This window comes from Cellvibrio sp. (assembly GCF_046347455.1).
Classification (GTDB): domain Bacteria; phylum Pseudomonadota; class Gammaproteobacteria; order Pseudomonadales; family Cellvibrionaceae; genus Cellvibrio.
Map to the genome: position 1 here is coordinate 1 of NZ_JAXMGC010000007.1, position 115343 is coordinate 115343.

98 protein-coding genes and 1 other RNA gene (1 of these 99 running past the window's edge) are annotated in these 115343 nt (G+C 46.5%); 37 read left to right on the top strand and 62 right to left on the bottom strand.

Translation table 11 applies throughout. The features are described from left to right. A partial coding sequence (locus U1F02_RS12980) for a U32 family peptidase (RefSeq protein WP_409990831.1) occupies positions 1 to 655 on the bottom strand: 655 nt, incomplete at its 3' end. Positions 656 to 810: 155 nt separating this feature from the next. Next, positions 811 to 1260 carry a PilZ domain-containing protein gene (locus U1F02_RS12985; protein ID WP_409990832.1) on the bottom strand — a complete coding sequence of 150 codons (450 nt, stop codon included), beginning with the start codon at positions 1258 to 1260 and terminating at the stop codon, positions 811 to 813. 238 nt (positions 1261 to 1498) lie between these two features. On the opposite strand from U1F02_RS12985, the gene U1F02_RS12990 reads away from it, so the two are divergent. Further along, positions 1499 to 1903, top strand: coding sequence for a PilZ domain-containing protein (locus U1F02_RS12990; protein WP_409990833.1), 405 nt, complete (start codon positions 1499 to 1501; stop codon positions 1901 to 1903). A gap of 75 nt (positions 1904 to 1978) precedes the next feature. Here U1F02_RS12990 and U1F02_RS12995 read toward each other — a convergent pair whose 3' ends face one another. The 13 genes from U1F02_RS12995 to U1F02_RS13055 form a co-directional block, all read right to left on the bottom strand. Next, a complete protein-coding gene (locus U1F02_RS12995) occupies positions 1979 to 2758 on the bottom strand; it encodes a YdiY family protein (RefSeq protein WP_409990834.1) in 780 nt (259 codons plus the stop codon). Between the two features lie 178 nt (positions 2759 to 2936). After that, entirely contained in the window at positions 2937 to 3755 is an 819-nt protein-coding gene (locus tag U1F02_RS13000) for a class I SAM-dependent methyltransferase (RefSeq protein WP_409990835.1), read from the bottom strand. 103 nt (positions 3756 to 3858) lie between these two features. After that, positions 3859 to 4743, bottom strand: coding sequence for a DMT family transporter (locus U1F02_RS13005; protein WP_409990836.1), 885 nt, complete (start codon positions 4741 to 4743; stop codon positions 3859 to 3861). A 148-nt stretch (positions 4744 to 4891) separates the two neighbouring features. Next, positions 4892 to 6379 carry a winged helix-turn-helix domain-containing protein gene (locus U1F02_RS13010; protein WP_409990837.1) on the bottom strand — a complete coding sequence of 496 codons (1488 nt, stop codon included), beginning with the start codon at positions 6377 to 6379 and terminating at the stop codon, positions 4892 to 4894. A 166-nt stretch (positions 6380 to 6545) separates the two neighbouring features. Further along, on the bottom strand, positions 6546 to 7310 hold the full coding sequence (locus tag U1F02_RS13015; protein ID WP_409990838.1) for a DUF6445 family protein: 765 nt from the start codon (positions 7308 to 7310) through the stop codon (positions 6546 to 6548). 9 nt (positions 7311 to 7319) lie between these two features. Further along, on the bottom strand, positions 7320 to 8798 hold the full coding sequence (locus U1F02_RS13020) for a tryptophan halogenase family protein (RefSeq protein ID WP_409990839.1): 1479 nt from the start codon (positions 8796 to 8798) through the stop codon (positions 7320 to 7322). 23 nt (positions 8799 to 8821) lie between these two features. After that, complete coding sequence (locus U1F02_RS13025) at positions 8822 to 9865, bottom strand: cupin-like domain-containing protein (protein WP_409990840.1); 1044 nt, start codon at positions 9863 to 9865, stop codon at positions 8822 to 8824. A 57-nt stretch (positions 9866 to 9922) separates the two neighbouring features. Continuing rightward, entirely contained in the window at positions 9923 to 10645 is a 723-nt protein-coding gene (locus U1F02_RS13030) for a SapC family protein (RefSeq protein WP_409990841.1), read from the bottom strand. A 173-nt stretch (positions 10646 to 10818) separates the two neighbouring features. Then, on the bottom strand, positions 10819 to 13884 hold the full coding sequence (locus U1F02_RS13035; protein WP_409990842.1) for a TonB-dependent receptor: 3066 nt from the start codon (positions 13882 to 13884) through the stop codon (positions 10819 to 10821). Between the two features lie 837 nt (positions 13885 to 14721). Continuing rightward, positions 14722 to 15486, bottom strand: coding sequence for a DUF2063 domain-containing protein (locus U1F02_RS13040; protein WP_409990843.1), 765 nt, complete (start codon positions 15484 to 15486; stop codon positions 14722 to 14724). After that, on the bottom strand, positions 15483 to 16325 hold the full coding sequence (locus U1F02_RS13045; protein WP_409990844.1) for a DUF692 domain-containing protein: 843 nt from the start codon (positions 16323 to 16325) through the stop codon (positions 15483 to 15485). Before U1F02_RS13045 ends, U1F02_RS13040 begins: the two co-directional genes overlap by 4 nt. A 15-nt stretch (positions 16326 to 16340) precedes the next feature. Further along, the gene (locus U1F02_RS13050; RefSeq protein WP_409990845.1) at positions 16341 to 16574 is read right to left on the bottom strand and encodes a hypothetical protein; all 234 of its coding nucleotides are present in this window, start codon (positions 16572 to 16574) and stop codon (positions 16341 to 16343) included. A gap of 47 nt (positions 16575 to 16621) precedes the next feature. After that, entirely contained in the window at positions 16622 to 17632 is a 1011-nt protein-coding gene (locus tag U1F02_RS13055) for a nuclear transport factor 2 family protein (RefSeq protein ID WP_409990846.1), read from the bottom strand. A 232-nt stretch (positions 17633 to 17864) separates the two neighbouring features. Between U1F02_RS13055 and U1F02_RS13060 the strand changes: the two genes are divergently transcribed. Beyond that, a complete protein-coding gene (locus U1F02_RS13060; protein WP_409990847.1) occupies positions 17865 to 19943 on the top strand; it encodes a winged helix-turn-helix domain-containing protein in 2079 nt (692 codons plus the stop codon). Positions 19944 to 19998: 55 nt separating this feature from the next. Here U1F02_RS13060 and U1F02_RS13065 read toward each other — a convergent pair whose 3' ends face one another. Further along, positions 19999 to 24159, bottom strand: coding sequence for a molybdopterin-dependent oxidoreductase (locus tag U1F02_RS13065; protein WP_409990848.1), 4161 nt, complete (start codon positions 24157 to 24159; stop codon positions 19999 to 20001). Between the two features lie 389 nt (positions 24160 to 24548). Here U1F02_RS13065 and U1F02_RS13070 point away from each other — a divergent pair, with 389 nt between their 5' ends. Then, positions 24549 to 24782 (top strand): hypothetical protein, encoded by a 234-nt coding sequence (locus U1F02_RS13070; protein ID WP_409990849.1) that lies wholly within the window; start codon positions 24549 to 24551, stop codon positions 24780 to 24782. A gap of 91 nt (positions 24783 to 24873) precedes the next feature. Here the strand turns inward: U1F02_RS13070 and U1F02_RS13075 are convergent, their stop codons facing one another. The 5 genes from U1F02_RS13075 to U1F02_RS13095 all read right to left on the bottom strand — a co-directional run bounded on the left by U1F02_RS13075 (position 24874) and on the right by U1F02_RS13095 (position 29897). Next, complete coding sequence (locus U1F02_RS13075; protein WP_409990850.1) at positions 24874 to 25338, bottom strand: NfeD family protein; 465 nt, start codon at positions 25336 to 25338, stop codon at positions 24874 to 24876. Between the two features lie 41 nt (positions 25339 to 25379). Further along, the gene (locus U1F02_RS13080) at positions 25380 to 26351 is read right to left on the bottom strand and encodes an SPFH domain-containing protein (protein WP_409990851.1); all 972 of its coding nucleotides are present in this window, start codon (positions 26349 to 26351) and stop codon (positions 25380 to 25382) included. Positions 26352 to 26596: 245 nt separating this feature from the next. Next, the gene (locus tag U1F02_RS13085) at positions 26597 to 27562 is read right to left on the bottom strand and encodes a PDR/VanB family oxidoreductase (RefSeq protein ID WP_409990852.1); all 966 of its coding nucleotides are present in this window, start codon (positions 27560 to 27562) and stop codon (positions 26597 to 26599) included. Next, positions 27559 to 28539 carry an FHA domain-containing protein gene (locus tag U1F02_RS13090; RefSeq protein ID WP_409990853.1) on the bottom strand — a complete coding sequence of 327 codons (981 nt, stop codon included), beginning with the start codon at positions 28537 to 28539 and terminating at the stop codon, positions 27559 to 27561. The genes U1F02_RS13085 and U1F02_RS13090 overlap by 4 nt, the downstream gene beginning before the upstream one ends. 2 nt (positions 28540 to 28541) lie before the next feature. Then, positions 28542 to 29897: a serine protease gene (locus U1F02_RS13095; protein ID WP_409990854.1), complete on the bottom strand. Its 1356-nt coding sequence runs from the start codon at positions 29895 to 29897 to the stop codon at positions 28542 to 28544. 335 nt (positions 29898 to 30232) lie between these two features. On the opposite strand from U1F02_RS13095, the gene U1F02_RS13100 reads away from it, so the two are divergent. Genes U1F02_RS13100 through U1F02_RS13110 form a run of 3 tightly spaced genes read left to right on the top strand, consistent with a single transcriptional unit; the run spans position 30233 to position 31885 of the window. Then, entirely contained in the window at positions 30233 to 30979 is a 747-nt protein-coding gene (locus tag U1F02_RS13100) for a DUF6249 domain-containing protein (RefSeq protein WP_409990855.1), read from the top strand. 4 nt (positions 30980 to 30983) lie between these two features. Beyond that, positions 30984 to 31526, top strand: coding sequence for an RNA polymerase sigma factor (locus U1F02_RS13105; RefSeq protein ID WP_409990856.1), 543 nt, complete (start codon positions 30984 to 30986; stop codon positions 31524 to 31526). Then, a complete protein-coding gene (locus tag U1F02_RS13110) occupies positions 31523 to 31885 on the top strand; it encodes a hypothetical protein (RefSeq protein ID WP_409990857.1) in 363 nt (120 codons plus the stop codon). The genes U1F02_RS13105 and U1F02_RS13110 overlap by 4 nt, the downstream gene beginning before the upstream one ends. Positions 31886 to 32005: 120 nt before the next feature. Here U1F02_RS13110 and U1F02_RS13115 read toward each other — a convergent pair whose 3' ends face one another. From U1F02_RS13115 to U1F02_RS13140, 6 genes are all read right to left on the bottom strand, one after another. Further along, positions 32006 to 32440: a CBS domain-containing protein gene (locus U1F02_RS13115; protein ID WP_409990858.1), complete on the bottom strand. Its 435-nt coding sequence runs from the start codon at positions 32438 to 32440 to the stop codon at positions 32006 to 32008. 166 nt (positions 32441 to 32606) lie between these two features. Continuing rightward, positions 32607 to 34037, bottom strand: coding sequence for a hypothetical protein (locus U1F02_RS13120; protein WP_409990859.1), 1431 nt, complete (start codon positions 34035 to 34037; stop codon positions 32607 to 32609). 37 nt (positions 34038 to 34074) lie between these two features. Further along, positions 34075 to 36330: a DUF3857 domain-containing protein gene (locus U1F02_RS13125; protein WP_409990860.1), complete on the bottom strand. Its 2256-nt coding sequence runs from the start codon at positions 36328 to 36330 to the stop codon at positions 34075 to 34077. Positions 36331 to 36346: 16 nt separating this feature from the next. Further along, on the bottom strand, positions 36347 to 37342 hold the full coding sequence (locus tag U1F02_RS13130) for a Gfo/Idh/MocA family protein (protein ID WP_409990861.1): 996 nt from the start codon (positions 37340 to 37342) through the stop codon (positions 36347 to 36349). A 68-nt stretch (positions 37343 to 37410) separates the two neighbouring features. Then, positions 37411 to 37701, bottom strand: coding sequence for a hypothetical protein (locus U1F02_RS13135; RefSeq protein WP_409990862.1), 291 nt, complete (start codon positions 37699 to 37701; stop codon positions 37411 to 37413). Positions 37702 to 37835: 134 nt separating this feature from the next. After that, a complete protein-coding gene (locus U1F02_RS13140) occupies positions 37836 to 38417 on the bottom strand; it encodes a gluconokinase (protein ID WP_409990863.1) in 582 nt (193 codons plus the stop codon). Between the two features lie 130 nt (positions 38418 to 38547). Here U1F02_RS13140 and U1F02_RS13145 point away from each other — a divergent pair, with 130 nt between their 5' ends. The 3 genes from U1F02_RS13145 to U1F02_RS13155 all read left to right on the top strand — a co-directional run bounded on the left by U1F02_RS13145 (position 38548) and on the right by U1F02_RS13155 (position 43448). Further along, entirely contained in the window at positions 38548 to 39579 is a 1032-nt protein-coding gene (locus U1F02_RS13145; RefSeq protein WP_409990864.1) for a LacI family DNA-binding transcriptional regulator, read from the top strand. Between the two features lie 76 nt (positions 39580 to 39655). Beyond that, positions 39656 to 41023: an MFS transporter gene (locus U1F02_RS13150; RefSeq protein ID WP_409990865.1), complete on the top strand. Its 1368-nt coding sequence runs from the start codon at positions 39656 to 39658 to the stop codon at positions 41021 to 41023. Between the two features lie 67 nt (positions 41024 to 41090). Next, positions 41091 to 43448: a GH36-type glycosyl hydrolase domain-containing protein gene (locus tag U1F02_RS13155; RefSeq protein ID WP_409990866.1), complete on the top strand. Its 2358-nt coding sequence runs from the start codon at positions 41091 to 41093 to the stop codon at positions 43446 to 43448. Positions 43449 to 43533: 85 nt separating this feature from the next. On the opposite strand, the gene maoP is transcribed toward U1F02_RS13155, so the two are convergent. The 3 genes from maoP to U1F02_RS13170 form a co-directional block, all read right to left on the bottom strand. Beyond that, positions 43534 to 44499 (bottom strand): DUF413 domain-containing protein, encoded by a 966-nt coding sequence (gene maoP / locus U1F02_RS13160; RefSeq protein WP_409990867.1) that lies wholly within the window; start codon positions 44497 to 44499, stop codon positions 43534 to 43536. A 243-nt stretch (positions 44500 to 44742) separates the two neighbouring features. Next, positions 44743 to 45006, bottom strand: a complete 264-nt coding sequence (gene rpsT / locus U1F02_RS13165; RefSeq protein ID WP_189415196.1) for a 30S ribosomal protein S20 — start codon at positions 45004 to 45006, stop codon at positions 44743 to 44745. Positions 45007 to 45217: 211 nt separating this feature from the next. Further along, the gene (locus tag U1F02_RS13170) at positions 45218 to 45643 is read right to left on the bottom strand and encodes an OsmC family protein (RefSeq protein ID WP_409990868.1); all 426 of its coding nucleotides are present in this window, start codon (positions 45641 to 45643) and stop codon (positions 45218 to 45220) included. A gap of 217 nt (positions 45644 to 45860) precedes the next feature. On the opposite strand from U1F02_RS13170, the gene U1F02_RS13175 reads away from it, so the two are divergent. The 3 genes from U1F02_RS13175 (at position 45861) to U1F02_RS13185 (ending at position 48965) form a co-directional block, all read left to right on the top strand. Then, positions 45861 to 46106: a hypothetical protein gene (locus U1F02_RS13175; RefSeq protein WP_409990869.1), complete on the top strand. Its 246-nt coding sequence runs from the start codon at positions 45861 to 45863 to the stop codon at positions 46104 to 46106. Positions 46107 to 46250: 144 nt separating this feature from the next. Then, a complete protein-coding gene (locus U1F02_RS13180) occupies positions 46251 to 48272 on the top strand; it encodes a protein kinase domain-containing protein (RefSeq protein WP_409990870.1) in 2022 nt (673 codons plus the stop codon). 15 nt (positions 48273 to 48287) lie between these two features. Continuing rightward, positions 48288 to 48965, top strand: a complete 678-nt coding sequence (locus U1F02_RS13185; protein WP_409990871.1) for a hypothetical protein — start codon at positions 48288 to 48290, stop codon at positions 48963 to 48965. A gap of 52 nt (positions 48966 to 49017) precedes the next feature. On the opposite strand, the gene U1F02_RS13190 is transcribed toward U1F02_RS13185, so the two are convergent. Beyond that, complete coding sequence (locus tag U1F02_RS13190) at positions 49018 to 50025, bottom strand: AI-2E family transporter (RefSeq protein WP_409990872.1); 1008 nt, start codon at positions 50023 to 50025, stop codon at positions 49018 to 49020. A gap of 84 nt (positions 50026 to 50109) precedes the next feature. Further along, positions 50110 to 50742, bottom strand: coding sequence for a PolC-type DNA polymerase III (locus U1F02_RS13195; RefSeq protein ID WP_409990873.1), 633 nt, complete (start codon positions 50740 to 50742; stop codon positions 50110 to 50112). A gap of 438 nt (positions 50743 to 51180) precedes the next feature. On the opposite strand from U1F02_RS13195, the gene ppc reads away from it, so the two are divergent. From ppc to U1F02_RS13210, 3 genes are all read left to right on the top strand, one after another. After that, positions 51181 to 53793 carry a phosphoenolpyruvate carboxylase gene (ppc, locus tag U1F02_RS13200; RefSeq protein WP_409990874.1) on the top strand — a complete coding sequence of 871 codons (2613 nt, stop codon included), beginning with the start codon at positions 51181 to 51183 and terminating at the stop codon, positions 53791 to 53793. Between the two features lie 276 nt (positions 53794 to 54069). Further along, positions 54070 to 55881: a glycoside hydrolase family 2 protein gene (locus U1F02_RS13205; protein WP_409990875.1), complete on the top strand. Its 1812-nt coding sequence runs from the start codon at positions 54070 to 54072 to the stop codon at positions 55879 to 55881. Between the two features lie 95 nt (positions 55882 to 55976). Next, the gene (locus tag U1F02_RS13210) at positions 55977 to 56903 is read left to right on the top strand and encodes a hypothetical protein (RefSeq protein WP_409990876.1); all 927 of its coding nucleotides are present in this window, start codon (positions 55977 to 55979) and stop codon (positions 56901 to 56903) included. Between the two features lie 5 nt (positions 56904 to 56908). Here U1F02_RS13210 and U1F02_RS13215 read toward each other — a convergent pair whose 3' ends face one another. The 4 genes from U1F02_RS13215 to U1F02_RS13230 all read right to left on the bottom strand — a co-directional run bounded on the left by U1F02_RS13215 (position 56909) and on the right by U1F02_RS13230 (position 60951). Next, entirely contained in the window at positions 56909 to 57412 is a 504-nt protein-coding gene (locus U1F02_RS13215) for a VOC family protein (protein WP_409990877.1), read from the bottom strand. A 171-nt stretch (positions 57413 to 57583) separates the two neighbouring features. Further along, positions 57584 to 58435 (bottom strand): ABC transporter ATP-binding protein, encoded by an 852-nt coding sequence (locus U1F02_RS13220; RefSeq protein WP_409990878.1) that lies wholly within the window; start codon positions 58433 to 58435, stop codon positions 57584 to 57586. Positions 58436 to 58488: 53 nt separating this feature from the next. After that, entirely contained in the window at positions 58489 to 59505 is a 1017-nt protein-coding gene (locus tag U1F02_RS13225) for an ABC transporter permease (protein WP_409990879.1), read from the bottom strand. 81 nt (positions 59506 to 59586) lie between these two features. Next, on the bottom strand, positions 59587 to 60951 hold the full coding sequence (locus tag U1F02_RS13230; protein ID WP_409991045.1) for a CmpA/NrtA family ABC transporter substrate-binding protein: 1365 nt from the start codon (positions 60949 to 60951) through the stop codon (positions 59587 to 59589). 668 nt (positions 60952 to 61619) lie between these two features. Here U1F02_RS13230 and U1F02_RS13235 point away from each other — a divergent pair. Both U1F02_RS13235 and U1F02_RS13240 read left to right on the top strand, forming a co-directional pair. After that, positions 61620 to 62783 carry a hypothetical protein gene (locus tag U1F02_RS13235; RefSeq protein WP_409990880.1) on the top strand — a complete coding sequence of 388 codons (1164 nt, stop codon included), beginning with the start codon at positions 61620 to 61622 and terminating at the stop codon, positions 62781 to 62783. A 240-nt stretch (positions 62784 to 63023) separates the two neighbouring features. Next, on the top strand, positions 63024 to 64748 hold the full coding sequence (locus tag U1F02_RS13240; RefSeq protein WP_409990881.1) for a phosphate ABC transporter substrate-binding/OmpA family protein: 1725 nt from the start codon (positions 63024 to 63026) through the stop codon (positions 64746 to 64748). Positions 64749 to 65006: 258 nt separating this feature from the next. Here U1F02_RS13240 and U1F02_RS13245 read toward each other — a convergent pair whose 3' ends face one another. The 4 genes from U1F02_RS13245 to purE form a co-directional block, all read right to left on the bottom strand. Next, a complete protein-coding gene (locus U1F02_RS13245) occupies positions 65007 to 65390 on the bottom strand; it encodes a hypothetical protein (RefSeq protein WP_409990882.1) in 384 nt (127 codons plus the stop codon). A 58-nt stretch (positions 65391 to 65448) separates the two neighbouring features. Beyond that, positions 65449 to 66129: a glutathione S-transferase family protein gene (locus U1F02_RS13250; RefSeq protein WP_409990883.1), complete on the bottom strand. Its 681-nt coding sequence runs from the start codon at positions 66127 to 66129 to the stop codon at positions 65449 to 65451. Between the two features lie 120 nt (positions 66130 to 66249). Further along, the gene (gene purK, locus U1F02_RS13255) at positions 66250 to 67332 is read right to left on the bottom strand and encodes a 5-(carboxyamino)imidazole ribonucleotide synthase (RefSeq protein ID WP_409990884.1); all 1083 of its coding nucleotides are present in this window, start codon (positions 67330 to 67332) and stop codon (positions 66250 to 66252) included. 54 nt (positions 67333 to 67386) lie between these two features. Next, positions 67387 to 67878: a 5-(carboxyamino)imidazole ribonucleotide mutase gene (gene purE, locus U1F02_RS13260; protein WP_409990885.1), complete on the bottom strand. Its 492-nt coding sequence runs from the start codon at positions 67876 to 67878 to the stop codon at positions 67387 to 67389. Between the two features lie 201 nt (positions 67879 to 68079). On the opposite strand from purE, the gene U1F02_RS13265 reads away from it, so the two are divergent. Continuing rightward, positions 68080 to 69723, top strand: a complete 1644-nt coding sequence (locus tag U1F02_RS13265) for a glycoside hydrolase 43 family protein (protein WP_409990886.1) — start codon at positions 68080 to 68082, stop codon at positions 69721 to 69723. Here the strand turns inward: U1F02_RS13265 and U1F02_RS13270 are convergent. The 5 genes from U1F02_RS13270 to U1F02_RS13290 all read right to left on the bottom strand — a co-directional run bounded on the left by U1F02_RS13270 (position 69720) and on the right by U1F02_RS13290 (position 75071). Next, entirely contained in the window at positions 69720 to 70862 is a 1143-nt protein-coding gene (locus U1F02_RS13270; RefSeq protein ID WP_409990887.1) for a DUF5924 family protein, read from the bottom strand. The genes U1F02_RS13265 and U1F02_RS13270 overlap by 4 nt on opposite strands. Before the next feature lie 115 nt (positions 70863 to 70977). Beyond that, on the bottom strand, positions 70978 to 72030 hold the full coding sequence (locus U1F02_RS13275) for an FAD:protein FMN transferase (RefSeq protein WP_409990888.1): 1053 nt from the start codon (positions 72028 to 72030) through the stop codon (positions 70978 to 70980). Positions 72031 to 72054: 24 nt separating this feature from the next. Continuing rightward, positions 72055 to 72963, bottom strand: a complete 909-nt coding sequence (gene rdgC, locus U1F02_RS13280) for a recombination-associated protein RdgC (protein ID WP_409990889.1) — start codon at positions 72961 to 72963, stop codon at positions 72055 to 72057. A gap of 350 nt (positions 72964 to 73313) precedes the next feature. Then, positions 73314 to 73934: an FKBP-type peptidyl-prolyl cis-trans isomerase gene (locus U1F02_RS13285; protein WP_409990890.1), complete on the bottom strand. Its 621-nt coding sequence runs from the start codon at positions 73932 to 73934 to the stop codon at positions 73314 to 73316. 45 nt (positions 73935 to 73979) lie between these two features. Next, positions 73980 to 75071, bottom strand: a complete 1092-nt coding sequence (locus tag U1F02_RS13290; RefSeq protein WP_409990891.1) for an AI-2E family transporter — start codon at positions 75069 to 75071, stop codon at positions 73980 to 73982. A 108-nt stretch (positions 75072 to 75179) separates the two neighbouring features. Between U1F02_RS13290 and U1F02_RS13295 the strand changes: the two genes are divergently transcribed. Next, positions 75180 to 76058 carry a hypothetical protein gene (locus tag U1F02_RS13295; protein WP_409990892.1) on the top strand — a complete coding sequence of 293 codons (879 nt, stop codon included), beginning with the start codon at positions 75180 to 75182 and terminating at the stop codon, positions 76056 to 76058. Between the two features lie 16 nt (positions 76059 to 76074). Here U1F02_RS13295 and U1F02_RS13300 read toward each other — a convergent pair whose 3' ends face one another. From U1F02_RS13300 to U1F02_RS13310, 3 genes are read right to left on the bottom strand one after another with little or no spacing between them, the layout of a single operon-like run. Further along, positions 76075 to 76239: a FeoB-associated Cys-rich membrane protein gene (locus U1F02_RS13300; protein ID WP_409990893.1), complete on the bottom strand. Its 165-nt coding sequence runs from the start codon at positions 76237 to 76239 to the stop codon at positions 76075 to 76077. Between the two features lie 40 nt (positions 76240 to 76279). Continuing rightward, on the bottom strand, positions 76280 to 78160 hold the full coding sequence (gene feoB / locus U1F02_RS13305; RefSeq protein ID WP_409990894.1) for a ferrous iron transport protein B: 1881 nt from the start codon (positions 78158 to 78160) through the stop codon (positions 76280 to 76282). After that, positions 78160 to 78486: a ferrous iron transport protein A gene (locus tag U1F02_RS13310; RefSeq protein WP_409990895.1), complete on the bottom strand. Its 327-nt coding sequence runs from the start codon at positions 78484 to 78486 to the stop codon at positions 78160 to 78162. The genes feoB and U1F02_RS13310 overlap by 1 nt, the downstream gene beginning before the upstream one ends. Positions 78487 to 78752: 266 nt before the next feature. On the opposite strand from U1F02_RS13310, the gene U1F02_RS13315 reads away from it, so the two are divergent. The 3 genes from U1F02_RS13315 to U1F02_RS13325 all read left to right on the top strand — a co-directional run bounded on the left by U1F02_RS13315 (position 78753) and on the right by U1F02_RS13325 (position 81883). After that, positions 78753 to 79619: a DUF3014 domain-containing protein gene (locus U1F02_RS13315; RefSeq protein ID WP_409990896.1), complete on the top strand. Its 867-nt coding sequence runs from the start codon at positions 78753 to 78755 to the stop codon at positions 79617 to 79619. Positions 79620 to 79647: 28 nt separating this feature from the next. Beyond that, on the top strand, positions 79648 to 80532 hold the full coding sequence (gene nagK / locus U1F02_RS13320; RefSeq protein ID WP_409990897.1) for an N-acetylglucosamine kinase: 885 nt from the start codon (positions 79648 to 79650) through the stop codon (positions 80530 to 80532). A gap of 187 nt (positions 80533 to 80719) precedes the next feature. Next, a complete protein-coding gene (locus U1F02_RS13325) occupies positions 80720 to 81883 on the top strand; it encodes an MFS transporter (RefSeq protein ID WP_409990898.1) in 1164 nt (387 codons plus the stop codon). Positions 81884 to 81926: 43 nt separating this feature from the next. On the opposite strand, the gene nagA is transcribed toward U1F02_RS13325, so the two are convergent. After that, positions 81927 to 83063, bottom strand: coding sequence for an N-acetylglucosamine-6-phosphate deacetylase (nagA, locus tag U1F02_RS13330; RefSeq protein WP_409990899.1), 1137 nt, complete (start codon positions 83061 to 83063; stop codon positions 81927 to 81929). Between the two features lie 275 nt (positions 83064 to 83338). On the opposite strand from nagA, the gene U1F02_RS13335 reads away from it, so the two are divergent. Continuing rightward, a complete protein-coding gene (locus U1F02_RS13335; protein WP_409990900.1) occupies positions 83339 to 84190 on the top strand; it encodes a GTP-binding protein in 852 nt (283 codons plus the stop codon). Positions 84191 to 84498: 308 nt separating this feature from the next. Then, positions 84499 to 88881: a diguanylate cyclase gene (locus tag U1F02_RS13340; RefSeq protein ID WP_409990901.1), complete on the top strand. Its 4383-nt coding sequence runs from the start codon at positions 84499 to 84501 to the stop codon at positions 88879 to 88881. Between the two features lie 5 nt (positions 88882 to 88886). Here U1F02_RS13340 and U1F02_RS13345 read toward each other — a convergent pair whose 3' ends face one another. Further along, positions 88887 to 89192 (bottom strand): DUF1244 domain-containing protein, encoded by a 306-nt coding sequence (locus U1F02_RS13345; protein WP_409991046.1) that lies wholly within the window; start codon positions 89190 to 89192, stop codon positions 88887 to 88889. Between the two features lie 291 nt (positions 89193 to 89483). On the opposite strand from U1F02_RS13345, the gene motA reads away from it, so the two are divergent. The 4 genes from motA to U1F02_RS13365 all read left to right on the top strand — a co-directional run bounded on the left by motA (position 89484) and on the right by U1F02_RS13365 (position 93680). After that, entirely contained in the window at positions 89484 to 90338 is an 855-nt protein-coding gene (gene motA / locus U1F02_RS13350; RefSeq protein ID WP_409990902.1) for a flagellar motor stator protein MotA, read from the top strand. A gap of 12 nt (positions 90339 to 90350) precedes the next feature. Next, entirely contained in the window at positions 90351 to 91343 is a 993-nt protein-coding gene (motB, locus tag U1F02_RS13355) for a flagellar motor protein MotB (RefSeq protein ID WP_409990903.1), read from the top strand. Positions 91344 to 91478: 135 nt separating this feature from the next. After that, entirely contained in the window at positions 91479 to 93056 is a 1578-nt protein-coding gene (locus U1F02_RS13360; protein WP_409990904.1) for a peptide chain release factor 3, read from the top strand. Positions 93057 to 93119: 63 nt separating this feature from the next. Next, a complete protein-coding gene (locus U1F02_RS13365; protein ID WP_409990905.1) occupies positions 93120 to 93680 on the top strand; it encodes a hypothetical protein in 561 nt (186 codons plus the stop codon). An 81-nt stretch (positions 93681 to 93761) separates the two neighbouring features. Here U1F02_RS13365 and U1F02_RS13370 read toward each other — a convergent pair whose 3' ends face one another. Next, complete coding sequence (locus tag U1F02_RS13370) at positions 93762 to 94805, bottom strand: TonB family protein (protein ID WP_409990906.1); 1044 nt, start codon at positions 94803 to 94805, stop codon at positions 93762 to 93764. A 368-nt stretch (positions 94806 to 95173) separates the two neighbouring features. On the opposite strand from U1F02_RS13370, the gene U1F02_RS13375 reads away from it, so the two are divergent. Further along, positions 95174 to 95851 (top strand): cyclic nucleotide-binding domain-containing protein, encoded by a 678-nt coding sequence (locus U1F02_RS13375; RefSeq protein WP_409990907.1) that lies wholly within the window; start codon positions 95174 to 95176, stop codon positions 95849 to 95851. A 115-nt stretch (positions 95852 to 95966) separates the two neighbouring features. Next, positions 95967 to 96635 (top strand): flagellar brake protein, encoded by a 669-nt coding sequence (locus U1F02_RS13380; RefSeq protein ID WP_409990908.1) that lies wholly within the window; start codon positions 95967 to 95969, stop codon positions 96633 to 96635. Positions 96636 to 96721: 86 nt separating this feature from the next. Here U1F02_RS13380 and U1F02_RS13385 read toward each other — a convergent pair whose 3' ends face one another. Further along, entirely contained in the window at positions 96722 to 97606 is an 885-nt protein-coding gene (locus tag U1F02_RS13385; RefSeq protein WP_409990909.1) for a hypothetical protein, read from the bottom strand. A gap of 593 nt (positions 97607 to 98199) precedes the next feature. Between U1F02_RS13385 and dinB the strand changes: the two genes are divergently transcribed. Next, positions 98200 to 99258, top strand: a complete 1059-nt coding sequence (gene dinB / locus U1F02_RS13390; RefSeq protein ID WP_409990910.1) for a DNA polymerase IV — start codon at positions 98200 to 98202, stop codon at positions 99256 to 99258. A gap of 50 nt (positions 99259 to 99308) precedes the next feature. Here dinB and U1F02_RS13395 read toward each other — a convergent pair whose 3' ends face one another. The 8 genes from U1F02_RS13395 to U1F02_RS13430 all read right to left on the bottom strand — a co-directional run bounded on the left by U1F02_RS13395 (position 99309) and on the right by U1F02_RS13430 (position 107720). Continuing rightward, the gene (locus U1F02_RS13395; protein ID WP_409990911.1) at positions 99309 to 99833 is read right to left on the bottom strand and encodes an aminoacyl-tRNA deacylase; all 525 of its coding nucleotides are present in this window, start codon (positions 99831 to 99833) and stop codon (positions 99309 to 99311) included. A 260-nt stretch (positions 99834 to 100093) separates the two neighbouring features. Then, on the bottom strand, positions 100094 to 101371 hold the full coding sequence (locus U1F02_RS13400; protein WP_409990912.1) for an aminotransferase class I/II-fold pyridoxal phosphate-dependent enzyme: 1278 nt from the start codon (positions 101369 to 101371) through the stop codon (positions 100094 to 100096). 184 nt (positions 101372 to 101555) lie between these two features. Further along, positions 101556 to 103511 carry a M48 family metallopeptidase gene (locus U1F02_RS13405; RefSeq protein ID WP_409990913.1) on the bottom strand — a complete coding sequence of 652 codons (1956 nt, stop codon included), beginning with the start codon at positions 103509 to 103511 and terminating at the stop codon, positions 101556 to 101558. Between the two features lie 112 nt (positions 103512 to 103623). Further along, positions 103624 to 104217 (bottom strand): LemA family protein, encoded by a 594-nt coding sequence (locus U1F02_RS13410; protein WP_409990914.1) that lies wholly within the window; start codon positions 104215 to 104217, stop codon positions 103624 to 103626. A gap of 73 nt (positions 104218 to 104290) precedes the next feature. Further along, the gene (locus tag U1F02_RS13415; RefSeq protein WP_409990915.1) at positions 104291 to 104875 is read right to left on the bottom strand and encodes a BON domain-containing protein; all 585 of its coding nucleotides are present in this window, start codon (positions 104873 to 104875) and stop codon (positions 104291 to 104293) included. A 2-nt stretch (positions 104876 to 104877) separates the two neighbouring features. Continuing rightward, complete coding sequence (locus U1F02_RS13420; RefSeq protein ID WP_409990916.1) at positions 104878 to 105453, bottom strand: SIS domain-containing protein; 576 nt, start codon at positions 105451 to 105453, stop codon at positions 104878 to 104880. 13 nt (positions 105454 to 105466) lie between these two features. Beyond that, positions 105467 to 105829 (bottom strand): YraN family protein, encoded by a 363-nt coding sequence (locus U1F02_RS13425; RefSeq protein WP_409990917.1) that lies wholly within the window; start codon positions 105827 to 105829, stop codon positions 105467 to 105469. Between the two features lies 1 nt (position 105830). Next, on the bottom strand, positions 105831 to 107720 hold the full coding sequence (locus U1F02_RS13430; RefSeq protein WP_409990918.1) for a penicillin-binding protein activator: 1890 nt from the start codon (positions 107718 to 107720) through the stop codon (positions 105831 to 105833). Positions 107721 to 107791: 71 nt separating this feature from the next. Here U1F02_RS13430 and rsmI point away from each other — a divergent pair, with 71 nt between their 5' ends. Next, entirely contained in the window at positions 107792 to 108646 is an 855-nt protein-coding gene (gene rsmI / locus U1F02_RS13435; protein WP_409990919.1) for a 16S rRNA (cytidine(1402)-2'-O)-methyltransferase, read from the top strand. Between the two features lie 195 nt (positions 108647 to 108841). On the opposite strand, the gene U1F02_RS13440 is transcribed toward rsmI, so the two are convergent. After that, entirely contained in the window at positions 108842 to 111235 is a 2394-nt protein-coding gene (locus tag U1F02_RS13440) for a TonB-dependent receptor (RefSeq protein ID WP_409990920.1), read from the bottom strand. A 236-nt stretch (positions 111236 to 111471) separates the two neighbouring features. Between U1F02_RS13440 and rnpB the strand changes: the two genes are divergently transcribed. After that, positions 111472 to 111869: RNase P RNA component class A (gene rnpB / locus U1F02_RS13445), an RNA gene on the top strand. Positions 111870 to 111904: 35 nt separating this feature from the next. Here rnpB and U1F02_RS13450 read toward each other — a convergent pair. Then, entirely contained in the window at positions 111905 to 112630 is a 726-nt protein-coding gene (locus U1F02_RS13450) for a hypothetical protein (RefSeq protein ID WP_409990921.1), read from the bottom strand. Between the two features lie 520 nt (positions 112631 to 113150). Here U1F02_RS13450 and mraZ point away from each other — a divergent pair. From mraZ to U1F02_RS13470, 4 genes are all read left to right on the top strand, one after another. After that, a complete protein-coding gene (gene mraZ / locus U1F02_RS13455) occupies positions 113151 to 113591 on the top strand; it encodes a division/cell wall cluster transcriptional repressor MraZ (RefSeq protein WP_409990922.1) in 441 nt (146 codons plus the stop codon). A 9-nt stretch (positions 113592 to 113600) separates the two neighbouring features. Further along, a complete protein-coding gene (rsmH, locus tag U1F02_RS13460) occupies positions 113601 to 114533 on the top strand; it encodes a 16S rRNA (cytosine(1402)-N(4))-methyltransferase RsmH (protein ID WP_409990923.1) in 933 nt (310 codons plus the stop codon). A gap of 65 nt (positions 114534 to 114598) precedes the next feature. Next, entirely contained in the window at positions 114599 to 114910 is a 312-nt protein-coding gene (gene ftsL, locus U1F02_RS13465) for a cell division protein FtsL (protein ID WP_409990924.1), read from the top strand. Beyond that, positions 114903 to 115343, top strand: the 5' portion of a protein-coding gene (locus U1F02_RS13470; RefSeq protein ID WP_409990925.1) for a peptidoglycan D,D-transpeptidase FtsI family protein. It continues 1440 nt past the right edge of the window; only the first 441 of its 1881 coding nucleotides appear in the window; the start codon lies at positions 114903 to 114905; the stop codon falls past the right edge of the window. The genes ftsL and U1F02_RS13470 overlap by 8 nt, the downstream gene beginning before the upstream one ends.

The following is a 115343-nucleotide window of genomic DNA, read 5'->3' on the forward strand; positions in this document are numbered from 1 at the left end:
GGGCGATGAGCTCATCTGTGCTGGAGTGTGAACAACTTTGTACGCCGTATTCCCAGCGGCATGCATTGGTGCAGGCGCCTTGGTTGGGGTCGCGCTTGTTCATGTAGCTGGAAATGAGGCAGCGGCCTGAATAGGCCATGCACAGCGCGCCGTGGACGAATACTTCTAGCTCCATGTCCGGGCAACGCTGTTTGATTTCTGCAATTTCATCTATACCCAGTTCGCGCGAAAGAATAATGCGGTTAATCCCTTGTGATTGCCAAAACTTTACCGCAGCCCAGTTCATGGTGTTTGCTTGAACTGATAGATGTAGCGGCATGTCCGGAAAATGCTCTCGCAGCAAATAAACTACGCCCGGGTCGGACACGATCAGTGCGTCGGGTTTGAGATCAATGACGGACTTCATATCAGTGACGAACGATTTTAATTTGGCATTATGCGGAGCCAGATTGGTCACCACGTAAAACTGTTTGCCGCGACTATGTGCCTCTTCAATACCGAGCGCGAGATTTTCCAGTGTGAACTCATTATTGCGCACTCTCAGGCTGTAGCGAGGCTGCCCTGCGTATACTGCATTGGCGCCGTAGTCAAAAGCCATGCGCATAGCTTTCAGCGTGCCTGCGGGTGAAAGGAGTTCAATACTGGGCTGGGTCATACAGGATCCGAGAGCGCTTGTTGTGGTTTAAAAAAGGGGCGCACATGCTAAAAGCCCGTTGAACAGGCTTACTTGATTTGTATCAAGGAGAAGTTAATGGCAGGGTTAATCGTTAAGCATGGCGGTTAGTTGGGCAGGTGCACGAACCAACATCGTTAGGAATTCTCTGTGGTGGCTGGAATCTCTTCAGGTAGCGCGCTTTCAGTTGCCGGAGATTCTGCAGGTTCCTTATCAGCAATCTCTCCAGAATTAGCTTTTGTGCGGGGTAGACGGTTTTCCAGATATTGCTGGATAAGTTGCTTTTGAATATCTGTTAAGGCTGTGAATTGAACGCCTACCCGAAAGCCATTATCACTGCTGCTGAAAGATACGTGGGTGACCACTGCAGCAGCTGTGAACCCAGCGAGCGCGCTGGTGCGCCGTACCAGAATGTTAAATTCCAATTGCACTACGCTTTTCACGGGAAGATTCAGATCCAGAACAACACAGGCTCCACCTGCGCTTATATCAGCCATCCGGCCTATGAGTGCTGACGCTCCAGTACGTGTTATGCGCGCGGGCCCCTTTAGCGCCTTGCGTTCAAATAAGCGTCTTTCCTCACCCATGAACGAACATCCAAAGTTTTTCTAAATAAGCGATTACCAAGATTGCACCTGACCAGATAGGAAATTAATACCAGTCTAGAACAAAGCTGCACGATAGGGTGGGGAAAATTGTCGCCTGAGGCTTCAGGTTAATCGGTTTTAAGACTAGTTGTTTTGATCGCGAACTGATCGAGGCCCGAGCTTAACCTGCGTTAGACTTGATTTGTGAGCTTATTTTCGTTTTTGGGGGGACATGCCTATGCGGAACTACATTCGCCACCCAACATCTATTCCCATCCACATTTCTGCCGGAGCCAAGAGCAATGAGCAGGTTGTTGTTAGCAATCTAAGTGCTGGCGGGTTGAGCTTTGAGACAGATATACCCGTCAGAGTCGGCAGCGTGGTAGATCTATCGATTCCGTGCATAAACCCGGATTATCAGGGAGAGGGAGTTATTGTTTGGCGTCGGAGCCGAAAACCTACGCGCTTCGAGGTTGGGGTTCGCTTTACTAACGATGATGAATACTTTCGCGTACGTATGGTTGAGCAGGTATGTCAAATCGAAGAATATCGCCAGCAGCTGGCGGAAGCGGGACGCAAGCTAACCTCCGAAGAGGCTGCTTACGAATGGATTGCGCGCTTCGCCGCGGATTTTGGTACCTGATAGTACGGGGTCGTTTGAGGCGCAATTTTTCCGCTCATGGTGTCGTAAAAAACGCCCTATTGCTGCGGTGGCAATTCAAAACTGGTAGGCCAACGCTGTTTCGTATTGCGTATTGGTTTTGTAATTATCAATCGGTGGGGATACCAACAAGTTTTTAGCTGGGTCACTGTCGTAGGAGAGCTTGTAATTCACCTTCAATTGCAAGCTGTTGGTCAGCTTAACATTCAGCCCTAAATCAAATAACAATCGGTAATCACCAAAATCGCGTGTACTGGGCTGCGCGTAGGTGGTATTCACCAAAGTGACCTGATTATTGAGTTGATATTTGTAGGTGTAATAGGTATTGATTCGCCAGAGCCGATTGGTCTCTTGGTAAGAAATGAGGTTTTGCTTTTCTACCTCGCGGAATGCGCCGAACCCGACGGCAAATGAGTAAACATCCTGTTGTTGAGATACGAGGTAACGCGCACCGCCACCAGCAAGCACTCGCGAAGTCAGGTTGTCGAACTCGTCTTCTTCCCATTGAGCGAATGTTTCGGCTGCCCACTTTTCGTTAAGTAAATGTATCCAACGAGTATGAATAAAACTATTGTCGGTTGTTTTTTTGTCGAGCTTGGTGCCGTACTCGCGATCAAACAACGCCATGAAAATCTCATCGTCTGCGCGATAAATAATTTTTGCACCGCCAGCGTAGGATTGCTCTTTTTGATTCCCAGTTTTACCGTTTAGCCCAATCTTTACTGCACCGGAAAAGCCCTCCTCCGGCAAATTGGGGCGTTCGTTTTCGATATTTGAAATCGCCAAAGCAGAATGCGTTAGTAAACACAAAACCCCACCAACAAATAATTTTTTCACACTCAGCTCCCGCCACATAAATAGGGCGGGATTATAGCGGCGGGACTCGCGGTAGTTAAGGGGGTTAGCGGTTATGATACGACTGAGCGGACACTCGTACTGTGTAATTTAAGCACACAATACGAGTAGATAAAGCAAACCTAAAAGTTTTGACTATGTCTGAATCCGCAAAAAAAATTTATTTAACCGTTTTAGGTTTTACAAAACGGAGGGTGAATCTATCGCTTTCACCAATTGCCAGATATTTGGCCTTATCTGCTTCTCCTGCTTCAAGAGTGGGGGGTAAGGCCCAAACTCCCTTCGGATAATTTTTTGTATCTTTTGGGTTACTGTTTATTTCGCTGCGAGTCTCTAAGCGAAACCCGGCTTTTTCTGCTTCGGCGATGACAAAGGCCTCGGGTTGGTAACCGCTACTTTTTACTTCCTCGAAACTTTTTCCGGGCGCCGCGCGGTGATCTTCTATGCCTAATATTCCACCGGGTTTAAGAACTTTGTAAATCTCAGCAAACAATTGCCCTTGATTATTCATCATTGAAAAATTATGCACATTGCGGAATGTCAGAAAAAAATCAGCTGAGTTTGGTTCGCCAAAACTAAAATTTGGCGGTGATATTTCCACAACATTTATTTTGCCGTAATGCGCTGGGTCAGCCGCAAATTTTTCTTTTTGCCCTGCATCTTCTGGGTTTCCCTTCACATTCAGAATGGTTAGCTTGCCTTGGTCGTGAACGAACGGTGCTAGGATTTCTGTATACCAGGCCGCTCCACTTGGGAATAGTTCAATGATGTTTGCGTTTGGTTTTACTCCAAAAAAAGTGAGCGTTTCCAGTGGGTGACGATATACATCACGCGCTCTATTTTTTTCTGTTCGCCAACTACCGTTGATATTGTCTTGTAATTGCTGCTTCACACTTTTTTCTGCTGCAAGTGCTGGGGTTATGTTGGTAAGTATTAATGCCAGCACGGGTAAGCAGGCATATTTGAGGCACTTATTCATAGGTTATTTCCTTGGTTGCTGTTTATTAAAGGAAACCATCTTGTAACAGCCTAACTGGGATGGTTGTCGGGGGCTTGCGAAAAAAAATCGAAAACGTCAAGGCTTAAGGATGTGTTTGATCGTCTTTAGTAACCAGTAGGGTAGCGACAAGTACAGTAATTCCCCCCAGTACGCAGCGGATGCCAATGACTTCTCCTAAAAAAATAAATCCCCAGATCATGCTAAAAAGCGGAATGAGAAATGCAACAGACATGGCTCGTGTGGGGCCTACGCGAGCAACAAGAGGGATAAAAACTATCTGAGCAAATGCCGAAGCAAAGAGGGCCAGTCCTATTACCCACCCTATGGATGAATAGGAGGGAACTTGGCTTGGTAAACTGAAAGGAATAATCGGTAATAGCATCAGGCTGGCCGCGATCATTGACCCCGTCGCCATAGATAAGGGTTCAATAGGGTTTTCGATGTTTGCGCCGTTGTAGTATTTGACAATTACTCCTGAAATGGCAAAACAGGCAGGACCTAACAGGCAAGCGATCAGCGAAAGATTTGTTGGGTTATTAGCCAGAAGCATCTCTGTACCCACCAAAATCCAGACTCCGGCGAGCCCCAGCAGAAGCCCCAAGAGTTTGTATCTTGATAATCGCTCTGCTAACCAAAGCCCGGAGAATACGGCGCAGAATAAGGGGCAGGTAGCATTGAGTAGTGCTGAAAGCGCTGCAGGTAAGTAGGAAGCTGCGTAGGAAAGTAGGGCGAAAGGAAGCACTGCGCCAAAAAAACCAGCCAGAAAGTAAGCTTTGTACCGACGCCTCCAAAGTAGGGGGATTTTGTTGAAATAGGCAAATACAGACAGCGCAACAGCGGCTATTTCAATTCGCCCAACCGTTGTTAGCAAGACTCCAAGCTCGGGAACTGACGCTCGCATGGCAATAAAGGAGGCTCCCCAAATGGCTGCTAATAAGCCCAACCGGTAAAAGTCGGTCGGAGTCATACCTGGGTACTGCAATGATTGAGGGGCTACTGATCTGAACATGTGTGCAACTCATGTAATGGCATGAGTTGCACTCTCGTAATTTTGCGGGGGAATTTCTAATTAAAAAAAATAAAATTTTATTAAATAATTGAAAGATATAGGTTTATTAAAGTTTAAATTGCGCAAGGCGCGGTTTCATTGCATCGAGCTGATGGGATTCGATGAGTTTTTTTGCCTCTAGATAATGCTGGTTAGCCAAGTCAGGTTTGCCAATTTGCAGGTATAACTCGGTAAGATTTAGGTGATTGTCGCTTTGTCCAATTGAACAGCGGATGGTTTTGTCAAAGCTGAGGGATTTCTCGTAAGCCTGCTGAGCTAAAGCAAAGTTGCCGCGTTCTTTGTAAATACGGGCACGAGTACTAGCGACAGCTGAGCCTATGAGCAGCTCTTGTCCTTTTACAGAAAGTTCATCTGCGTGATCGAAATGTTGTAGTGCGAGTTCAATCTCACCTTGCTCTAAGTGGATGATTCCAAGAAAGAAATACATCCGCGCTTGAACTCGAGCCTGATCGGCTCCAGCGAGTTTAATTGCGGTCTCAGCTTGTTCTTTGGCTGCGTCATAGCGTTTTTGTTTTAACAGGGTGCGCAGCAATTCCTCGCGTGCGAGTAGATTGTCAGGTTCCAACTGAATTAAGCTTTTGAAAAGGTTTTCCGCCGAAGGTAAATCATCCGTGTCCAGCTTTTCCACGCCCCGGGCCATGAGTTCGTTCGCGAAGGTCGTCTGGGCGTTATGCTCAATATCTTGCAACCTTTGTCCTGTCTGCTTAACAATAACTTGCCCTAATTTATAGATCGCTTGGTCGAGGTCTTTTTCAAAAATAACGCCACGCTTTACATCGCTCCGTGTGCGTAATTTGTAATCTAGTCGAAAATCTTCCACCGCTCCTGATAATTGTGACTCTACGATCAGCGTAGCTCCAGATACCCCGAATAATTTCGGAACCTTTTCTGAGTCATAGTCGCGTTCCAAATTTGCGTAACGCATAATTTGGAAAACGTATTCCGAAAACATGACTTGTACGCTTTTGTCAGAGATCAATAAATGAATGAGTTGATCCATTGCACCCAATGGAACCCAATTGTAGTCATTTCCCGGCAACCGATTTTTCAAAGGCAGAATAATAACAACGTCAGTTTGTTGTATTGATGGGCGATTAAATTTAAAAAATAAGAGGGAGCTTAATACAAGCCCAATTGCCAGTAACAGGCTTGTTAAAATGTAGGTCTTTCTGTTTTGCAATGAAACTTTGGAGTGCGGAGCCTGGTTGCTTGCTGTTGTTCTACATAGCTCTTGCTTTTCCACATCTGCTGCCCATGCGTAGCCTTTCCTTGGATAAGTTTGGATAATCTCGGAGTTGTTAAATAACTGACGAATTTCCCGAATCGATTGAACCAACACCTGTTCTTCTACTTTTACGTCATTCCAAATAGCGTCAAGCAAATAGGATTTAGTGAGTATCTCGCCGGGTTTATCAAGCATCAACAATAGAAGCGCAAAGGTTTTTGGACGAACCTGAATTTCTTTTCCGTCCTTCGCGATGCTTTGCCTTTGTGGGTAGACGATAAAACCTTGGCTTTGATAAGTAATACTCAAACGCGTTTCCTTGATTTAGCTTTTAATTAACCATCACCGAGCTAAGGTTAGAAGGGTGCCGTGGGTTGCGTGTGGATAATATACCCATCCGCAAAGCCGTGCGAGCAATGTTCCAAAAAAGCAGAGCATTTGATTTTTTGAGCGTTACCCAAAGGAATAGGTAGCGCTACTCTGGTTTTTTATAAATAAAAGAGTTAAGTGTTAGGCGGCCGCGAGTTGGGTCTGGGTCAAAATCAAAGTCCGGTGATATATCGCCGGAGTGCAGAATATTTCCGGGATAAATAACGACCCGATTAAATTGGGCATCAATCTTAGCGATACGCTCAAAATAATCATTGCTGCCATTCATGTAAGATTTTTTTTCGCCCTGCAGAATACCTTCGTCAATAACAGCTTGGTTGTAAAACTCAATCGTGTCCTTGGTAACAACTTCGAAACCTGTTTTTTTGTGCCTGTATAAAGATGTGCCGCCTTTACTTTTATCACACAGGTAATGCACACAGGCCAAGTTGCCGCTGGTAAACGAGTCTATATGCGGAACACATTGCTTGGGTTCGAGTTTTTCGGGGGGCGTTACGACCATGGAGTAATAGGCTTTGCCTCCGGCAATTTGATCGGGACGAAGACTAAAAATAGTAAAGAAAAATTTTGCCAGATGATGATGTACTGCATGCATGTAGAGCTCGGGCGCCAACATGCGAATACCAGGGTAATAAGTATCAACGCTGTTAAAGTCTCTTAAGCCCGCGCAATAGCTAACCAAACCTTCTGCGTCTTTCACAAAATTATCTATAACGAGCAGGGGGGTCTTATCCCTACCTACATAATAAGCCTTGTATGCGAAATCAGGATGCAACTCTGGTATTAGGCTTCGTGACATTGTTGACCTTTGACTTTTCAAAGGATGCACTTCTTGGGTTAAAGCGTGCATCACTCTCGTTTATACGGCGCAGTAGTGTTTAACAAACTCGCTATGTGGTGGTAATTGAGAAACACCGCGATTGATGTTTTCTTCCAGGCTTTTTAAAAAATTCTGTAGATCTCGCTCACTCATTGTCTTTGTTAAGTGATGATAGTGTTCCGGCATTAAGCGCTGACCGAACATGACTTGCGTCCAAGAATCGATTCTGAAGAGTTCGCCATCAGCTTGGTAGGCATGCCCTGTTTCTTTAAAAAGCTGCAGGCGATGAGCCAAGGTGGACGGAATTTCCATATTTTTGCAATACGACCAAAAAGGTGTGTCTTCTCGTTCGGTGGTTTTGTAATGAAGAACAATAAAATCGCGGAGCTGTTCCATTTCAACACGGCTGATTTGGTTAAATTCATTCACGAAGGATTCTTTAATGCCGTTAAATGGGAATAGCTGCATCAAGCGACTCACAGCGATCATAATCAAATGAATGCTCGTAGATTCGAGTGGCTCGATAAATCCGCTCGAGAGACCAATAGCTACACAGTTTTTGTTCCAGGTTTTTTTACGGCGGCCGGTTTGGAATTTAATAACGCGAGGCTCAATTAAGGTTTTACCTTCAACACTTTCCAGTAGCGTTTTGCGCGCATCGTCGTCGCTTAAGTAACGGCTGCAATAAACCAATCCATTACCGACGCGATGTTGCAATGGAATTTTCCAGCGCCAGCCTACGTCATGGGCAATAGAGCGAGTATAGGGCACGGCTGGTCCGGTTGACTCGGTTTGAACTGCAATCGCTCGATCACAAGGCAGCCAGTGCGACCAGTCCTCGTATCCGGTTTTAAGTGTTTCTTCAATCAGTAAACCTCTGAAACCGGTGCAATCAATGAAAAGATCACCTTCAATCACTTGACCCGATTCAAGACGTAAACTTTTGATAAAGCCCGACGTGGAGTCTTGAGTTACTTCAGCGACTTTACCTTCGATACGAGTAGTGCCTTTTGCTTCACTCATCTGACGCAAAAATTTAGCGTACCTGGTAGCATCAAGGTGATAGGCGTAATTCAAATTGAAATTAGGTGCGGTGGAAAACTTATTTGCTTTTGCAGCTTGGTGCTCGAAACAATAGGTACCAAAATTTTTGGCTATTCCCAATTCCTTTGCGCGCAACCAAAAATGGTGGAAGTCGCCCAGCCAAGTTTCTTTGCCTGTTTGGCCGAATGCGTGAATATAAGTGTCGCCGCGCTCGCCCCAGTTTTCAAACATAATGCCTAACTTAAAGGTGGCTTCAGTGGCGCGCATAAATACTTGTTCGTCTATATCAAGCAATTTATGAAATGTTCGCATGGGGGGGATTGTCGCTTCGCCAACACCGATAGTGCCGATCTCATCTGACTCGATAAGCGTAATTTTAAGCAGTGGACTAAATTTTTTTGAAATAGCAGCTGCAGCCATCCAGCCAGCGGTGCCGCCGCCAACAATCACGACATTTTTAACTTCTGTGTTCACGTGTGCGTTCACCTGCAATTTTTTTAACGGTTCAATTTTTGTAAGAGCATGGCGCGTAGTCTTCGCGCGGCGGCATCATCAATTTCGCCCAAATACCCGCGTGTTTCGGGCGGCAGAAATTCACCCGCTTGGGTATTGCTGTCGAAAACATAGTAATTGAGAAGATGTTTCCAGGCTTGCTTCTCTTGCTCAGGTCTATCACGTATTGTGAGCAGCGCGTGATAGATTACGTTCATTGCTTGTCCGCGGATTTTCGGGAAAGTGTTCCACCAGTAATTAATAAGAATATTAAAAGGGCTCAATGCCTCGACCTGATGCCACCACATGCATGGAATAAAAACGGCATCACCAGGTTCAAGTTCAGCGATCTGACCGTTGGGTATTGCATCGCGATAGCGTGGAAATTTCTCGAAGTCGGGGTTATCAAAATCGACTAGAGTAATGGCGGGGCCGCCGGGATTTAACTCTAACGGGCCGGGATAAAGATTTGCCACTTGATCAGGCGGAAACATGGTGAATTTCCGCTTGCCTGCAACGCAGCATGCGATATTACTTTGTGCGTCATAGTGGCAAGGTGAAAGCGTTTTAGTGCCGATCCAAATGCCGCGCAAAGGGTCGGCGAACTCCAGGGGATTGGTTTTAAAATGATCGGCATTAAATGCTAAATCGTTCTCATCTTTCAGTTTTGGGAACGAAATCTCAATAATGTTAGAGGCAATGTAACGCAGCGGAGGATTTTCCTGGTTGAGGTTGCCAAGAATTTCATCCAGAACTGTATTTATGTCTATTTTTCGGTTTTCAAAATTGAGCTTTGTTATCTCAGGGTTGTAAGCCAAACGCTTGGTTCCCGGCTCACCGAAATAGGCGTAGGTAGGTTCACCACTACAGTGGAATTTAAGCATATCCACTGCAGCGGCTGGCGATTGCAAGCCTGCTTTAACGAGAGGCCAATTCTTTACTAAACCTTTGAGAATAATGGGTTCATTGGATGTGTAAACATAATCAGGGATTTGATCAGGAGTACAACCTTCCAGTACTTTTGTTTTTTTAGTAATACTTGTCGTCATGGTAGAGCCATTCGTTTAATAGATTACGAGGCATTGTAAAGCTTAAGTCTTACATGCTCACAATCCAGAATTTTTAATGTCGATCAAGTTTTGCATATTATTTAGCGAGTTTGTTATCAGAAATGCACCCTCTAGGAAGCCCGCTTTGTTGAGCTTTTCTAAATTTTCAGCACTTAAAGAATTTAATTTCTCTCGGTGAATAGTGTAATTCCCAGTTAGACGATGAACCTCACCGTTGTTGAGTTTAACCTCTAAGGATACGGGCTCAATGAGATCTAACTCAGTAAAAGCTTCAAACATTTCATCGCTGATGGCGGAACCTTGGTAAATAGATTGGAGAATCGAGTTAACGCGCTCCAAGTAGCGAGTGTTTCCACCAAACTCTAAAAATACGGGTTGCCCCTCTTGTGTGCTGATACGCGGACTATCCATATCTACCATGACAACTGGAGCATTTTTTTCCCCACCAGTAGCAGATTGATCTTCAAAGCCTATAACAAACGGCTCGCGAGCGACAATTGCTGGAATGTAACGTGCATTCCATTTGTCGTCCTTTAAAAACAAATTTTCGTTAGGTGTCAGCCCTAATAACGCAATAGATTGGAATTTTTGGGTTTCTGCATTTTTTTGAAAAAGAATTGGGTACTCGCGTTGGATATCTGCAAACTCGGTAGGAAAAGTTAGAACTGCGCCAACATTGTGTCCGAAATCTTCTGAATACTTTTGTACGATTTTTAAATCTTTATGGACAACATTGTTGAGTGGAAGGATATTGGTCATAAATTTCTCGTTTGTCTTTACTTCTCGTTATGGTGAATTCTAACCGCGCCGGAACGGTGCATCGCAAATTTTTGAGCAAGGAATGTAACTTTAATTAAATCGGTCTGCAATAAAGAAAAAAGCCGCTGAAATCAGCGGCTTTTTTCTTCAAGAGCTTGCTACTTTCTAAATAATTAGAAGGTGTAACGAGCGCCCAAGGTGTAACGTGGACCTAAGTCAATCATGTACTCAACCATTTCGTAAGTACGACCATGATCACGACGGTCTTCACCAGTCAAGTTCAAGCCATCTGCAGTAATGGTGAGGTTGTCGTTAACGGCGTAGCTGATGGTAGCATCGATTTGGCTGTAAGCTTCGGTGTACACAGGGTTTCTGAAGCTGCCTTGGCTAGCGCTGCGCAAGAACTCACCACGCCAGTTGTAAGCAATACGAGCCTGCCAACCATTTTTCTCATACATACCAACCAAGTTAGCTGTATCACTCAAGCCCAATAAAGCAAATTGAGAGACATTTGGGTCACCAGCATTATCGTAACCTACGTCACCGCGAACGATGGTGTAGTTAGCCTGTAAGCCAAAACCAGAATCACCAAAGAAGTGTTGTGCAGCAAATTCAGCACCGTACAACTTGGCTTCTTTGTTATTCACTGGCTCGCTTACTAACCAATTAGATACTGGGTCATCGCTACGTGGGATGATGTCGTATTTAGTTGCAAACGCTTGGTGTTGCGCTTCCAGACCATTGTAATTGGCCGCGCCACCAGTCCAAGTACCATCTTTATCAGTGAAAGTACCTGGGTTGTCGATCATAGCCATCATGGTGAAGAGGCTGGAATCGTTCACACCATAACCACCAGCTTTAAGTGCCGCTATAGCTGCCTGAACTCTTGGTGATTGAGCATTTGTTTGATCCTGGATACCAAAAAACTGCTTGGTTGTCTTCTCGGTACCAATGAAGTTGCTAACGCGTTTTTCAAACACACCAGCAGATAAGTAACTAGAATCTGCATAATACCATTCAACAGAAACATCGACGTTGTTCGATTGTAATGGAAGTAGGCGTGGGTTATTGACGTTAGCAACGCGAATTGCACCATTAGCTGTTGAACCGCCGCCTGATCCAAAACCAGTAACAGCGGCACTCAAGTTGCCGTAGGGCGCACGAGCGATAGTCTGGCTGGCTGATATACGAGCTTTCAAATCATCGCGTAAGGAAATGTCAAAGTCAAAGCTCGGCAACAAGTTGTCATAACTGGATTTGTCACGGGTTGCCTCGAGTTTTGTACTGTTGTCATAGTGTGTTGCGAAGTCATTGTCATCTTGCCATTCCAAATATGATGGTGGACGTACGAATGATGCAGAGTCAACATCGGTAGACTCGTAGCGAATACCAACTAAGAAGTTGGTTTTCATACCGCCCAGCTCACCTTGAACACCTACTTGGAAGTAAGCAGACTGAATGTCTTCCTTCAGCTTGTCGTTAGTGGTGAAGTTGGGTTCATAGCAGAAACAGTAGCCATTGGTTGGGGTTTTGTAGAGATTAACCAAGTATTCTGCAACTTTTTCCGCGTCAGCTTTATAACCGCCTTGATATGAGCCACCAGTTTTCAAACTGTCAAAGTTGGCAACGTTGAATGGAGTGATCATGTTGGCAGGAATATCACCTACGTTCGCAATACCCCAGTCACCCATCGCCATGTAACGTGAAGAGCTTCTGTTGCTAGACTCCATTTGACGTGACTGAACACCAAAGTCGAAGTGGCCGTCATCAAACTTGTAGGTACCGTCCAATCTGTATTCATCAATTTCAGAAATTTGGTCGCTGTAGCCAATACGCACGGGCTGCGAACCAACATCACCTGCATCATCTTTGCCGTTTTTGTTGCCTTTCTTGGAGTCATCTATTGTCAGGCTGAACAACGGAGTCTTGTTACGGAAATCCAATGAGTGAGCAACTTGAGTAGGTGTACCCATTGACACGGCGATATCGTTAGAGCCGCTTTTACCACCGTCTGGCAAACTTTCCGCTTTAGAGTTGTGTGCATCGAAAGTTAATTTCAATGCATCGGTAACTTGGAAATCAAGGTTAAAGCCGAGAGATTTCAAAGTGGTTTCTTGCTTACGGAACTGTTGCTCGTAACCTTGGTCGCGTGGGCCAGCAGTTTCGTGAATGTAAACTGGCGTTGCAACAGCGGTGGTGTTGTTGAAAATAACTTCATCAATAGAGTTACCGTTTTGTAACCAGCTGGTGGTTTCGCCGCGGCGTTCTTGAAGGTTATTTTTAGCGTAGGTGTAATCTAATGTGCCAGTGATTTTATCAGATGGGGCCCATTGTAAAGTCAACTGAGCATTATCACGGGTGCGTTGGTTATCAGACCATGCATAACGTAAGTCGTTTGGACGGCTATAAAGTTGTCCTTCTTTTGGTGCGTTGGTTACTTTTGCACCGGTCTTGAATGAGAACAAGCCTTTAGAGTTGTCAGTAAGTGCTGCATTAGTCCATTTGCCGATGTTCCATTGGTTTTCAGTAACATCGCTTGAGCCCGAGTCACGTTCTTGGTGGCTCGCAGTCAAACCCACGCCCCAGCCAGCATCGGTATCAGAGAAGCTTACCAGGCCAGAAATTTCTGGGGTTACATCGCTACCAGTACGGTTAGTGGTATCTGAAAGAGCTTTGGCGCCTACAGAAGCCTTGAAACCGTCGTGATCAAGTGGTTTTGCGGTTTTGATGTTTACAGAAGCACCAATACCACCGGTTGCAACACTAGCGCGACCAGTTTTGTAAACTTCTACACCCGCAACACTTTCAGATGCAAGGTTAGAGAAGTCAAACGCGCGAGATACACCAGAACCACCGGCGCCAGGGAACAAGCTTGCTGCTGGCATTACGCGGCCGTTCAAAGTAACCATGTTGTTGTCGCCGCCGAAGCCGCGAACGGTGATTCTTGAACCTTCACCGTTAGAACGGTCAATAGAAACACCAGTAATACGTTGCATAGATTCTGCAAGGTTGGTGTCAGGGAACTTACCCATATCTTCGGCATTGATTGCATCCACAACACCTACGGCGTCGCGTTTGATATCCATTGCTTGTTGCAAAGATGCCTTGATACCGGTAACTACGATCTCTTCAGCGTCGTCTTGAGCGTAAGCCATTGAACCCGCTGTTAAGGAAATAATTGATGCTACCGCTGCTGTTAGTGGTCGTACTCTGAAGTTTTTTTGTAAAGTGTTAAGCATAAGACTATGCCTCCAGTGATTGTTATTAGATATAAAGCCGCTGACCTCGTGGCTTTAAACTGTTCCGGTTGGCCCGCTTAGTGACCAACAAGAAGTAAGATTCCAATTGATTTATGCAGGTGGCTTGGAACCTTACTACCTGAACACCTTCTTCTGCGAGTTGGTGTTCAAAGTTCTTTATGAGCATGATTGTGTAGTATTGACCTTCTGCTCATCTCACTTCCCTTCTATTTATCTAATAGAAATTTTCTCTGCGCCTGGCGGCACAACAAGTAATGAGGTCTTTAGGTTGGGTGACCTTTCTATTACTTGAATAAGTCCTGATATGGTCATTGATACTATAACTGTGGGTAGGTGTCAATAACAAAACCAGTAAATTCAAATCGCTTCTAGGTGTGACGAAAGAAGCGAAACGTGGAAAACGAACACTTTTTCAAATACAAAATTATTTTTGCGTACAAAATAAGCTGGGTGTTATGCAGGGTTAGTGTATTTCAAATTGAAACGGATTGCGACAAGAATATTGAATAAAAAAGAGCACCCAATTGGGTGCTCTAAAATGCCCGGAGGCTCTCCATTACATAACAGTTGCCTGAATATCGAAACGAAGTTCAGAACACCTGATGCACCTCCATACTATGAGCGAAATTTTTTATTGTAATATGACTATAACGAGGTGGGTTTGTAATATATGGTGGGCTTTGTGCACGAAGCTCAAATAAGTTGACGTATGTTGTGTTTGGAGATTTGTTAAAGAGCGCGCAAACTTGAGCTTGGTATTTTTGTTCTGAGCAGTTATAGATGTGTCTTTTGTGGTTGCGTTAAAAAGTCTTTTCGTCATTTTGAGGGTGGTTTTGCCTGGCATATGATTGCTAGGTCGTTGTTCGCAAGCATGCACAATATGTCGAAGATTTTTGGCTTATATGTTTCGTTGATTTGTTCGCCTAATTCATTCGATAGTAGTTCAAAAACCTGCGAGTAATTCATGTTTTCATTGGCCTCTAATAGCTGGAGGATGCGTAAGCTTAAATTATCGGTTTCTAAAACTTCCAGTTGGTCATTTCTATTTCTGTATACAAGTAGATGGGTTGGTATTGCTGGTGATATTTTGGGTAAATAATCTTTATCAATAAGATGTACGGGATAAGCATAGGTTAATCCGACGACAAGCGGTGAGGCTTGCCATAGAGAGCTTTCATTGGGTGTGGTATCGGCTGGTTCAGAAAAACTTACATCAGCTATGTCGACGGCTAACTGAATCCATTCAAAATGCATAAGTTCAATAATAAAAGTGTGGCCGGTGGAGCGTGATTTTTGTGCGTTAACGAAATAAGCTAGGAACTCTTGGCAGATCTCCAAAAAATAAGGTGTTTGCGAGGGATGAATCTTAATGAAATCACGAATTAGGGTTTCCCAGGCGTCTTCAGGAAGAATGCTTTTTGTTATCGGATATACATCTGCGATACATTGGTTAATATTTTTGTAAACCAAATCCCGATAAATTTCCTGCTGTCTGGGCATTATATTGTCTGTAGTTTCTCTGTTTGCTGCTCCGCGCAAATATTCAGTGAAAGCTAATTGAGTTTGTTGGAATGTTTTCATGTTTTCTGATTGTTAAATTCTACTTGGTATTGGATTATTTTATTTAGCTCCTGCAAGAGCGTATCATTCGGTGGAATATTGTTTTCACGCTCCAGTAATGTTGGCTGCACACCAAACAGCGAGTAAGAAACCCGTAATAAGTTCCAAACATCGTGTGATACCGATGTGCCGTGGGTGTCTATATAGAAGTCTTCTATTTCGGTATCGTGCCCAGCGATATGAATGTAGGCTGTTCTTTCACCGTGCAATTTTTCCAAAAAGTCGATTGCATCGTACTGATGGTTGATGCTGTTTACATACAGGTTGTTTACATCTAGCAGTAACGCACAGTCCGCCTCATGCAGTACCGCATTAATAAATTCCCATTCGGCCATTTCTTGTTGAGGCGCGTAGTAATAGGTAGCGTTTTCGATCGCAATGCGCTCGCCAAGAATATCTTGGGCTTGGCGAATGCGTGCTGCAACATAATGAACAGCATCCTCGGTAAAGGGTATGGGAAGTAATTCGTAGAGGTTTCCGGTGTCGCCGGAATAGCTGAGGTGCTCGCTGTAATAACGAATGTTGTGCTCACCTAAGAATTTCTTAACTGCTTTTAGTAAATCGATATTCAGTGGCGCAGGCGATCCCAGTGAGAGCGAAAGACCATGGCAAACGAACGGAAACTTTTCTGTATAAGAACGTAATTGTCCGCCGAGGCGACCGCCAACATTGATCCAATTTTCAGGGGCAATTTCAAGGAAATTAATATCCTTGCTGTCTAGGTGTGTCAGTTTGTCCAGTAGGCTGCGATGCAGGCCTAAGCCTGCACCGCTAACAGGCGCAGAAAACTTGCTATTCATTTTCGTCTTTAGTGATTAGTGTCCACATCCTCCTGAAGGGCGGGGAGCTGATTGCAGTTGTTGAGCACGTTTTTTTTCTGCGGCTTTTTTCTTTTCAGCGGCTATGCGAGCTGCTTCCTCGGGGCTGAGGTTTTGTTGTGTTGTGGCTTCTGCCTGCGTGGGATTGTTTGCGCAAGATGTTAGGCTCACACTCATCACAAATGCGGCGCTTACTGCAATGGCTAAGGGTGTAGTGAGTAATTTGTTCATATTTGTCTCCGTTTGAATCGATATAAAAATGCATTTCATTGTTGAGGTCAAAATTGATCGGCTAATTTTACATAGTAAAAATCCCTCCCATTCCTATGCATAACGAGTTGAGTTGTTTGATTTTGCTCTCCCAGCAGAAAATCAATTTGAATTTCTGCTTCCTTGATAAAAAATGAAGTGGTTGAATCTGCATGCAAAGCAATGGGAGCACCGCCAGTTCCTTGCGCTATTAATTGATTATTTTCATGCTTAATGAGTAATTGAAAATCAGGCGTTAGTTGATAAAGACCTGCATATTTTTTTAGGGTGTCATTATTTAGGATTAGTTCTTTTCGTTCTTTATTGATTTGTGCAATTTGCTGGCTTGGGGTTGATATTTTGGGGGCACCGTCCCAGTGTTCCGCTAATTTCCCATTTTCGATACGAAACATATCCATTCCGGTAGTGGTGTAAAATTTACTTCTATCTATGGGATCTTGATGTGCTTGCGCCCAGGTGAGTACAACCAAATCTCCTTCAGCGACAATTGAAACCAAAGGGCCTTTGATTTCCTCGGCAATGTCCTTTAGTGTTCCTCTACTAAAGTAATCAACAAGTGCTGCGCGACCTGTTCCAATATTGGGATTATGCTGAATGTAGGTTTCGGTCATGTATTGCGCTGCAAGCTCCACATGCCCTGCTTCTATAAAGCTGCGCCAAAAGTCATAAGCTAGGATTTTGTTGGCGGCGAGTTGGGGGTCTGTGCTTGCCAGCATGGCTTTATGATCAGCATTAGCGGCGACTGGAACCTGTGCGTGTGCCGCGTAAGCGCATAGGTAAATGAATATTGCGAGTGCAAAGTCGGTTGCTTTTAACTTGTCGCCGGCTCCGGTTAAGCGCGACTGGCGAGCACTAAAACCTGCACTGCTAGTTGCAGGTGAGCCGCGCGGGGCGATTTTTAGGCTGCGCAGGCTGTACAAAATAGCTAAGGCGATCGATGGTTTGCTTGTACCTCCGTTGCCACCCTGACTACTTGAACTGCTTTGAATCCCCGATTTTAAAGGAAGGCACATTTTCATTTTTTTGTTTCCTTTTGTTAAGTAATAAATTCACTGCGAGCAAATGGCACTTGCGAAATTTATTGGCTTGGCAAAATAATTTGGAGTCAATGCAATCCTCATGGTTTACTAGTGATGTGAGTAAGCTCGGTTGCAGCTGCATTAGGCGAAAATGTGGTGGGCATTACCATTAAGATAAAATAATGAAAATATTTATTTTTTATTCCTATAAAAATCAAATGGATAGGCTGGTGTGAAAATTTCAATTTCCGATAAATTTTCTTTTGATAAGATTGTTGTCGATCCAAAATCTAATACGATTTACCTAAACGGCCTTGAAAAACGCCTTGAGCCCAAGCTGATTAGCTTGCTGTGTCTGTTGGCTGCGCAGGGGAGGGATGTGATTTCGCGTCAAGATATAACCGAAGCGATTTGGCCTGATGTAGTTGTGGGGGAGGAATCCATTACTCGCGCTATTTTTGCATTGCGCAATGCCTTGGGTGATGATGCGAAGCAACCAAAATATATAGAGACCATCCCTAAGAAAGGCTATCGCTTTTTAGCTGATGTAGACGTTCCTAATGAAACTCCAAATATTGCATTACCTGAAGGTGATGTCAGTGTTAGTCCTGGCAAGTCAACTCGATATATCTATTTTGTCGGCCTGGTGCTTTTGATAATCGCCGGATTCGTAGGGTTGAGCCGCCATGAAAAGCCGAGTATGGAAATAGAAAGCATATTGCCGCTAAATAAAATGGAGGGAGTAGAAAGATCTATTAGCCTAAGTGCTGACGCTAAGAGGTTGTTATTTGTACACGAGAGCGACAACACAAATGATCTTTACAGTCGTGATCTGCAGGATGCCAAAGACAGCTTGTGGGTGAGTGATGAGTTTGTGAAATGGTCACCTGTTTGGATAGATGAGAATACTATTGCCTATGTGCGTCGGCACGGTGGTGAAATTCAAATTCTGCGTAATTACCGTGACCAACCTCCGCAGGTTCTCTACGTTTCTCATAAACCTATTTTGCAGTTGGCTATGCTTAAGGGCGATTCAGAAAATCTTTTCTTTTTGGAGTTTCAGAATAATGAACTTATCGAGTTGAAGTCGCTTAATTTGCGTAACGGCAAACAGCAAAACTGGCGCGACCTTATTCCAGAGCTGCCCAATAAGATTAGTCAATTACAGTATTCGACTCAGTCAGGGACCTTGCTTGCCCTCAAGGACCAATATGAAAGCCCTACAGTTGTCGCGTTAGACCTAAATAAAAAAGTGGTAGTGCCTGTTGAAAGGCGGTTTAGTGAAATCCGTCGGCTGGCTGCGATTAATGATTCTTCTATTCTGGTTGTGGGCACAATAGGAGCAACTGAAGGGATTTGGCTTGTGGTGTACCAAAAGGCTCCGCAGTTGGTGCTTAGATCATCCGGTTCGGAAGAGATTTTTGATGTGCAAATTGATGTTGATAAAAAAATAATTTTTTATGCCAATTTGCAGAAAAATACAGATGTGGAAACTGTTTCAGTTGCCACGCAGGAGATAAGTTCTTTACCTGAATTAAATTCCAGTGGAATAGATACCAACGCCAGATTTGCCAACCAAAACAAGCTTGTTTATTTTGTGTCCAATCGCACTGGGTATTACGATATTTGGGTCTATGATGTTGAATCTAAATCAGTAAGACAGGTTTCAAACCTGAATGCATTGTCGATTAGTTCTTACGCAATATCGCACGATGGTAAGCGTGTTGCTATCGGCTATCGTGCAAGTGATTTATATCTGGGGGTAGTGGATAGTGAGACGGGGAAATTATTGAATCATGTTAAAACTCCGTCACATCGCCACCCGCTAGCGTGGAGTTATGACGACAAAAACATATATGCAAGCGAGCATCAGACAGTAGTCAATCTTTTCAATTATGATTCAGTGACTTTGATGCAATCCCTGTTCGCGGAGAAGTCTGGTCTTTATGTTAAAGCTTTAGATGACACCTCATTGATATATGTGGACTATCAGCGACATGCATTGGTTGAGCGAAATTTAAAGACGCATCAAGAAAACGTTTTGCATGATGCTATTCCTGATTTGTTAGATCTTGTTCCAGGTAAAATTAAACTCAATAAGGTTAACGATGGGTTTTATTCAAGTTGTCAGGTGGAGAGAGCGTATAAAACCTGTTTGTTTTCTTTATCTGCAACTAAAAAAGATCCTGTTGTTGTAAGCAACATAAGCCGTTGGCAGATGTACGATATAACCGAGGATGGAGAAACCATGCTCGTTGAAGATGTAAAGCCCTCATCTGGCGATATTATGAAAATGCAGCTGCGGGATTAGGGGCGTTAAACTTTGCCTGTAACTCTCGAGTAAACGGGCAAGGCGTTAATTGACTCTAATACACATCTCTCACGTAGCGTTTTTCCATGTTTAGCTTGCGCATATAGTTCGCAGTCTCGGCATCATCGAGTTTTCCGTGCTGTTGAATAATGTTGCGCAGTGTATTGTCTACGTCTTTCGCCATACGGCTCGCGTCACCGCAGACGTAAAAATATCCACCTTCATCGTTAATCCAGTGCCAGATTTTTTCGCCGTTTTCGCGCATGCGATCTTGCACGTAAATTTTTTGTTGTTGGTCGCGTGAGAACGCCAGGCTTAACTCGGTAAGTATGTCTTGCTTTTGAAATTCTTCTAATTCGTCTTGATAATAAAAATCTGTAGCGGCGTGTTGCTCTCCGAAGAACAACCAATTTTTACCATTGTCACCGCGTGCGCGACGCTCTTGCAAAAATCCGCGGAAAGGTGCGACGCCGGTGCCGGGGCCAATCATTATGATGGGCAGATCGCCGTCAGTAGGTACGCGGAAATTTTTATTGGTTTGAACGAAAATAGGAATATCAATTCCGTTGGCGCGATCTGCTAAAAAGGTTGAGCTCACGCCTTTGCGATTTTTTTTGCCGTTAAAGAATCGTTCATAACGCACTGCCGAAACGGTAAGGTGAACTTGCTGCGAAAATTCTTTTGAGCTGGATGCGATAGAATACAAGCGCGGTTGTATAGGTTTTAATAGTCGCATAAATTCGTCAACACTGCAGTGAATCGGGAATTCGTGAATCACGTCGACTAATTGGCGGCCATACAACCAAGTTTGCAGTTCGGATTTGTTTTCGCTTTCCAATAATGCAGATAGCTCCTTGCTTTTAGAGCGCTGTGCAATAAATTGCAGTGCTTCATTGCTGGGGCGACAAATTTCGAAATTCTTTTGTAATGCTTCGTGCAATGATTTTTCGTTAGCGTCCACGATGACGGGGGCTTCGCGATTTAGTTTTAAAGCGGCGGCCAGTTCATTGACGAGATCGGGACAGTTTTGTGGCCATACACCAAGTGCATCACCTGCTTCATAGCTTAAGCCGCCTTCTTGGTTGCCAAGTGCACCTAAATCAAAACCGAATTGGCGCGTGTCTTTGGTGTTGCTGCCAGTGTTGAGACGTTTGTTGATCACCAAGCGAGACAGATAAGGATTGCTTTTGCTAAAGCCGCTCTCGGCTTTTTTGGTGCTGCTGGTTGTTGAGCTTGTCATGTTGGATGAAGTCTCGGTGGGCAGATTTGCTTTGAGTGCTTCAGTGAGTTTAGTAAACCATTCGCTGGATGGAGTCTCAAAATCTGTATCGCAATCCATGCGCTCGGTAAGTGGTTTTGCGCCAAGTAGCTTTAGGCGAGCAAATAATTTTTTGCCGTGGCCGCAGAATTGATCGTAATTGGAGTCGCCCAGCGCGAGTAGTGCGAAATTTAAGTGTGTGAGATCGGGTGCGGAATTGTCGCTCAATTGCGCCCAAAAATCACCACCTGTGTCGGGTGCATCTCCGTCGCCGAAGGTGCTCGTAATAAAAATAGCATGTTTATCTTTCGCGAGTTTTTCAATGCTGTAATCATTCATAGCGTGCAGATTAACGTTCCAATGTGTTGCAAGTTGCCCGGCAAACTTTTCTGCGAGTGATTCAGCGTTTCCTGTTTGAGATGCCCACAGTAGTGTGAGCGAGGGTTTGGTTATGGTTTCATTTGCGCTGACGCCTACGGGGAGTGTGCGGCTGAATAAACCTGCCAGTAAACCATTCACGTAAACTCGATTGGCAGGGCTGACGGGGCAGTCTTGCGGAAGTGTAGGCACGGCGTTGATGTGTTTTGCGCTCGCGGTTAGGCCTCCAATAAAGCCGCTTAAAAATGTTTTTTCGTCCAGCGAAAGTTCTGGGGTGGCCACCGCTTTTAAGCCGAGTGTAGTGGCGAATGTGTCGATCAGTGTCATGCAGGTTTCCTCGCTCGCTGCGGCAAAACTATTTTGGGGGCGAGTTGAGTGTGTGATGCTCGAATGTTCGATGTGAGTATCATCGGCAAAAACTTCTACGCGCTTGAGTGCAACGGCGCAGACTTTTAATTCTGGTTGTTGAGATATTTCATCAATCGTATCGCTTGTGACAGCATTGATGGCTAGGTTCTCTCCGTAAATATCGTTCCAGTGGAAAGTTGTAAAGCATGCGCCCTGTAAAACGCGATCAGTGACTACGGCTGGTAAAATGGCGTAACCACGGCGTGATCGTATCTCAACTTTGTCCTTATTTTTTATACCGAGTTCTGCAGCGTCTTCCGGGTGGATTTCTACAAAGGGCGCTGGGTTTAATTTGTTGAGTGTGGCGATTTTTCCCGTCTTGGTCATGGTGTGCCATTGATGTTGTAGGCGACCGGTGTTGAGGATAAATGGAAAATCGCCGTCGGGCATTTCTGCAGCATCGACATGTGGGCGAGCAAAGAAATTGGCTTTACCGGTTTCTGTTGCGAATAACAATTCGGGCTTGCTGCCATCACTAAAAACTTTTAGCGGCTGATTGATGCCGTTGTTGATGTAGCGAATCGGATTGCGGTCATTTGCGGTTTCATCTGCACAGGGCCATTGAATAGATTTTTCGCGCAAACGTGAATAATTAATCCCGCGCAAATCGTAACCAGTTTTTGGGTTATAACTGCGTTTGATTTCGTCGAAAACATCTGCAGCTGACTTGAAGTTAAAGCCCTCGGCAAATCCCATTTCTCGTGCCACGCGCGCGATGATTTCCCAATCGGCCAAGGCTTCGCCGGGTGGCGGTAATGCCTCTTGCATAAGGGTGAGGTTGCGCTCGGAGTTGACCATTACCCCTTCGGCTTCCGCCCATAATGCGCCAGGTAAAAGTATGTCGGCGTAGCGATTGGTTTCGGTGTCGAGGAAGGCGTCTTGCGCGATTACCAGTTCTGCTTTTTGTAATCCTTCGATAACGATTCTGCGGTTCGGAACGCTGGCGACGGGGTTGGTACAAATCACCCAGCAGGCCTTGATCTCGCCCGCGGCCATGCGCTCAAACATGTCGACTGTGCCTTTGCCAACTTTAGTGCTAATACTGCCGCGTCCGATGCCCCACATGTCCTCGATAAAATTGCGATCTTGTTCTACAAGCAGGGTGCGCTGGCCGGGTAGGCCGGGCCCCATATAACCCATTTCTCTGCCGCCCATGGCGTTGGGTTGGCCAGTGAGCGAGAAGGGGCCGCTGCCTTGTGAGCAAATTTTTCCGGTTGCTAGGTGCAAGTTGCAGATGGCGTTAGTGTTCCAAGTGCCGTGCGTGGATTGATTTAAGCCCATGGTCCAACAGGTGATGAAATTCTTGGCTTCGCCAATCAGCTTCGCAGCTTTACGGATATCGTCTTCAGGTATGCCGGTAATTACAGCAACTTTATCGGGCGTATAGTCGGCCAAGAACTCTGGCATCACCTCCCAGCCTTGGGTGAACTGGGCAATGAAATTGGGATCTGTGTGACCGTTTTCTACGAGCAGGTGCAGCAATCCGTTCAGCAGCGCCAAATCAGTACCGGATTTGATTTGCATGAAGAGATCGGATTTTTCCGCAGTGAGTGTGCGGCGCGGGTCCACCACAATTAATTTTGCACCCGCTTTAATGCGATCCATCATGCGCAAATAGAGAATAGGGTGGCAGTCCGCCATGTTGGCTCCAATCACGAAGAAGAGATCGGTATGGTCGAAATCTTGATAGGAGCCGGGTGGGGCGTCGGAACCGAGGGAGAGTTTGTAGCCTGCACCTGCGCTTGCCATGCACAAGCGGGAATTGGATTCGATATTGTTGGTTCGCACGAAGCCTTTCGCGAGCTTATTGATCAGATATTGGGATTCGATGGACATTTGCCCGGAAACGTAAAACGACAGCGCATCCGGCCCATGCTCGTCCAAAATCGCCCGCAAACGTTTGGCGGTGGTTTTAATGGCTTCGTCCATCGGCGTTTGTACGGACTGGGATGAGCGATCTGGTCGCACAAACGCCGCTTCCATACGCCCTGACTCGCGCAGAGCCTGAGCACTGGTTTGGCCTTTGGTGCAAAGGCGGCCAAAGTTAGTAGGGTGGTTTTTATCGCCGCTGACTTTCAGGATTTTCTTGCCGTCGGTTTCCAACAGCATGCCGCAGCCAACGCCGCAGTAAGGGCAAACGCTTGAAACAGTTTTTGTAGGGGTAGAGGACATAAATGCAAAACTCCGAGTTGACGGAAGTTTTGCAAGTGGTATGCCACGCGGCTGAGAAGGTAATAAATGTTTCGATTTTCTATAAAATTGAAGCGAATGCTCGTAAAAAGCACCTGTTTTCTTCAGTTTAAAGAAAAGGCTTGGAGATATTTGGTTGAAAAGGACTGTTTTTAATGACCGCTATAGGTGCATAAAAAGGGAGTCTGTGCATGCTTTCGCTATTTTAAGGGGCGAAACGTCGGTTGGCTGATTGCTATGGCTGTACCGCGCTTTAATTTTTGTGTGCATTTGTGGTGCAAAAGGAGGGTTGAGTAGCACGTGTTTTCGGGTTGCCTAAGCTGACTTGAGCCTCTAAGCTGACGGCCTCTCAAATTGAGCGAATGTCTATCATGTTAAAAGTTCGAATCATCGCCGCTATTCTTGCCATCCTCTTAACGCTGATAACGATTTGGGCAGTGCCAAAGATTGCTTTTGCCTATATGACCTTTATGGATGGCCTAACACCCGAGCAGAGAACAAGCTATGGAGTTGCTCAAGCGATACTGGGCGCGGCTGTGGCTTGTTATGGCTTATGGTTATGGAAGAAGAAAGCTAAGAAGAAACGCGAAGATCAGCATAAGTAGATTGAAGCGGCTTGCGGTCAGATAACCGCGAGCCGGTTGTAGATTGAAGCTAGTAGATTGAAGCTAGTAGATTGAAGCTAGTAGATTGAAGCTAAGACAAAAACGGTTTTACTTTTAATACGGTGCCATCCACGCTGGTAACTTCAACTTGGCTCTCCGCGTTGATGATTTCTATATCGACTGCATCCAAGCGCGCCATCCATTCAATTCCCGAATAGCTTACACGGCCATCCACTTGGGTGATGGGCGCGGTTGCAATCAATATTTTCCCCACCATGTCGCTGCTGGTTTCTGGGCCGACTTCTTTGTTTTGCAATTTTTTCAGCGGTCCCCAAAGAAGTGCTGCGCTCGCTACTGATAAGCCCGCGAAAAGAACTACCGCCACGCTAAACGCGTGAATCAGCCCCAGCGAAATGAAGAAGCCGGTGAGCAAGCTGCCCAATGCCACAAAGAGCAATGGGCCACTAATGCCAAGCAGCGCGAGTTCGACTAACAGACAAATACCAGCAAGCGCGTAGAAAAAATAATCTTGATGTTGCGCAAAATAATCAATCACGGCGACGCTCCTGTTATTGATGAGATGAAAATTAGCGGAACTTAAGCATGGTTGATGGTGGATGAAACTGCCATAGCTTGCGCCACTGTGCTGGCAACATTGTCGCCGGTGCGACCATCGCTCAACACAATGGTGCCTTCCTTCGCGATAGCTTTATGGGCCTCAATGGTATTTTGCGCGAGCTTAAAGTTTACGGCGATGCGGCCATCGGGCGTTGCAGCAGCAGCGCCCACGGTTTGCAATGCTTCGGCGTCAGCGCTGGCAACCAGTTTGATCGCAGCTGCTTTACCCTCGGCTTCCAAAATTTGTGATTCCTTGCTCGCCATAGCGGCCAAAACTTGTTGTTCTTTCTCCGCTTCTGCTTGCAATACCACGGAGGCTTTTAAGCCTTCTGCTTTGGCGATAGCAGCAGCTTTCTCGCCTTCTGCGGTCAAAATAGCTGAACGCTTTTGACGCTCGGCAGCCATTTGTCTTTCCATGTCTTCTTTAATGGATGCAGGAATAGTGATTTCCAGTAACTCAAAACGCAAAACAATAATGCCCCAGGGTTGCGTTGCTTCTAGCATGGCTTTTTGAATTTCAGCGTTAATCGCGGCGCGGTTTTGGAAACATTCATCTAGCTCCATGGTACCAATGGCGTTACGCATGGAGGTCATAGCTAATTGTGTCGTTGCCAGCTTGTAATCGGTGATGTTGTTAGTTGCCGCTGCGGCATCAATCACTTTAATAAAAAGTACACCGTCAATCATAAGTGCGACGTTATCTTTGGTAATGGCCGATTGGTGTGGTACTACCAAGGTTTGTTCTTTGAGGTTGCGGTCTGCTGCAATCGAATCGACAAAAGGAATAATCCAGTTCAAGCCAGAGCTGAGGGTGCGAGTGTATTTCCCCATGCGATAAATAACGTAACCGCGGTTTTGCGGTACAAAATGAATACCTTTTTTCAAGGTGAATAACAGCACAGCCGCAATCCAAAAGGTGGGGTTTGAAACGAACGAAAACAGCGAATCCATAATGTGTATCCTTTGTCTTTTAGGTTATTGAGCGTGTAATGGATGCTTAGCGCAACAGTTATTTCCAATCTAAACGATGAATACGACATCCATGTGGCGCGAGAATATAAGTAATTCAGTGCTTTCGGCAAGCGAAGTGCGCCGGTAATTGGCGGGTAGATTTACCGTATGAAATGCGCAGTCCATATCGGCGTCTGCCCGGACGTTTATAAGCGGGATATGTGAATGTTCTCGAAAACTTATCGCTAAATCGCCAGAACCAATTTTTCGCTCTTGGCGCGTGACACGCATACGCATATGAGGCCTTGTGCTTTTTGTGTATCGCTTAACACGTGATCACGATGTTCTACTTCCCCGTCGAGCACTTTTAGTACACAGGTTCCACAATCGCCTACGCAACAATCAAAGCGAACGGGCGCTCCCGCATCACGCAACGCACTGAGTAGGGATTGGCCTGAATCTACCTGAATTAATTTGTTGGAGTAGGCGAGTTCTAGTAGAACCGCCTTTTCATTTTCCTTTGTTGAGGTGGAAAAAGATTCAAGCTGGATTCTATCTTTGTGAATGCCCAAAAGACGCGCGCTGGTTTCCATATCGTCTAGTAATTGGTTGGAGCCGCACGCATAAAAAAGTGTATTGCCCGTGGCGTCTGCAAGCAGATTCATCACGTCCAAAGGTTTGTTTTCATCCGCAGCATAAGATACCACTTGACGAGGAAAGGTCGCTTCCAACTCATTAAGAAAAGCCATGTCAGTTTTGCGAGTGCCTGCGTAATGCAGAACGAATCGGCGACCGCGTAAGGCTAGGGTATGTGCGATTGCTTTGATAGGCGCAATACCAATGCCTTCCGCTATTAAAACGGCTGGGCTTGAATCGGCATGCAACTGAAAGTTGTTAACAGGAATATCGCACTGAATATGAGTGCCGACGGTGAAGTGATTAAAAATAAAATCAGAACCACCACGACTTTGTTCTGCCTTTTGCACGGCGATTTCGTAAAAATCCCTCTGCGCAGGATTGCCGCAAATAGCATATTGTCTGGTTTCCTTTTTGCCAGATGGCATCTCTACCTCAATACAAATATGCGACCCGGCGGTCACCAACGGCAGTTCTTGATCCAAGGTATCGCGCAACTCGAAAGCGCGAATGCTCTGTGTGAGTTCGCGCACTTTGCTGACCCTTAGATTCAATCTTTTCTGTTCATTTATCATGGTTGCTTGCTGGCTTTTTTCTCAGCTTTTTCCTTGAGGGATTTGTCGCGCTCAGCATCAATTTCAACTTTCAGTTTTTGAACAGATTGTTGGAACTCATCCAAGCTGTGATCTCGACTGAGGCGCATCGCAGGCGGTAATGTTTCGCTCACGTACAGCTCATCGGCCAGCTTATTGGTAGTTTGATAATTGTGAAGCAATTTCAATCCCGAAATGGTCAGAGCTGAACAAATGCAGATCCATTTTATAAGCGAGCGTTTACGTGTGATTAAACCTAAATGGTAGTAAATAGTGGCGCATATAATCGCTACGGCAATGTGGCCTTTATAGAGTATGGGTGTTTCCCACGATAGGGAGAATCCTAAAAAGGTGTAAACATATTCTGCAAGTTGTGCGATGAGTAAACCGCAACACAAGATAAACAGATGACGGTTAAAATTAGCGGCGCCACCAAAAACGCGATTAGCCAAAGCCCACACACCGGACCAGGCCGCACCAGCAATAATCCAAGGGAAAATCGCCATGATGTAATCGCTGGCTTTGCTGTCGTTAATGTCGTTCAGCCAGGTTTCTGACAGCGAAAGAGCGCAAATAATCACGAGCGCACTAACGAGCATCCACCAAGAACTCCATTGTCCTCCTGTCGAATCGCTAACTTCGTCGCTCACCACAAAATGACTATCGCGCACGCGAATTTGGGTTTGACCGAGCCGCGCAAGGGTATTGCCATTGATATGCAATTGCGTGAAGCGCTTACCTTTTATCTTTATGCCATTGCGGCTACCTAAATCGCGCAGGCTGAGCATTCCATTTTCACTCAGTTCAATTTGCGCGTGCTCGGCAGCAACTTGGTCGTCGTCCAGAATAATATCGTTGGTGTAACCGCGGCCTATGCGAATGGGCAGGCTTGCGAATTTATGACGCGTTTGTACATCGCCGTTTGCATTAAGAATTTCAACAAAATAAAAGAGGCTCATGATTATTTAGCCTCCTTGGTTGATGCCTTTGCATCTTGATTTTTAGCGAATCCCGCCAGAAATTGCGATACCATCTTTTGGCCGTTTTCAAAGGAAACGCCGTCCACATCCAAACGGCTTTGCAGATTCATAAAGGATTCATCGGTACTGGATGTAAACAAAATAAAGTCATAGAGTCCGGCGAATTTTTTATAAGCCTGCACGCACACCACGGCGCGGCCGCTGAATTTATCCTTAGCGACAAAATCTTCCGTGCAGCGTGGGGTAGTGAGGTCTTCGTCTTTGATATTGCTATTGACGCGATTATTGAATGACTTGCTAATCAAATTGGTGAAGCGAAGTGAATTGAGCTGATCGGTTTGAACAAACTTGTGGTTGATGGAAAGCTGCCCTGTTTGCAAATCATTGGATACAAAAATTTCAGATTCCATGCGGCAATTGATCTGATCGGTTTTGTAGGTTTTTTCGCGCTTTGAATCAGAATTACCCCAGCAACGCACTTGCTCGGATTCACGTACAGGAACGGAATAGGGCCCCAGATTTTTTGAGGTCAACGGTGTTGCGAGTAGTGTGTCCACCATGATGTTTTGATGCGCTAATAATTGTTGGCCAATAATGTCTTTAAAGTCTTTGGGCGGTTTGCTGTCAGCGGTAATGCTCGCTACCAGCTTTTGCGCAAAAATTGCGGGTACCAAAAAGCTCACCAGTTCACCGTCGCGTCTGTGCGCCACGTTTATGCCTGCAACCTGGCCGTTGGCTTTCACATTGGGGCCGCCGCTCATGCCGGGGTTTACGGGGCCGGTAAACATAATTTGATCGCTAAAGCCGCGGTGGCTTAAACCGTTGTAGGTGCCCTCTGAAATAAAGAATCCCAAGTCTAAGGGGTTGCCCAGCGAATAGAGATGCTCGCCCTGTTGTAAGGGGGCCGGTGGATCAATCAAATTAAAAAAGCCCGTGCCTTGTCGATTAACACGCAATACAGCCAAGTCGTGCTGAACATCCACGGCGAGGAGTTCTATATCGCCACTTTTACCTTGAGTATCTTTGAATTCGCCTAAATAGGTTTCAGGCTCCAACGCAATTTGCGATACCACGTGAAAGTTAGTAATCACCAAATTGCTGGTGCCAATCAAAAAGCCCGAGCCCACGGCCGATTGGCTGTGGCCGTTCTTGAGCAACACGCGAATCTGCAGCAAATCGCTCTGTGCGGAAGCATAGAGTTCCTGAGCGGTGGACGATGGCGGGTTAGCGGGTGGCTCCGCTTCCTTAGGTGTGCTGGCGGGAGAGGATGAGCTTGAATCGGCAAAGGCTGGCAAGCACAAGCAGGCCAAAAGCAACGTAAGACGCGCAGAAATCATAGGGTTCCTTATGTAAAGGGCAACAAAGGGCACGAAAGAATAGGAGCCATGCTAAGTGATGGGGCAGCTGAGTGCCCATCAGTATGCCCAGACTGACCCGTAATGGCTATCTCAACCCGATTGCCAGCTAGGGCTTAACCTTCATTTGATCGCTTGATTCTTGCGAGTCACATCGACACAGGTAATGCTAGCTACTTATCGGCTCTAACAAAAATAAGCGATATCTGAATCCAAAAATGCCTTGGCTGTGTCTATAGAGTTAATCATTGAGCTAGCCTTTGCAGAAACCTGATTTTAAACGTTCGATTTAACACCTTATCCAAATGAGTGATCCTATGAAAAAGTCATACTTGGTTCATCAAGTTATACGCACCCTGACGCTAACAGGTTTGTTGCTGATGCCCTTTTCGCTCAGCCAGGCCGCCGAACTGGTGGGCAAGCCAGTGCCGGTCGGGGGTGGTTCGGTCACCAGCGCCGCATCAAGTTCGGCATCATCTGCACCTGTGCCTCCAGAAGCCCCCAATCCCTCGTCGGACATCGAAGCAGCACAGCAAGATATACATCAAGCCATGGAAGATATGCGTCATGATTTTCATCAGGATTTTGGTTCCGAATTCGATCGGTTCGATGTGAACTCGGCGATGATAATTCCCATTTTGGCCATATCGCTTTTGTTCGGCGGCCCGGTTCTTTTGATCATCGTGTTGGCCATCCTGCATTACCGCAACAAAGCGCGTCGCCAGCAAAACATTAACGCCAATATCGATAAGTTGCTTGCGGCGGGAAAAGACATTCCTGTGGAGTTATTGCTCGGTGAGGAACCCGCTGCAGTAAGGCGCACAGTGAATGGGCAGGTTACGGTTTACCAAGGTGCCGATGAAAACATGCGCAAGGGCGTTCGCAACATAGGTTTGGGCGTTGGCTGGTTGATTTTTTTGACCATCATGTTCGGAATCAAGATTGGTGCCTTTGGGTTTGTGCTTATCGGATTAGGAATTTCGCAAGTTATTATCTGGCAACTGTCGGGCCCGGCTCCCGCGAGCGCTAATCAGACTACCGATGTAAATCGGATTCAGGACTAACTGAATGTCCGTTTCCGATCAGGAATTGATTGCGCGCGTAGTCGCTAGAAAAGACCAGCATGCTTTTTCGCAGCTGGTTTTGCGCTACCAATCGCAGCTGCGCATATGGGCTCGCCGATTATGTGATGGCGATACTCATTTGGCGGATGATTTAGCGCAGGAAACTTTTATAAAAGCCTACGCCGCACTGGGCGCATTTCGCGCAGAAGCCAAGTTTTCAACCTGGTTGTATAGGATCGCCTTTAATATTGCAGCGAACCGTTGGCGAGGTAAGAAAGTTCAATGGTGCGAGTTAGATGACAATGAAGACGTAGAAGCCGAGTTATGCGAACTCAAACAATTCGATGCCAAGCGTGATGTAGAGGCCGCCATGCAACATCTTTCGGCTGCGCAGCAACTCGCGATCAGGCTATGCTTTGAAGACGGGTTTTCTCATGATGAGGCAGCGAGTATTATGGGTGTTCCTCGCGGTACATTAAAAACCCATGTCTCTCGCGGTAAACAAAAATTGCAAACACTGTTGGCGTCCTGGAGTCAGGTAGCATGATGAAACAAGATCCCCATTTCTCCGAAGATGAGCAATTTGAAAATTTCTTAAGCGCACAACTTAAGCAATCCCAGCCCTATCTAATGGATGATAATTTTTCCGCGCAAGTGATGGCTAAATTGCCAGCGAAAAAGAAATTGTCTGTGCGGCAAGAGCGCTTAATTATTGTTTTGCCTTTAGTGGTGATTAGCGTGCTGGTGCTCAGCCAATTTTCTTTGTTTGCGCTCGGGGTGAAGCTATATACACTTTTAGTGGCTGTTGATGTGGCGAGTTTAATGAAAATGGGCTTGGCGATTTCCGCGGTTGCTTTTAGCAGTGCATCTTACTGGTTTGCCAGGCAAGCAAGACTCTTCCAGTGAATGCCCAATATCTTCGCCATAAAAAACCGCGCTAGACGCGGTTTTTTATGGCGAAGATTGGGTGTTAAACCTCCTCGAGCAGCATTTTGTTTCGTTTCGAAAACCATACTCGAAAGTACCTTAGTAACTCTCTCCACGAATATATTGCTCCAACTGTTCAATAAGGTGTTTCTGCTCTTCCATAATGTTTTCTAACAAATCGCGGATAGAAAGCATGGCCAGAATTTTTCCCTTATCTACGACAGGTAAATGGCGGATGCGCTTTTCAGTCATTAATTGCATGCATACTTCGGTGCTTTGATCGGGGCTCACCGTGAAAGGTTCGGGAGTCATTATCTCTCGCACTTGCGTTGTTTGAGATGCTCGCCCCATAAGCGCTACTTTGCGCATATAGTCACGCTCACTAATAATGCCGACGAGCTTGTTTGATTCTGTAACGAGGAGAGCGCCTACGCCTTTATCTGTCATTAACTTGATGGCGTCCCACACGGTGGAATCAGGCGAAATGGTGTGAATGGTTGAGTCGCTGGAAAGAATATCGTTTACTTTTTTCATGGTTTCGCTCCCTTGTTTGGGCAAGATTATTCTTGTTGGATAAAACGAACCGCAGTAACACGATTTAGAGATTACCTATTGAACGCAGGCTTTACAAATATTTGTTGGTGTTACAGGTGAAACCCAATCTTTTGCTATTAACATCCAGTTTTATATAAGCGACTATTTAGTTAGCGTTCTGTAAAAAAAGACGTGCAAGCGGCCGCTCAATAAATCGGTAGGTGTTTTGGTTAAGGGCGGCAGTGAATTTGGTATGGGCTTGCGCTTTGTTGCCAGCCATTAAATCTCTGTAACCTGTGTAGAAAAAGTACTCGGTTTTTTCGCAGCTTGTATGCGCCAAGCCTTTTAAATCCGACGAACTTAATTTGTTCGTCCAGTAATCATAAAGCGCTTTTTCCCAAGAGTTTGCGGTAGAAATATTTTTTGTTAGCGTCCATGTTTGGGTTTGCGACTGCTGTGCAATGATGTCACTTTTAATGAGATCATAGACGTTAAACTTTTCGCGCTGCTTAACATAGTTCGCGAAACCTACAGCAGCATTTTTCCAATCGCCACTGTTCATATAAATTTCGTGATATCCAACGTCACTAAGGCTATAACCTTTTCCCACTGCGTGTTGTAGCAAATCCAAGGCTTGCTGGTGATAACCCAGCATGGAAAAGTTTTGCGCATTGATACCAATATTCGCACTCGTTGATTTTAAATCCAATGCGATCTTTGCTTCGTTTAATCCTAATTGATTCAGATTTAGATCGAAGAAGGATTGCGATAGTGCATGATGCAGTGCGGGATTATCGGAATTTAGCGGCATAGCTAACTGGTAATACTTGGTTGCTTTGCGAATGTCCGCCACATGTTCGTAATTACAGCCGCTAACTTCAGCGCGGTCATTATAGGTGTCCGCTATAGTTTGATATAGTTCGGACGAGTTGGTGATGCTTTCTTCCCCCAGTTTTAAGGTCGCCAAGGCAAGCGCAAAATATCTATCGTCAATATAAAGTTTCGCAAGTTGAATGTAGGACGTATCTGTTGTTGGAGATTCGCGAATCGCATCCAACAAAATTTCACGGAGCACTTGATGATCGGACTCCTTATCACGCTCCTGTTGTGCAACCACCGCCGCATATCTAGCCAGGGACGGCGGGTTCATATTGGTGTGCAAGGAATCGGGAAGCTGTATGAAAACTGCTTTGGCTTTCTCAAAGGCTTGAGAATCGCGGCTGCGCAAAGTGTTGTCGTAATAAATATTGTAAAGCGCTTGCAAAACGGCGTTATTGCCGGGGAATTGCTTGATCACTTCTTTCAAATAGGTTTCTGCAAGTTTTATTTCTTCGGCGTTCTTGGTTTTTATACCATTTTGCATATGAAGATAACCCAAGCTATACAGGGGTTCAGAGTTGCTGGGGTCTTTTTGTGCGCTTTGAATAAGCAGGCTTACAACATCCGAATTATTAAGCTTGCGAGATTCTTGAAACGCGCCCGCCATTTTGTGTGGACTAATGGCGGATAAATCCAAGGGCGCTTTTGGGGTACGGATATTTTCTTTCTCATTTGGGTGCGCACAGCTCGCAAGCAGTGCTGCAACCAAAAAGCTCATGAAAAAATGTTGAGCGCGCACCAATCACCTGCCCCTGTTAAAGTGAAAAGCCAAGTTCTTCGGCCTTGGCGAAAGATTTTTCCGACTCGTAAAGTTGGTTGTTGTAACCCTGAGCCAAACCGAGCATGTAGTGTGCCGCAGCATTTTTAGGCTCGCTTTTAACAGCTTCTTTTGCGTTCTCCAGCGCCTTATCGTAGATTCCATTTTTTATCTGAAGCTTGGCTAGAGCTACGTAACTTTCAGCTTTACCGGTTTTGATGGCTGTTTCTTTAAGTGCTGAAAGTTCAGCGGTATTTTTGTCATAGCGATATACAATTGACCATTCACTAGCCTCTAGTAGCTGATGAATCTGCTCGTAGTAACGTGCGTATTCCTCGGCTGAAACGCGCACAGACTTTATAACCAACTTTATATCGACAATATAATTGCCATTATCTTCTCGGCCATTTTGTTCGAGAGAGAAATAGGCATTATCAAAGTTTTGGCCTTGGCTGGTTACATTTACGCTATGGTTTGGTGTTGGCCGACCAAAAACGATATGGCTTGAAATCGTAAAGCCGGGATCAACTTCGTATTCCTGTACGCGGTCTTTGGGTTTGTCTATGCCGCGCAAATCGGTGAACAGATTGGTAAGTTGCGTAATATTAAATCCATAGGTAAGCGGTTCTGTTTTTCCGTTCCACACATTATTAAATTTGTATTTACCCGTGATATTAAAGCCCTGCCACAAACTATCCGCATTGTTGGCGGTGAGTTGAGTGACATCTGCAGTGGAATAAATATGGCCAATCATTTCGCGAAAGCTTTTGTCGCGTTCGCGCGAATATTGCCAAACACCGCGCAAGCGCTGCTCAAATTCGCCGCCTAACTTAATCGTAAAATTACCTTCGGTATTTTTACCTTCGAATTTATCGAATACCAAATCCATGTGTGCAAAATGCTTATCACTGCCAAGGGCGGGAATAGTCACAATATTTTGTGTTGCGTCATTCACGATTAGCGATGGCTGGCCTTCAAGTCCAATTGAAAAGCCGGGGAACAAACCTTTGTCTCCGCTGGTGTCCATCCAGATTTCTTCCAGGCCTGGTTGTGCTGGAATGTGAACGATCATGTGGTCAAAGCTAACGCTTGTGATTTTCATATCCGGAATGCCACGCGAGCGTGTGACAACGAGCGCAGGGTCGGCTTTTACACCCAATTTGCGCAACATGGTAACAGCGAGAATGGTTTGGTCCTTACAATCACCGTAACCGTTGGTGAGCACTTCAAATGCATTGTGTGGCTCATAACCGCCGCGCCCCACATGTGCAAATACGTAGCGAACTTTTTCTTGCAGCGTCTGGTAAACGGCTTTTACTTTTGCATCTGGTGTTGTGGCTTTTTTACCAATATCTGCAATGAGTTTGTCCAAATTTGCGTCTGTAACCACGTGAGGCGTGCTTAATTGATTTGCCCACTTTGCAATGTCTTGCCACGACTCCATAGTGCTCACACGCAGTTGTGTGCTGCGGCGTTCATCGCGCGGCATGGAGTCTTGTAATTTAATGCTAGGTAAGTTTTTACCTTTCCAGGTGAGAATTTGCTGATTGTTTTTTTCCTGGCGCGAATAATGAATACCCACGCTGCTCAAATCGTTACTGTAGAGCTTAAAGGATATTGGCGTTGTTACATTAAGCTCAGTATTGATGACTGCATCTGAGCGTACGCCTTGGCCGGCAGCGCGGCCTTCCCACCAATTCATACTAAAGCTATCGAACCATTGGTTAGGTACGATTTTTTTGGTATCGGTATATCGGTACTGAAATTCTATGACTGAGCCCTTGCGCACATTAGGTAAGGAAAAGAGCAAATCCTTTCTGTCCTGATAAAAATTTTCATCGCTGGGACTTTGTATTTGGGTTGCATCGGGTTTAATGCTATCCATGTCGCCTTCTGGGGTTCGCACATTTGCAAATTCCAGATTTATATCTTCATAAAAGCTGTTGAAGCTAATGCTGATTTGGCTGTAATCGCGGACGGCTTCGTCGCTATTGATATAAACCGCAACGTAGGAAACGGAATGGCTAAAATAATTTTCGTCGACCGTTATTTCGGTTTTGCGCTCAATAATTTCAGCTTCAGCCTTGGGGTCGCGCTTGAATTGCTTTAATAAGCTGGCGAGCGGTGGTGCTATGCGCACCACGCTTTTAGTCGAGCTGGTAATGGCAGGATTGGGTGGCGGTGGTTCAGCTACAACCTGAAGACATAGTGTTGCCATCAGGCCTGCAAGAATTGCCGCGAGTATTTTTTTCATAATGATCCTGAATGACTTATTTAATGGCTACCCAGCCGTCTTGTTTGGCGCTAGCAAAAATCGCGTCAATAACTTTCATATTTGCCAAGGCATCACTTAAAGCTGTGGGTACGGCAGTATTTGTGCGAATGCTCTCGGCAAAAGCGTCAGTCATTTCGGTGTAATGATTGCTCGCAGGTACCGTAATGTGTTCCACAACGCCGTCGAGCTTCAGTTCAATGTGAGTATCTGTACCGGAGTTTGGATTGTAAAAAGGCAGTGGAATATTAATAGTGCCTTTTTCGCCATAAATTTTGACATGCTGTTCGCTTTCAGTTTTAGTCGACACTGAAAAGGTTGCGGTACCTTCAGAAAAACTCATGATGGCTGAAGCGAGGCAATCCACATCTTGGCCCGGATAGGGTGTTATTTGCCCCACAACACGAGATGGCTCTTCGTTGAAAATTAAACGCGAGAGCGAAATACAATAACAACCTATGTCTAAGAGCGCACCGCCGCCCCAATCTACACGGTTGCGAATATTATCGGCTTCGTGATTGTTGTAAGAAAAATTAGATTGCACGCTGCGGATTTTTCCAATGCGACCTTCGCGAACCAGGTTTACCACAATTTTCCATTGTGGATGGAAGCGGTACATAAAGGCTTCCATGACGTGAACCTTTGGATGCTGTTCTGCGAACTTTATTAATTTTTCGGTATCGGCAACATCCAAACCTAGGGGCTTTTCACACAGCACGTGTTTGCCCGCCTCGATGGCTTTGATCGACCAAGGTACGTGCAAATGGTTGGGGAGTGGGTTGTAGATGGCATCTACATTGGGGTCTGCGAGTAAAGCTTCATAACTGCCGTGAGCGCGCGCGATTCCTAATTCTTTTGCAGCGAGATCTGCGCTTTCCTGAGTGCGCGATGCGATAGCTACCACTTCACCAAGCTTTGACATTTGAATTGCGGGGATGACTTTTTCACGACCGATCTTGGCGCTGCTGAGTACGCCCCAACGTAATTTTTGCATACTGATCTCTTAATTATGAGCAATGAAATGGAGAGCGCACTTATTGAGGTGCGCGTTAAAAATTTAGGTTATTGGCCTTTGTAGGAGTTTGCGATGTATTCGCGAGCATCTTTAGCGTTGTTGTAGCAAGCATCAAAATTTTCGGCCACTTGCATGGTGCGCGCTGCGGTAAGCAAGCTTAACGCTTTTGCATAGCTAACAGTTCCACCAAAACCTTTTGCTTTTGCTAGGGATAATTCTTTCCAAGCTGCATCGCTTTCACTCGCGCAGCTGCTGCGCATTTCAGGTTTTGCGGCGCAAGAAAAAACGAGAGCTGCGCTAACAGAAATAAGAACGACGAGGCTGAATCTTTGCAACATGAATAGCTCCTTTCGTAGGTGCCAATCGAAAGAGAAAACAAGCAGATGGTGGATTGGCAGAATGGGCTTATTGTGGCGATAAGTGACGGGCTTGCCAATAAGAGAATCAAGCCCTCGGGAGATTTGATGCGCGGTTAAGCTTTAGTGGAAGTGTTTAAATACTTATCTACTAAACCACAAGCTTGCTGCACGACTTGATGAACCGGCGGGCGAACATCCAGCAAGTGAACATCCGGCTCAGCTGTGGGGTCTTCCATGCTGGCGAATTGACTATCCAGCAGGGCGACGGGCATGTAGTGATTGGTGCGATGAACCATACGGTCGCCAATGGTTTCCTTTGAGCCGTCAAGATAGAGAACCAGTGTGCGTAAACCAGCCGTTCTCAATTCGTCGCGGTGCTTTTTCTTGAGGCCAGAGAAGGCCAAAACCGTGTGAATATTTTGCGCATCATTGCTTTGTAAACGCTGTTTGATTGCAGCAACCCAGGGCTTTCTGTGTTCATCAGTCAGAGGAATGGCTTTGGCCATGAGTGCGCGCGATTCAGCGCTGTGAAAATCGTCCGCATCTAAAAATTCATAGCCGTAAATATCGCCCAAAGCCTTTGCCAGCGTGGACTTTCCGCTGCCGGAGACACCCATAACTATAATGAGGTTAGTGCTTGATTCGGGATTGGAAACAGTAGGTTGAGAGGTCATTAAGGCCAGCCAATTGGTCATATTATTGTCAGTATGATAACACTGGTTAAATGATAGCGCAATCATCTATCTTGTGTTAAGGTGCGCTCACCAAACAAAAATTAACCATGCCGACCTCCGGCGTGACCTATCTAGCGGAGTTAGAAAAGCAATGAAAGTCGCTAAACCAGGTTCTGAAAAAAAGCTCACGCTTATCGACGTTGCTGTCGCTGCGGGAGTGAGTGCAATCACCGTTTCTCGTGTTATCAACCAGCCTGAAAAAGTATCTGAAGCTTTGCGCCAGCAGGTGCAAAAAGCCATCGACATGTTGGGTTACATTCCCAATCAACATGCCAGCTCGCTTGCGTCATCCAAGTCAAAAGTAATCGGGGTTTCTATTCCGTCACTATCAAACGTGGTGTTTACCGATGTATTGCGCGGCGTTTACGACGTAATGGGCACCGCTGGCTACAAGGTGCTGTTGGTGGATACGCATTATTCGCCGCTCGAAGAAGAAAAAATGATCCGCACGCTGCTGAGCCAGTCGCCAGAAGGGTTGATCATCACGGGCGGAGATCAAACGCGCACCTGTCACAACCTGCTGCAAAAGTCTCGCGTGCCCGTAGTGCAAATCATGGAGTTGTTAGAAGAGCCGCTCGACATGAACATCGGCTTCTCTCACTGGCAAGCCGGTTATGACGTTGTGACTCACTTGTTGGAAGAGGGTTACGAGCGCATTGGTTTTATTGCCGCGCGTATGGACCCGCGTGCGCAACAACGTATGTTAGGTTTCAAAAAAGCATTGGAAGACGCCGACAAATCTTGGAAGAACTTTATCGTCACCACGCCAGAGCCCTCATCCATATCAGTTGGATGTGAATTATTTAAAAGTTTGGTTGCTCTCACTGAAGGTGCAGTTGACGCGGTTTTCTGCGTAAACGATGACTTGGCGCTCGGTGCATTATTTGAAAGCCAGCGCATGAATATCAACGTGCCAAAAGATCTGGCGATTTGCGGCTTCAACGACATCGAAGCCTCGCGCTTTGTAAATCCATCGCTCACCAGCGTACAAGTAAATCGTTACGAAATGGGCGTGAAGGCAGCGGAGATGATTATTGATCGTTTAAATGGAAAGCTCGATGAGCCAAAAGTTGTTGATATGGGATATCAAATCAAAAAGCGTCAATCTTCTACGAATCGCTGATAGCAAACCTTAACAAGTGTTTTGCATTTTTACTGTGCAATCCGACAACACAATAACCATAACGGAGAATAACCAAGTGAATACAACTGCAAGCGAAGATCGTTTAGCCAAACTCAGTTGGCGCGAGCGAATTTGTTATGGTTTGGGTGATACAGGGTTCAATTTTTTCTGGGTAAATATTTCTGCCTTCTTGTTATTTTTCTACACGGATGTATTCGGTATCTCTGCCGCTGTCGCTGGCTCTATGATGACTATCGTTAAGGTAATCAATGCATTCACCGATGCTGGATTAGGGGCGATTGCCGATAGAACTCAAACCCGTTTTGGAAAATATCGTCCGTTTTTAATCTGGGGTTCTGTGCCTCTTTGTTTTGCTGCTGTGATGCTTTATACCACTCCAAATCTTGGCGGTCAGGGTAAAGCTATTTGGGCATTTGCTACTTATCTATTAATGATGACCTGTTACACCTTGGTTAGTATTCCTTATTCCGCTTTGTCTGGAGTGATCACTGCGAATCCTAATGAACGCGATATTATAAATAGCGCACGTTTTGTTGGTGGTTATCTTGGCGGCGCGTTGGTTACCTGGGGTACGCAAAAGCTAGTGAAAATATTAGGTGGCGGTAATGATATTTTAGGATGGCAGTTGACTATGGCATTTTGGGGTGTTTTGGCCGTTATTTTATTTGCCTTCACCTTTTTCAATACTCGCGAGCGCGTGACTGCTGTAGCAAATACCCAGCCACGCATTATGGATGACATTAAGGACCTGATGTCTAATGTGCCCTGGATAGCAGTCTTCTTTTTGAATTTGATGGTTATGATTTTGCTCACCTTGCGTGTAAGTACGGCTATTTATTACTTCAAATATTATGTGGGCAAGCCAGATTTTACGGCGCACTTTCTCCCAATGTTTATGGTGGCTGCTGTGGTTGGAGCGTTTTCTGCCCCCTTTCTATTGCGCGTTTTTGAGAAGAAAACCTTGCTGCTTTTATTGATGCTTGGGACTGGGTTATGTTCGCTTGCGTTTTATTTTGTGCCACCTGATGGAATTACTTATATGGTGATACTGCAAATTCTTATAGGTTTCGCATTAGGTGTTAAACCGCCGTTAACATTTTCAATGTTGGCAGATACTGCAGATTACAACGAATGGAAAAAAGGTAGGCGTGCGACTGCAATGACATTTGCAGCGGGTGTTTTTTCGCAAAAATTGGGGTCCGTATTGGCAACAGTAGTTATTACAGCTGTCTTTACTGCATTGGGGTATCAAGCTAACCAAGTGCAAACCGCTGAATCTTTAGGTGGAATTGTTTTCTTGATGTCTGTAATTCCCGCTGCGTTCGCATTTTTGTCGATGATTGCGTTGGTGTTTTATAAATTAGATAGAGCTGCCATGGAAAAAATCCAATCAGATTTATTGGCAAGAAAAACGCAGGTATAGTTTTATTTCAGCGCTGCCTTATGCAGCGCTTTTTTTAACTTTAACAAGATAGAACCAGGTAGATATCATGTTGCAACCAACGCATAACGGCGAACGTTTTGAATTAACCAGCCCGACAGCCATGCCTCGCGCTGCAGGTTTTTTGTGGAATCAGAAAATGATGATGCAAATGACCTGTCGCGGTTATGCGGTTGCACAGTTTATGCAACCTGAGCCAGCAAAGTATGCCTATGCTCCCAATCTCGAAGCTAAAACCTTTATGCAGCCGGAGCAGCCTTATTACGCGCATCATCCGGGTCGCTTTTTTTATGTGAAAGATGAGGAAACCGGTGAAATTTTCTCTGCGCCTTACGAACCTGTGCGCGCTTCTTTGGATACATTTAATTTCTCCGTAGGTAAGAGTGATTTGGCGTGGATTATCGAGCATCTCGGTATTCGTATTGAGCTGAGCGTCAGCTTGCCAGTGAATGATGTGGTGGAATTATGGAGCTTGCGTGTCACGAATATTTCTGAGAAGGCTCGCAAAGTCAGCGTGTATCCATACTTCCCGATTGGTTTTATGTCGTGGATGAATCAGTCTGCTGAATACCGCGCAGATTTGGGTGGCGTAGTTGCTAGCTGCGTAACGCCTTATCAAAAAGTGGCAGATTATTTCAAAAATAAAAACTTCAAAGACAAAACCTTCTTTTTGCATGATCAGCAACCCACTGCGTGGGAAGCCAAACAAGAAACCTTTGAAGGCGAAGGTGGTTTGCATAATCCTTCTGCTTTACAAAATGAATTGCTGACAAATGGCGACGCACGCTACGAAACACCAGCCGCTGTGTTGCAGTATCGTTTGAATTTTAAGGTTGGCGAAGCTCGCGATTTTCGTTTTGTATTCGGCCCCGCGTTTGATGATCAAGAAATTACTCAGATTCGCTCAAAGTATCTGAGAGAAAATGGTTTTGAAAAAGCGCAAGCGGAATACAGCGCTTACGTTAACTCGGGTCGTGGTTGTTTGCACATAGAAACGCCAGATGCTGAGTTGAATAATTTCGTTAACCATTGGTTGCCGCGGCAGGTCTTTTATCATGGCGATGTAAATCGTTTAACAACAGATCCGCAAACTCGCAACTATTTGCAAGACAATATGGGCATGAGTTACATCAAGCCTCAAGTGACGCGCGCAGCATTCCTACATGCGCTCAGTCAGCAAGAAGCGAGTGGTGCAATGCCGGATGGCATTTTATTGGCGGAAGGGGCGGAACTTAAATACATCAATCAAATTCCGCACACAGATCACTGCGTTTGGTTGCCGGTTTGTTTGAAAGCCTATTTGGATGAAACCAACGACTATTCGATTTTGAGCGAGCAAGTAAAAAGCGCAGAGTGTGGCGAATCCTTTAGCGTGTTTGAACGCATCAGTCGTGCAATGGATTGGTTGTTGAGCGCGCGCGATTATCGCGGTTTAAGTTTCATCGCCCAAGGCGACTGGTGTGACCCTATGAATATGGTGGGTTACAAAGGCAAAGGCGTATCGGGCTGGCTGTCGGTTGCTACAGCTTACGCATTAAATTTATGGGCAGACATTTGCGCTCACGAATCGCAAAGTGAAGCAGCGAAAAAATATCAAGCAGGCGCTCAAGACGTTAACGCAGCCGTTAATAAATATTTGTGGGACGGCGATTGGTTTGCGCGCGGTATTACCGATGACGACGTTGTGTTCGGCATCAGCAAAGACCCCGAAGGCCGCATCTATTTAAATCCGCAAAGCTGGGCGATTTTAGGCGGAGCTGCCAGCGATGAGCAGCGCACAAAAATGCTAACGGCCGTAGAAGAGCAATTAGAAACACCTTATGGTGTCACCATGTTCGCACCGGCTTACACCGCCATGCGCGACGATGTAGGTCGCGTAACGCAAAAGCATCCTGGCTCAGCGGAAAATGGTTCGGTCTACAATCACGCGGCGATTTTCTACATTTACAGTTTGTACACAGTTGCTGAAGGAAATCGTGCCTACAAACTGCTTCGTCAAATGATTCCTGGCCCAAGCGAACAAGATTATTTACAGCGCGGCCAGCTGCCGGTGTTTATCCCCAACTATTATCGCGGTGCCTATCATCAATATCCGCGTACAGCTGGTCGTTCAAGTCAGCTGTTCAATACCGGAACTGTGTCTTGGGTTTATCGTTGTTTGGTGGATGGCTTGTTTGGTTTGCAAGGTGATGCGGAAGGTCTGGCGGTTAATCCGCAGCTTCCCAAAGAATGGTCGCACGCTAAGGTGGTGCGCGAGTTCCGCGGCGCGACTTTCAATGTTGAGATCAGGCGTGCAGATGTTAAATCTGTTCAGGTGAGCCTTGATGGCGCGGCCTTGGCGCGCCCACACATTGATAATATTGTTTCCGGCAAAACTTATCAGGTTGAGGTGTTATTGCCTCACTAATTGGTTCCACAAGAGGTCCATAAATAAAAAAGGCGCCTATCTGAAGATAAGGCGCCTTTTTTATGGGTCATGCTTTTTGTTCGAACTATTTTTTGCCGGGCTTTTTGGCTGCTGGTTTTTTAGCAGCGGCTATTGGCTCCGCTTTTTTAGCGGGTGCTTTTTTAACGTCTGCCTTTTTGGGGGCTGCTTTTACAGGTTCGGCTTTTTTAGGTTCGACTTTTTTGGCTGCAGCTTTAGGAGCTTCTGCTTTTTTAGGGGCCGCTTTTTTAACTTCCGCTTTCTTCGGAGCAGGAGTCGCCTTTACTGCTTCAGCTTTCTTAGGCGCCGCTTTTTTGGGTTCTGCTTTTTTAACCTCTGCCTTCTTTGGGGCTGCTTTCTTTAGTTCTGCTTTTTTGGGTTCTGCTTTTACCGGGGCAGGTTTTTTGGGCTCTGGCTTTTTAGTTTCTGCCTTGGCTGGCGCGACCGCTTTTTTTGGGGCTGCGGCTTTTTTCGCGGGTTCAACGCTTTTCGCTGACTCGGTAGCTTTGGTGCTCACCTTGGTCGCAGCCTTGGCGATTACGGGTTCAGCTTTTTTAGCGGCCGGTTTAGGTTTTGGCTCCGCGGGTGTGGGCTCAGGAGTTGCTTTCACGGATTTGGTTGGGGCTTTTGCTGCTGGAGCTTTTTCTGCCGGTTTAACCGGTTTTTCTTCTTTTGCTACAACAGGTTTGGCAGGTTCAGGAGCGGGCTCTTCGGGAGTTGGTTTGGCCGCCGCTTTGGATTTGCCTTTGCTTTTGGTTGTGGTTCCCGCCATGCTTTTTACAATGCTGAGATATTTGACCCAGGCTTGTTCAACCGGATTTTTAGGTGAGCTTTGGTTGGCGATAACTTTAAGGATGTGCAGATCTTCAGGGGTAGGATCGGAAACTTCGTCGGCAACTAACGCGTTAATCAGTGTGCCGTTTTTGCGTACCAGTCGTGCCTGAATGTCTGACAAGCCGCCTTTTTCAAAACCGTTTGGAAAGTGTACGGAATCTATAAACGCCTGCTTTAGATAGTGTTCACGTGGCAGCATGGGGATTCTCCGTTCTTAGTATGTGCACTCTTTTGTTATTGGTAGCCGTTAAAAGTGAATGCGGCCAAAATTGTACGGCGAATGTAATCTCTTTTTGTGACAGTGTATAGATGATTTTTTGCTCTTTGCTTGCTTGGGTGACAGCTTTGCCAACAAGTCCACTTGCGGGTGCGAATTGCGGGCGAAAAAAAACCGGCTAAAGCCGGTTTTGGGTGCTGGTAAACCAGCTAAAGCAATGCACAATTAAGCCAATGCTTTGATTTTTGCGTTCAAACGGCTCTTGTGACGAGCAGCTTTATTCTTGTGAATAAGGCCTTTGTCAGCAATGCGGTCAATAACAGAAACAGCAGCAGTGTAAGCAGCGGTAGCAGCGGCTTTATCGCCAGCTTCAATTGCACTGATTACTTTCTTCAGGTAGGTACGCCCCATTGAGCGCATGCTGCCGTTATGCTTGCGAGCTTTTTCGTTTTGACGCGCGCGTTTTTTGGCTTGGGGTGAGTTTGCCACCGTGGTGCTCCTATATAAAAAACTGGATATAAAGCTTAAAAATGAATCTGGAATACTGCGATTCGACCCCTTCAGGGTCTGAATTCAAGGACGCGACATTATCCCGTTTTTCGACGGGCTGTCAACCCGAAAAAGCGACTGATTAAGTAAATGTCGGCTGAGATCACCCTGCATTGCTCAATCCCAGTGGATCTTGGTTAAACGCGCGTTTCTACGCCTCTAACTTAGCATCCAGGCTGATCTCTGCTTTTAGAAGCTTGGAAACAGGGCATCCCTCTTTGGCTTTGTTGGCTATTTCCAAAAATTGGGATTCTTGGGCGCCGGGTACTTTGGCGGTGAGCTCCAGGTAAGAAGCCGTAATCGTAAAACCCGATTCCTGCTTTTCGAGAGTGATTTTTGCTGTCGTCTTGATGGTATCTACGGTCAAGCCTGCCTCTGTGAGCGCCAGAGATAAAGCCATGCTAAAACAACCTGCATGAGCCGCGGCTATAAGTTCCCCCGGATTGGTACCGGCTCCATCTTCAAAGCGCGTATTAAACCCGTACTGGGCATTGGTGAGAGCACCGCTTTGGGTGGAAATAGTGCCTTTTCCTTGTTTAAGGTTTCCCGTCCAAACTGCATTTGCTGAGCGTTGCATAGGCTGATCCTCGATCTTGGTGAAAGTCAGGTTGCAGTATTCAAGCCTTAATGAGCCGCGTCTGTACGCTGTTTAGCCTTGAGGATTGGGTTGGTTGGGAATTTACTTCCCATTTTCGTCTGTTGATGGAAAAAATTTTGACGATGGAGAATGCGCCGTGCAAAATTCGATCAGTCTTCTGAGGCCGTTTCTAATAATTAAATCAGGGAGTTTCGGTATGCATCTCAGTCCTTGGCGAGTGGGCTTGTTGGTTGTCATTTTTATCGTTTCGCATCTCGCATTCGGCGATCAAAAAATAAAAACAAAAAGCAATATTAAGAATGATCGTGTAGCAGAATCTTCTTCCGCTGGTGCTTGTCTAGATGCGAAAAAGACGTCCACCGACGAAAAGTCCAGTTGTGATTCTTCGGGGCAAAGTTCTGCTGCGGCAGAGTCATCAAAGCCTCAGCACGAAGCGCAGTAAACCTTCAAAATTTGCGCTGGTTCCGCTAATCGCGAAATCAGCTGTTTGGTTATGCCCATTTCACCAAGGCGAATGTTAAGATTCTGCTTATTTAAACGTCGCCATATTTTCGATGTGGCTGTTTGGTGATTCAGGAGTTGACGCGTGGCAGATAGCAATGACATTACCCAAATTTCGCAAGGAGCGACCGGGGTAAGTGACAATGACGAAACGCGAGTATCTGCTCGTGAGATGCCTACTCGAGAAGCTTCCGTCGCTACTGCATCCTCAATAAACGCTACCCAATACACTCAGTTCGGCCGCACAACTAATCATTCCTCTGGCTTTGCCGAAGCACAGGCCATAGCTCGTGGTGCTCACGCTGGGAGCAGTAGTGGCAGTCTACTTAAGAAGCGCTTTTTGTTGGGCGATGTACTCGGTCAAGGTGGCATGGGTACGGTCTATAAAACCAAAGATTTGCGTAAAGTTGAGGCGGAAGATCCGAATCCTTTTATTGCAACCAAGGTATTGAATCCGGCCTTTAAAGATCACCCCGATGCCTTCGTAACTCTCCAACAAGAAACGGCCAAATCCCACACGCTGGCGCACCCCAATATAGTTACCGTGCATGACTTTGATCGTGACGGCGATACGCTTTTTATGACGATGGAATTGCTGGAAGGTGAGCCGCTGGATCGCTTGCTCAAAACCAGTCGCGGTTCTGGCATTCCCAAACAGAAAGCGCTGGGTATTGTGCGCGATCTTTGTTCTGCGCTGAGTTACGCACATCAGCGGCAAATCATTCACGCAGATTTTAAACCCGGTAACGTCTTTGTGTGTGACGACGGCACTGCCAAGGTGTTGGATTTTGGTATCGCTCGTGCCGCTTCAAAAGAAACTCAGAAACATAAATTTGATGCGGGTCAGCTCGGTGCATTAACACCAGCTTATGCCACCATAGAAATGGTGCGCGATGAGCCACTTACGTTCACTGACGACGTTTATGCGTTGGCCTGTGTGGTGTACGAAATTTTTAGTGGTCAGCACCCTTACCAAAATCACTCAGCGTTGGAAGCCAAGCAGCTTGGTTTAAAGCCCAAGCCCATTGCAAGTTTGAATCATCGTGAATGGAAAGCCTTATCACACGCGCTCGCGTTGGAAAAAGCTCAGCGCACCGCGAGTGTCACCGCGTTTATGGATGAGATGTTTCCGCGCCGCATCTCGACTGCGTTTGTGGTTTCGATGGTTTTGGCGGTGATTGCTTTTGGTGGTGCGAGTTGGCTCGGTTATCAGCAATATCGCGCACAAGTTCAGCTACAGCACACCATTGACGAAAATTTAGAACAGGCGCAAACCTGTTTTGCGCAGAGCGATTTTGCCTGCGCGCTTGAGCGCAGTTTGTTGGTCTCTAATTTGGATGAAACCAACAAGTTAGCAAAACAACTTGTGAAGTCATCGCAGCTTGCGCAGCAAAAGTTCGAACAGGCGCAACAAATTACACGCCTGCTAAATGAAGGTGATGCATGTCTTGCGGCGCAAGACGACGCCTGTGCTCAAGTTAAAGCGAAAGATGTATTGGCGTTGGATGCAAACAATCAACGTGCGCAGCAAATGTTAACTGCAGCCAATGATTTGGATAGGAATCAAAGTGTTGCAGAAAATATCCAGCAAGCGGAAGCTTGTTTGGCTAATAAAGATCTCGCGTGTGCAACCATGTTTGTTAAACGTGCTGAAGAGATTAGTTCCTCGCATCCACTTGTTATTGCGATGCAATCCAAATTACGCAACTCCGAGCAACAAGGTAAGCTGATGGCGCAAGCACAACAACAAAAAGTGATTGAGCTAGTGCAGGCAGCGCAAAGTTGTTTATCGCAAAAGAAATATGAATGCGCTATTAAACAAGCTGATGCTGCTTTGCAATTGGATGCAGCCAACGGCGCTGCTATGGAAGTAAAGCAAACCGCCGCTGTAGCCGATAAGCAAATTCGTGATGCGCAAGAAAAGGTGAATAAGATTTTGTCGCAGGCCAGAGAATGTCTTGAGAAACAAAAAAATTACACCTGCGCCATTGCAAAAGCAGAAGCGGCTTTGGATGTGACTCCGAATAATGCCGAAGCCATAGCCATTAAAACGCGCGCGCAAGATATTCAGCGAAAAATAAAAGAAACCGGCTTTACTATTAAATAATTGAGATTCAGTTTCATGAAAAAAATATGCGTTTTTCTATTCGCCAGTTTATTCCTCGCCAATCAAAGCATGGGTTTGGATTTGAAAGATATAGGCCGCGCTTTCGACAAATCTTACAAGTGTAAAAAGAACGACCAAGGTTGTAAGAACCGCGAGCATCTATTGGCGGCCGCTAAAATTGCGGCAGTTGCTGTAGCGGTAAAATACATTGCAGACATGATTATTGAGCAGCGCGCCAAGAAAGTCTCTGACGAAGAGCGCGTAATTACCGACTACAAAAACAATCACGATGCGCTGCCCGACAAGCCGCAAGCGGCAACCTATACAACTAGCACCTTGCCCGGCAGCGTTGTTCAGCCCGGTAAAAAAGTGGTGATTCAATCTGACATCGTCGTTGTGCCAGGACGCGAGCAAAAAGAAACACTCATTCAAGAGCGCTTGGCGATTTTTGATAACGAAGACAACACCAAGGAATTGAAATCGCTTACTAAGGATGTGAATGATGACACCAAGCGCGGTGGCCGCTACACCAACGAGTTCACCTTCACCTTACCTGAAGGTTTGCCTCAAGGTGTTTACCCGATCAAAACTACGCTGATTTTGAATGGTGAGGAAAAGGAAACCATCAACAATAATTTGCAGCTCGTGCTGCAGGTTAACAGTGCTGGCAATATGTTGATCGCTTTGCGCTAATGCAAATAAAAAGCGCGCAATCAGTGTGCGCTTTTTCCTACTTTTGGATTCGTTAAATTAAATGCCGATTGATTAATTCTTGCTTCATGTAAGCATAGAAAATCGGCGCAGCCACAACGCCCGCAATACCGAATACGGCTTCCATTACCAACATCGCAATTAGCAACTCCCACGCTTTCGCCTGAATTTGAGTGCCAATGATTTTGGCGTTGAGAAAGTATTCAAATTTGTGTAACACAATCAGGAATACCAACGAACTGAGTGCGACGGGAACGCCGAAGGGGAGGGCGACAATGACCAAAATGGTGTTGGAAATTAGGTTGCCAACAATCGGTAATAATCCCGCCACAAAAGTAATCACCACAAGGCTTTTCGCCATGGGTAGATGAATGTCGAAAAGTGGCAATACCACCAATATATAGAGCCCGGTAAAAAAGGTATTCACCGCAGATATACGCACCTGAGCAAATACAACTTTCTTAAACGCGCGACTAAGCGTTTTTAAGCGATCCAAAAGTGCGGCGGCAAGCGGAGCGCTCGGTAGGTGATTAATGGTGTGCAGTGAAATCATCGCGCCGATAATCATGCCCAGCAAAATACGAACGGTGGTATGGCCTGCGTGCGTACTGATTGATTGAGCGTACTGCGAATGTTCGCGCATCCAATTCGCAATAAATTCGCGCAGTTCTTCGGTATTGTCGGGCAAGTGGCTGCAAATCCACTCTGGGCATTGCGAACGAGAGGCTTCAACGATATCGGCCATCTTTTGTAACAGCGCGTGTGCGCTTCCTGCTTCGCTTTGGAAAAATGTGATGGCTCCCCAAATGGCGAGTGTCAGCGAAGTGATGATAAAAGTGCCGATCACGCTAACGGAGACTATACGCGCACGCCCTTTGCCAATGCCGACATCCAAGCTGGGTGATAAAAACAGCACCAGCGAGTGCACCAGAAGACCGGCAAAAAGTGCCACGAGTAATCCGTAAGTCAGGATCACCCATAAACCCAGAGCGACCAAAATGTAGGACGCAATTTCAGGGTAGGTGATTTTGTTGTTGATCATGGGAGCTTCCCGAGGTGGTTGGGGCTGGCGCTATCATAAGTGAAGACGTGGCCATAAGGGAAACAGTGACAGCCTCAGCGTGTGTTAAGCGTGTTGAACTGCGGCCAATAACTTATGCAATTGATGCTTGGGTGTTTTACACAGCTGTGCCATAAACGCGAAAGAAGGCGTTGACAGCTGATGGCGTGTTTGAAGTTCGTCCAGCAGGCTGAGCCAAAGGTACGCGGTGACTTCTGCATCTGCTAATGCTCGGTGATAAATGCCTTGGCTCGGTAAGTTTTTATAATCCGCCAAGGTAGCCAACTGATGATTAGGGGCTTGCTGAAACAAACGGCGAGAAGCCAGCAAGCTACAGGCAACACCACCATCAAAGCGGCACTTGATGCGCTTAAATTCTGCGCGCAAAAAGCGCTCATCAAACGCAGCATTATGTGCAACCAAGTTGTGGCCTTGAATGAATTCGAAAAACTCCTGCATGACTTCGCCGCTTTTGCGTGCATCTTTAACCATCTGGTTGGTAATGCCCGTGAGGTTTTCAATAAACAAAGGGATGCGAATACCCGGGTTCATCACGTGTTGAAAACGTTCTTTAATGCGTCCGTCTTCTATCAGCACTGCACCAATTTCAATACAACGGTCGCCCAAGTCTGGCGATAAGCCGGTGGTTTCAAAGTCGAAGACAATAAGAGTATTTGCTGGGCGCCCGGTTAAATGCATGTTCAAAAATCGTAGCTTATTGAGGTGGCTAGCTTAGCGCTTTGCCCAGTAATTTTCCCGCACAGAAATTAAACGCCTCTGAGCAAACCTCATCTGCGTTGGCTCAACACCATTTACTCCAACGTCATTCACAGACTTATTCACAGGTTTTGTGGATAAGCCGCTGTCTCCGTTTCGCTCTATTCGAATGCACTCTAAACAGGCATTGGCACAATTACTGCTGGTTCAACTGGGTAATAAGCGACGCGCGTTGCCGTTTGAGGCTGATTTACGCCACTTTACGATGGCGCGCGGGGGTATTTTCTACCCAATTGAGGGCTGATGACGTAGAATGCCGCCCTATTTTGATGCTTGATTTCATTCCCTTGATCGAGTTGGCCCCGCTGTTTGGCCTATTTTGGTTCTATTTTTGGCCCCTGTTTTTTTGGAGAACGTCCGATGTTAAAGCTGCCTGAAACCCTGCGCGAGAACGTACGCCTGCTAGGGGAGCTCTTGGGTGAGACGATTCACGCCCATGAAGGCGAAGAATTGTTTGCTAAGGTTGAGGGGATTCGCAAGCTTGGTAAGGCTATTACACGCGCTGAAAGTGGCGACTCGGCGCCACTCGTTAAGCTGCTGGGCGAGTTGGATGATGCGGACATTCTTCCGATTGTGCGTGCCTTTAACCAATTCCTCAACTTGGCCAATATTGCAGACCAGGAATATTTCTCCAGTGCTGAATCCGAGCGCGACGACGTGCTGGAAGCCATGTTGCAAGAATTTGCAGGCAAATACGGCAAAGAAGAACTGGCCAAAAAAATCAGCGAACTGCGCATTGAGTTGGTGCTGACTGCGCACCCGACAGAAGTCACTCGTCGTACCTTGATTCGCAAATACGACCAAATCGTAGATACCTTGGCGGATCGCCAAAACGGCAGCCTCTTAACGTTCGAACAAGACAAATTGCGTGGCCGCTTGCACCGTTTGGTGGAGGAAATTTGGGCTACCGATGAAATTCGTACTACTCGCCCTACTGCAGTGGATGAAGCCAAATGGGGCTTTGCTGTTATTGAAAACAGCTTGTGGGAAGCTGTACCCGACTTTATTCGTCACCTTGACCGCTTGAGCAGACGTCACCTTGGCCAGCCGCTGCCTTTGGATGTACAGCCATTCACCTTCTTCTCGTGGATGGGCGGTGACCGCGACGGTAACCCTAACGTAACCCACAAAATCACCCGCGAAGTATTACTGCTTGGCCGTTGGATGGCTGCGGAATTGTATTCGCGCGATGTTTACAGCCTCGGTGGCGATTTGAGTATGAGCGAGGCGAGCGAGGAGTTGCGCGCGCTCTACCCAAGCACCACACCTTATCGCGATGCGATGTTCACACTGCGCAAGCGCATTCAAGCTACGCTCGAGTGGGCGGAAGCTCGCTTGCAAGGCCGCATTGTTGAAACACCCGAAGACTTAATTGTTAGCCGTGAGGATTTGCTCGAGCCTTTGATGGTTTGTTACAGATCTTTGAATGACGTTGGCTTACCTCACATCGCCAACGGCCCACTGATGGATACCATCCGCCGCATTCATTGCTTTGGCATTAATTTGGTTCCATTGGATATTCGCCAAGACGGCGAGCGCCATGTAAAAGCAATTGATGAATTGGTTGCCTATTTGGAATTGGGTGAATACGCCAAATGGTCTGAAGAGCAACGCCAGTCATTCCTGCTTGAGCAATTAAGCAGCAAGCGCCCCTTGTTGCCAGCGCAATGGCCAATGAGCGATGACACAGCAGAAGTTTTGGCGACTTGCCGCGTGATTGCGAGCGAGCCGCGTGAAATCCTTTCGCACTACATTATTTCTATGGCGCAACAGCCGTCTGATGTGCTCGCCGTGGCGCTTCTTTTAAAAGAGTGCGGCATGACTTGGGATATGCCGATTGTTCCACTATTTGAAACCTTAGATGACCTCGATCGCGCGCCGATTGTTATGGATCGCCTATGGAGCCTCGATTGGTATCAAAAATACAGTGCCAAAGACCAAACCGTAATGATCGGTTATTCCGACTCTGCAAAAGATGCTGGTAAGTTCTCTGCAACTTGGGCGCAATATAAGGCGCAAGAGAAGCTGGTAGCCTTGGCCGACAAATACGGTGTATCACTCGTATTGTTCCATGGTCGTGGCGGTACCGTTGGCCGTGGCGGCGGCCCGGTTGAGAAAGCCATGGCGTCACAACCGCCCGGATCTATTCACGGCCGCATCCGTGTAACTGAGCAAGGCGAGATGATTCGCTACAAGTTCGGTTTGCCGCGCGTTGCCTTTAGCAGCTTGTCTTCCTACGTTGTAGCAACATTGCGCGCAACCATTTCTCCGCACGCAGCGCCAGCGCCTGAATGGCGTGATCTGATCGAGCGCATGGGTGCATCCAGTTTGGAAGCTTACCGTAGCGTTGTGCGTGGCCATGAGCACTTCGTTCCTTATTTCCGCAGTTTGACACCCGAGCAGGAGCTCAGCTTGTTGGCGCTCGGCAGTCGTCCTGCTAAACGTAAATCAACCGGCGGTGTAGAAAGCCTTCGTGCAATTCCGTGGGTATTCGCCTGGACGCAAGTTCGCTTGAACTTGCCCGCATGGTTGGGGGCGCGCCAAGCCTTGGAATATGCGCTTCAGCATGAACCCAAAACTTTGGCGGATATGGTGACCAACTGGCCATTCTTCTCAAGCTTCCTCGATTTGTTGGAAATGGTTATTGGCAAAGCGGATGGTCCAATCTGTACCTATTACGAAGAACAATTGGTGCCCGCGGAATACCACGGTCTTGGCAAGCAATTGCGCGATGATTTGAAAGCGCTTGAGTTGCTCATCAACGAACTGAAGAAGCAAGACATCTTGTTGAAGGATGAGCCTTTGCTCCGTCAATCTTTAGAAGTGCGCAAACCTTACGTTGATCCACTCAACTACTTGCAAGCGGAATTGTTGAAGCGTTACCGCAGCAGTGAAACCATTAGCCCTGATCTTGAGCGCGCGCTCAAGGTAACTATGGCGGGTATTGCGGCAGGTATGCGCAATACGGGTTAGGTCTTTTTGTATGCTGAGCACAGAAAACCGCACAATCCGTGCGGTTTTTTTTTGCCATAATTCGGAAATAATTTATAAAATTTGATGCCCCCTACTCAGGTTAAGACTTGGGTCTTACAAGCTTCTCGCAACAAATAGCGTATGATTGGCTTCTGTACTTTTTTTACTGCAGGGTCTTTCTTTGTGCGAAACCTGTAAGCTTAGCGCTCAATCAGTAAGTTGCGGTTGTAGTAGACAGGTTTCTTGGAATTAGAAAAATTATTAAAGGTGACAAACATGCGCTATTTAACGCTCGCTGCTTTGGTAATAGGGGCATGCGGTACTTTCACCAAGGCTCTTGCTGATATTGCTATCCAAAACCCCGATTCCCGTGGTGCAATCATTTTGGATGGGCGCTGGGACACAATTATCGATCCCTACGAAAATGGTTTTTACAATCATCGCTACGAAGAGTCTGACAAAGGTTATTTCAAAAATGCCAAGCCAGCCAACCCAAGTGATTTGGTTGAATACGATTTTGCGCGCTCACCCAAATTAAATGTTCCCGGTGATTGGAATACTCAAGATGAAAAATTGTTTCTGTATGAGGGAACAATTTGGTACCACCGTGATTTTGATATTGGAAAAAAATCAGATCAAACTTACGCGCTTTATTTTGGCGCAGTGAACTACCACGCCACTATTTACTTAAACGGGAAAAAAATTGATACCCACGAAGGCGGCTTCACACCATTTCAACCTGATATTACCGATCAAGTAAAATCCGGAGTGAACTCTCTGGTTGTTAAGGTTGACAATCATCGTGAGCGCGATCAGATACCCACCGTTAACACGGACTGGTGGAATTACGGCGGTATCACTCGTTCAGTTAAGGTGCTGCAGTACCCTAAGGCACATATTCACGATTATTTCGTTCAGTTAAGTAAAACCGAAGAGGGTGTTTTAGAGGGCTGGGTGAAGGTAGAAAATTTACCTAAAGAAAATGCAGATTCGCAAAAAGTAGAATTACGTATTCCCGAACTTAATATCACCCAAAAAATACCTGTGAATAAAAATGGTGAGGGGAAATTTGAAATTGCCGCCAAGCCGATTTTATGGAGCCCCGAATCTCCCAAGCTCTATTCTGTTGATTTGAGTTACATGCAAGATGTTGTGCATGACAAAATTGGTTTTAGAAATATTCAGGTTCAGGGTGAAAATATTCTGCTGAATGGTAAATCTGTTTTCCTGCGCGGTATTAGCATTCATGAAGAATCGCCATTGCATCCAGGGCGTGCGTGGAGTGATGAAGATGCCCGCATCCTTTTGACCTGGGCGAAAGAACTCGGTTGTAACTTTGTTCGCTTGGCGCACTATCCACACAATGAAGCTATGGTGCGTATGGCAGATCAGATGGGTTTAATGGTGTGGTCAGAAATTCCTGTTTATTGGACGGTGTTGTTTAATAATCCGACGGTTTACAACAAAGCAGAAAGCCAGCTTGAAGAAATGATTGCTCGCGATAAAAATCGTGCGTCTATCATTATGTGGTCCATGGCCAACGAAACACCGAATTCCCCTGCGCGCTTAAAATTTATCAGTAATTTGGCACAAAAAGCGCGCGAGCTTGACCCGACCCGTTTGATCACTGCGGCCCTTGATACGCAAAGCGAAGAAAATGGCCTTAAGTCGATTGATGACCCATTGTCATCTGTCGTAGATGTTATTGGAGTGAACAGTTATTGCGGTTGGTACGCGGCTACGCCGGCAAGTTGTGCGAATTTAAAATGGATTTCGCGTTACAGAAAACCGGTGATTATGAGCGAATTTGGAGCTGATGCATTGCAAGGTTTACACGGTGATAAAGCCCAACGCTGGACGGAAGAATATCAAGCAGATGTTTATATTAATAATCTTGCCATGATTGACCACATGACTTTTTTGCGCGGTATGTCACCGTGGATCCTAAAAGATTTCCGCTCACCTCGTCGCCCCCTGCCCGTTGTTCAAGATTTCTGGAACCGCAAGGGGTTGATTTCCGATAAAGGGATTAAGAAAAAATCCTGGTATATATTGCATGATTATTACGTGAAAAAAACGGTGGATTGATCGCGACACAGATTGGCGTGTTGCATTAAATACGGGTGTTCCGTTTATAGGTAAATCGGGATGTAGGTAAACCGAGGCGTGCAAGGATAAATCATATGAGTAAAATTATTCAAATCAGCTCGTTGATGTTTATGCTGATGCTTTCCTTGGCAGTGAGTGCGCAGGAAATTGTTCTGGCATTTACCGATACACTCGGTCGCGCAACCAGCCTTGATGGAACGGCACGTAGCAAAATGTTAATCAGAAATATGGCACGTGCCGATGTAAATCAGGCTATGTTTCTGATTAAAACAAAAACCGTCACCAACAACACAGTTGAACGGCTGGCGTTTTACAACGAAACGGGCCAGCTGCTGGTTAATGCCGGGCACCACCCGTCCATGGTTATTCGCCAAAAAAGCTTTGGCTACCCCATAGATATAATGCGCGCAAACGGTATTCTTGAACCTTACGAAAATTACCGCAAACACGTTCATTTTCCCTATCTTTATGGCAACAGCGATCCTGCAGTCTTAGCGCAATTACAACAATTTTTAGCCGAGCATAATTATTTGCCTACCTACGTGACAACACGTGTTCACGACGACTATATGAACCAGCTTTATCAAGCGCGCGTACTGAGTGGTCGCTCGGTTGATATACGTGCGATTGAAAAAGCTTATGTGAGCATGGTGGTAAAAGCGGTTACTCGCTACGACGCCCGGGCACAGATGATGTTGGGTTTTAGTCCCCGTCAGGTTTTGTTGTTGCACGAAAACGATTTGGCGGCCTATTGCATTATTGGCGTAATTGATGAGTTAAATAAGTTGGGGTTTAAAATTATTTCGCCAGAAAAGGTATTTACTGATCCGATTTCTAATCCTTACTTCAAGTCCGGTTTTTCAGCGACAGGATATATGGCATATGTAACAGGCCTTCCAGAAGAAAAGCCTATTTGGTATGAAATTGCAAACCAAAAGGACAAGGAAGAAATACATGGCTACCTGCATGAGCAGGGGCTGGATAGTATGTACGCGCAATAAGGTCCTTAATGTAGGTTTTTGCCAAGGTAAGCTCGTTTTAACTCGTTAATATTAATTTTTTTCATTCCTCGCATGGCTTCCAGAACGCGCTGCGATGTGTCTGAATTCTCGTCTGCAATCATATTGATCAGGCTGTCGGGAATAATCTGCCAGGCAACCCCGAACTGGTCTTTCAATTTTCCACCGTATTCCTGACGTTCGCTTTCCCCACCGGACAAACTTTCCCAAAAATAATCCAGCTCCTCTTGGTCGTGGCACATAACCTGAAGATAAGTGGCATCAGTAAAAGGCGAATCAACACCGGTATTCTCCGCAATAAATATTTGCCCGTTTAACTCAAACATTATTGCTACAGCATTCCGGTTGTTTCCTTGCTGCTCAGCAGAAGCACCATTGAAAACAACTTTATGGATGCGCGAGTTTTTAAATATTCCGGTGTAGAATTTTACGGCTTGTTCAGCTTGATTGTTGAACCTAAAACAAGCTGCGATGCCTTGAGTTATTGCCATTGTTGCGTCCAGCTATTAGCGACTATTATCCTTAGGCTAAACAGCTGAAAAGGAAGCTTCTGTGCGCTAGCTCGCGCAGCAAAAGGCGGGTGATAGATCAGTTTGATGTTTATGAATCGAACGTATGTGCTTTCGTAAGCTCACCCTGTGCGCTTACGAAAGCAGGGAGCATTAAGCAACTTGCTTGCTACCATCCTTCTCGGCAGATTTTTCCGCGCGTTTTGCTGCTATGGGTTCAATTTTTTTTTGTTTCTCGTAAAGGAAGCGTAAGACCGCAGTGCGGTATCCGTTGTATTCAGGGTCATCTGCAAGTTCCAGCCGGTTGCGTGGGCGCGCCAAATTGACATCCAGAATTTCACCAACAGTGGCTGCTGGTCCGTTGGTCATCATAACGATGCGATCAGACAGCAAAACCGCTTCATCGACATCATGGGTAATCATGATAACGGTGTTGCCTAATGTGTTTTGAATTTCCATGAGCGAATCTTGCAAGTGCGCGCGCGTTAACGCATCTAAGGCACCGAAGGGTTCGTCCATCAGTAAAACTTGTGGTTCCATAGCCAGTGCACGCGCAATACCCACGCGCTGCTTCATGCCGCCGGAAATTTCATCGGGACGTTTGTGCATGGCGTGAGTCATGTGCACAAGCTCCAGATTATGTTCGATCCATTCGCGCATTTCTGCTTTGGTTTTTTTACCTTTAAAGACGCGCTTAACACCCAGCTCCACGTTTTGATAGGCGGTTAACCAAGGCAACAAAGAGTGGTTTTGAAATACCACGGCGCGCTCTGGGCCGGGTTCATTGACTTCGCGGCCATTTAACATGACACCGCCAGTAGTTGCGCGATACAAGCCCGCAACAATATTTAACACGGTTGATTTACCGCAACCTGAGTGGCCTATAAGGGAAACGAATTCGCCTTTGTTAATTTTTAAATTCACATCTTGTAGCGCGCAAAACGGTCCGCGTGGTGTTGGGAATTCGATTCCTACTTTTGAGATTTCCAAATGTAATTCTGACATGATTTCTTCCTCAGTTCCGCGATGCGGAAAATTCAATGAGCCTAAACAGTTTCTTAACGAACAACCGCAGATTTGTCCCAATTGACGTAACTTTGAATCAGCAAGAGCGTGCGATCTAAGGCGAAACCAATGAAACCAATAGTCAGCACAGCAACGCATATACGGCTAAGAGAATCTGAAGAGCCGTTTTGGAATTCATCCCACACAAATTTTCCAAGGCCTGGGTTTTGTGCCAACATTTCAGCAGCAATCAAAACCATCCACGCAATACCAAGTGATAAACGTAAACCGGTGAACATCATTGGAATTGAAGATGGCAACACAATTTTGCGTACGTGAGTAAACCAATCCAAGCGCAATACGCGGCTCACATTCACTAAATCTTTACTTACACCCGCAACACCTACTGCAGTGTTGATCATAGTTGGCCACATGGAGCACAGGCTCACAGTTAGTAATGAAATGATGAAAGATTTTGAAAACATCGGTGCATCACTTACATACACGGAGCTAACAACCAGCGTAATAAGTGGCAGCCAAGCGAGCGGAGAAACGGGTTTGAAAATTTGAATGATGGGGTTAAACGCTTGGTAAAGCGATTGACTCAAACCAATGACGATACCAACGGGTATTGCAATAAGCGTTGCAAGAAAAAACCCACTTAATACGGTGATTAAACTGGTCTTAATTTTTTCGAAAAATGTGGGTCGACCATTGTATTCACGCTTTTTAATTTCAGCGTTAGGGTCGGCTTTAAGTGCTTCTTGATTGCGTTTTTCCTGACGTTCATAAAACGCCGCTTCGCGCGCCTTTTCTTCCTTGTATTCCACGATCATGTTGCCAGCTTGTTCATACACTTGTTTAGGGCCGGGAAATGTGCCCAAAGATGTTTTAATACTTTGTGAACCTACTTGCCAAAAAAGCAAAAAAATAACCAAGCCTACGCAAGGAATAAATGTTCCCAAAACAATGTCACGCCATTTGGCTGCCGTTATCTTTCCTACTTTTTTCGCGCTTGATACGGGCGCTTTTGCAGGTGCAGTGGCGAGGTTGGTTGTTGCTTCACTCATGGTATTTCTCCAGCGCTTTGTTGAGCCGCCTCAGTAACTCCCGGTGTTAAGCCGGGAGTGAGGCTTGTTGCGGAATTGCTATTACAGTTTTTCGTCGCCTTTCAAACCAATTTTGAATTGCTTCAAGTAGTCGTTTGGTTTGTGGCCGTCGAATTTAATGCCGTCCATCCATTCAGTTGCGTCTGGAGAGCGGTAGCCATCGGTTTTGCTAAAGTCTTGGAAATCGGCTGCCGTCATCTTGCCTTCTGCAATCAAATCTTTAGCGGCTTGTTGGTATACTTCCGGCATTGCAATTTTCTTAGCCATATCTGCGTACCAGTTGTCTGGTTTAGCTTCTGGAATTTGTCCCCAACGGCGCATTTGCGTTAAGTACCACACAGCATCTGAATAGAATGGGTAAGAGGCGTTGTAACGGAAGAATACGTTGAAGTCAGGTTCAGCGCGTTTATCGCCGCGTTCGTATTCGAAGATACCGGTCATTGAGTTAGCAATAACTTTTTCATCAGCACCAACATAGTTAGGATTAGAAATCATTTTTGCTGCCGCTTTGCGGTTTGCGTTGTCTTTTTCATCCAACCATTTGCCAGCACGAATTAATGCTTTAACAACGTGAACGTGGGTGTTTGGATTTTTTTCTGCCCAGGCTTTAGTTACACCGAAAATTTTGTCGGCAATTTGGTTATGTACTGTGATCATTGGAACGCCTATGCCACGGAATACAGCTTGTTGGTTCCAAGGTTCGCCTACGCAATAACCATTAATAGTCCCGGCCTCAAGTGTTGCAGGCATTTGTGGTGGAGGGACAACAGATAACATTGCATCAGAGTTGATTTGTCCGCTGGTGTCACCTTTCTGTGGTGCGTAAAAGCCCGGATGAATTCCGCCCGCCGCTAACCAATAGCGTAAACCCATGTTGTGAGTTGATACGGGGAACACCATTCCCATGTTGAACGGCTTACCTTGTGCTTTGTAACTTTCAATCACCGGTTTTAATACAGATGCACTGATGGGATGAATTGGTTTTCCATCGGCACCTTTGGGTACAGATTTTTTGACCAAGTTCCAGACATCATTGCCGACTGTACAAGCGTAATCATTTTGAGTGAGAGCATAGGCATATACCAGCTCACCAGTAGTGCCGAAACCTGCAGCGGCTCCAACGGGTTGCCCCATTAACATATGTGAGCCATCTAGCTGGCCAGTGAGTACACGATCGAGCACGACTTTCCAGTTGGCTTGTGCTTCAAGTTCAACGTTCAGGCCTTCGTCTTCGAAGTAACCATTTTCTAACGCAACGGCCAGTGGAGCCATATCGGTTAATTTAATAAAACCGAATTTCAAATTTTCTTTTTCAGGTTTTCCGGTGGCTGCTTCTGCGGCGTTCATTAATGCAAATGCAGCGGTGATGCCGATGGTTGCTTTAACAATTTTGCTGATCATGCTCATTTTTTTTGAAAATGGTTTGGTGGAATTCTTGTCTAGCTTGAGGCTCATAAACGTGCTCCTGAAAAATACTGAATCGAACGAGTCTGAAGAATCTTGAAAAGTTAGGTCTGGTCAGTGGTTACTGTTGTGTGCATTAACGCGAATAAAAATTTCGTACAAAGTGATCTATTCAAAGTCTGTGCCAAGCACTTTTAAACATTCGGTTTGTGCATTTTTGGTTCGATAAAAATCATAAAAATTTCGGTGTGCACATTTATGATTCAAGCTGGTGCGCAAAATGGAATTTTTCGTTTCATAGAAATTGGAAAATGTGAGCGCTTGCAATGCTGTTTAAAAAAGTCGTGCTTTTTTTTGATGCATTTTGGATTTTTCATTCAATTGAAGAATGCTGTGCTTGCAGGTGGTGTGGCTAATTATCTTTAAAATTCAAATAATTATTGTTTTCTCTATATCCCCGGCATGTGGAAAAAAATGAATGGATTTACGCGGTGAAAACCCCTTGCGACAACTAAATATGGAGGTTTTGGGAAAAAACCGCCCCAAATCTGGTCATCTCCGGCGCATATGGTCTATGTTTAGTGGGGAGAGCCTCGTTCTTTCCATCTGGACTACTCAATGAGGCATAAAGACTGCTCAGGGCGGCCACCGCGAGGTGTGCGCGGACGATAATGATAAACAGACGTTTCTCTACTCTCTTCGCGACCATAGTCGCCGTGCTTCTGGCGGGATGCGCGGCTGTGCCGCCCAATCCTAAGAGTACGGAGCGTGGGTATTCTGCAGAGGTTGTTGATTTGCTTACCGGTAAGAAGGTTCTGGGGCATGAAGTAAGCCCGCAGGAGCTTCCCGATCTGGATATCTTTCACATAACGCCCGAAATGGAAGAGTTTGCCAGAAGCGCTATTCGGCATAGCGAGTCCTACTATGATCGGGTGAAACGTCTTCATGTAGCCTTATTGTCCTCCCAAGATACCGGAGGTCGCGGCATTGCCTACAACGCCTACGTTACCGAAGTCCCGTCGATCACCTTTGCCCAGCGTCGGGCTAATTGTCTCAGTTTCACCTTGCTCTATGTCGCTATGGCCAGATCAGTCGGGATTCATGCCCAAGTTAATGAAGTTCAAATCCCTCCTACTTGGGATTTACGCAACAAAAAGGAAATGGTTTATCTCCGCCACGTTAATGTCAAAGTGCCTATCTCGCGTGAGAGCCCGAATATGTTGAATAACGACGACGTCGTTATTGATTTAGAGATGGATCGGTTCCGCTCTAATTACCGACAAACTTCTATTAGCGATGATTTGGCTGCGGCGCAGTTTTACAGCAATCGTGCAATGGAATATTTAGAAAATAACAATTATGTGGATACGTTTTTGAGTCTGCGTAAATCTATTAGCCTCGATGACAGGCAGTCATATGTGTGGGGAAACTTGGGGGTTCTCTACAGCCGCATGAATTTATGGCGCGAGGCAGAGTTGTCATATCTTCATGGTTTGAAGGTAGACCCGGAAGACTTAACGCTCATGAACAATCTTTCTTATTTATATCGTCAAACCGGTAATAAGGAATTGGCCGATAAATACTCGCGCTTGGCGCAAAAATACCGCGAATCAAATCCATTCTTTCAATATAGCCTTGCCTTATCTGCCTACAATCAGGGTGAATACACAGCCGCCTTGGACTTAATTACCCGAGCCATAAAACGAGAAGGAACCGATATTCGCTTCTACGAGTTGGCAGCGGATATCTACGGAAAGTTGGGGCGCTCCTATAACCAAGCTGACATGCTGAAGAAAGTTAAAAAGCTAAAGCCGTTGGAAGCCCGTAGCGGTTAAGGAAATGATTCATTTAATTGTCATCTTTAAATGCGTGAATGTAGCTTGTAATACAGTCTGTAAAATCTCGCCCCGCTTGCAAGAACGCAAGTCATGCAGATCATTCAACTCCTTTTGTGCGTTTCTGCGCACCACTTCATTTTGTCATCAGTATGTAATATCTGCGTAACGTGTTTGACATTTTTCCTTCATATAGTGCGCTCACTTTTATCCTTTCGTTTGTTGAATTAGCGAGCCACTATGCCACCCAAAGCCCATAAACATCTTCACTACAACGTAGCATTAGTCGATAAGGTGTGGAATTTAAAACGCCTGTGTGAAACCCATTTGAAGATGCATATTCCTCTCAACATGGTGCTGAAAGACGAACAATATCGCGCTGAGCTTTTAGAAAAAGCCGTTGCAACCGAAAACGAAGAGCTGGTTGCGTTGGTGTGGGAAATTCGCAAAATGGAAGATGCGATTATCGAATCTACCCGTGAACCCGAGGATGGAAAGTCTCGTAAAAAAAATCGCCACAGTTTCCGAATTAGCGCTTTTTCTGCCCTAGCTTGTGCGTTCATCATATTTATGGGTGGTTACTTATTGCGTTCATTTTTACCAATGGATGCTGGCGAAGTTTTTTTATTTAAAGCTGTTCAAAATGTAACTGTTGAATCGCGCCTTAAAGCCAAAGGTGGTGCGGTGGGTGGCACGCTAACACGTGCAGATAAACCTTTATTCCGTATTCACGGTTCTAACACCATCGGTGAAAAGCTCGCGCCGCGCCTTATTGAAGCTTATTTAATGAGTCAAGGTGCAAACAATGTTCATACGGACGTAAACCCCAGCGCGCCTAACGAAAAAATTATTTCGGGCGAAATTAACGGTCATATCGAATACATCGAACTTCATGCGCACGGTTCGGGTACTGCGTTTACCGATCTTGCAAAAGATGAAACTGATATGGGCATGGCATCGCGTCGTATAAAAGATAAGGAGCGCGAAGAATTGTTGCCCAAAACCGGTGACCTGACCTTGCCAGGTAGTGAGCACGTTCTTGGGTTGGATGGTTTAGCGATCATTACATCACCCTCGAATTCAGTATCTAGCTTATCGATTGATCAGTTGGTAGATATTTTCTCTGGCGAAATAAATAACTGGTCGCAGTTGGGTGGAAAAGATCTTCCCATTAAAGTGTTTGCTCGTGACGATAAATCAGGAACTTGGGATTCATTTAAAGCGCTGGTGTTGGACACACACAAAGCTAAGTTGTCGGAATCTGCAACGCGCATCGAATCTAGTAGTGAATTATCAGACGCCGTGGCGCGCGAAGCGGGCGCAATCGGATTTATCGGTTTACCCTACGTGCGCCATGCGAAGTTACTGGCTATTTCTTCCACCGAAAAAAGCAAAGCTATTATGCCTACGCACTTTACGGTGGGCACGGAAGATTATCCCTTGTCGCGCCGTTTATTTTTCTACACGCCCCAGTTGAACCCCAATATTGAAGCACAGGAGTTCGTACATTTTGTGGTGACGGAGCGCGGTCAGTCGATTGTCGAAGATGTAGGTTTTGTATCGCAGAACATCAAATTAGGTAAGCCCTTTGATAATGATTTTTACCCGGGCGATATGCGTGAATTGACCGCGCGCTCAGAACGTCTTTCTATTAACTTCCGTTTTAAAAGCGGCAGTGACGAGTTGGATACCAAAGCGCTAAGCGATCTTGACCGTGTTGCGCGTTATGTAGAAGTAAACGCCCCCAAGCGCGTTCAGCTGTTCGGTTTTTCTGATAGCGAAGGCGACGGCGCTAAAGGTAAAGAACTTTCCGAACGTCGCGCAAAAGTGGTTGAACAGCAGTTGATTCAGCGCGGTATTTATCCGCTGGTGGTGAAAGGTATGGGGGACGCCGCACCCTTGGCAGCAAGTGCGACGGAGGAAGGAAAGAATATTAACCGTCGTGTTGAAGTTTGGATTTTGTAATGAGCGAATATGAAAGATGAATACTCTTTTGGATAGACTTTCGCCTCTTGGCGAGCTACTTTCTTTGCTTCGCCAAAGAAAGTAGCCAAAGAAAGGCGACCCCTCTCGCTCCTATTTCCTGCGCGCTTCAGAAAATAGATGTCGTTCCGGTGCGACATCCATGTCGCATCGTCACTCAAACGCACATCCTGTGCGTTTGCCAACAATTTTCTTCCAGTGCTCGGAGAGCTCGCAGTGGAAGACTCTGAGAGAAAGTTTTTACTTGGCGGCAATTTTTTCCAACAACCAATTTTTGGCCGTATCCACATCAGAAAATAATTTGCCGTAACCTATATCGCGGTTGGCGAGCACTTGGCGGATAAATTTTGTGTGCTCAAAAGTCTTTGGGTTTTTATCCACCCAAGCGATAACAAATTTTGCGGTGATGCCCGCTTCTTCAAAAATAGTTTGATGATTCCATGCATCGATGGTGGATGTAGGGCTTGTCATGTTTTGCTCACCCAGTACATAAAAGCAATTATGTTCCCTGCAAGCATCCGCGATTGTTTTCCATAAACGCAAGGCGTTTTCATAAGACGAACTGCCTGAAATGACCACGTGCAAGTAATCGCCTTTCGGCGTTATTTCCATAGTGTCTGCCATAGTGCCTCCCTCGTTCGGCTACCAACTTCAGCGTAAAGTTTGAGTACAAGTTGCGCGTTTAGTTGCGCAAATCGGCGACCAATTTTCCGGCTGCGTAAACATCACTGTCGTGACCTGGCTCGCGCCATGTTTCTTTTAATGCGGCGTCGTACCAAGCTTTCATGCCGGGGAGCGCGAGCATGGTTTGCACATATTCACTCGCGGGTTTGCCCAGTGGTAGGTGATAAGTTTGCACGCGGAAAACGACGGGTGCGAAAAAAGCGTCCACGGCGCTGAAATCTTTCCCTGCCAGAAAAGGGCCGCCGAATTTTTGTAAACCTTGGCTCCATAACTCGTCGATACGCGCTAGATCTTTTTGCAAAGCAGGCGAAATACCGGGCAGTTCAATTCGCACACCACAGCTCATGCCGCAATTGCTGCGTAAGGTTTGAAAGCCGGAATGCATTTCAGCAGCAGCGGAGCGTGCCCAAGCGCGTGCGGTTTTGTCGCTGGGCCACACGTGTGGATGTTGCTCAGCAAGATATTCAACAATCGCCAGTGAATCCCAAATCACGCGGTCACCATCTTGTAAGCAAGGGACTTTACCGGTGGGCGAAAAGGCTCTGTAGGCTTCCCACGCGCCATTTTCGGGGAAGGGGTGTAACTTCTCGTTGAAGGGGATATCGAGCGCAGTGAGAAGCAGCCAAGGGCGCAGGGACCAAGAGGAATAATTTTTGTTGGCGATGTGCAAGCTATACATGGCGACGACTCCCAGTCAAAGATGTAAACCAAAATTGTGGGGCCACAAAAACAAAAAGCCAAGATAAATATCTTGGCTTTTTGTTTTCTCGTTGCGATCTAATCTTAATTCACGTCTTCCTTAGTTCACGTCTTCCAGCGCTTTAAGGCTCCAATCAATCGCCTCTTTGTAATACTGCTCTGGCAAAAGGAACTTCAGTTGTTGCAGTGTGCAGCGAATATCCACCACATCTTTGCTCACCAAGTTGATGTGGCCAACCTTGCGGCCTGGCAATACGTCTTTCCCATACCAGTAGGTTTGCGCCACAGGCAGGTTTAGCCAGTTGGGGTTGTACTGGGTGCCAATCAAATTGATCATCACGTTTTGGCCGAGGATTTGCGCTTTGGGTGTGGCCATATCGGCAATGGCGCGTAGGTGATATTCGAATTGACTGATGCTCGCGCCAGCCTGCGTCCAGTGGCCACTGTTGTGAACGCGCGGAGCGAGTTCATTGATCATGAGTTGATCGCCAACGCGGAAACATTCCATTGCCATAACGCCCACATAATCCAATTCATTGAGCAATTTGCCGAGCATGGTTTCTGCTTGTTCTTGCAGATGCTGCAGGCGAGCGAGCGGGGCGATGGAAGCGTAGAGAATGCCGTTTAAATGCAGGTTTAGGGTAAGCGGGTAAAACACGCATTGGCCAGCGCGATTGCGCACCCCCACGAGCGACACTTCTTCATCAAATGGAATCGCCTGTTCGGCAATGGCTTGGCCTTGCCAGTCGGCAGGGACTTCATCGTCTTGTGCGCGAATCCAGTATTGGCCTTTGCCGTCATAGCCGCCGGTGCGGCGTTTTAAGAGGACACGCTCGCCGAGCTGATCACGCAGCTCATTTGCGTTGATATCGTTTGCCACGTTGCGCCAAGGTGCGGTTGCCAAACCGAGGGAATCAATCAGTTCTTTTTGGGTTTTACGATCTGCCAAGCGGCCAAAAACCGGCTTGTTCACAAAGTGCGCGTGCTGGGCCAAGGTTTGCGTAACCAAGGTATCTGGCCATTGCTCGCGCTCAGCGGTGACCAAATCATCGGCTTGCAAGGCTGGTGCGCTGCTTTCATTGATATCGACGGGGCGTACATCCAACGCCAAGGGCATGCCCGCATGCTTAAGCATGGCACCCAACTGGCCTGCACCTAATACCCAAATCGGTTTACTGCTCATTTACTACCTACACAATTAACTTTTTAAACGCTTCGTCAGTGACGTGCTTCAGGATTAATCAACGCTGGGGTCAGGATTATCCAATACCGCTTGCGTTTGGGTATAACGGAAATCCTCAATGCGTGCAGCCAGCTCAGGGTTGTTCAGAGCCAATATTTGGCAAGCCAATAGGCCAGCATTAAAAGCGCCTGCAGTGCCAATCGCCAAGGTACCAACGGCAATGCCTTTTGGCATTTGAACGATGGAGAGCAGGCTATCCATACCGTTGAGCGCCTTGCTTTGTACCGGCACACCTAATACGGGCAAGCGTGTATGGGCAGCGATCATGCCGGGCAAATGCGCCGCGCCGCCCGCGCCCGCTACTATAACGCCGTAGCCGTTGCTGGCCGCTTCTTCTGCAAAACTGGCGAGTTTTTGCGGCGTGCGGTGCGCAGAAACTACCTCGGTGTGGTATTCCACACCCAGTTTTTGCAGGATCTCAACAGCAGCTTGCATGGTGGCCCAATCACTTTTGGAGCCCATCACAACGGCGACTTTAGTGCTCATAGCATTATCTCGAACGAAAAATAACCAAACTAAAAAGGGCGCGAATATTAGCACGATCATGGAATCTGTGCAGGCACATTTCTTTGTAACGGCCGAGTAATCTGCCTTGAGTTTTATGTTATGTAAGATAGTATTACAAAAAATAAGAGTACTAAGGATTCACCCTAAGACCCTCTCCATTCATCTCAGGAAAACATAATCGTGAAAAATAAAAATAGCTCAGCAGGTTCGCCTGCTCGTTGGTTTAAGTGTGGATCGCAACGCGTTTCCATTTTGTTATTGGGATTGCTGACGTCTGTGTGCGGGGCGCAAACCGCTACAACGGCATCCTGCCCGGAAACTTATACCAATCCGCTCATGTGGGAGGATTTACCCGATTTGGAAGTCATTCGCGTGGGGGATGTTTATTACTACACGGCGTCCAGCTTTCATCATTCCCCCGGCGCTCCGCTGCTGCGCTCTTACGATCTAGTGCACTGGGAATATGTATCGCACTCAGTGCCAGCGCTCAATATGGATGCTTCGTACGATCTCAACAGAGATCGCTCCTACGTGAACGGCATTTGGGCATCCACCATGCAGTACCGCGAGAGCAATAAAACCTTTTATTGGATGGGGTGCATGCACAATAAAGGTGGCGGCGTTGTTGCGACCTCAAAATCGCCGGAAGGCCCATGGCAGACAACAGCGAGCCAAGGCTGCTATTACGATATGGGCCTGCTGATCGATAAAGACACCGACAAGATGTACGTTGCGTCCGGCAACAAAACGATCAGTGTTGCGGAGCTGAGCAGCGATGGCTTGCGCGAAGTGCGCAAACAAGAAGTGTTAAAAACACCTGCCGATCTTTCCGGCCCATTAGAAGGTTCTCGCTTTTATAAAATCGACGGCAACTACTACATTTTTATGACCCAGTACGCCAACGGCGAATACGTTGCGCGTTCCACTAACGGCCCCTTTGGGCCATATGAACTTCGCCCGTTTGCCGTGAAGTTGCCATACGCGGGTGTGGGTGCAGGTATTAGCCCGCATCAAGGCGGCATTGTGCAAACTCAGCATGGCGATTGGTATTACATTGCGTTCAATGATTCTTTCCCTGGCGGGCGAATTCCCGTGATGGCGCCTATGACGTGGAAAGATGGTTGGCCTTCGGTGACCTTAGTGAATGGTCAATGGGGCGAGTCTTATCCTTTCCCAAAATTGGCGTGCGGTGCCGACAAAGTTAAACCGCGCAACCAGCGCGATACGTTCACAACGGCGCAACTTAAAACCGAGTGGGAGTGGAATCACAATCCCGATAATGCCAAATGGTCTTCTGGCAAAGGCTTAACTTTGCATACCGCGAGCGTGACCGAAGATCTCTACGCAGCGCGCAACACCTTAACGCATCGCATCGAAGGCCCCAGATCTGTGGCCACGATTGAGCTGGATTACAGCCAAATGAAAAATGGCGATGTTGCAGGTTTCGCCGCGCTGCGCGATAAAACCGCGTGGATTGGTATTAAAAAACAAGATGGCAAAACACGCTTGGTAACCACTACGGATGCGGAGTTAGACAAAAAATGGAACACCAGTAATAAAGGTGTGGAAACCGCAGGCGTTGATATCAAGGGCAGCAAAATTTGGTTGCGTATTGATGCTGATATTCGCACCACCGAAGATGGCGGGACTGCATTGTTTTACTACAGCACCGATGGCGTTAAGTTTATGCCCTTAGGTGATCGTTTCACCATGAAGCGCGACTGGCCGTATTTCCAAGGTTATAGATTCGGCATTTTCAATTACGCCACGCAAGCATTGGGTGGATCGGTTCGCGTGATCAGCTTTGATGCGGCGAAACCCTAGTCATTAGAAGCTGCGCTACTGGAACTTGTTTCGGTAGCGCTGGATTCTTGATTTGTTTTTTTGCTTTCTGCGTTGCTATTAGCTGAGTTGCTACTAGATGAAAGTTTTTCTTGGCTGGATACACCAGCATCAACCACTTTAAATCGCAAAATCCCAATAATTTGATTCGCCTCTGTCACAACCTGAATTTGCCAATCGCCCGCGGCATCTTTAGGGAAGTTGGTTTTGTGTGTCCAAGTTTGGTAACCCTGATCGTTACCGCCGCTGATATTCAACGCAATTTTGTCGAACTTTTTCCCATCATGAATCCATTGGTGATAAATGCGTTCACGCAATCCGCGCGGAGCGTGAATGGCGGTATATGCGTAAATGCCAGCGTGTAGTTGCGTGCTGGTGATGGTTTTAAATTGTTGTTGGGGTGCGCGTTCGCGGTTATCAATGCGGTCGGTAATCGCGACTTTCGTTAGCCACAAAGACGCTGGCGGAATCCACGGGCGCACCAAAATGCCAAACCCGGTTGCGCACACAATTAAAATCGCGATTGCCGCAACGCGCTTCCACCACGCCACCGTCATGCTGCGTACGAGACCGGGGCAAGTGAGTAACACGGCAACGCCGAGCGACCACAAATAACTTTGTGGTGTAGGCAAATGAAAAATAAGTGGTAGTGCCGTTAAGAGCGCGGCAAATAAAGTGACGCCGTGAAAACAAAAATAAAGCCAGCGCCGCGCTGCCAACCAATGGTAATAAATTGGGTCGATAATAGAAACGAGCGCGGCCTTAATTAACACCGATGTGAAAACAATTTGCCCCGTATTCCACGCAGTGGTGATAAAGAAAAAGGGAATGACAAAAAATAAACTTTCTTGGTGAATAAGTTGCGAAATATAGCGAAACACCACGGCTGGTATCCTGATGCCAAACCAGCGCGAAATACCGCGTTGCAGCAAATTTTCCAACGCAATCCACACCCAGCCTGCCAACATAAGAATGGAAATGAGCTGCGCAAATTGTTCTTGTTTTCGCTCAACCAGTAAAAAGCTCGCCGCGCCCGAAACGAATCCAAACAACGGAATTATCCAAGGGCGACGCTCCGCGATTTTTAGCGTTCGTCTAATCAGCTTTTTGATCATTGCCATTGTGTTTGAATTTCTTGGTGCAAAAAGGATATTACGCATGAGTTTGCGCAATCGCTCTTTGCTCTGTATAACCTAAGTTTGCGCAAATACTGTTCGGCGAGAGATGAATTCCGCTTCACTGAGCTTGAATGGCTTCCCATTTAATAGTGGGCTGGTTTTGCATCGGCAGTGTAGGGATTTCAACTAGTTGCTCGCCCTGCTGATCAACGTAGAGTGCAGCAATACCCTTTTCGTTTGCAATTCGTATACCTTCTTCACTGCCTAAACAGAGTAGGGCGGTGGACCAAGCATCTGCCATAGTTGGGTCGTTCATAAGTACTGCAACGGACACGGTGTTGTGTTCAACGGGCTTGCCTGTGCGTGCATCTAAAATGTGGCTGTAACGTTTGCCGTTGTTATCGAAGTAGTGGCGATAGGTTCCTGAAGTCATCAGCGACATAGGCTCACCTGAATTAAAGGCGGCAATTTTTTCGAGCTTGCGCTCATTGGGAAGCGGTTTTTCTATCGCAATACGCCAAGGCTTACCGTCAGGCTTTTTTCCGCGTGTTTTTAGTTCGCCGCCAATTTCGACTATGTAATTTTTCACATCGTGTTTTTCCAAAATATCCGCAATACGGCTAACGCTATAACCTTGACCAATCGAAGATAAATCAATTCGCAAATTTTGAATCGTTTTTTGTAAGTGAGTGGCGTCTACTGCAATCAGCTTTTCCATACCGACGAGTTTCATATTTTCTTGCAGGCTAGTTTCGTCCGGCAAATTAAACGAATCTTTTTTAAAACCCCAGAGTTCAAATAAAGGCTTCACCGTTAAATCGTAACAACCATTACTTGCTTTACTTACAATTCTCGCTTGCTCAACGAGCTTCACGATCTCCTCATTCACTTCGTGCGACTCTGTATCTTGCTGGGCATTAAACAATTCAATAGTGGAATCTTTGCGGTAGTTGGAGATGGATTTATCAATACGCTGTAATTCAGCCGTTACTTCTGCTGCGATTGCATCTTTCTCAGCAGGCTTGGGAAGCACGAAGGTGAGATGGTAAGTCGTACCCTGCGCGAAACCTTCCAATTTGGTGAGTTCTGGTGTTTTAACACAGGATACAAGCAGAGCACCAGCAAAAACTACGGTTGCAGAATTCATAATTGCCGAAATTGAAGTGCTCATGATAAATCCCCAAATGTTATGTCATTAGACTGGATCGGATTCACCACCAAACGCCGCTAACAAATCTGCGATAAAGTTTTTCAACTCGCCGCTCATGATGGCGAAATCAGCATCAAACTGTTCAGCTTTGGTTTCGGGGTTGCGGTCGTTAGCTTTTTCGCTGGTCACATCATCAAACTTCAAACGCTTGACGGCGAGTTGGTCGTCGAGCACGCAGTGGATGGATTCTTTCCAGGTAACAGCGACTTTATTCACGAACATGCCACTATTAATGTGGCTGAGAATTTCGTTTGCGGTTAAATCCTGCTTTTTGCAGCGAATAGCGCGCTCGTCTTTGCCTGCTTTGAGTTCGCATTCTTCGCCTAACTCAAATCCACTGGGGAGATTCCCGGTTTGAAGCCAGTGGGTCATGACTTGCGTAGGAATATTTTTGGCGCTGATAGGAATGCAGCGCAAACTTCCCAAAGCTTCACGCAATTTACTGAGTAAATCTTCCGCGCGTTTTGCCGAAGATGCGTTCACCACAATTAATTTTTCTTGCGGCGCTATATAGGCAAAATCCAATGACGATTTTGAAAATGCTTTCGGCAGAAGTGAGAAAATAATTTCATCTTTCAGGCTCTGTTTTTCTTTACGGCTTACGCTGCGAGATTCAGCTTCGCTGATGGCTAAGGCTTTTTCTTCCAAATGCTCGTTAATCACCGCAGCAGGCAGAATTTTTTCCTGTTTTTTTGCGCAAATCATGATGTAGCCATTAGTTGCGTGAATAAATTCGCTGCCGTGACGCCCTAAGGGTTCGATAAAGCCGTAGCGCACAGGGTCCAAGCTACCGCATGGGTTGAAACAGTGAGCTTCCAATGCTTCGTTGAGTTGTTCGGGGGTATGAGTCCAGTCTTCGGTAAGACGGTATAGACGGAGGTTTTTGAACCACATGGGAAATCCAACAATCAATAATAAATGAGATAAGAGTTTTTGATGGGGAGTCGTCATCCTCGCGAAAGCGGGGATCCAGCTCTTTACTTTTATTTTTTTAGTTTCTCGGGATGTTTTTCGCCTGCTGGCGAGTCACTTTTCGTTGCTTGTCCAACGAAAAGTAACCAAAAGAAAGGACACCCCTCTCGTTCCTGTTTCTTGCGCGCTTCAGAAAATGGCAGTCGTTCCGGTGCGACATCCGTGTCGCATCGTCACTAAAACAAACGTCCTGTTTGTTTTACAGCCATTTTCTTCCAGTGCTCAGGGAACTCGCAGGGGGGTAGCAGGTGCCATTCGGCAGGTTAAATTAATTACCCGACAATCTCCAACAACTCCACATCAAAAATCAACGCAGAGTAAGGGGCGATGGTTGGGCCTGCGCCGCGCTCGCCGTAAGCGAGGTTGTGTGGAATATATAAACGCCACTTAGAGCCTACAGGCATCAATTGCAGCGCTTCAGTCCAGCCTGCGATTACGCCGCCAACGGGGAAGTCGATAGGCTCGCCGCGTTGAACAGAGCTGTCGAACACGGTGCCGTCAATCAAGGTTCCGTGGTAGTGAGTTTTAACACGAGATTTCGCGGTTGGCTTTTCGCCGGTACCGGTGGTAAGAATTTCGTATTGCAGGCCAGATTCGGTAACAACTACGCCCGCTTTCTTAGCGTTTTCGGCTAGGAATATTTCGCCTACTTTTGCTTGGGCTTTGGCTTGTAGCTCCATTTTTTCCTGCATGCGTTTGCCAACGGTGCGGAAGGCTTCATCCAAATCGGCGCGGGGTACTTGGCTGTCTTTGCCGTTAAGCGCGTCGAGGACGCCTTGAGCTACGGCTTCGGCGTCTACGCCGTCAAAGGGGTTGGAGGCTAATTGCTCGCCCATTTGGCGACCAACGCCGTAGGAAGCGCGCAATTCAATGGTGTTGTACTTGTCTGACATGAGAAATCTCGTGGGAATCTAATTGAGGGCTGCAAATTCTACCAGTTAGTCGACCGCTTTTGGGGTTTCCTCGGCTGGTTCTACAGGATCATTGTGATCAGTATTTACGTCGTGGATAAAAATTCCCCAGCAGGCGATAAACAGTGCTGCCACCAAAGGCCCGACCACAAAACCATTGATACCAAACATGGCGATGCCCCCCAGAGTGGATAGGAGGACTATGTAATCGGGCAGTTTGGTGTCGCGGCCTACCAGAATCGGGCGCAGTACGTTGTCCAGCATGCCGATAATACCGGCCCCCACTCCGGCGAGGATAAGTGCGGATGTAATCTCGCCAATTGCCGTAAGGTAAAGAGCTATGGGGACCCAAACCAAAGCAGATCCCAGCGCAGGAATGAGCGACGCAAATGCCATAAGCACACCCCACAGGAGCGCGCCGTGAACACCGAGCGCCCACAAAGTAATCCCGCCAATAGAACCTTGCAGAATGGCGATAACGACGTTGCCCTTAATGGTTGCGCGGGTAACCTCTGCAAAAAGTGCAAACAACATGCGCTCGCGAGTGTCGCCCAAGGGTAGGGCACGTATGAGTAAGTTCACCAGATAATCGCCATCGCGCAGCATGAAAAAGGCGATGTACAACATGAGTGCCAGGTTAACGATAAATCCAAAGGCGTTTTGCCCGATCTTTAAGGTATGGCCAGCAATAAATTTACCGCTGGACATGGCGGCATTAATCGCATCGTTCTTCAGGTTTTCGATATCGAACCCGAGCGTTGAGAGCAAATTATTGAGCGCGGGAAATGCAGTGTGCATGGAGTCGATATAGCGAGCGGGGCTGATTTCGCCCGATTGTAATTTATCGTAAAAAACAACGCCTTCGCTGACGACAGAACTAACCACGAGCACAACAGGAATAATCACAACCAAAATGCAAATAGTAAGAGTGGCGAAGGCAGATCGATTTGGGCTGTCACCCCAGTGCGCAAGGAATCGGTTGTGAACGGGCGCGAAGATAATTGCAATTGCGCAGGCCCAAAATATGGTGCCAAAGAAAGGCTTAAGTAGCAGGATAAACCCAACGGAAACTAAAAAAAGAAACAACAGAAAGGTTCGGGTTTCCAGTTTGTCATGCATGGAATAATTCCTTCTTGGGGTGGAAGGCTGACTATACGGCAGCGAATGCAGGCTGTCATCCCAGCCTGTGCTAGGCTTAGCGGGTGCCCCTGGGGTTTGGAGATTAGGATGCCATTTGTCCGTCAGATAGTTTTTGTATTAATACTTATTTGCAGCTTTGCTGTGGTTGCTGAGCCTCGTCCTTACATCGTCGATGTTCCCACGTCAGCTGCTGAAAGCGGATATTTCTCCGACTTACTCGGCTTGGTGCTAAATGCCAGTAAAGCGCCCGATGAAATCATTCAAATCCGGTTTGCGCAAGAACAGCTGTCGCAAGCGCGTTGGATTGCGGCCGTAGCTCAAGGGCGGGGTAACAGTATTATCTGGACTATGACAAGCAAAACGCGCGAAGAAACTTTGCGTCCCATACGTTTTCCGCTTATGAAGGGTTTGATGGGCTACCGCGTGTTGGTTATTCGCAAGGGGGAGCAAGCCAGGTTTGCCGATGTAAAAACACAGCAGGACTTGGCGAAATTAAGCGCGGGACAGGGTATGCATTGGCCGGACACGGGTATTTTGCGCACGAACGGTTTCCGGGTTGTGGAGGCAACTGCCAAGGAGAATCTTTACAAAATGCTTGCCGCAAAACGTTTTGATTTTTTTCCGCGCGGTATTTCGGAAGTTCAATTGGAGAGGGATTTGATTGACGCGCAAAAATTGCAAGTTGAACCTCGCATACTCTTACACTACCCCACGGATCTCTATTTCTTTGTAAGCAAAAACAACGACGAGCTGGCTACACGCATTGAGAAGGGGTGGTTAACCATTTTAAAAAACGGTGAGTTTGATCGCTTCTTTTTGCGCTACGAACCCATGCGATTAGCACTGGATTCCTTGCATAAGCACGAGCGGCATATTATCGAATTGGACAATCCCTTTATCTCTGATGAAACGATTAGCGCTTCCAAACTTTATTGGATTGATCCGAACGAAATGCCCGCGCATTAATTGCCGCTTTGGGCTATTAATGCATTCCTTTCTCATCAGGATTGCTGCAGCTTTTGGCTGTACTGCAGCCACCACAACCGCCGCAAGAACTCGTTGATTTTTTGCCGAAGGGAAGCCATTGGCGAATCACGTAATAAAACGCTGCCAGTACGATCACGCCAACAATCACTTCTTGCCACATGATGTGCTCCTGATTAAACGGGCTTAAAAAAGCCTAGTTGTTAAACCACCCAGCTCGCAATCGTGTAAGTTGCCCAGGCCGCAAAATAAGCGAGTGCAAATAAATAAATTGCAAAGAATGTTGTGGATTTTGCGGAGTTAGTTTCGCGGCGAACCACTGCAATGGTGGATATACATTGCGGGGCGTAAACAAACCACGCAAGGTACGCGAGCGCGGTGGGCAAACTCCAGGATTGCCCCAAGGCAGAGCCGAGCGCAGCATCCACGTTATCGCCACCTACGGCGTATACGGTTGCCAATGCGCTCACGGCCACTTCACGTGCGCCCATCGCGGGAATGAGTGCAATACACATCTGCCAATTAAAGCCGAGTGGTGCAAAGAGGTGTTGCATCCAACCGCCGAGTTGACCAGCAAAACTGTATTCAATCGCGGGGCGAGTTGCATCCGCAGGCGCGCCGGGGAAGGTCACTAAAAACCAAATAACTATGGAGAGCGCCAGAATAATCGTGCCCACGCGGCGAATAAAAATCCACGAGCGCTCTTTCAATCCCATCAACAAATGGTACGCCATAGGCCAGCGATAACTGGGTAATTCCAGCAGCAGTGGGTAGTGCTCGCGTGTTTGGTTGCGGCGCATAATTAAGGCAACCAAGGCAGCGCTGGCTACACCGGCAAAATAGAGCGCGAACAGCGTTAAGCCTTGTAAGTTAAAAATGCCCCACACACTTTGCTCGGGGATAAACGCGCCAATAATTAACGCATACACGGGCAAACGTGCTGAGCAAGTCATCAGCGGCGCAATCATGATGGTAATAAAACGTTCGCGCGGATCTGAAATGGTTCGAGTGGACATGATGCCCGGCACTGCACACGCAAAACTTGAAAGCAGCGGAATAAAGGAGCGGCCAGAAATACCCAAGCCGCGCATGGGGCGATCAAGCAAAAAGGCGGCGCGGGTGAGATAGCCTGTATCTTCGAGCACCAAAATAAAGAAAAACAGAATAATAATTTGCGGCAAAAACACGATCACAGCGCCTACGCCCGCAATCAGCCCCTGAACTAAAAAGTCCTTGAGAATACCGTCTTGCATATGGGTGGTTACAAACTCGCTGAGCCAATCTTGCCCCAAGGTAATCAGGTCTTTTACGGGCTCTGCCCAGGCGAATACGGCTTGGAAGATGACAAGCAAAATGGTGAAGAGCGCAATCAACCCGATCACCGGGTGCATCACCACGGCGTCCAAACGTTCTTGCCAGCGGGGAAAATGATCTGGCTGAACAACGTTGTCCAGCATAATATTTTCGATGCGGTGATAAAGCTCTTCGATGGAATCGTCGCGGCTCAACTCGTCCAGCTCCAGCTGACCAAGCGATAAGGTTTGCGTATCGGCGGGCGGCGGATTTTTCGCATGATTCTCGGCGAATTCAGCCAGAAGTTTTCTCAGGTCATCTGTACCCTGGCGATTTACCGCAACGGTTTCCACCACGGGAATACCGATGGCACGGCTAAGACCTGCGGTGTTAATGCTAATACCACGGCTACGCGCTGCATCCATTTGGTTGAGCGCCAATACCATGGGGCGATTGAGGGTTTTTAGCTCCATCACCAAGCGCAAACCGAGGCGCAGGTTAGTGGCATCTATCACGGCGACCAGCACATCGGGTTTGGCTTCGCCGGCAATTTTCCCGAGGATGAGATCACGCGCAACCTGTTCGTCGGGCGAGGTCACAAACAAACTATAAGTGCCGGGAAGGTCGAGCAATTCGGCGGGGTGGGGTAGATCAATTGGGCCAGAGCGGCGCTCAACTGTGACGCCGGGGTAATTGGCGACCTTGGCGCGTGCACCGGTTAAGCGGTTAAAAAGGGAGGTTTTGCCGCAGTTGGGGTTGCCAATAAGAGCAAAGCGAATTGGCGCAGGCATTAATGGCTCCCGGAGATGGCTTCCACACGAATTTTGGCAGCTTCTGCGCGGCGCAGCGCAAACTTGGTTCCGTTAACTTGTACGGCAAGCGGGTCGCTACCCAACAGACCAAAACCAATCACCTTAAGCTGAGCACCGGGCAAAAAGCCGAGCTCTTTCAAGCGCAGAGTGACACGTTCATCCTGCCCGCCAAACAAACTTTGGGGTTGTAAGTCCACAATACGCACTTGCGCGCCTTTACGGCATTCGTCCAAACCTAAAGTGCCGGTGCTGGAAATTGGCGCTTGGGTCGACAAGGTTGAGAAGTTTGGCGAAGCGGCGTTCATGGAAATGATCTCTGAATGCAAATGAGAGTAATTACTATATAGGATAAACTATGTACCGCTCATTCGCAAACCAAAGCCGACCAAAAAGCGCGCAAAAAAGCGACTCGGATTTGATTGAGATTAAGAAACGGGTGCTTTTGTAAAGTGGGAAAACCAATTTGAGGTTCTGCGGTCTGTGATAAACATCGTCATATTGAGGCGCCATGTGGCTTTTGCCGCGCTATCCGCGTAAGTTAGGCGGCGCATTTTTGGAATAGGAGCATCTTATGCAGTATCGCAACCGCCCAACCGGGGGATTAGGTCCACTCGCCAAGTGGAGCGTGGTTATCCTCGCCGTGGGCGCCATTGGGTCTATTGGCTACTTTTTGATGAAAGAAGAGGCGCATCGCCCGCCCAAATTGCATGATCTACCCACACCCGCTGCCGTTCAGCCCGGTGTTGCACCAGATGTCGCGCCCGCCGCCAAACCGGTGTATGACGAACCCGAGCCTGTTCCTGCGCCGATTCCTTTACCTGACTTAAACCAGAGCGACGCTTCCGTATTAGCTGCGCTTAAAGCCTTAAATATCAACGGCTTGGTGGAAATGATTATCCCGCAAGAAATTCTGCGTAAGTTTGTCCGCGCAGTAGATATTCTGGAAGAAGGCAAGGTAGTGACCGAGTATCGCCCAATCACCTCGCCGCAGGGCGCTTTCGTTGCGGATTCTTTTAACGTCAAAGTCTCTGGCGGCGAACTCGGCGAACAGCAAGACGTAGAGCAGTTCCGTGTGAGCCCGAAAAACTACTTGCGCTATACCTTGTACGCGCAGGTCATTTCCGCCTTGGACAGCGATGCCAGTATTGCGCTCTACAAACGCTATTACCCTTTGCTAAACCGCGCGCATCAGGAATTGGGCTCCGGTAAAGGAAATTTTCATACGGTGCTGATTCGCGCCATTGATAAGGTATTGACTGCGCCCGATGCCAGCGGTGACATGATTTTGATTCACCCCAAGGTCTATTATGAATTTGCTGACCCAGCGCTCGAAAAGCTGCCGGACGTTCACAAACTCATGCTGCGGATGGGGCCGGATAACGCCGCTGTGGTGAAGGAAAGTTTGCGAAATATCCGCACCAAATTATTAAAAAAATAATGCGTGCACACCGCGTAGGAAAGAAAAAATGCAAGTTAATCGAGAGCAGATTTTTGTTGGCGTTGATGGAGGCGGCACCAAATGCCGCGCGCGTTTATTTTCATCGGCTGACCTTGTTTTGGGCACTGGTTTAGGTGGCCCCGCAAATCCTTATCATGGTAAAGAGCAAGCTCAGGCTTCCATCCTGCGTGCAGTAGAAATGGCAATGGCGGATGCCGGTTTGAATGCGGGTATTGAAGACTTAATTGTCGGAGCCGGCTTGGCTGGTGTTAACTTGCCATCGGTTTTTCAGTCGATGAGTGAGTGGAAACACCCTTTCAAAAAAATGTATCTCACCACCGACCTGCACATTGCCTGTTTAGGGGCGCACCTCTCGGATGAAGGTGCGGTGCTTGTTGCGGGAACCGGGTCGTGCGGTTATTCCTATGTAAATGGCAAGGCGTTAATGGTTGGCGGACATGGTTTTCCATGTGGTGATCAAGGCAGCGGTGCCTGGATGGGGTTGGCGGCGGTAAGGGCGGTTTTGTTGGCGCATGACGGATTGGGAATGCAAACCAGCCTTAGCGATTACATCGAACGCCATTTAGGTGCTGGGGGCGAAATGATTGTCGATAAATTGGGGGCAGCAAAATCAAATGATTTTGCTGAGTTCGCTCAATTTGTATTTGAGGCCGCCGAGCATGGTGATGAAATTGCCACACATATTTTGCGCGAAGGTGCTGAATACTTGAGTGATGTAGCAGACAAATTGTGGCAAACAAATCCGGGACGCATGTCGCTGATTGGCGGTTTGTCTGAGCGCATCATGCCTTGGTTAAAAACTTCCGTAACCGCTCATCTATCAAAGCCGATTAGCCAGCCCGAATTCGGCGCGGTTTATTTTGCCAAGCAGCGCTACTCGCTCGAATCTTAAATAAACTTTTGATTTACGGGTTTAATGCTTGAATAATAGCTCGCAGAAAATTTAATCATAATCCAATGCACTGATTGCCGTGGTAGCAGTTCACACCACACGTTTTTTCAGCGGTTCCCTTTATGTAGGTTTCCTCTGGGCCTCACAATCACGCAAGAATGCTAACTTAAAATTATAGGGACTCATCATGTCTTATGCTGCCATTATTCTTGGCCTGTGCCAATTTCTGTTTATGTCTTCGGTTGCCGTGGGCCTAGCTTTTAATGCGCTGGTTGGAAAGTCATTAGCGCCCTCCGCCGCACTCGCCACATTGCCCTTATTTTTTATGATGGGTGGTACAGCGGCCTTAACACTTTCCATGCCTGGGGTTCTGGCAAGGTGGGGGTATCGCAAGGTATTTATGGCGGGTGTCTTGTGCGGTGCTTTGGGTGGATTGTTTGCTGTTATCGCCAATTTTTTTCATTCATTTTGGGTTTTTTGCGTGGCAGGTTTGATGATGGGCTTTTATCAAGCGTCCGCTATGTATTATCGTTTTGCTGCTGCAGACGCGGTCGCTGCCGAGCACAAAAGTTCAGCTATCGCTTGGGTTTTAAATGGCGGCATTCTTGCGGCTTTTGCCGGTCCCTTAATTGGCAGTCACAGCCTGCATTTTTTTGCGATTGATTATGTGGGCTCTTACGCTGCTACTGCCTTGCTCGCGCTTCTGGCGTTACCTTTGTTGATGCGTGTTCCCCTACCACCACGTAATGCGGGTGTGGTGTTGCCCGATTTTAATTTTAAATCCATTAATTTTACTGCCCTGAGTGCCATGTTATTTTGTACGAGCGGTTATGCCATGATGGGGATGGTAATGCTCGCGAGCCCTCTCGCTATGTCTGGTTGTGGGTATCATCCGCAAGATGCGGCGAGCGTAATTCAGTGGCACCTGCTTGGTATGTTTGCGCCCTCGCTCGTTACCGGAAAATTAATTGCGCGTTTCGGAGCACAAAAAATAGCGCTGACAGGCGTTGTTATTTTGTTGTCGGGATGCGCCCTTGCTCTGACGGGAACAACCTTGCACATATTCCATTTTGCATTGCTCATCGTAGGTATAGGTTGGAATTTCATGTACATGGGTGGCAGCACTTTGCTCACGTTCATTAGTGATGCAGGCCTGCGCAGCAGGCTGCAGTCTATTAACGAATTCGCGACCTTTTCTTGTATCACCCTGATCTCCGGGTTAACCGGTTGGCTTTATGAAAGCTTAGGGTGGCAGGTGATTTTATATATCGCTGTGACTCTGCTCACCGCTGTGTTGGCGGGCATTTTAGTGGGACAAATACGTCAACCGGGAATTGCTAAAAATAATTAACGCAACCTGCACTTTGGTTGTGCATCAGAGTGCACGTTTATTTTTATTCTTCACTGCCGTTTATCCAGCTACGCAGTAAATTAAATTGGGCGTCGATCAAAATCATGCTGGCGAAATTACCTGCTTTGATGGTGCCTAATAATTTTTCATCCATCATCGCGGCCGGGTATTCGCTCGCCATGCGAATAGCTTCTTCGAGTGCTATCCCAACGTTCTGGCAGGTATATTTTATCGCTTTCAACATGTCCAGGTCAGAACCTGCGAGGGTCCCTGTCGCTGTAGTGAGCTTTCCGTTATTGCACTGAATAAGTTCGCCGTTCAGCATAAAATTTTTATCAGCAGAACCAACGCTTGGCATGGCATCGGTTACCAAGACTAGCTTGCCCTTTGCTTTTGCTCGATGTGCAACTTTGATAGATGCAGGGTGAACGTGATGGCCGTCGGCAATAATTCCGCAAAAAGAATCCACGCTTTCCAGCGCTGCGCCAAGCATGCCCGGCTCGCGGCTCGTGAAGGGAGTCATTGCATTAAATAAATGCGTAAAGCTGCGCAACCCTGCGGCCAAGGCTACTTTGGTTTGCTCGTAAGTTGCCGCGCTGTGGCCCGCAGAAACCACAACTCCAGCGTCAACCAAGCGCTTGATCATTTGTGGTGTGGTTAATTCAGGCGCGATGGTGATGAGCGTTTTTCCTATTTTTAACGAGGTTAGCAATTCAAACGCGGCTTCATCAATAATTTTGAATTTTGATGCATCGTGAACGCCCTTGCGCTCGGGGTTCAAGAAGGGGCCTTCGATATGAATACCTAAAACGCCAGGTACTTTTTGTCGTATCGCATGATCAACGGCGTCAATAGCTTGGGCAATAACCGATAAATCATCGCTGATTAACGTGGGATAAAAGCCGGTGGTACCAAACTGCCGATGCGCGGCGCCAATCGTTTTAATAGACGTAACCGAAGGATCGTTGTTAAACAAAACACCGCCACCGCCATTAACCTGCGTATCTATCAACCCGGGAATCAATCGATGGCCGGCGAGGTCGATGACCGTCTGTAGATCATTTGGTAAATTCTGTGCATCGCAGAGTGTAAGGATGTGTTCGCCCTGAATGATGACCGCATGGTTTTCGAGCCACTGGGTGCCCGTGAATATTTTTCCGTTTATTAGTGCGGTAGTCATTTTGATCGATCCCATAAACCAGAATAGGTTGTTTGTTGAATTGTACCGTGAATGGGCTAAGTCACAAAAAATAGCTCGGTCTTTAGTAGGTAGCTTGAACATCGCCCGCGGCTTTGCATAGATAGAGGGGCGCACAGCACTTTGCCAATCGCGTAATTTGAAGTTGCTCTGTATTCAGAATCACCCAAAGAGTTCGCGCGCGAGTGTAAAGCGTTTTGCGCTCGGCTACACTCAGTGATAAGGTCTGCAAGTAACCTAAAAACGAGGTGTCAAACGTGAAAAGTTTAAAAACATTAGCTTTGGGTTTTCTTTTGGGTTCGCTATTTCTTACGAGTGAAGCAAACGCACAGCCAGCGCTCGAGCAATTGTGGAAAGCGGAGGGCTTGAATGTTCCTGAGTCCGTGCTGGTGTACCGCAACGGTAAAACCAATTATCTTTTTGTATCGCAAATCAATGGCGATCCCGGTGCGGTAGACGGAAACGGCAGCATTGCCCGTTTGAATGTGAGTGGCGAGATTGATGAACTCAATTGGGTCACTGGTCTAAATGGGCCTAAAGGCATGGGCGCTTTTGAAGGCAAACTGTACGTTGCTGATATTCACGACATTGTCATTATTGATATCAAATCTGCACAAATTGAAAAGCGGGTTGCGGTTCCCGGAGCGCAATTCTTGAATGATGTTGCTATTGATGCAAAAGGTACGGTTTATGTTTCTGACACCAAAACCAATAAAGTTCACCGCTACGAAAACGGTGCGGTGGATGATTATTTGTTAAAAGCCGAGAGTGCCAATGGGCTTAAAGTGATTGGCCCTAATTTAGTGGTAGGTGCCGGTACGCATTTGTATTTGGTTGATAAAAATAAGAACCGGCTGCAAATTGCAAGTGGATTTGCGCAGGGTATTGACGGTATTGAGTCTGTCGGCAAGGGAGACTTTTTAGTGTCTTGTTGGGCGGGACTCCTCTATTACGTGCACTTGAGTGGCAAGCTCGATCTGCTTATCGACAGCCAAAAAGAAGGCGTAAACACAGCCGACATAGGTTTTGATACGCAAACCCAAACAGTCTTTGTTCCCAACTTTGCAAAAAATACAGTAACCGCCTATAAGCTAAGTGTGACGCCTTAAGTCGTTAAAAAATTGGCGATGTGTAAAATCCAGTCCATGGATGGGCTATGTGTTAAGGCTAGGCCTGCTCGATGAATAGATTATCAAAAATATAAAAAAACACTGTTCCGGCGCATTGAAACCACACGGAACATGAAAAGGGGACGGTGGGATTGAGGTCCGGAATGTTTGGCAATTTTAACAGCCCAAGGTGCAAGCTGATTGTTGTGCACCGCCTTCTGCTCTTCATTTTTTTGCTATCGGGCTCTGTGTTCGTTGCCGCCTCGTCTAGTAACCCAAACTCTCCTCGCCTTGTTTTCAAGCATATATTGCCCACGCAAATCGCAGCTATAGGCTACATCAACTCTATTGCGCAAGACACGCAAGGTTTTATGTGGTTTGGGGGTGCGAGTGGCCTAGCCAGATATGACGGCTACGAAGTTATCCTTTTTCGCCACACTGAATCAGACGCTACCAGCATTAGCGACAGTTATATCAATAGAATCATGTTGGCTCGTGACGGATCTTTGTGGGTCGCTACCCGCAAGGGGCTGAACATTTACGACTCCCGAACGCGCACCTTCACGCACTTTAAAGTCTCTACAACGGATGCAAGTGCCAACGACGTGACGTGGGTTCACGAAGATCGTAAGGGCGCTATGTGGCTAGGAACGCGCGCAGGGCTGTTTAGTTTTGATCGAAACAAAAAACTTGCAACCAAAATTGTTGATAAAGCCCATGGAAACACCAGCGAGACCAGTCAGGTAGTCTGGTCTCTGGCAGATGATTTATCGGGGAATATTTGGGTGGCCTACCAATCATTCGGGGTTAGCAGTTACGACCCTCGTACCGGTGAATTTAAAAGTTTTATGCGCGACCCTAAACTACCGAACGCACATGGTTATAACGATACACGTCGGCTCTATGTGGATAATGAAAACCGTGTGATGGCTGCAACCTACGGTGACGGTTTGTACGAATTCAATACCACTCGCCAACAGTTTGAAAAAATCAGTCACGATTCGTCCGAAAAAGGCGCAACTGTATGGTCCATGTTGGTGGACATTAATAACAATTTATGGGTTGGTGATGGCAGTCACGTGCACATGCGACCTGCCAACGATAATAAATTCCATCGCTATTTTTATAGCGATCTCGATCCATCCAGCCCTGGAAATTATGTTGTTAACGAAATTTTTGAGGATCGTGCTGGCGACCTTTGGTTCGGTTATTTTCCATCGGGTATTGACGTTGTAGATCGACAAGCCTCCGCGTTCAACAATTACGGCTATAGCTCCACAAACCCGAACAGCATTACCGATGGTGGTGTTTCTGCTGTAAGTGAAGATGATGCAGGTAATTTATGGGTAGGTGCAGGTTACGGATTAAATTATTTTAACCGAAGCACCCAACAATTCACCCGTTATAGTTTTGATCCTGCAAACCCCAAAGGTTTGAGTGGAAGCACGATTTTATCCATTGCTAAATCCGCTACTCACAATATTTGGTTGGGAATTTGGTCGGGCGGACTGAATATGCTCAATACAAAGACCGGCGAATTCAAACATTATTTGCCAGACCCAAAAAATCCGAACAGTTTGCACGGTCGCGAGGTGTGGTCGGTTATAGAAGACCACAAGGGTTACCTCTGGCTGGCAACGGAAAAAGGCTTAAATAAATTCGATCCCGCAACAGAAACCTTCGAGTACTTTTTACCATCGGCAGAGCAGCTGGAGGGGGAGAAGGTTTTGTATTCTCGCGTTGTGTTAGAGGACTCCAAACATCGTTTGTGGTTTGGTGGTGTGCGCGGGCTATTTTTGTTCGATCGGGACAAAAAGCAATTTACGCGCTACAAACATGACCTCGCTGATCCTTCAAGTATCAGTGCAGATTTCGTGTTAAATGTTTATGAGGACAGACGTGGAAGATTGTGGGTGGGAACTGATGGCGGCGGGCTAAATTTGTTTGAGCCTGCTACCGGAAAATTTACCGCGTTCACTGTAAAGGATGGTTTGGCGGATAACGTGGTGGCGGGCATTACGGAAGATGAAAACGGCCTTCTTTGGCTGGGAACCCAAAAGGGAATTTCGCAATTTGACCCCGAGAAACACAGCTTCCGCAGCTTTGATAAGCACCATGGATTGTCAGACAACTTGTTTAATCGCAATGCGGCACTATATACGCGGCAAGGCGACATTTTTATGGGTAACAGTAAGGGATTTACGCTCTTTAAAGCGGGTGACATAAAAAGTAACACCTACGCTCCCAACATTGTGCTAACTAATTTAACTATTGAAAATAAACCGGTTAGTGTGGGTGTTGAGGGCTCTCCACTTACCAAAGCCATTGAGGCCACTTCGAGCTTACGCCTCACCCATAAAGATGCGGTGTTTGCCTTGGAGTTTTCGGCGCTGAGTTTTCATCATGCAGAGGATAACCAATACGCCTATCGCTTATTGGGGTTTGAGCAAAATTGGAATTATGTTGGTACTCGACGTTCTGCTACTTATACCAATTTAAATTCCGGTACATACGTGTTTGAAGTAAAGGGCTCCAATAATGACGGAGTGTGGAGTACGTATCCCGCCACTTTAAAAATAGAAATTTTGCCACCTTATTGGCGAACATGGTGGGCTTATTGTTTTTATCTCGCTTTGATTGCCGCATTAATATATTGGTTCGTTCACGTGCAACGATTGAAGCTCTCGTTTCAAATGGAAAAGTTAGAACGTGAGCGTGTGCTGGTAAAACGCCTCACTCAAATTGATAAATTGAAAGACGAGTTCCTTGCGAATACATCCCATGAACTACGCACGCCGCTGAATGGCATTATAGGTTTGGCCGAATCGCTGCGCGACGGTGTTGCGGGCGATGTCTCACCTAAAATGAAATATCACCTGTCATTGATAGCCGACAGCGGTCGACGATTAGCAGGATTGGTTAACGATATTCTTGATTTCTCTCAGCTAAAAAATAAAGGCATTACACTCCATAAAAAGCCCGTCGACATAAAAGTGTTAGTTGATGTTGTACTCACGCTATCGCGCCCCTTGGTGGCCGACAAATCCGTTATTTTTGCAAACAATGTTCCTAAAGATCTGCCCAGTGCTTATGCAGACGAGGATCGTGTTTTGCAAATCCTGCATAACCTTGTTGGTAACGCGATAAAGTTTACGGATCGCGGCGTAATTAGTGTAACCGCAACTCTGCAAGGCGATTTTATTCAGATCGAAGTCGGTGACACGGGTATTGGTATTCCGAGCGATCGGCAAAGCGATATATTTGAAAGTTTTACGCAGTTAGAGGGCGGAGTTGAGCGCACTCAAAGTGGCGCGGGCTTGGGGTTATCAGTTACCAAGCAATTAGTCGAGTTGCATGGTGGTAGCATTCGGGTCGAATCTGTCCTCGGGGTCGGTTCTACTTTTTATTTCACCTTGCCGATGAGTTATGACTTGCCTCAAGAGGTGCAAGCAAACACTTACTATTTACCTGGCGGCGATAATCAGAAATTACATTATGCGGGAGATAAGAGTGCATCTGTTATTAACCAACATAAAAATAATATTTTGATTGTGGATGATGATTTGATTAACAGGCAAGTCATTACCAATTATTTGGTCATGCAAAATTACAACGTTTTAGAGGCCAGTTGCGCTGAGGATGCACTAAAAATTGTGGCCACAGAATCAATCGATTTAGTCTTGCTCGACATCATGATGCCGCGTATATCCGGTTATGAAACCTGTAAGATTTTACGCGAAACCTACGCTACCCATGAGCTACCGATTATTTTATTGACTGCGCGCAATCAAATGAATGATTTGGTGATGGGCTTTGAGGCTGGCGCAAATGATTTTATGGTTAAGCCCATTTCTAAAGAGACGCTGATTGCGCGTGTTACTACACATTTACAGCTCCATGATGTTATGCGCAATCTCGACAAAAAAGTGGCAGAGCGAACTGAAGAGTTAAACCGTAGCAATGCGGTATTAAAGCAGGCGCAAAATGAACTCGAGTTGGCTTATCGCAAATTGGAGGAGGCTAGCCTTACAGATCCACTTACCGGATTGAACAACAGGCGCTTCCTTGCCAAATCCATTCTGGCGGACATAGCTATTGTAGAGCGAAGCTATTTAAATTGGTGCAACAATCAATCGGCCGGTTTTGAGTCTTCGCTGCCGCATGAGCAAGATCTCGTATTTATGTTGCTCGATATAGATTTTTTTAAAGCGGTAAACGATAACTACGGCCACAATGCGGGCGATAAATTGCTGGAACAATTCAGTCAAATTTTAAAAGCAACCCTACGGGAATCTGATTACCTGGTGCGCTGGGGGGGCGAGGAGTTTATAATTGTGGTGCGCTATTGCAACAGAGAAGAGGTTCCAGAATTGGCGGAGCGTATTCGTCAAAAAGTGGAGTCATACGTGTTTGATCTTGGAAATGGGCAGCGAGTGAGCAAGACCTGTTCGATTGGAATGGCGGCATATCCGTTTTATAAAACCCAGCCGGCGGCGCTTACTTGGGAACAAGTGGTTGATACGGCTGATCGCGCCCTTTATTTATCTAAAAATCACGGGCGCAACCGCTGGGTTAATGTATTGGCCGGTAATCTCACTGAGTCAGATATTGCAAATCCCGCCGCCTGCGATAGTTTGATCTCACTCGCCGCTGCTGGTGTCATTGCGATTGAGTCATCTGCAGCAATTTAGTGTTGCTATATTTTTTTCTTATCAAACTCTGCGAGTTGCTCTGGAGTTGCAGGCTTTTGATGTTTGTTTTTCCATTCTTCGTAAGGCATGCCGTAAATCCGCTCACGTGCATCTTCATACTCAAGTGCGATATTTTTTTCCTCTGCCGCTGCAACAAGCCACTTACTTAAACAGTTGCGACAAAAACCAGCCAAATTCATCAAATCAATGTTTTGTACATCCTTTCGTTGATCTAAATGCGCTATTAATTTGCGTAAAACTGCCGACTCCAACTCAGTTTGGGTCTTTGTATCCAGCTCGCTAATTTTCATGGAGGCTCCTATGTTGACGGAATAGCCTTGAATAATTCTCATAGAGCGCACATGCGGCGATCAAATGCGGCAAATTCAATCTCACGGGACACTATAAATTTTATTCTCCACAATGTCTCCGAGAAATGTGGGGTCAACTGTTTTGATGAAAAAACAAGCAGGGATTGCCGGCCGTTGGGTGGTATTCGGTGCCATTTGTTGGCGCCCAATTTTTTGCCTTGAACCTCAAAGGATACAACCTATACTCAAAGCGAACACACGCTGACACAGAATGACGACGGGAGTTTTTGCGTGAATATTATTTTGGGTATGATTGTTATTTTCGGTTGTATTTTGACCGGTTTTACCTTGGGTGGCGGCAAGGTGATGTCGTTGTTTCAGCCACTGGAAGTCTTGATTATCTGCGGCGCGTCACTAGGTGCGATGATTATCGGCAACCCTATCTCTGTAAGTATTGGTGTGGTGAAGTCTGCAGGCGCGCTTATGACGCCCTCCAAGTACAAAAAGCAGTTGTATCTGGATTTGCTAACGCTCCTGTACGATATTTTCAATAAAACGCGCCGTGAAGGCCTTATGGCGATTGAGGGGGATATCGAAGAACCCGAAAGTAGCCCAATTTTTTCCAACTACCCTTCCATACTCAAAGATCACCATGCGGTTGAGTTTATCTGCGACTACTTGCGGATTATGGTGGCGGGCAATATGGCTCCGCACGAACTTGAAGCGCTTATCGATCAGGAATTGGAGGGGCACCATCAAGAGCAAGCCTTGGTTCCTTCAGCTATCTCCGGCGCGGCGGACGGTTTGCCCGGGTTTGGTATTGTGGCAGCGGTACTGGGTATTGTGATTACCATGGGTAGCTTGGGCGGCCCTCCGGAAGAACTCGGTCATCACGTTGCGGCCGCTCTGGTGGGTACTCTGTTGGGTATTTTGTTTGCCTATGGATTTATTGCTCCCTTTTCTTCCTATCTGAATCATAAGAACCGCGACGAAGCGCACTTTTATTCATGCATCAAGGCTTGTTTAGTGGCATCCATGAACGGTGTGCCGCCACAGATCGCCGTTGAATTTGGCCGCAAGGTTTTGTACCACAGTGTTCGTCCCAGCTTTAAAGAGTTGGAAGAACAATATCGTGCTAAAAAATAAGGGTAACCAATAATGGAGAAGGGTGCCCAGCCGATAATCATCATTAAGAAAAAAGGTCACGGTCACGGTCATCATGGTGGTAGCTGGAAAGTAGCGCTCGCTGATTTTATGACGGCGATGATGGCCTTTTTTATGCTGATGTGGCTTTTAGGAAGTACGTCCAAAGAAGAACAAAAAGCCATTTCCGGATATTTCAATAATCCGGGAAGTGAATTTGCTATAGGCGAGGGTGGTGCAAACCCTGGCTTGGTCAGTGCCGAACAACCTCAAGCGGAGGCCCATTCGAAAGACCCCCAAACAGAGGATAAAAGCGATAAAGATAATGCGGAAGAAAACACTCAAACCCAAACTGCTGAACAGGTTTCTGAAGCAAAGCTAAAGAAAGAAATGGAGCGAATCGAAAAAGAACAGTTGGAAAAACTGCAAGAACAGGTGCAAGAAGAAATTAACAATGACCCGGTCTTTCAGCAAATGAAAGATCAGATCCTGATTGACCTTACCGCGCTGGGTTTGCGCATACAAATCGTGGATAAAGATCAGCGCCCCGGTTTTGATGTGGGCAGTGCGCGTATGAAACCCTATATTGAAGAGGTGCTCAAAGCGCTTGCCCCCTTGCTCGATAAGGTTCAAAACAAAATCAGCGTAACGGGTCACACGGATTCTACGTCATACGGCGCAGGGGCAACCTATACCAATTGGGAGTTGTCGGCAGATCGGGCCAATTCGGCGAGGCGCGCATTAATTCAGGGCGGCTTTCCAGATGCGAAAGTTGCTACCGTACAAGGTATGGGGTCGGCAGCTCCGCTTATTGCTGACAAGCCTGATGCTCCCATTAACCGGCGCATTGCGATTATCGTGTTGAAAAAAGCGGTTGCAGATGCCTTAAGCAATGGCGGTACCGGACTGGACTCGAATGACTTGTTGAAATCAACGGAGCCGGTGGAACCAGTGCAACGCATCATGACCCCGCGGGAAGTTGATGCAGCAATCGACGCAAAACGGTAACTAATCTCACTGACCCCCGTTAAATTTGTCTCGGGGGTCTCTTCCTCCCAGTTCAGGGTCTTCCGCAGTATTCGCCCCCTCTCGGTTGACTAGGCTATAATCGCCGCCTTTTCTCGACCTACCAAGCAGATCACCATGATTAATCTCAAAAACGAACTCGCGAAACGCCGCACCTTCGCCATTATCTCTCACCCAGACGCCGGTAAAACCACTGTCACCGAAAAGTTACTGCTGTGGGGGAATGCAATTCAGTTGGCGGGCTCCGTGAAGGGTAAGCGCGGGCCTCACGCGAAATCCGATTGGATGGCAATGGAACAAGAGCGCGGTATATCGGTGACCTCATCGGTAATGCAGTTCCCATACAAAGGGCGAGTTGTAAATTTGCTGGATACACCCGGTCACGAAGACTTCTCGGAAGACACATATCGCACACTTACTGCTGTCGATTCAGTGCTAATGATGATTGACGGCGCGAAAGGTGTTGAAGATCGCACGATCAAATTGATGGAAGTTTGTCGTCTGCGCGACACGCCGATTTTAACCTTCATCAATAAAATGGATCGTGAAAGTCGCGATACGGTTGAGTTGTTGGATGAAATTGAAAACGTTTTAAAAATTACCGCAGCGCCGATTAATTGGCCGCTTGGTAGCGGTAAAGAATTTGTCGGAGTTTATAATTTTTATACCGACATCATTCATGTGTATCAATCTGGCCAAGGCCACACGATTCCCGATGATATTCAAATTAAAGGCTTGGATAGCGAAGAGGCTACAAAGCTGCTGGGCTCTTACGCGTCTGATATACGCGAAGAAATTGAGTTTGTTCGTGGTGCTACTAACGAATTTAATCTAGAAGAATATTTGGCTGGTCGAATGACACCGGTATTTTTTGGTACTGCGTTGGGTAACTTCGGTGTACGCGAAATGTTGGATGGCTTCGTTGAATGGGCGCCCACTCCACGCAGTCGCGAAGCCAAAGACAGAATCGTGAGCGCGGATGAAGAAAAATTTAGCGGATTCATTTTTAAAATTCAGGCGAATATGGATCCCAAGCATCGCGACCGAATTGCTTTTATGCGTGTGTGTTCCGGTGTTTACCAGCAAGGCATGAAAATGAAACATGTGCGCATCGGCAAGGAGATTCGAATTGCTGATGCCGTAACTTTTATGGCGGGTGACCGTAGTGCTGTAGAGGAAGCGATCGCGGGCGATATTATTGGTCTGCATAACCACGGAACTATTCAGATTGGTGATACTTTCACAGAAGGCGAAGATCTCAAGTTCACTGGCATTCCACATTTCGCACCTGAATTGTTTCGTCGCATACGGTTGAAAGATCCGCTTAAGATGAAGCAGTTGCAAAAAGGTTTACAGCAATTATCCGAAGAGGGGTCAACACAAGTATTTTTTCCGGTTAACAACAACGACATAGTTGTAGGCGCTGTGGGGGTGTTGCAGTTTGAGGTTGTTGCTTATCGCCTGAAAGATGAGTACAAAGTTGAGGCTGTTTATGAGCCAGTCAACGTGACGACGGCGCGCTGGTGCGAATGCAAGGATCCCAAGAAACTGGAAGAGTTTAAACGTAAGTGTGCAGATAACCTTGCTGTAGATGGTGGCGGGCACCTGACCTATTTGGCACCGTCACGCGTAAATTTATCGCTAACGGAAGAGCGTCATCCTGACGTCGAGTTTAGAGCTACGCGCGAACACTAATCGATTTTTGATGCCAAAATGCAGTATGCTGAGTGAATCTACAATAAATATTTGAGGCTTTCAGTGACTCAAGCGAAGAATAATAATGATCTAGTCTGGGATTTAGATGCATTTAACCAGCGGCAACGCGCCATCGATTTTGTCATGGGGTTTGAGAACAAATTGTGTGTGTTCTCAAACTCAGTGGAGCAGCTTTACACTAACTACAATATTTTCTTCCCGCGTGAAGAAGCCCGCAAGCTGGTTATTCTTCCCAATCCTTATGCGCATCACGATACCTTTAACGGCATTCCTGAATCCGCTGTTACGGCTACTGGAATGGAAATCGTTCCCGGGATACTCAAAGGTAAGCAAAGTTTATTTTTACGTATTCCGTTTAAACAAGGCGCTATTAAAACAGTTCCGCTGCAAATGGGGCTACGCGTAGTGCAGCAACAGTGCCCACCGGAACGACCTTTTTTGCCAGTGCTAATGAAGGGAGACCTGCGCGAGCTTGATGCATCTATTCCATGCTTGCACTTACACCGAATTCATGTGAACCGTTTAATCTCTCATTCAACCTTGGATAAAAACGATATTGAGAAAGTTATTAAAAGGCGTCTAGCTGATTTGAGTTTGATTTGATTAAAGAAAATTTGCCGTACGCAGCTGCAAAAATAAATAAAGCCACACGAAGTGGCTTTATTTATTTTTAGGAGTTGAGCATCAGTTGTTTTGCAGTACAAATTTGATTGGAGCGGTAAATTCGAAAGTTGGGCCAGCAATTGCGTCTGGGACAGCAGGGTAAGGTGCAACTTTATTTACAGCCTCTAGAGCCGCTTCGTTAAGAGTCTCAAATTCAGAAGCTTGCACTACTGATGCGCTTACAATGTTGCCTTGACGGTTAATGGTAACAGCGACACGCACACTGCCCGTTTGGCCACGCTCAAGCGCTTTTTTAGGATAACGTACGCTCGCATAAATGCGTTTCAAGTTATCTGAGAGATAGAATTGGCGAGCCAAAAGATTTTGTGCAGTCAAAGCAGGTTTTTCATCTTCATCGTTAGCAGGTGTAGATGCAGCCTTCTGCGCAGCCAATTTGGCTGCTTCAAGCTTCGCGGCTTCGGCTTTTGCTTGCTCAGCTTTTTGCGCGGCCAAAAGTTTTGCATCCACCGATGAAGTTTGAGCACTCGACTTTGCTGCCGCTTCTTTTTCTTTTTCTGCAGCTAGTTCAGCAGCGGATTTTATTTTGCTCCAGCCTGCCACCTCAGTACTCCGCTCTTTGGATGGCTTGATTTTATCGTAACGACCCTTAAGTGCAGCATTCACATTGCCCGCTTTCAAAATATCGTCTTTGTATTCAGAGGAAAGTGGCACTTTGCCAATCCAAGTTCTAAGCAGCATACCGAAGAATTTGTCGCTGGCGATGTTGCCAAGTAGCGCATCGTTAATAGAAATGTTGACGCCTTTTCCCGGCTCAAAGGTGAAGGCAATTGTATCGTTTTGAACAAATCGGCCTTTAAATAACCCGTCAAACTTCACCATGTTGTCGGCTTGTTCAGTCAGCAACGAGGGCGTGTTATTGATCGCCATGCCTTCAATCCACCACCGGCTGAAGCGACGGGTTGTTACGCCCTCTGGGGCCACTATCTTGAGCTCCATGCGCATGGCTTGGTTGCTGGTTAGCAGTTTTTCAGCGTTATCGCTAAGAGTGCCGGCATAAAGCGCACCAATAAACTGCTCTTTACCCAGATCGACGTGAGTGGCCATACCGTTGAGCAAGGGTTCGGCGGCGAGACTAAGGGAACAATAACACGTGAGCAGAAAGCTTAAAAAAAAGTTGATGGCAGTTTTCAGGCGCATGGCGTACATACTCTCATTCTATTTATAGGTAAAGTGATTGGGTGAGATAAAATCCGTTTTAAACGCGTGCTCCAATTGGCAGAAGTATAATATATAAACTTGGATGTGGGACATTCTCTTTCACGTCGCCAACTTCCATTTCAAAGTGTCGTTTTTGAGTATAGGTCATATTTCTAGAACAAAAATAATAGTTAATTTGAAATCTGGCTGTTTACCAGCTAGTTTTTTTGTCAGAATAAGTGTTTCTTTCGTTTCTTTCTCTTCCAGGGTTCGACATGGAAATAAAACTGCTGTCTAAGTTGTCTCGCGATTACGTAGAGCAGCTTTTATCAGGCATTCCTTTTTTCAAGCTGGTTAAACAGCAGGATGCTTGGCAGTTTGAACTTCTGTTGCAGTCATCGCGCGTTGTTACCTATTCGCCGGGTGAAATCGTTCTTCAGCGGGGTGATTCTGATCATTGGCTATTTTTTTTGTTGAAGGGACGGCTAGCAGTTTACGCAGATGACCCGCTCAAAGGTGAACTGATAAATTACGTTACGCCGGGCGAAGTATTTGGTGATTTGGCTCAGCTAATGGGGCAACCTCGAACTGCTACAATAATTGCTGAGCCAAACGCAAAAGAATCCATGGTACTAGCAACCGACGCGTCTATCTTCGGTGATATCAACTCCTCTCGTCCTATTACGGTTCAAACTAAGTTGGCTTATTATCGTAATACTGTGCACAACCTGCGATGGAAGCTAGAGGTTTATCGTTCGCAGCACCTTCAACACCCTCTTGCAAATAAGCACCGTCAAGTGCGGCTCTACACGGGTGTTAAAGATACATTGGAAGAGCTAAAAGCTCTTTATGAACAGGCGCAAACCTTGGCTAGTCTTCTTTTAGAATGGAATAGTGAATTTGGGGCTTTGAACATTGAGTCCGCCAAAGAGCAAAATGCCTATAATGTATAAGTAATGAACCCGCGTGTTTCAGGCATTCACGTGTGCATTGGTCATTAACGAATATAATAAATACAGGCCTCTATATAGGCTCTTTCATCCGCGCTTTCTAATGGTTAATTGACCTATGAAATTCGAAGACATGAAATTAATTTATGGTTACCCCTTGCAGCTACAAGCGAATAATAGCGCGGGGCAACCTGAACGCTTCTCTTGCCGATTGATCGGGTGTTTGCCTGGTCGAAGCATTCTTCTGTCAGTTCCCAAGCTTGCCGGGAAATTAGTTCGTTTCCGTAATGGACAAAAACTAGTGGCTCGCTTAATGGTAGATAACGGTATTGGCATATTTGCCAGTGTTGTTGAAACGCAAACGGCGGATCCCTATCCGATTTTACATATTAGTTATCCTGATAGCGTGAGCTTTAAAGGCATTCGAGGTGCAACGCGAGTTGCTATTGATGAGCCCGTTAAGGTCATGAATCTGACAGTTATTAGTGACCGCGAAATAGACGGTAACGTGGTTGATGTAAGCGTTACCGGCGCCCGCATAGAGACGGCGATCGCTTTCGGTGAGATCGGTCATAAAATTCAAGTTACCATGAATGTTGCAGTGGCCAATATTCATAGAGATCTCGCGCTGGAGGGGATTATTCGTTCGCGTGGCGAGCCAGACCAACAGAGTTCGGGTAACCTTGTTGCTTATGGAATAGAGTTTATTGAGCCTGAAGAAGACAAGCGCTTGCTTTTATATGCTTTCGTATATGCGCAAATCGGAAGTGAAGAAGTAATAGGTTAGGTGTGCGGCGGTAGAAATTGGGCAATAAAAAAGGGTGCAAATGCACCCTTTTTTTGATCTTGATTTCTCAAGATCATTCTTTGCTATTAAGCGGCTGGAGCTGCAGCAACAGCTGCTTTTGGCTTACGGCCACGTTTTGCACCAGTAACTTTCTTCGCGGCTGGAGCTTTTTTAGCAGCTACTTTTTTAGCGGCTGGAGCTTTAGCTACTGCTTTTTTAGCTGCAGGAGCTTTCTTGGCAGCTGGCGCCTTTTTAGCAGCTGGAGCTTTTTTAGCTACTGCTTTCTTGGCTGGAGCTTTTTTAGCAGCTGCTTTTTTTGCTGCTGCTGCGGTTTTCTTAGCGGCAGCTTTTGCTTTAGCAGCAGCTTTTTTAGCAGCTACTTTAGCGCGCAAAGCAGCTTTTTTGTCAGCAGCTTTTTTCTTAGCAGCAGCTTTCTTAGCAGCAGCTTTAGCTTTCAAAGCTTGCTTTTTAGCAGCAGCTTTAGCTTTTACAGCAGCTTTCTTAGCGGCCAGTTTAGCTTTAGCTGCGGCTTTCTTAGCAGCTACTTTGTTTTTAGCAGCAACTTTCTTAGCGGCAGCTTTAGCGCGTTTAGCAACAGCAGCTTCAGCTTTAGCAACAGCCTTCTCGTGAGCTGCAGCAACTTTGTTAGCAGCTTTAATAGCAGCAACTTCTTTCTTGGCAGTTGCTACAGCAGCTTTAGCAGCATCAGCAGCTTTCTTAGCAGATGCAACGTCAGCTTTAGCAGCAGCAGTCAATTTTGCGTTTTTCTTCTTAGCGGCAGCAGCCAACTTGCTTTGGGCAGCCTTAAGTGCTGCACCAGCTTTGGTAGCTTCTTTTACAAGACCAGCGATAGCTTTTTGAGCATCAGCAGCTTGAGCGGCGCGAGCCTTTGCCAATTGAGTTTTAAGGGCAGCGAGTTGTTGTTCTAGACCCGCAACTGGATTAACGGCAGATTGTTTACGTGCAGCCATAGTGTGTGCTTCCTGTAAATATTCGATTAGACGAAAAATGGATAAAAAGTTACAACATGTATAAATTAAAACTTTATTGAAAAATATCAAGTTTTTTAATGCGTTTTTAATCAAAAAACGCATTTTTTTTGCAAAAAAGTCAAAAAAAATCTGCTTAGGAGTTTATAAACGCGAATTTTTTCCCTTTTCTTGATTTTCAAACGATTTGAAAATTAATTCTTCGCACTAAATTTTATTGGTGTAATTCTCTTTTTCGAGTCCTTCAAAAACCCGTTAATGACCTTTTTAGGATTTTAAAATACCTTTGTTAGGTCGCGTTAAAAGATGGCTCCAAAGATTTTAAAACCGTAATTTTTCGTATTTGTTTTTCCCTTCCGACCTTTAGAAAGGTTCGTAAATCCATTCCAAATGAGTTTGCCTGGATTCGCATTGACCGTCTTTAAAACCTTTTTTTGTCGCTGCGAAATTTTCCATGAGGGTTTCTTTGCGGTTTTATTTTTTATTATGCAATCGAAATTAAGACGCTAATTGATAGTTTTATTGTATGCATATACAGTATCGGTGTTGGTTTAGTTTCTTGTTGGAATAGTTTTGTGAAAAAAATCATTCATTGCGATGCCGATTGTTTTTACGCAGCAGTTGAAATGCGCGATGACCCATCGTTGCGCTCTCGACCTATTGCGGTTGGAGGTAGTTCAGAGCATCGCGGTGTTATTTCAACGTGCAATTACGAAGCGCGTCGGTTTGGTGTTCGTTCCGCAATGTCATCTGCGGTCGCTAAAAAGCTTTGTCCTGATTTGATCATCGTACCGCATCGTATGGAGGCTTATCGGGAAGCGTCTGTAAGTATGCGACACATTTTTTATGAATATACCGAGTTGGTAGAACCGCTTTCGCTCGATGAGGCTTACCTCGATGTCACTAATAGCGATTACTGTGAAGGTAGTGCAACACGTATTGCGGAACAGATTCGCCAGCGCATTTATGACGAAATAAAGTTAAGCGTTTCAGCCGGCGTTGCGCCGAATAAGTTTTTAGCCAAAGTGGCGAGTGATTGGAACAAGCCAAATGGTTTATGCGTGATAACCCCCAAAGACGTAGACAATTTTGTATTGCAGCTCCCAGTTGGAAAAATTTTTGGTGTGGGGAAGGCAACAAATAACCGTCTAGCAGACATTAATATAAAAACCTGCGCGGACCTGCGCCGCTTTAGTATTTTCGAGTTAAAACAGCGTTTCGGTCAGCTTGGTGTGCGCTTATATGAGTTGTGCCGTGGTATAGATAACCGAGAGGTTACGCCTTCGCGCCGGCGAAAATCTTTGAGCGTAGAAAATACCTACCCGCAAGATTTACCCAATTTACAAGCTTGCCTTAATCGCTTACCGGAACTCTTACAACAGTTAGCAAGTCGGCTAAGACGGTTGGATGAGGATTACTTGGTAGTGAAACTCTTTGTCAAAATTAAATTCGCCGATTTTACGCAAACAACTATCGAGCGAGGAGGGTCGAATCTGGTTGCTACGGAATTTCAAAGCTTATGTTGCGATGCGTACGTTCGAAAAGAATTGCCGGTTCGATTGTTGGGTGTTGGTGTTCGGTTTGTTGATTTGCGAGAAGACCAACCCTTTTACCAGTTGGATATGTTCAGTTGAGAGCGTTAGTGATGTGGGGGAGAAAATTTACACATCCGTGTGATGAGAGCTTAAATAGATTCGTAGGTATTGCGTACATGAACGGGGGCTTGATAGTGCCGATGACGGCTTGCACTGAAATGGTCATGGAGCGTATTGCGCATAAGTTTTGAAAACTCGGGCTGCTTGATGCAAATCAAGTGGCGATGATCGCCTGCTTCCATGTAAATGACGTCGTTATCCATCAGCTCATCATCCCAGATCACATCTAAGCCATAGGCTTTACCAACAACGGGTATAGCGCCGGCTTCGCAATCTTTAAAAAACTGCACGAGTTCATCTTCTTCAACGAGGTGCATGTGGCGGTCGAATATTTGGTTGAGGGTGTGGCGAAGGATTTTATGGCTGGAAGGGAGAACGCAAAGTGTGTAATGAAAATCTTCGTCTCTTAACAAGACTCCTTTAGCGAGGGAGTGATTGTCTATCTTGGCAACTTGAGCTGTGTTAAACGAACCCTCCGCATAGGCGTGCTCTAAGAGCGAATACTCGATTTTGTTAGCCGTTAAATATTTTTCTATGTTTCTCGCGACACCCATAAGTCAACACTCCAAAAAAGTGAACGTATTATTTAAGTGGCGTTACTAAGCTTTGTTTGGCTTGCTCTTAGAGTATAAGAATGGATTTGCGAGTGCGTTGGAAAGTTTTTGTCGCAAATGTATTAAATCTAGATGTTTTGGTTATCAGTCTTACCTTAATGGTGTTTGACTGATTAAGCGTTGTGTAAGCGTCCCTCTGAAAAAGCAAAAGGCCTCCAGGTGTTAACCGGGAGGCCTTTTGCTTTTAGTCATTGAAATAATTACGCGAGAGCTGCGATTTCTTGTCTTACTGACGCCAGTTTTACACAGGTCACGAATACTTTCATGGCTTCCACCACTTCTGGCACCGTTGGAACTGATGGGGCGATACGGATATTGCGATCTTCAGGATCTTTACCGTAGGGGTAGGTTGCGCCCGCTGGTGTCAACTTAACACCTGCTTCCGCCGCTAAACGAACAGTCTCCTTCGCGCACCCTTTACGGGTATCAAAAGATACAAAGTAACCGCCTACGGGCTTTTCCCAAGATCCCATATCGGTGCCTTCAAAGGCATCGGAAAGGGCCGAAAGAACAGCTTCAAAGCGTGGGTTGAGCAATTCAGCATGCTTTTTCATGTGCGCCATAAGCGCAGCGCGGTCTGGCAAAAAGCGGGTGTGGCGAATTTGGTTAACTTTGTCTGGGCCGATAGTTTGGGCGCCCAGCGCCTTTTTGAAGCCAGCCAAGTTAGCCGCGCTCGCCGCTACGAATGCAACGCCTGCACCTGCTTGAGTGATTTTAGAGGTGGACGCGAATTGGATAACCGAATCTTCAGTACCGTTGCGACGAGTTGCTTCAAGAATGCTGGCCAATTGCGGCGCGTTATCGACGAGGTCATGTACCGAGTAAGCGTTGTCCCAGAATACGCGGAAGTTAGCGCTGGCGATTTTGCCCAATTTTGAAATGCGGTCTACGGTCTCATCGCTGTAAACAACGCCTGTTGGGTTGGAGTATTTAGGTACGCACCACATGCCTTTGATGGAACTGTCGGCTTTGATCATGGCTTCAACGGCATCCATATCCGGGCCGGTCGAGGTCATAGGTACGGTGACCATTTTGATGCCGAGTTGCTCGCAAATGGTGAAGTGGCGGTCGTAGCCGGGAACGGGGCAGAGGAATTTCACTTCACCTTCGTTTTTCCAAGCGCTTGCCGCATCTTTTAAACCGAACAGGTAAGCGGTAGATGCAACTTGGAACATGAGCGTCAAGCTGCTGCTGCCGCCGACAAGTACGTTGGCTGCATCAACACCCATGATATTTGCGCCCAATTGTTTGGCTTCGGGCAAACCATCTAAACCACCGTAGTTACGCGTGTCGGTACCGTCAGCAGCAATGTAGTTGCCTTTGAGAATGCCGTCGAGCGCATCTGACAGATCCAATTGATCTGATGATGGCTTGCCGCGCGTTAAATCGAGGTTCAATTTTTTGCTGAGAATAGCTTGGTATTCTGCGGCGAGTTGGCTTTCTAATTGACGCAATTGCGTTGCTTGATCCGGTTGCACTGTAAGTCACCTCAAAAATGGTTGGCGATTTGCGGAGAGTAAATCGAAAGGTTGGGGCGGTTGATAACCTAGCTTTTAACAGAAGGCCTAGCTTTAATAAACCGCCTGGCTGTTAACAAACGGCGCGCATTATAACCGCTAGACGCCGTTGAATTGTAGCTTTCGGTGGGACTCTTGCAAAAAACTAAGGCTTGGAAATGATGAGCGGTGGCACTGGGCAATCCAAGGCATCGGCAATGGCGCGGAATAATTCGGCTTCCACAGCGGTAATTTCCTGATCGGCAAGAATGCACTGGCTGATGGCTTTTAACAGCTTGGGCTTTTGCAGCGGTTTGACATGATTAAGGCGGTTAATCGCCAAGTCTAAATCCATCATGTTGTATTCGCTTTCGTCGGCCAACTGTGCGTCATCTAAATTGATAATGGATTTGCAGCTATTAAACGCTGCTTGCGCATTGGCTTTGTTGTTGGCTCCTGCATTAGCGATAACGGAGAGCAGGGTGCGAGCTTCATTTTTTAGTTGTGCTAAATCCGCCAAGCGATGATTGCCGCGTTTCGGCTCCAAATTGTGCGTGATGATTTTGAAAAACGACCATTCAATTAAATCTATATGTTCATCGGTATGAATAAGTCGCGCCATAGCAGAACGGAAAACTTCATATTGTTGCACTGACAAAGTCTTTAAGGTTGGAAGACTAAGCTCTAATAGTGGCAAGCGTAAATTCGCATCTAATAAAGAAGCTTGAAGCGAAAGAGGTTTAATCGTTTGGATTTGGATTTCAGAAAATAATGCGCTGAGTGCATCCCATTGAAGGTCTTGCTTCTCCGGGTTCTTATCCAACAACAAACCCAGCATAAGGGCTTGTGCGTCCCAAGGATTATGAGCTGCATTACGCAGTTGTTCACTAATTGCATTCAAGGTTTGGTGCGCATAAGCAAGATGCGATTTGTTGGGTTGCCCGATGGTTTGCAGTACTTGATCAACCGTAGCAACAAATGCGGTTGCCGTTTTTGGGGTGCTGAATTCAAGTGGCGAATAATCAATATCTGTGTCTGAAAGTCTTCCTTCTTTTATATAGGTATTTTCATTCTCTTCATAAACATCAATATGAGCGAAGTTTCCGTCCCAGCGCGGATCAATTTTTTTAATGCGCTCGCTAAGAGGTGGATGCGTTGCAAAAGCAGAAAACAAACCGTGAGCACCTTCGCCAAAAAACATATGGCTGTATTCAGATGCGTTAGCTACATCCATTTGCGAGCCGCCCACATAGCCGCCCAATTTCTTTAGAGCTCCACCAATACCATCGGGATTGCGTGTGAACTTCACCGCAGAAGCATCAGCGAGGAATTCACGTTGGCGACTAACAGCGGCTTTGATTAATGAGCCAAAGAAAGTGCCCGCGTAACCAATAATCATTAAACCCAAACCAATGCCCATTAAGGCAAAAGGGGATTTATCTTTGCTCGAACGAAAGGCGGTGCGCTGGTTCGAACTGCGCAAAATGAATTCACCGATCAAGCCTATGAGAAGAATCCCGTTGAGCAATGCCACTAAACGCATATTCATTTTCATGTCGCCGTGGAAAATATGGCTGAACTCGTGGGCGATAACACCTTGAAGTTCATCGCGATTCAGCTGGCGAATGCAGCCGCGCGTTACGCCGATGACTGCATCTTGTGGTGTATGGCCGGCGGCGAAGGCATTAATCGCCTCATCTTCTATCAAATAAACGGGCGGAACCGGTGTGCCTGATGCAATGGCCATTTCTTCCACCACATTTAGAATTTTCTTTTCATCAAGATTAGCGTTATGAAGTGTAATCGGGCGGCCGCCGAGCGATTCTGCTACTGCGCGGCCACCGGCTGAAAGTTCATATAACTTATATAAGCTGCCTAAAACGATAACCGAGCAAACTCCCAAGCTAATGCCGCCCAACATTTTCCAGCTCATGGTTTGCGTAATGCCCTGCCACAATCCGATGTTATTTAAATAGTGGCGACTGTTGGCTTCCATATAATAAAGAACGGTTGCGCAGAAAAATGTGGTTACGGCAATCAACGAAATAACTGCAAGGCACAACAAAACGATCAGTCGTTTGGTGTTGCGATAGGCAATATCTTGGTGTTCAAAAAAGTTCATAGAAACTCTACTGAAAAGAATCAGAAACAGCAGTCAAAGAAAATCGTGGGCTAAAAAAGGTCAGCAGAAATAAAAAAGGCCATCTCATGATAGCCTCTTTCTTTTATTGCTATTAAAAGCTGACTTTGGGAGCCGCTTGAATTTCTTTAGAGTCTTCAAACACCAAGAGTGTTGCATCTTGGCTGTGGCCAAAGGATGCAGCGAAAAACACCGGCGGGAAGCTTTGCTTGTAAGTGTTGTACGCGGTTACTGCATCGTTAAACGCTTGGCGTGCAAAAGAGACTTTGTTCTCGGTGCTAGTGAGTTCTTCAGAAAGCTGCATCATATTTTGAGATGCTTTTAAATCCGGATAGGCTTCCATCACAACACTCAGGCGGCTCATTGCATTGGTTAACATGCTCTCTGCACCTGCCAAATCTTTCATGGCAGCAGCATTGCTGGGGTCAGCGGCGGCGGCTTGTAACCCACCTACCGCTTTGTTGCGGGCGCTAATCACGGCTTCCAATGTATCGCGTTCATGGGCGAGGTAGCCTTTTGCGGTTTCAACCAAGTTTGGAATTAGGTCGTAACGGCGTTTGAGTTGCACTTCTATTTGAGAGAACGCATTTTGATAGCGGTTTCTGAGTGCAACCAATTGATTGAAGATGCCAATAACGTAAAAAACAATAAGCGCTAAAACGACCAAAATAATAATGAATGCGACCATGATGGATTCCTGTGTGCGTGTGTTTTGCTAAGACTGTTCTTGGATCGATAAATTTTGGATCAATAGATTATTGTTAATCGACATACTCAAACACTTTTACGACTTTTTGCACGTCTGCTGTGTGGCTCACCATATTCACGATACGGTCTGCTTCGGCGCGCGTAACAATTCCCATTAAAAATACCGCTTGGTTTTCCGTTACAAAATGCACTCGGCGGCTTTCGGTTTCGCTATCTGCCAAGAGTTGTGCTTTTATCTTGGTGCTAATCCAAGTGTCTTTAGCGCGCGCAGCAAAGTCTGTTGGTCCACCGACGACTAATTCATTGTGGATTTCGCGTACGGGATTCAGTTTATAGACTGTATTGGCAACCAGATTGCGCAAATCATCACTCGGTACTTGGCCGGTGAGAAGCACAATGCCGTTGAAGCTATCGATATTGATATGAGCATTTTCCAGTTGTGGATCTGCTTTCTTTATATTGACCTTGGCAGCCGTTTCAATTTCATTGTCATTCAGCTTGGCACCCATGGTGCGTTCATTCGCTTTCATTTCAATGGGTTTGCTGGTTGTTGCATTGATTACTTCGGCGCAGCCGTTGAGTAGCAGGCTGCCGCATAGGGTAAGACTTAACACAGCGATACGATGAGAAACTTTCATAATCAAAATCCACCAAACAGTTGTTGATCTATCAAATCGCACACGCAAAAAAGTGTGAGTAAATGTACTTCGTGAATACGGTGTTTGGCCGTAACAGGCACGCGAAGTTCAATATCTTGTGCATCTAATAACGCCGCTACATCACCGCCATCGCGGCCGGTAAGGGCAATCACTTGCATTTGTTTGTCGTGAGCGGCGCTAATGGCCTGTAACAAATTACTCGCGGTGCCCGTAGTCGTTACCAATAATAGAACATCGCCGGGGTTGCCCAAGGTTCTAATTTGTTTGGCGTAGATATCATTGGTATTCGAGTTGTCAGCATTGCTGATGATATCTGTACCTAAGCTGATTGCCGGCAAACTTGGGCGTTCTTGTTCGAGGCTGTTCATCAAGTTGGCGGTAAATATATGCGCGTGAGCAGCCGAAATACCGTTGCCGCAGGTTAATACTTTCTTCTCATTGAGCAAGGCTTCAACTATGCATTGACTTGCATGTGCAATAAGCGGCGCTAATTGCTCGCCCGCTTGCATTTTGGCTTCGATACTTTCGTGAAAAAGCGTAATGACTCGTTGATCCATTGTTTAAGGCTCGTTAGACGGAAAAAGCGTCTTTTATCCAATCGGGTTCGCCATTGTTACCAAAGGCGACGACATCAAAGCGACAATTTGCTTTATCGGTTAATTGGTGTTGCTGTAAATAATATTGCGCTGTGTTGATTATTTTTTGTTGTTTACGAATGGTAACGCTTTCGGCGGCATTGGCAAATCCTTGATGCGAGCGCAGGCGAACCTCAACAAAAACCAGTGTGTCTTTGTGTTGCATTATGAGGTCTATCTCACCCAGCTTGCAGCGGTAATTTCGCTCGCGTTTTACCAATCCCTGTTTTACCAAAAAAACTTCCGCCTTTGCTTCTGCATCAGCGCCACTATTTTTGTCGGAAGAGGCAAAAAACATCTTATTCGTTGGTGTCCGAGGTGTCGGTATCAACAACAGTGGCTACCGGTTCTGCCAAACCATTGTTGAAACGTGCCCACATTTGCTCGCGTTCAATGCGTCCATCGGGCATAAGTTGCAATGAACCAGTTGCACCGTAAAGTTTCATTTGTGGTGCTTGCTTTAATTGCGGTAAACGCGAGTAAAGATTAAAGGCGTCTGCACCCAGTGCATGTAGGCGACCATAGACAGCAGCGGATTTGGTGGTTTGTGCGATCGATTTTTTGGCTGGGTTTTCGGTATCAAATACCCACGGCAAGGTATTAAAAATAACGCCATTTAAGTCCTCGTTACGAATGGCATCTACATCGCCAGAATAAATGCTGCTGGTTGCAAACACGGGGATATTATTGGCGTATTGGAAGACGAGCGTAGGTTTAATTTGGCGGCCTTGATCGGGTGTTACAGCCATAAAAATCATATTCACGTCCGCACGGCGGCGCGGTGTGAATTCGAGTTTTGTTCCCAACTGTTGCTGCAACAAGGTGGCGCGCGCTTGGCTTTCATCGAGCAACATTAAATGGCGAAAGCTTTCCGAAAATTTATCTTGCGATGCAAAAAGGCTTTTTCCAATTAAGCTTCCCCCTAATTTTTGCCATTCCGCTGCAAAAGCTTGCGCGCTGCGCTCGCTAATGTCTTGCGCGGTGTACACGATGAGCGCATTTTTAAAACCATCTTGGATGCCCTGACGAGCAGCTTGGCGAGCTTCATCTTCTACGGCTAAACCAAATTGATAAAAATTGGGTAGTGGTTGCCCGGGTTGTTGATCGGGATAGTTCAAGCTGAGCAAAGGAACGCGCAGCGATTTCATTTGGCTGATAATGTTGACGTTATCTTTATCGATGGGACCAATGATCAGATCTGCACCGTCGTCTACTGCTTGCTGATAAGCGGCAGCAATATCTTTGCTGGAATCGTAGCGACGAACGCTGGGTAAATTCGCATTGTCGATATGCTGATAATAAGCCGCAAAAAAGCCATCACTCACCGCTGTTCCGGCTTCCGCTAAGCGGCCTTGCAAAGGTAAAAGCAGCGCAATTTTTTTCGGTTGTTGGTTATTGATTGATTGGAGTGCGCGCAAATCTTTGGGCAAATTTGCAGCGGCCGGGTGAGAGCGCCATTGCTTTTGCCACTGCGAAAGTGCTGCAAGCTGCGCGCTAATATCTTGGGTATTATTTTTACTTAATGCCGCCAAACTGTACCAGCCCTGAGTAATTCCACCGCTGCCTTTCGCTGCATTAGCTTGCAATTCTGTGAGTGGCAGCATCATTAAGGAGTGCCAGATTGCTTCTTGGTTAGCGTTCATTGCGTGAGCGTCGGCAATCACTGCGGATGCGATAATTCGTTCAGCGATGCTGTCTTGCAATTGTCCGTTACGCTCAAACATTTGTGCGCGCAAGTCACGCAAGGCTGCCTCTTGAGCAGGTTCCAAGGCTTTTAACTGTTGTTCCAATCGAGTGTTGGTTAGAATGCGCCGTGCTCGATCAAGATCGCCTTCTTTTAAAGCTAAGCCCGCTGATGCTTGGCTAAAAGCAACAAAATTGGGCTCCGAAAGCTGTGCGACATTAAGTTCGCCAATAATATTGCGTGCTTTATCGAACGAATTTTGCGCCACATAAATCTCAGCGGCTTGTAACAATAAGGATTCACGTTCGGGTGATTTTTTTTGTTGCGCACGCGCTACTAATTCTTTTGGGTCAGCGCTTGGGGAAATGGCTTTTGTAGCAGGTTGCGTATCTGCCTTTACGACTGGGGCGGCTTCATTGGTTTTAACACGAGCGTTTCCGCCACAGCTGCACAACGCCAACGCAAGCAGCGATATTAAAACACCTTGTGAAGGTCGGTTTAGCATGGATAACAACTCCTGACACACAACAAAAATACTTGGCAAATTGCCACGATAAAACGAATTGAGAATTAGCTATGAGCACATTGGCAAGGGCACCAACAGGCACACTTTATGTAGTTGCAACGCCTATCGGAAACCTGGATGACATGGTACCGCGAGCTATACAAACTCTACAAACGGTAGCCGTCATCGCCGCAGAGGATACCCGCCACAGTGCCCGTTTACTTGCGCATTTTGACATAAAAACACCTGCAATCGCGTATCACGATCACAGTGATGAACATCGCACTGAACAATTAATTGCACGATTATTAGCCGGTGAAGATGTCGCTTTGATTTCAGATGCGGGCACACCACTGGTTTCTGACCCTGGTTATCGCTTGGTACGCAGTGCTCGCCAGCAAGGAATTCGCGTTGTTCCCATTCCCGGTGCGTGCGCAATGATTGCTGCCTTGAGTGCGGCAGGTTTGGCATCAGATCGCTTTGCATTCGAAGGTTTTCTACCGGCAAAACAAGTCGCGCGGACTCATCAGCTTGAATCAGTTGCGGGGGATGCGCGGACTTTGATTTTTTATGAGGCTCCGCATCGTATTCTGGAAACGCTGCAAGATATGGAAAGTGTATTTGGGGCAGAGCGTGAAGTTGTTGTTGCACGCGAGCTCACCAAAACTTTTGAGACGATAAAAGGTGGCAGCTTAGCGGAAATGGTCGCATGGGTTGCGGCAGATTCCAATCAACAGCGCGGTGAAATTGTTCTGTTGGTGCAAGGTGCGCCCAAGCAGGAAAACGCTGATCTTTCGCCAGAACAAATACGCGTGATGAAAGTATTACTCGAGGATCTACCGGTAAAACAAGCTGCGGCAATTGGTGCGAAAATTACTGGGTTGAAAAAGAATTTTTTATACGATTGGGCATTAAAGCAGGAATAATTATCGCATCGGTTGCGCAGATGGTGTGTGTTTCAGTTGGACAATAAATTTTGAAAAATGTACCGGACTGGAATTGTTCTACCTCTAAAAATGCTGCAGATCCAATTTGAAATCGCGCGTAAATAAAAGTTTGAACCTAATAAATGGCCACATTCAACTCGCGTTAAATGTGGCCATTTATTTCCTAAATCTTGTTTAAAATTTGATGGTTCCTTGAATTGCCACGCTACGTGCAGGTTCATAGAATGCGTAAAATCCAGAGCCAGCACCTTTGGTGAGCACGCTCGCTACGGGTAAACCGTTGGCGTAGGTTATAACCGCTTCATCGGTCAGGTTTTTACCTACCAAGGCCACTTCCCACAAATCGCTCGCGCCACTTAACGCGATGCGCGCGTTAATTTTGGTGTAAGAAGATTGCTCAAAGCGTTTATCCAACGATGGCGTTGTTAAATAACCGGAATTGAAAATCACGTCCAAGGTGTTCGCTAGTTTCCAGCCGTTTGGTAAATCTATGTCGTAATCCCAACCCACGTTGCCTTGGTATTTGGGTACAAATTCGCGGCGCATGCCGGTTTGATCACACGCGGTTGGGCCGCTGTTAGGTGCTTGGCCAAAGGCGCATTGGCCGTTAGGGAAATCGAGATATTCAAAGTCTAGGTAGCTCGCACCACCGCGCATTAAGAGTTTGTTAGTAATCGCCCAACGGCCATCCACTTCCAAGCCTTGCACACGTGCTTCACCAGCGTTGGTGACGTTAAAGCTAAGGCTGCCGTCAAATTGGCTGGTTTGCATATTGGTGAAATCTGAGCGGAACACGGCGACGTTCAATTCTGCCGAGCCATTTGCGAGCAAGAATTTCCCGCCCAACTCGTAGTTTTTCACATCTTCTTTTTCAAATTCCCAGCTGCCGTCCGTTGATGGTGCATATTTGGGGCTTCCATCCGGATTTTTTCCGATTTGTTGTCCTTGGTAGAGGCCTCCAAGGGTATCCGGAGCAGAGTTGGCTCTTACGTCATAGCCGCCTGATTTAAATCCTGTGGTGTAGCTCGCATAAAGTCGGTCGGTTTTATTGATGTCTTGTTGGAAAATAATTTGCGGGTCAAAGCCAGATTCGCTTCGGTTACCCTTGATGCTATGTGGATCAACTTTGAAGCCAACCCATAGCAAATTGTAGGGGTCAAGGTCCTTACCAACGGGCAATACATCACCAGACGGTGATACGTGATACTGGCTGCGATCCGCGTTTTTCTTCTCGGAGGAATAGCGTCCCCCTAAAATTAAGCGATTGGTATCGGTGATATTCCAGGTCATTTGCCCGAAAACCGCATAGAGGCTGGTGTCTTGACGGAAATCGCGCTGGGTTGAAGCGCCGCGTAACAACGACGATACGGCCGTAGCAATCACGCTATCGGTTGGCACGTAAACATTATCGTGGAATTTGATATTGCTGCCTTGGTAGAAGAGGCCACCCAACCAACTAATGATTTGGTCAGCTGCGGAGGCTAAACGCAGCTCTTGGCTCACTTGGCGATACTTTTCATCTGAATAAATGTTAAAGCCTGATGCGCCGGTGAAGTCGCAATCGCAGAGCTCGGAATATTTATAACCGTTGTAGCCAGTCACCGACGTGAGGGTCATGCCGCCAATATCGTGTTCTGCAGTCAGTGTCACGTTATTGGTGTCGTTGTAGCTGTAGTCACCGTTTGATTGGCGTTTGCCGTCCTCAGTCGTATCCAGCTGGAATTTACCGGCTGTGAGATAGGAGAGGATAGTTTTGTAAGGGTTCGGGTCTTTCGTTGTGTTCAGTAGGTCATTGGTAACAGGTTTGACTACTTCAATATTGCGGCCATTGCTGTCGAAGGAGCCATCTTCCAGTTTTAGGGTGATATTCCAAGTGTCTGTCGGTTTCCATTGGAAGGTGGCACGAACGACTTGGTCTTTATCGGCGGATTCATCGCGATTTAGCGTCGTATTTTCGATAAAACCGTCTGTTTCGCGGCTTAATACTGCCAAGCGTCCACCCAAGGTATCGCTAATCGGGCCAGACAATACAAGGCGGGCCTCGCGCTCGTTAAATTCTGGTTCATAGCTCAGCGTTAGGTTGCCTTCAAATTCGTTTCCAGGCTTTGCGTTAATAATGCTAATCGCGCCTGCGGTACTGTTTTTACCGAACAGAATACTTTGCGGGCCGCGCAGAATTTCCACGCGCTCAATATCCAAAAAAGGCGCTCGAGCGAGTTGCGCTCGACCGTAGTGAATGCCATCTACAAACATAGCCGCAGATTGTTCGAAGCCTTGGTTTACGCCAGAGCTAATGCCGCGAATGGCAATGTTGGTGCCGATTCCAGTTTGCGTCATGTTAAAGCTGGGGGTGTAATCAGAAAGGCCTGAAGGGCTGGTAACGCCGGCTTCTTCGAGCTTGGCGCCGCTGAGCGCGGTGAGCGAAATGGGTACGTCTTCGAGTTTCTGCGCACGCTTTTGAGCGGTGACGATGACTTCATCGAGTGAGGGGGCATCGTCAGCAAAAGCGGGGACGCCTAGGTAACTTGCGATGACCACAGACAATAAGCTGAGTTTTGGCAGTTTCACGAGGTGAACTCCTCAATGTAATGTTTTTATTAATTCCACGGTTTTGTCAGGCTTTGATAAGTAATAGCCCAAAATTCAGGAAATACCAGTATTTGGGCGCGTATCGCCCGCGTTTGGCGGGTATTGAAATGCTTTTGTTACATACTGAAACCGCAGGTTGCTTTAGGTGTTTTAAACACTGGGTAAACCCAAGTTTTTACTTGTACTTTGGCATCCGTGCGCGTAGTGTGCGCGCCGGAGTTGGCTAGACAGTCGCTCCAGTGTTAACTGGCTTGTTCGCTTGCGTATGAGGTGGTCCACTGGGGAGGAAAGTCCGGGCTCCATAGGGCAGAGCGCCAGGTAACGCCTGGGAGGTGCGAACCTACGGAAAGTGCAACAGAAAGCAAACCGCCTAAGTTCAAGGTGCTACTTGTAGCAAACCAGAACCGGTAAGGGTGAAAGGGTGCGGTAAGAGCGCACCGCGCGGCTGGTAACAGTCCGTGGCACGGTAAACCCCGCTCGGAGCAAGACCAAATAGGAACCCGTGGGTGCGGCCCGCACTGGGTTCGGGTAGGTTGCTTGAGGCTTGTGGCGACACAAGTCCTAGATGAATGACTGTCCACGACAGAACCCGGCTTATCGGCCGACTCCACCTTTTCCTTGCGCATAAACGCGAAATTCCGAACCTCGTCATGAGGTCGGGATTGGCGCTTTCGTGTGAATCGATCTTTGTCTCGCATAGCCCGTGTTTTTAATGGTCGGCAATAATCTGATGCTCAACCCAGTCGCAGCGATTAACAAGAGAATAGCTGCTGATGGTTCCGGAACTTGGGTCTCAATGCAGTCAAATTCGAGACGATCAAAGGTGGTTGGCTCGCTATCACCTCCAAGGACTATTTTTCCTATGGATGCGGCGGAGTATTCCAGCTTCCAATAAGCCCAGTAACCATGTTCCGGTATGCCCGGTTCAATTTCTCCCAAGGTGACGCGGGTATTATCGTCAGTGGCGAGGGAGGACAGAAAATTTCCCAGTTCATCAAAAACCCTTACTTCTAAAGGTTCTGAGCCAGGGCCTGCGTCAAAATACAGTTCCGCAATCAGGATCGAAAAACGGGTCGTCTTAGCCTTAAATGTTACTTCCAAGCTAGGTTCCATAAACCATTCGTTCGCCTTGCTAGATCCAAACACTTTATGGCCAATGGCTAGTGTGTTGTTCCCGTTTGCGGCGGAGGATGAAATGGGAGAGGCATAAACGTCACCTCCATCACTCGTGGACAGAGTGGCATATTTACAGCTGTTAGTTAGTACTGAGTCGTCAAGGAAGTCGTCGGCATCAATGACTATCGAAACAGCACTTGCACCGCAGGATATCAGGGTGCTGACCAAAAACAGGATAGACCTAACGTGGATGCTCATTTTCCAGTTTCCTTTTGTGTCGAGCTTGCTTTAGGTGTGTTTGAAAGAATCTAAACTTCGCCCATAGGAAAATCTATAGGTTATGCGGGTGCGTAAAATATTTAGGCACGCCAATCTTTTAATTGGCGCAGCAAATTGCACTTGTCAGTAAATATACGATTAATGTAGCCTTGGGCTCCCGCCTTGCGGAATTCGGCTTATTAGGCCTCTTCCTTCTTAAAATCCCCTTTTTTTAACGCAAAATAATTTCAAACTTAAAGCTTTACTTTAAGTTTGTACTCTATTTGTTTGATTTGTATGTTTTTCCGCTCTTTTCTGTTTTCCAGTTCCTTCTTGTTTCTTCCATATTCGCCGCGGTATCGCGCTTTTTCGCGTGATTTTCAGCACTTTTTGCTTATTGCTCGCTTGACTTTGATTAGTCCCGATTTATAGTGTGCCCTGTGGAAAAAAGTGGGTTTTAGTGGTTTTTTGTGGAAAATTCCGACTAATAACGAACGCAAAAACAAAAAAGTGGTGAATCGTGTTCACAGGTAGTAACTCCATCAGCATGGACCCGAAAGGTCGCATGGCGATTCCGACTCGCATTCGTGAGGAGTTGGCGACGCTTTGTGGCGGGCGCTTGGTGGTAACTGCGCATACGCAAGATCGCTGCTTATTGGTTTATCCAGAGCCTGAATGGCTTGAGTTATTGCCGCAGATTGAGGCGCTTCCCAGCTTCAATAAGGTTTCCCAGCGCACTAAGCGCATTTTGATTGGCTACGCCACGCCTTTGGAGATCGACGCCAATGGCCGCGTGCTTGTCCCGCCAACTCTGCGTGAGTACGCAAATCTCGATAAGAAAATGATGTTGGTTGGACAGGGCAAAAAACTTGAGTTGTGGAGTGAGGAAAGTTGGCTGGCATTGCTAAATGAGCCGGCTGACGACGAGATTCCCAGCGAAATGCTTTCGCTTTCGCTCTAGGAGAAGCTTGTGACTCAACTCCAACATGTCACCGTGCTCTTGCAAGAAGCGGTTGACGCGCTCATTACAAACCCCGCTGGCTTTTACGTAGACGGTACTTTCGGTCGCGGTGGTCACAGTGCCCTGGTGCTGGAAAATCTCGCTCCGGAAGGCCGCTTGTTAGGCATTGATAAAGATCTTGCCGCTATTGCGGTGGCAAACGAACGTTTTTCTGACGAAAAACGTTTTGCAATTGCTCACGGCTCTTTTGCCGAGCTGGCGCGTTTAGTCGATGAGCGCGGTATGACCGGCAAGGTTGATGGTGTGCTGCTGGATCTCGGGGTGTCATCGCCCCAGTTAGATGAAGCTGAACGTGGCTTCAGTTTCCAAAACGATGGCCCGCTTGATATGCGTATGGATCAAAGCCGAGGCCAAAGCGCTGCGGATTGGGTTAATACCGCGGCGGAAGATGACATTGCATTTGTGTTGAAGGAGTTTGGCGAAGAGCGATTTGCAAAACGCATGGCGCGCGCAATCGTCAATGAGCGCCAAAAAAATCCATTTACACGCACAAAACATTTGGCGGAAGTAATTAAGGAAGCAAATCCTGCGTGGGAAAAAGGAAAGCATCCTGCAACGCGAGCTTTTCAAGCCATTCGAATTCATGTGAACAACGAGCTTGGCGATTTGGATGCAGTGCTGGAACAAGCCTTGTCGGTATTGGCAATCGGCGGTCGCTTGGTGGTGATTAGTTTTCACTCTTTGGAAGACCGAGTTGTTAAGCGTTTTATTCGTCGCCAGGAATCTGGTGATCCTGTTCCGCGCGGTTTGCCCATTCGCGATGAACAGCTAAACAAACGGATGCGCTCTTGCGGAAAAGCCATCAAAGCGAGCGATAGCGAGGTGGAAGTTAACGTGAGATCTCGCAGCGCGATTATGAGAGTTGCGGAAAAAATTTCTTAATTCGTTTCTGTTCTTCGTTTTATTTCTTGTAGTTCGTTCAACAACAAAAAAATCAAAGGGGCACCATGAGTCAATTCCAGACAAAAGCACCAAAACGCATGGCGCCTTGGGCGTTAATGCTGGTGGCTTGTCTCTGGATTTCTGTGGTTGTTTCTGCCTTAGCAGTGGTGTCATCTACACACCAAGTTCGCCGCGACGTAAACCAACTTGAAACCCTGCGCCGTGAGGCATCGCACTTACAAGTTGAGTGGGGGCAATATCTTCTTGAAGAAAGCACCTGGGCGGCATACAGCCGAATTGAAGGCATAGCGAACAAAGAATTAAATATGATCGCGCCGACAACTGAGCACGTAGTTATGGTGCCGGCCGATGATTAGAACCTCTTTCGCAAAAACACTGGAAACTAATCCGCAAATTCCAAAACCGCGCAGCCCCTTAAAGGTTGCGCGTTGGCGTTTTTATTGTGTTATTGGTGTGATGGGGATTTTGGTGCTGGTGCTCATCGGCCATGTTGCGAGTTTGCAAGTTTTGCCTAACGCCGATAAAGGCTTTGAGTTTTTACAAGTTCAAGGCGAAGCGCGCACTTTGCGCAATGAATTAATTCCCGCTTATCGCGGTGTCATCACTGATCGTAACGGCGCACCTTTAGCAGTGAGTACGCCTGTTGCAACACTCTGGGCAAATCCAAAAGTTCTTTTGCAATCACCGCAACGTTTCGCTGAGTTGGCGCAAGCCTTGGATATAAACAAGGCTGAAATGGAATCGCGTTTAACGCGTTATGCCAACAAAGAATTCATGTATTTGCAGCGC

Bases quoted from the DNA above. Each gene is read 5' to 3' on its own strand.
- U1F02_RS13095 (WP_409990854.1), bottom strand. From the start codon at position 29,897: ATGATTTCTGCGCGTCTTACGTTGCTTTTGGCCTGCTTGTGCTTGCCA.
- ftsL (WP_409990924.1), top strand. From the start codon at position 114,599: ATGAGTCAATTCCAGACAAAAGCACCAAAACGCATGGCGCCTTGGGCG.
- U1F02_RS13295 (WP_409990892.1), top strand. From the start codon at position 75,180: ATGCCATTTGTCCGTCAGATAGTTTTTGTATTAATACTTATTTGCAGC.
- U1F02_RS13215 (WP_409990877.1), bottom strand. From the start codon at position 57,412: ATGGCAATAACTCAAGGCATCGCAGCTTGTTTTAGGTTCAACAATCAA.
- U1F02_RS13235 (WP_409990880.1), top strand. From the start codon at position 61,620: ATGATAAACAGACGTTTCTCTACTCTCTTCGCGACCATAGTCGCCGTG.
- nagK (WP_409990897.1), top strand. From the start codon at position 79,648: ATGCAAGTTAATCGAGAGCAGATTTTTGTTGGCGTTGATGGAGGCGGC.
- U1F02_RS13405 (WP_409990913.1), bottom strand. From the start codon at position 103,511: ATGAACTTTTTTGAACACCAAGATATTGCCTATCGCAACACCAAACGA.
- U1F02_RS13100 (WP_409990855.1), top strand. From the start codon at position 30,233: ATGAAAAAGTCATACTTGGTTCATCAAGTTATACGCACCCTGACGCTA.
- U1F02_RS13125 (WP_409990860.1), bottom strand. From the start codon at position 36,330: ATGAAAAAAATACTCGCGGCAATTCTTGCAGGCCTGATGGCAACACTA.
- U1F02_RS13000 (WP_409990835.1), bottom strand. From the start codon at position 3,755: ATGAATAAGTGCCTCAAATATGCCTGCTTACCCGTGCTGGCATTAATA.
- U1F02_RS13250 (WP_409990883.1), bottom strand. From the start codon at position 66,129: ATGTATAGCTTGCACATCGCCAACAAAAATTATTCCTCTTGGTCCCTG.
- U1F02_RS13380 (WP_409990908.1), top strand. From the start codon at position 95,967: ATGAAATTCGAAGACATGAAATTAATTTATGGTTACCCCTTGCAGCTA.
- U1F02_RS13025 (WP_409990840.1), bottom strand. From the start codon at position 9,865: ATGACGACAAGTATTACTAAAAAAACAAAAGTACTGGAAGGTTGTACT.
- U1F02_RS13045 (WP_409990844.1), bottom strand. From the start codon at position 16,325: ATGAATAGCAAGTTTTCTGCGCCTGTTAGCGGTGCAGGCTTAGGCCTG.
- U1F02_RS13205 (WP_409990875.1), top strand. From the start codon at position 54,070: ATGCGCTATTTAACGCTCGCTGCTTTGGTAATAGGGGCATGCGGTACT.
- U1F02_RS12990 (WP_409990833.1), top strand. From the start codon at position 1,499: ATGCGGAACTACATTCGCCACCCAACATCTATTCCCATCCACATTTCT.
- purK (WP_409990884.1), bottom strand. From the start codon at position 67,332: ATGAGCAGTAAACCGATTTGGGTATTAGGTGCAGGCCAGTTGGGTGCC.
- U1F02_RS13145 (WP_409990864.1), top strand. From the start codon at position 38,548: ATGAAAGTCGCTAAACCAGGTTCTGAAAAAAAGCTCACGCTTATCGAC.
- U1F02_RS13140 (WP_409990863.1), bottom strand. From the start codon at position 38,417: ATGACCAATTGGCTGGCCTTAATGACCTCTCAACCTACTGTTTCCAAT.
- U1F02_RS13015 (WP_409990838.1), bottom strand. From the start codon at position 7,310: ATGCACGCTTTAACCCAAGAAGTGCATCCTTTGAAAAGTCAAAGGTCA.
- U1F02_RS13030 (WP_409990841.1), bottom strand. From the start codon at position 10,645: ATGACCAATATCCTTCCACTCAACAATGTTGTCCATAAAGATTTAAAA.
- U1F02_RS13310 (WP_409990895.1), bottom strand. From the start codon at position 78,486: ATGAACGCCGCTTCGCCAAACTTCTCAACCTTGTCGACCCAAGCGCCA.
- U1F02_RS13230 (WP_409991045.1), bottom strand. From the start codon at position 60,951: ATGAGCATGATCAGCAAAATTGTTAAAGCAACCATCGGCATCACCGCT.
- U1F02_RS13290 (WP_409990891.1), bottom strand. From the start codon at position 75,071: ATGCATGACAAACTGGAAACCCGAACCTTTCTGTTGTTTCTTTTTTTA.
- U1F02_RS13300 (WP_409990893.1), bottom strand. From the start codon at position 76,239: ATGTGGCAAGAAGTGATTGTTGGCGTGATCGTACTGGCAGCGTTTTAT.
- U1F02_RS13385 (WP_409990909.1), bottom strand. From the start codon at position 97,606: ATGGCTGCACGTAAACAATCTGCCGTTAATCCAGTTGCGGGTCTAGAA.
- U1F02_RS13050 (WP_409990845.1), bottom strand. From the start codon at position 16,574: ATGAACAAATTACTCACTACACCCTTAGCCATTGCAGTAAGCGCCGCA.
- U1F02_RS13155 (WP_409990866.1), top strand. From the start codon at position 41,091: ATGTTGCAACCAACGCATAACGGCGAACGTTTTGAATTAACCAGCCCG.
- U1F02_RS13085 (WP_409990852.1), bottom strand. From the start codon at position 27,562: ATGATAAATGAACAGAAAAGATTGAATCTAAGGGTCAGCAAAGTGCGC.
- U1F02_RS13190 (WP_409990872.1), bottom strand. From the start codon at position 50,025: ATGATCAACAACAAAATCACCTACCCTGAAATTGCGTCCTACATTTTG.
- U1F02_RS13170 (WP_409990868.1), bottom strand. From the start codon at position 45,643: ATGCAACGCTCAGCAAATGCAGTTTGGACGGGAAACCTTAAACAAGGA.
- U1F02_RS13005 (WP_409990836.1), bottom strand. From the start codon at position 4,743: ATGACTCCGACCGACTTTTACCGGTTGGGCTTATTAGCAGCCATTTGG.
- U1F02_RS13270 (WP_409990887.1), bottom strand. From the start codon at position 70,862: ATGGCAATGATCAAAAAGCTGATTAGACGAACGCTAAAAATCGCGGAG.
- U1F02_RS13175 (WP_409990869.1), top strand. From the start codon at position 45,861: ATGCATCTCAGTCCTTGGCGAGTGGGCTTGTTGGTTGTCATTTTTATC.
- U1F02_RS13285 (WP_409990890.1), bottom strand. From the start codon at position 73,934: ATGTCAGACAAGTACAACACCATTGAATTGCGCGCTTCCTACGGCGTT.
- U1F02_RS13375 (WP_409990907.1), top strand. From the start codon at position 95,174: ATGGAAATAAAACTGCTGTCTAAGTTGTCTCGCGATTACGTAGAGCAG.
- U1F02_RS13210 (WP_409990876.1), top strand. From the start codon at position 55,977: ATGAGTAAAATTATTCAAATCAGCTCGTTGATGTTTATGCTGATGCTT.
- U1F02_RS12985 (WP_409990832.1), bottom strand. From the start codon at position 1,260: ATGGGTGAGGAAAGACGCTTATTTGAACGCAAGGCGCTAAAGGGGCCC.
- purE (WP_409990885.1), bottom strand. From the start codon at position 67,878: ATGAGCACTAAAGTCGCCGTTGTGATGGGCTCCAAAAGTGATTGGGCC.
- U1F02_RS13135 (WP_409990862.1), bottom strand. From the start codon at position 37,701: ATGTTGCAAAGATTCAGCCTCGTCGTTCTTATTTCTGTTAGCGCAGCT.
- rsmI (WP_409990919.1), top strand. From the start codon at position 107,792: ATGAGCACATTGGCAAGGGCACCAACAGGCACACTTTATGTAGTTGCA.
- U1F02_RS13115 (WP_409990858.1), bottom strand. From the start codon at position 32,440: ATGAAAAAAGTAAACGATATTCTTTCCAGCGACTCAACCATTCACACC.
- U1F02_RS13240 (WP_409990881.1), top strand. From the start codon at position 63,024: ATGCCACCCAAAGCCCATAAACATCTTCACTACAACGTAGCATTAGTC.
- U1F02_RS13450 (WP_409990921.1), bottom strand. From the start codon at position 112,630: ATGAGCATCCACGTTAGGTCTATCCTGTTTTTGGTCAGCACCCTGATA.
- U1F02_RS13415 (WP_409990915.1), bottom strand. From the start codon at position 104,875: ATGAAAGTTTCTCATCGTATCGCTGTGTTAAGTCTTACCCTATGCGGC.
- U1F02_RS13110 (WP_409990857.1), top strand. From the start codon at position 31,523: ATGATGAAACAAGATCCCCATTTCTCCGAAGATGAGCAATTTGAAAAT.
- U1F02_RS13425 (WP_409990917.1), bottom strand. From the start codon at position 105,829: ATGTTTTTTGCCTCTTCCGACAAAAATAGTGGCGCTGATGCAGAAGCA.
- U1F02_RS13345 (WP_409991046.1), bottom strand. From the start codon at position 89,192: ATGAAAATTAGCGAGCTGGATACAAAGACCCAAACTGAGTTGGAGTCG.
- U1F02_RS13420 (WP_409990916.1), bottom strand. From the start codon at position 105,453: ATGGATCAACGAGTCATTACGCTTTTTCACGAAAGTATCGAAGCCAAA.
- U1F02_RS13370 (WP_409990906.1), bottom strand. From the start codon at position 94,805: ATGGCCACTCACGTCGATCTGGGTAAAGAGCAGTTTATTGGTGCGCTT.
- ppc (WP_409990874.1), top strand. From the start codon at position 51,181: ATGTTAAAGCTGCCTGAAACCCTGCGCGAGAACGTACGCCTGCTAGGG.
- U1F02_RS13410 (WP_409990914.1), bottom strand. From the start codon at position 104,217: ATGGTCGCATTCATTATTATTTTGGTCGTTTTAGCGCTTATTGTTTTT.
- U1F02_RS13195 (WP_409990873.1), bottom strand. From the start codon at position 50,742: ATGCATTTAACCGGGCGCCCAGCAAATACTCTTATTGTCTTCGACTTT.
- U1F02_RS13105 (WP_409990856.1), top strand. From the start codon at position 30,984: ATGTCCGTTTCCGATCAGGAATTGATTGCGCGCGTAGTCGCTAGAAAA.
- U1F02_RS13315 (WP_409990896.1), top strand. From the start codon at position 78,753: ATGCAGTATCGCAACCGCCCAACCGGGGGATTAGGTCCACTCGCCAAG.
- motB (WP_409990903.1), top strand. From the start codon at position 90,351: ATGGAGAAGGGTGCCCAGCCGATAATCATCATTAAGAAAAAAGGTCAC.
- U1F02_RS13080 (WP_409990851.1), bottom strand. From the start codon at position 26,351: ATGGATTCGCTGTTTTCGTTCGTTTCAAACCCCACCTTTTGGATTGCG.
- U1F02_RS13360 (WP_409990904.1), top strand. From the start codon at position 91,479: ATGATTAATCTCAAAAACGAACTCGCGAAACGCCGCACCTTCGCCATT.
- U1F02_RS13120 (WP_409990859.1), bottom strand. From the start codon at position 34,037: ATGAGCTTTTTGGTTGCAGCACTGCTTGCGAGCTGTGCGCACCCAAAT.
- U1F02_RS13220 (WP_409990878.1), bottom strand. From the start codon at position 58,435: ATGTCAGAATTACATTTGGAAATCTCAAAAGTAGGAATCGAATTCCCA.
- rdgC (WP_409990889.1), bottom strand. From the start codon at position 72,963: ATGTGGTTCAAAAACCTCCGTCTATACCGTCTTACCGAAGACTGGACT.
- U1F02_RS13325 (WP_409990898.1), top strand. From the start codon at position 80,720: ATGTCTTATGCTGCCATTATTCTTGGCCTGTGCCAATTTCTGTTTATG.
- U1F02_RS13040 (WP_409990843.1), bottom strand. From the start codon at position 15,486: ATGAAAACATTCCAACAAACTCAATTAGCTTTCACTGAATATTTGCGC.
- U1F02_RS13225 (WP_409990879.1), bottom strand. From the start codon at position 59,505: ATGAGTGAAGCAACAACCAACCTCGCCACTGCACCTGCAAAAGCGCCC.
- U1F02_RS13130 (WP_409990861.1), bottom strand. From the start codon at position 37,342: ATGCAAAAATTACGTTGGGGCGTACTCAGCAGCGCCAAGATCGGTCGT.
- nagA (WP_409990899.1), bottom strand. From the start codon at position 83,063: ATGACTACCGCACTAATAAACGGAAAAATATTCACGGGCACCCAGTGG.
- feoB (WP_409990894.1), bottom strand. From the start codon at position 78,160: ATGCCTGCGCCAATTCGCTTTGCTCTTATTGGCAACCCCAACTGCGGC.
- U1F02_RS13055 (WP_409990846.1), bottom strand. From the start codon at position 17,632: ATGAAAATGTGCCTTCCTTTAAAATCGGGGATTCAAAGCAGTTCAAGT.
- U1F02_RS13065 (WP_409990848.1), bottom strand. From the start codon at position 24,159: ATGTCCTCTACCCCTACAAAAACTGTTTCAAGCGTTTGCCCTTACTGC.
- U1F02_RS13395 (WP_409990911.1), bottom strand. From the start codon at position 99,833: ATGGGTGTCGCGAGAAACATAGAAAAATATTTAACGGCTAACAAAATC.
- U1F02_RS13185 (WP_409990871.1), top strand. From the start codon at position 48,288: ATGAAAAAAATATGCGTTTTTCTATTCGCCAGTTTATTCCTCGCCAAT.
- maoP (WP_409990867.1), bottom strand. From the start codon at position 44,499: ATGCTGCCACGTGAACACTATCTAAAGCAGGCGTTTATAGATTCCGTA.
- U1F02_RS13090 (WP_409990853.1), bottom strand. From the start codon at position 28,539: ATGAGCCTCTTTTATTTTGTTGAAATTCTTAATGCAAACGGCGATGTA.
- U1F02_RS13245 (WP_409990882.1), bottom strand. From the start codon at position 65,390: ATGGCAGACACTATGGAAATAACGCCGAAAGGCGATTACTTGCACGTG.
- U1F02_RS13035 (WP_409990842.1), bottom strand. From the start codon at position 13,884: ATGCTTAACACTTTACAAAAAAACTTCAGAGTACGACCACTAACAGCA.
- U1F02_RS13275 (WP_409990888.1), bottom strand. From the start codon at position 72,030: ATGAGCACTTCAATTTCGGCAATTATGAATTCTGCAACCGTAGTTTTT.
- U1F02_RS13070 (WP_409990849.1), top strand. From the start codon at position 24,549: ATGTTAAAAGTTCGAATCATCGCCGCTATTCTTGCCATCCTCTTAACG.
- U1F02_RS13430 (WP_409990918.1), bottom strand. From the start codon at position 107,720: ATGCTAAACCGACCTTCACAAGGTGTTTTAATATCGCTGCTTGCGTTG.